Origin of the sequence: Pseudomonas sp. NPDC098740 (genome assembly GCF_044760065.1) — a bacterium.
GTDB lineage: Bacteria > Pseudomonadota > Gammaproteobacteria > Pseudomonadales > Pseudomonadaceae > Aquipseudomonas > Aquipseudomonas rossensis.
Window position 1 is genome coordinate 1 of the sequence record NZ_JBIWAM010000003.1, and the last position, 115,343, is coordinate 115,343.

The following is a 115,343-nucleotide window of genomic DNA, read 5'->3' on the forward strand; positions in this document are numbered from 1 at the left end:
CTGGCGGTGATCATCCAGGACGGCATGAAGAAGATGACCGAAGAGCAGCAGGACATCTTCTACTACATCACCGTGATGAACGAGTCCTACCAGCAGCCAGCCATGCCGGCCGGTGTCGAGGAAGGCATCGTCAAGGGCATGTACCTGCTCGAGGAAGACACCCGCGAAGCGGCGCACCACGTTCAGCTGATGGGCTCCGGCACCATCCTGCGTGAAGTGCGTGAAGCGGCGAAGATTCTGCGTGAAGAGTTCAACATTGGCGCTGACGTCTGGAGCGTTACCAGCTTCAACGAGCTGCGTCGCGACGGCCTGGCCGTAGAGCGCAGCAACCGTCTGCACCCGGGCCAGAAGCCAAAACTGAGCTATGTCGAAGAGTGCCTGAACGGCCGTCAAGGTCCGGTCATCGCGTCTACCGACTACATGAAGCTGTTCGCTGAACAAATTCGTCAGTGGGTCCCGTCCAAGGAATTCAAAGTCCTGGGCACCGACGGTTTCGGCCGCAGTGACAGCCGCAAGAAGCTGCGTCACTTCTTCGAAGTCGACCGTCATTTCGTGGTGTTGGCAGCCCTGGAAGCCTTGGCTGACCGTGGTGATATCGAACCTAAGGTGGTGTCTGAAGCCATCGCCAAGTTCGGGATCAACCCGGAAAAACGCAACCCACTGGACTGCTGAGGAGACACTCTGTGAGCGAACTCATTCGCGTACCTGACATCGGCAGCGGTGAAGGTGAAGTAATCGAACTATTTGTGAAGGTCGGCGACCGCATCGAAGCCGACCAGAGCATCCTGACGCTTGAGTCGGACAAGGCGAGCATGGAAATTCCTGCGCCCAAGGCCGGCATCGTCAAAAGCCTGAAAGTAAAAATCGGTGATCGCCTGAAAGAAGGCGACGAACTGCTGGAGCTGGAAGTCGAAGGTGCCGCTGCCCCGGCCTCTACACCGCCCCCTGCGGCTGCCGCTGCGCCCGCGGCCAAAGCTGAAGCGAAACCGGCTGCGGCTGCTCCTGCCGCCGCAGCTCCAGCTGCAGCTGCCGCGCCTGCTGCTGCAACCACCCAGCAAGTGCACGTGCCGGATATCGGTTCGTCGGGCAAGGCCCAGATCATCGAGATCCAGGTCAAGGTCGGCGACACCGTCGAGGCTGATCAGTCGCTGATCACCCTGGAATCCGACAAGGCCAGCATGGAAATCCCTTCGCCCGCCGCTGGCGTGGTCGAAAGCATCAGCGTCAAGCTCAACGACGAAGTCGGCACTGGCGACCTGATTCTGGCACTGAAAGTGGCAGGTGCTGCGGCCCCTGCTGCTGCCGCGCCAGCCCAGGCTGCTGCGCCTGCTCCGGCCGCCGCTGCGGCTCCAGCCGCCGCGCCTGCTGCACCGGCTGCCGACACCGTTCAGGACATTCATGTCCCGGACATCGGTTCGTCGGGCAAGGCCAAGATCATCGAAGTCCTGGTCAAGGCCGGCGATACCGTTGAAGCCGATCAGTCGCTGATCACCCTGGAATCCGACAAGGCGAGCATGGAAATTCCATCGCCTGCCGCTGGCGTGGTGGAAAGCGTTTCCATCAAGCTGGATGACGAAGTCGGTACCGGCGACCTGATCCTGAAGTTGAAAGTCAAAGGCGTTGCGCCTGCTGCTGCCCCGGCTCCGGCCGCTGCTGCTCCTAGTGCTCCAGCTCCAGCCGCCGCTGCGCCTGCTGCTCCGGCACCGGCCGCACCGGCTGCTGCACCGGCCAAGCCGGGCGCCAAGGTTCATGCTGGCCCGGCTGTACGCCAACTGGCCCGTGAATTCGGCGTTGAGCTGAACGCCGTCGGCGCCAGCGGTCCGCACGGTCGCATCCTGAAAGAAGACGTGCAGGTCTACGTCAAAGCCATGATGCAGAAGGCCAAGGAAGCACCGGCCGCTGCTGCTGGCGCAACCGGCGGCGCGGGCATCCCACCGATTCCGGTCGTGGACTTCAGCCGCTTCGGTGAAACCGAAGAAGTGCCGATGACCCGTCTGATGCAAATCGGCGCGTCGAGCCTGCATCGCAGCTGGCTGAACATTCCGCACGTGACTCAGTTCGATTCGGCTGATATCACCGACCTGGAAGCGTTCCGTATCGCTCAGAAAGCCGTTGCAGAGAAGGCTGGCGTCAAGCTGACCATCCTGCCGCTGCTGCTCAAGTCCTGCGCGCACCTGCTCAAGGAACTGCCGGACTTCAACAGTTCGCTGGCACCAAGCGGCAAAGCGATCATCCGCAAGAAGTACGTGAACATCGGCTTCGCCGTCGACACCCCTGAAGGCCTGCTGGTACCGGTCATCAAGAACGTCGACCAGAAGAGCCTGTTGCAACTGGCAGCCGAAGCCGCCGTGCTGGCCGCCAAAGCCCGCGACAAAAAGCTCACCGCTGACGACATGCAAGGCGCCTGCTTTACCATTTCCAGCCTCGGCCACATTGGCGGCACCGGCTTCACGCCGATCGTCAACGCGCCGGAAGTGGCGATCCTCGGTGTTTCCAAGGCAACCATCCAGCCAGTCTGGGATGGCAAAGCCTTCCAGCCGAAACTGATGCTGCCACTGTCGCTGTCCTACGATCACCGTGTGATCAACGGCGCCGCTGCTGCACGCTTCACCAAGCGTCTGAGCGATCTGCTGGCGGACATCCGCACCATCCTGCTGTAACACCGATCGGCCCTCCTTCACCGGAGGGCCCGTCGCGTTCCACGTTTTCCGAGCGCCACGCTCGTACCTCAACCCCGCCAGTTTGGCGGGGCTTTTTTTGCCTGGAAGAAAGTCACCCAACACCCCTTTCCTACATTCGCGGCTTACGTCGCCCACAACTCCAGTCCACTTCTGCTCGATATTTTTTGCGAACCAATAACTAAGCTTAGTTCAACTAATTATCGCCAAAACTTCCATCACTCTCTCTTGCTTAGTTAGCATCAATTCGAATGGATTCGAACATGTTCAAACCGACTGTCGGCCCTATTATTGGCCACACTACAACTAATCATGCACGCATCTTCTTGCGCGGCGAACTTCAAAACAATGCACCGGTATTTGCAGGCATTCGTTATCGCCGACCTGGCGAAGAGCGCTGGTCCCAAGGTGTATTTGCAAAGTTGACGATCTTGCGTGATATGTCCGATGTGATTGCACTCAACGACCTTGCCACCGATACCGAGTACGAATACCAGGCAGGCTGGTTCAGCCCCATGAGCCCGGTGCACACCGTGGAAACGGTTCAGGAACTGCCGCTGCAATGGCCGCGGGATATCTACCGGTTTCGCACGCAGTCCAGCAAAGCCACGATTCCACGGGCCTATATCGTCGGTTCATGTCGTTACCTGCGCATGACCGCTGGCGTCCCGTCTGCACCGCATCTGGGGGACAGGATTTTCGCCTCGATCACGAATCTGGCGCAGCAGGCCGAACCGCCCATCAGCGCCATGTTGATGACCGGCGATCAAATCTATGTCGATGACCTGAACGTCATTGCTCCCGATCGGGAATACAAGGAAATACTCAGTAAGTACCGCGCAGCTTTTTCCCAACCCAATATTGCAAAGTTAATGTCCGGCGTGCCGACTTACATGATCCTCGATGATCACGAAATTGAAGACAACTGGCCCGCCAACGAAAGTAAGGCCGACGCCTACTTATACAAAAACGCCATCGCGGCGTATGAGTTGTATCAAGCCAGTCATAGCCCGGCACATCAACTTCTTTCCGACGGGCAAATAAATAGAAAACTGGAACACTATTGGTATCAATTCGCCGAAGGCGATATCGAATGGTTTGTCACTGACAGTCGAACCCGACGCAACCTGTCGGCCAATGATCGACGCATCCTCGACGAAGAGCAGGAACAGGCCCTGTGCAAATGGCTGGTTCACAGCCCGGCCAGGGTCAAATTCGTGGTCACCAGCGTGATGTTCTACCCCGACCGCAAAGCCCACGGCGATGACGCGTGGAAAGCCTTTCCCGAACAACGTCGGCGGCTGCTGGAGACCATTCGTACACACCGCATCAAGAACGTCTTCTTCGTTTCCGGCGATGTCCACGGCTCTTTGACAAGTCGTCTGAACCACAGCGAGGACCCGGACTTCGAGGTGCACACCATCGTCTCCTCCCCCCTGTGCAACAGCAAACTGCTGCCGTACGCCAAGGCCTCCACTTTCATCCTCGATCAACCGTTGGCGCGAACAGTCGCTGGCGACTATCAGCATGAACTGACCAGCCAGGTGGTCAGCGAGGACAACTTTGCTCATCTGACTGTCGATAACGAACAGATTCGCGTCAATTTTCACGATCGGGATGGCAAGCTTTTGCAGTCCACCAGTATCCCCTTGCGTTAAAAAAGCAAAAGATCGCAGCCTTCGGCAGCTCCTACAGGGTGTACACCATCCCAACGTAGGAGCTGCCGAAGGCTGCGATCTTTTCGGCTTGAAGCATTACTTTTAGCCGACTGCTGGAGAAATTCGTCCTCCTGCCGACATATTCTTATAGCACTTGGCCTTCATGTCTCTTGTCAGTCAGTGCCGCAATGATGCAACCTTGCCGCAGACAACAGTTAAGAGGGCGAGAGCCCGGCGCGATCAGCCTATTCGAAGTGAGTTTCCCTCCATATGAAGAGCCAACCCGATGCCGCCAGCCGTATGGTGGCCGAGGTAGTGACGCAGTTGCCTGTGCCCTCGCGGCTCGGCATGCTGCGTTTCGAACGGCTGAATGAAGCGAGCTGGGCGCTGCTGTTTCTCGATCCCAATTGCGAACGACAGTTCGGGCTGCCAGCCGTGGAGCTCTGTGCTCTGGTCGGCTCGCCCTACGCCAGCCTGATGGAGCCCGAAGCGCGCTATCAGCTGCATGACGCGGTACAGCAACAACTCACTGAAAGCCCGCACTACCTGATCCGCTACACCCTGCACACCGCCGCAGGCTCCTTGAACCTGCTGGAACTGGGCGAAGCCTACAAACAACACAATCGACATTTGCTGCGCGGCTACCTGCTGGTAGTCGACGGCCTGTTCGAGGGCGAGCAACTGCTGCCGGCCCTGGACCTCGAAACCCAGAACTCTCGCCTGCAAATCGCCCTGGAACTCAATCAGCGCGCCCAGCAGGAACAGCTTCTGCACCTGGACCGGGTGCGCGCCCAGCAAGACTTGATCCTGCTGCTGACCCGCCAGCGCTACAGCAGCAACAACTCCCTGAAAGAAGCCGCCGAACTGATTACTCGCAGTGCCTGTAACATTTACGAAATCGACTGCGCCAGCCTGTGGAACCTCGAAGGTTCACTGCTAGTGCCAATTTCGGCCTATCACCGCGCCAGCCAGGAATACCTGCTGCCTGAGTCGATCGACGTCAGTCACTTCCCCGACTACGTGGAAGCCTTGCACACCGGCCGCGCCATCGACGCCCACAACGCCATGCGCGACCCGCGCACCCGGGAAATGGCCGAACACCTGCGCTCGCGTGATGTGAATGCGATGCTCGACGCCAGTATTCGCGTCGACGGCCAAGTGGTCGGCGTGCTGTGTCTGGAACAGACCGGTACGCCCCGCGCCTGGCAATCGGACGAAATTGCTTTCGCCGGTGAGTTGGCGGATCAGTTTGCCCAAGTCATCAACAACCACAACCGCCGCACCGCCACCAGCGCCCTGCACCTGTTCCAGCGTGCGGTAGAGCAAAGCGCCAACGCCTTTTTGCTGGTTAATTGCGATGGCGTGGTGGAATACGTCAACCCGAGCTTCACGGCGATCACCCAGTACACCACCGAAGAAGTCCACGGCCAGCGGCTGTCGGAACTGCCGGCACTGGAAAACCTCAGCGAACTGTTATTCGACGCGCCCTCGGCGCTGGCCAAGAGCAACAGCTGGCAAGGCGAATTCAAAAGCCGCCGTAAAAACCTCGAACCCTACTGGGGCCAGTTGTCGATTTCCAAGGTTTACGGCGACAACCGCGAGCTGACGCATTACATCGGCATTTACGAAGACATCACCCAGACCAAGCTCGCCCAGCAGCGCATCGAGCGCCTGGCCTACACCGATAACCTGACCAACCTCGGCAACCGCCCGGCCTTCATCCGCAACCTCGATGAACGTTTCGCCCGAGACAGCGATACCCCGATCAGCTTGTTGCTGGTGGACATCGACAACTTCAAGCGGATCAACGACAGCCTCGGCCACCAGACCGGCGACAAACTGCTGATCAGCCTGGCCCGACGCCTGCGCAACAGCCTGAGCCCGAGTGGCAGCCTGGCGCGGTTCGCCAGTAACGAATTTGCCGTGTTGCTGGACGACACCGACTTGCGTGCGGGCCAACAGATTGCCAATCAATTGCTGGCGACCCTCGACAAGCCGATGTTCGTCGACAACCAGCTGATCAGCGTCACCGGCTCCGTGGGCCTGGCCTGCGCGCCTTTACATGGCCGCGACCCGCAAACCCTGATGCGCAACGCCGGCCTGGCGCTGCACAAGGCCAAGGCCAACGGCAAACACCAGGTTCAGGTGTTCACCGAAGCGCTGAATGCCGAGGCCAGTTACAAGCTGTTCGTCGAGAACAACCTGCGCCGCGCCCTGACCCAGAACGAGCTGGACGTGTTCTATCAGCCCAAGCTCTGCCTGCGCAGCGGTCGCCTGCTCGGGATGGAAGCCTTGCTGCGCTGGAACCATCCGGAAAAAGGCATGATCCGCCCGGACCAGTTCATCAGCGTCGCCGAAGAAACCGGGCTGATCATTCCCATCGGCAAATGGATCGCCCGCCAAGCCTGCCGCATGAGCAAAGACCTGACCGCCGCTGGCCTGGGCAACCTTCAGGTGGCAATCAACCTGTCGCCTAAGCAGTTCTCCGACCCAGACCTGGTGTCGTCCATCGCCAACATCCTCAAAGAAGAAGCACTGCCGGCAAACCTGCTGGAACTCGAACTCACCGAAGGCCTGCTGCTGGAAGCCACCGAAGACACCCACTTGCAGCTCGATCAGCTCAAGCGCCTGGGCCTGACCCTGGCCATGGATGACTTCGGCACCGGCTACTCGTCGCTCAGTTACTTGAAAAAATTCCCGATCGACATCATTAAGATTGATCGAAGCTTCATCCACGAAATCCCGGACAACCAGGACGACATGGAAATCACCTCCGCGGTGATCGCCATGGCCCACAACCTGAAACTCAAGGTCGTGGCTGAAGGCATCGAAACCGCCGAGCAGTTGGCCTTCCTGCGACGTCACCGCTGCGACGTCGGCCAGGGTTACCTGTTCGACCGTCCGATCCCCGGCGTAGAGCTGATCGAAAAGCTCAAGCGCTATCCGCGTGGCCCGATCGCCTGACATTCTTCAGTCATTGCACAAAACCCTGTGGGAGCGAGCAGGCTCGCTCCCACAGGGATAATTGGGCAAACTGGCGGTCTGACTACCTACATCCCCAACCTGACTGAGAGGACTGATCATGGTCTTGCGCTCGGAAATCCTGGTGAACAAAAACGTGCTCCCGACTAAAGAACAAGCTCTGCCTGGCCGCGAAACCCCAATGAACCTGCCGGAAAAACACTTCGTCCACGATGCCCCGCTGCTGGGCCCGTTCGTCACCGATGTGGATTTCGCGATCTTCGGCCTCGGATGCTTCTGGGGCGCGGAACGCAAGTTCTGGCAGCGTGAAGGTGTGGTCAGTACGGTGGTAGGTTACGCCGGTGGTTTCACGCCGAACCCGACGTATGAAGAAGTCTGCTCGGGCCTGACCGGCCACAGCGAAGTGGTACTGGTGGTCTACGAGCCGGCAAAAGTCAGCTACGAAGAGCTGCTGAAGATGTTTTGGGAATTGCACAACCCCACCCAAGGCATGCGTCAGGGCAATGACATCGGCACGCAGTACCGTTCGGTGATCTACGCCACCAACCCCACTCAGTTGGCAGCCGCCAAGCACAGTGAGCAGGTTTTCCAGGCCGAGTTGACCAAGGCTGGCAAAGGCACCATCACCACCGAAATCGAAGAAGCGCCGACGGTCTACTTCGCCGAGGCTTATCACCAGCAATACCTGGCGAAAAACCCTGAAGGGTATTGCGGGATTGGCGGTACAGGCGTGACTTGCCCGATTTAACCCCCAAAAAGCAAAAGATCGCAGCCTCGTTTCACTCGACAGCTCCTACGGGGTTACGCATTCCCTTGTAGGAGCTGTCGAGTGAAACGAGGCTGCGATCTTTTGATCTTGCTTGTCGATTTACCCTATTCGGCAATCAACCAATCCATCTGCCACCCACCCTGTGTCTGCCCCAACTTCTTGGACAACCACGGCAGCAACTCACGCAATTCCTCTTCCAGACCCCACGGCGGATTCGCAATCGCCAGCCCCGAGCCATTCAGACTGTTCGGCGTATCCAGCGGATGCACCAGCAACTCGACCCGCAACAACTTCGGCGCGCCCGTACCCGCCAGATCCTGATAAAAACGACGCAACATGCGCTGGTCCTTCACCGGGTACCAGATCGCCGCCACGGTCTGCCGCATCCGGCCAATCGCCTCTTTCAGCGACGCCGCGCAGCGCTGCATCTCATCCAGCTGCTCGAACGGCGGATCAATCAACATCACCGCCCGCTTCTCCTGCACCGGCAACATCGCACGCGGCACATGCCAGCCTTCACCCAGATGCACCTTCACCCGACGGTCACCGGCCATGTTGTCCTTGAGCAGCAAACCGTCTTCCGGATGCTTCTCGTTGAGCATCACCCGATCCTGCGGCCGCGTCAGACGCCGCGCCAACTCCGGCGACCCCGGGTAATAGCGCAACTGGCCATCCGGGTTCATGTCGTGCAGCACCTTCATGTAATCAGCGGTCAACGCCGGCAGATCCGGCTGATCCCACAAACGCGCAATACCTTCCAGGTACTCACCGGTACGGCTCGCCTGATCACCCTGCAGGTCATACAGACCAATGCCGGCGTGAGTGTCGAGATAGGCAAACGGCTGCTCCTTGCGCGACATCAAAGCGATGATGCGGGTCAAAGTCAGGTGTTTGAACACATCGGCGTGATTGCCGGCATGGAAGGCGTGACGATAATTCATGGCTGCTCCTGCGAAGGGCGGGAAGTTTACCTTGAAGCGAGGCGAACGTCAGGACCTCACAGCCGAGCGGGCAAGCTGCCACACAACCTGTAGCAGCTGGCGAAGCCTGCGTCCGGCTGCTCAGCAGTCGTAAACCCTGCTTGCACGGCGTGTCTGAAAAATCGCGAGTGCTGATTTTACGCCTGCTGCGCAGCCGGACGCAGGCTTCGCTAGCTGCTACAACTCGTGCGACTCAGCCAGAGTTGTTTGACTGAATCGCATCAGGGAAAGCGTCCGGAGTTACTCCTAAGGCCGAGCCTTCAATCGTCGCCCTAACACATCCAGCACATCACACCCATCCCGCAACGGAATGGCACAGAGCAAAGCAAAATCACTAAGAATGAAGGACTGACACTCAATCGAACCGCGCATGGACAAGTTCTCCATCACCTGGGTGACGGCACGAATTCGGTAGTTGGCAGCGTCATACAAAACATCCAGCGGCGCTTGGGTGTCGACGAACAGGGTTGGCATGTCGTCGCAATTACTGGTGAGCGCCATGAAGCGGCTTTGGGGATGGGGGGTTGGTTTTACGTAGGGTGGGTCGGGGTGAAGACTTTTCATTTTTGAAACCTCTGGTAGTAAATGGTCGCTACCATCGGCCTTCCTACAGGCTTGGGTGGCAGCTATACGCGGGGTAGGAATATCGAGACCAGAGAACTCGACCACACCGAAGCGTGCCCGCGCACAGCCGCCGCAACTGATCTTACGGACGCACGTTGATGGCCGCAATTCAGGTGTCGACGCCAAAGCGTCCTCTCTAGTATTGAAGGGTTCCTACACCCCGCCACTGAATTTTCAGTGACCACCAGAGACTATCGATGGAAAACATTTCGCACCAGTTCATGGAAACCGCCGCGGATTGAAGGAAACTTCCGAAGAACTTGCCCAGAAATTTCGCTCAAAAAGCAAACGTGGCGAAAGGCTTCACTGAAGCTTGGCTTGATTTCGCCACCTGTTGAATCCACCACCTATAGCTGCCGCTCAGCAACGCCAGAATTCGGCCAAGAGTGTGTAAAAAATGCCCGCCACTCTCTTGCCGCCGACTTCAGACGAAGCAGAATGCCAAGCTATCAAGATCTATCTCGGCGTAGCTCCCCAAATCGCCTTTGTAGAGATAGATCTTGGACACTCCTAGCTCGGATTGTAAGAACTCAACAAGCTTTCTAAGGCTACCGCTTTTAGACATTGTAGCCGGACGTACTACCGTTGCCTGTCCGGGTTCGTCATCGTAAATTCTGATCAGAAACACATCCTCTTCGTTCTGTATGTCGTAGTTACAACCACGGTACTCATATCCAAAATCGTGGTCGATATCATCAAAGCGAGTAGATTTCATTATCTTCAAAGTAGAGTCCGTTAAATATCACTCATAAACCAAGGAAGTGGACACAAGAAAGGGGACAGACTTATTTATTTTTCTAAGTTTTCAGAAATTCATGACTAGCTTAAGCACTAGCCTCACCAAGTTGAAAAGTCCTCCTGGCTCGCTTTATATAGATCTTCAACCCACGCCTCGGATAACTTGAGGTACACATCTTCAAAAAACGCCCTCGGATTTTTCATTTCATTCCACCCAGGAGGGAGCAAGGAGGGAGACATCGGATCATGTTCCAAAATCTCAGAAAAAACACTCGAGTCACCACCAAGAGCCTCTCCCAACACAAAAAACAAAACAAACTTGTGCCGATAACTCAACGCAGCGAAGCGCTTGACAATAAACCGAGATATCAAAAATCCTCTATCTGAAGGACACTCAGGATCGTACGACGACAACTCAACCCCAAGACTCTCCTCGCGATCATATATATCGAACCCGCCGAGAAAATGTCCTAAGCTTGGATTATATTGAACATTCAGATATGGATGCATCAGCATTAGATTTTCTCTATTGGATAAAGCGCCAAAGGCTGTAATGTCTCGAAGTCAAACTTCATCTCAAAGGCATTCATCTGCGGAATGAAACGCGGATTTTCTGGGTCTAAAGGATTAGGCTCATATCCCTGGCCTACATTTTCAGCCTCCATTCTTACTACCAAATTTCCTTTACTATCCTCCCCAGTAAAACGAGACATTTTTCTAGTCTCCCTTGTCATCGCTTCATTATAAGCATTCAGCTGCGCTCTATGACTTATAAACTTAGAGCTTGGAACGGCTCTCCACCTCTTTCTTTCACCATAAAGTTCGCAGCTAGTGGTTTTTTGCTGAGCAGCAGCACACGAACTATCTGCCCGACTCTTATACATAGCTCGCACTATAGCAATCCATTTTCTAATAGCTATTAATAACGTCATTCTTCAAACACCGATCATAACAAAGCACAATAAAACACTAAAAATGTAAAGCAAAATACGGACAAAACGCGGACGAATTTATTTGCTGCCATTATCAATATTAACAACACCTTCGAAGCTGGCAGCAAAAATAAATCCGCCCCCTTTGTTGATACCTTTGTTGCAAACTTGTCTGTTCAGACATCAGGCTGTCTCGTTCTGCAGGAATTAATTATTGCCATTTCCTTGTTTTTGATACCGCTCCAAACAATTAATGAGAACTGTCATAAACCGCCTTTGATCTTTAACATCATCATCAAAATACGTATCCATCTTTGAAAAAACCTCATCAAAACTATTACCCACTTCTAAAAAGTAAGACAAAGTGTCGATTAATGAAATGCGCTCTTGCTCACTATAAATAAAAAATTCCGGGCGTAGCAAGGCGTCAAAAAGCTCAGCAAGTTCATTGTCATCATTCACATTCTTCGAAACAATAATCTCCTCCCGCTCCAAATCATGTGTATTTTCAATATCAAAAACAAAAAGCAGACCTCGTATACTCCACAGTGTGTAGGGCTTATTCATCAGTCAAATTCCGTGTATGAAGTTTTAGCTTTACCATTTTTGTCCAGTATGACGACCGCTCTAGTCTGCTCACCATACTGCAATCCCTCCCTTTTAAATCCTTCACCTATTTTTTTACCCATTTCAATAGGTTGTCGTGAAGCATCTATACCACTCTGCCTAAAAATTAACTGAGCACGTTGTATTGCATTAAATTGATCACGATGACTGAGAAAACGCGTCGCGGCAGAAGGAATGACGGGCTCGCCTTTTTTCTTTCCTTTCTCGTACCTTTCTATTTCGCCCGTCGTGGGATTTCTGCCTTCCTTCACCCGATCAAGCTGGGATTGCAGGGTTGTTTGAGCTCCATGTTTCTGCTGAAAATGGGCACCATCAATCGATTCTTCCATTTCCTTCAAGCGCCTATAAAAAACCGACTCTGATAACTCATCAATTCTTGCTCGTCGCTGCTCAACCGCCATTTTCGGCAGCGCAGGCTCACCCTCATCAACCTTAACACCAGTCGTATCATCCGGCGCCTTACACCCCGGCTTATTCGGTGGCGGGCAATTCCCGCTCAACCCCAACGGATCAACCCACCCTGTCGGGTTCGGCGTGTACTGATACTGGTTTAGCCCACCCGCTAACTTGATCGGATCTGGCGTCAGATACCGACCAACCTCCGGATCATAGTACCGATGACGGTTGTAATGCAGGCCGCTCTCGGCGTCGAAGTACTGCCCCTGAAACCGTAACGGTTGCTCGAGCTGCTCTCCCCCACCGTACGCAAGGCGAGTGACTTTGCCGTAGGCGTTGTACTTCGCCGACCAGACAATCTCGCCGCCAAAATCGGTGAGTTCCTGCGGCGTACCCAGGTGATCGAGTTGGTAGTAAAACGGGCAAGCTTTGCGCGGGCCTTTGCCGTCGAGCATGGCCAAGGGGCGGAAGCTGCCGGGCTCGTAGACGTAGCTGCGGTAGTGCTCGCGGCTGCTTTCGGCGACGAGGTTGTCGCCCTGCCAGAAGAATTTGGTGGTGTTGCCGTCGACGGTTTTGGCGATGCGGCGGCCGAAGGCGTCGTAGCGGTAGCTGGCGCTGCGGCCGTCCGGGGTCGTGATGCCGACCAAGCGGTGCTGGCAGTCGTAGCGGTATTCGGTGACGAGTTTTTGCCCGGTGCCTCGGCGTTCGCGGATGAGGTTGCCAAAGGCGTCGTAGTCGTAATGGCGGTCGCCTTGCATGAGCAGGCGATTGCCTTTGACGGTGGACGGGCCGGGACGATCCTGCATCAGCAGGTTGCCCGCCGGGTCGTGGGCGAAGCTTTCCGGTGGGTCGTCGCGGGTGTGACGGACGCGGGTCAGGCGGTTGAGCGGGTCGTATTGGTAATTGCGTTGGCCGTGACGGGTGTCGGCGATGCTGTCGAGATTGCCGTTGGTGCTGTAGGCATAGTCGCGGCGATACAGTGTTTGGTGCTGTTGACTGACAGCGTGGGCCTTCAATCGGCCCTGATCGTCGTAGGCATATTCGCTGAGCAGCTGCCCCTGCTGGCGTTGCTGTTCGCGGCCGAAGGCAAATTGGTGACTGGTAAGGCGCGCGCCGTTGAGGTCGATGGCCGTGAGCGCACCGCCCTTGGCGTGGTGGTAATCGAGTTTGCTGCCGTCCGGCAGGCGCAGGCGATTGAGCTGACCGCAGGCGTCGTAGCCATAGCGCAGCGTGCCCCAGCCCTGATGCTCAGTGATCAGGCGGTCCTGCTGGTCGTATTCGAACTCCAGCGGATGGTCGTGACCGTCATCGACACTGACCAACCGGCCGAGGCTGTCGTAGCAATATTCAACCTTGATGCCGTCGGGCAGGGTTTTGACCAGCAATCGTCCGGCCGAATCCCGCTGATAAGCCATCACCAGCTGCGAACCGTCCTCGCCAAACTCGGTTTTCCCCAGCAACTGGCCGTTGAGGTCGTAGGCGTACGCCGTGCGTTGGCCGTCGAATCCGGTTTCCTGTCGGATCAAGCCATTGGGCGTGTAGTCCAGAAGGTATTTTTCGCCGGATTCGTTTTCGATTTCCGTGAGTAACAGCTGCGCGTTGTCGTAGCGGTACTTCAGTTGGGTGCCGTCGGCATTGATACGGCGGCTGACCAGGTGCAGGTCGTCGATGTATTCGTAGCGGGTGATGCGACCCAGCTCATCGCGTTCGGCGGTGATCTTGCCGTAGGCGTTGTAGCTAAACGCGCGGCTGGCGCCTGTAGGAAGCGTCGTCTGGATCAGCCGGCCAACGGCATCCCATTGGTACTGGGTAACGGCACCGTGTTCGTCCTGACGGGTAATCTGCCGCCCCAACGCATCGTAGGAAAACCGCCGCTGACCGCCGTCGGGCAAGGTTTCTTCGAGCAGTTGCCCCAAGGCGTTCCAGACGAACACATGCCGGCTGTTGTCCGGGTGGCGGATCGACAGCAGCAGCCCTTTCTCATCGTAGTGATAGTGGCTGACATGGCCGTCGGGGTCGGTCGCTTCGGTGATGTCGCCCTGAGCATTGCGCTGATATTTCCACACGGCTTTACCGCGGTGCCGCGCGTGCAGGAAACCGTTGCGGTACTCGTAGGCCGTCGGCTCGTCTTCCGGCGGAATCAGCGCAACCAATCGTCCGACTTCGTCGTAACGGTATTCGGTGATGGCGCCGAGCGGATCCTGCTCGGCAAGCAACCGGCCTTGATCGTCGTAGGCCTTGAGGTGTTCGCCACCATCCAGCTCGACCTTGCGCACCAGCCGCGCCCGGTCGTCGTGGACGTAAACCTCTTCACTGCCATCGATGTTCTGGACGGTGACACTGCCCTCGTCATCCCAGGCGTAACGCGTGTCCATCTGCGAAAACGACGCCCAATGGCGGACACATCGGGCAGCCTTGCCGGACCTTTCCCACTCCCAGAAGAAACTCGCCCCACCGGTCAATTGCCGCTGCAGGATGACGTGCTGATCGTCGTAGTCGTAACGCTCGCTTTCGCCGGCGGCGTTGGTTGCCTCGATCAGTTGATCGCGCTCGTCGTAGCTGTAACTGACCAGTGTCTGCTCGGTGTGCCAAGCCTCGTCGAGGGTCTGGGCCGGGACAAAAACCTGATAGTCGACGGCGACCAAATGGCTGCGGTCATAGCGCAACAGCAAGGCGCGGCCGGCGCCGTTGTCGAGGCGTTTGATGCGGTCTTGCCGGTCGCGGGTGATGCGCAGGCGGTTGCCGTAGACGTCGCTGATCGCCGTCAACCGACCGTTATGAAAGTGATAGAACCGCGCGTCGTCGCCAGCCTGGGCGAGAGTCAGTTCTTCCGGCTCGTCACTCAGATAAATCGCTGCCCGCGACAGACTGTTGTGGATCGCCGGGCGTTCACTGTTTGGCAGCGGAAAAGTCGTACGACGGTTTTCGTGGTCGATCCAGATGACGGTGTCGCCCTCGATTTCCAGGCGATGGGCGAGGCTGTGACTCCAGCCGAATCCGAGCCCGCAATCGATCTCCACCGCACTGGTGCGATAGAGCCGGGTGAAGTCGAACGGCAAAACCCCGTCCAGCGCACCGTCGGTCAGAGTCAGCAGTTCCTCGCCCGTGACCATCGACACCGGGCATTTGTTGGTGGCGGTTTTATCAACGGAATCGGCGCTGTCGCCATTGGGGTTTTTCGCCTGGTCAGGGACGTTGTCGTGGTGGTCGTTTTGCTTGAGCGTGGTATTGCGCTTGGCATCCCAGCGCAGTTGCATCCGGCCTTTTTTCATACCGGCCGCGATGCCCCTCGCAGCGACTTTTTTGTAGCGGTCGACGTAGCTGATGAAGCCATTGATGATCGTGAAAATCGCTTTGACGAGGCGCAGAACAGCGCTGAGTAATTGCGCAGCTCGATTAGCCAGGCGCATCGTCAAATAGGCGATACCGGCCCCTGCTGCAGCGAACGTCAGAACGATGCCAATCAGGATATCGATCAACAGCTGCACCACCATCGTCGACACGGCTTCGGCGGTTTTGCCGGCGATCTCGCCGGGCGGCAGCATGTCCAACCAGAGGCTGGCGGTGCGTAACAGCAGGCATAGCGCCGCTTCGTCACTGGCCAGCAGTTGGGCTTTTTCCATGACATCGGGGGCGGTTTCCGCGAGGTTCTTCAGCTCTGCGGCGCTCTCGCCCAACCGCTCACCAAACTTCCCGGGATCCTTGAGGATGTCCGAAAGCAGGCCGATGCCGTCCCACACGCCCTCGATTGCCGCCCAACTTCCCGCGAGCATTCCATTGCCTACAGCAACCGAAGAAGATTCCGACCACTTCGGTTTAAACGTCTTCCATTCATCACGCAGCCATTTCTCAAGTTCCTTCGTCAGGCCGTTATAGGAAGAGAAAAGATCTTCAACTTGCTGCGGTGTGACTTCGTTGTGGACGTGAACGCGGTAGAACTTGCCGGGTGTACCGGTGAACGTTCCCTTGCCGTTTTTATCGAGTGTGACCGGCGTCTTTTCGCCGCCATCGCTGGCAATCACATCGACCTGAATGTTGCCCACCGGAATGTCATAAACCGACTCGAACTTGCTCTCTATCTCTAGCTTTCCGCCCTTCGGACACTGCACGACGGTGGATAAAAACTCGTCATCGCCGCTGCTGACAGCGGTGCTGGAGTTGCCGAAGCGGATGATCCGCTCCATGCCCATCAGAGAAGGCAGATCCGCCGCGCGGCTGGCCTTGTCCGCCGCCCGACTGAACCAGCGCTTCAACTGTTCGCGGTAAAGGGAAAGGGTGTCCGGAAAACTGTCGAGCTCCTGCTCGATACGCACAATCTGATCCATCAGTTCAGCTCCGCCATCAGGTAATCCACCAACGCTTGTTTCGGTGCTTTCGGCAGGTCCGGCGCCTCAAGAAAGCTCGCGACCTTGTGACGCAACACGCTCATGGAAAACGCCTCATAGAGATCAGGGCGGTCTTCACTCAACCACTTCAGCAAATTGTTGACGCGGGTTGTCGCGGACTCCGAGGCGAGGTGTTTAAGCAGCGATTCAGAAACCTCCCACCACGGAAACAAGCGGGAGGTTTTCAGCGCATTACCACCGATTTCGAGCGGCTGGCCATTGATCAAACAGCGCCCGATCACAGGCATTAACTGCGTAGCGTTAACCTCGGCAGACTGAAGGATCGACAGCAAATAACGCCCATCCCAAAAGCGAAAAAACACCGCATTACCGTTGGGCAGGAGGACTTGGGTAAGGCTGCGCAAATGCTCGACCAGCACTTCTCGAGAGGCAGTAGAAACCGCCAGCCAACCCCAGTCGCGAGACTCAGTCATGGCGACCCACTGCAGAAACTCACTGCCGGCAGCGACGATTCCGACATAGGGCATTACCGGTGCCCACTCGGCGTAAGCGGTGTCGGCCCAGATCGGACTGGGTGCTTGAGCGGAGATCGAACGCTGCCAGGCTTTAAACGGTTCAGCGGCGCTCGCGTTGCTGAAAACCGCGAACAACTGCTCGGAAGGTTTGAGCGGTTGGCGATCCAACCAGGCGTGGGGTGACAAGGCATCAGGCTGCACAGACACCCTCCTTGCAGCGCTCACATTCCTCACAGAACGGCGCGTCGCTTTTCAGGCTCAGAATCTGTGCGGCACTCAGCAGCGCTGCCGGTGCGGCGACGAGTTTCAACGGCGTATCCGGCGAGGTCGGCGAAGCAGCCATGGCCGGCATCAACGCGCCCCCTACCTGAATCGGCACGCTGCTGAAGATCCCGCCCGGCCCAATGTTGATCCACTGCCCGCCCGCCTGAATCGTCGCGCTGGCACCGCCGTCGATCACCACTTGCTGGCCGGCGCTGACATGGAATTGCTGACTGGCATTCAGCGCCTGGCTGGTCACGCGAATGTGCCGGTCACCGACCACCACCAGGTGATCATCCAGCTTCACTTCGGTCTGGCGCTCGCCGTGAGTGATGCGTTGCTCGTCGGCCTTCAGCTCATGGCGAGCAGTGCCGGTGACGACGATGCTGCGGGCGTTATCGACCTGCACCTGTTGATCATTCAGTACGTGCTGAGTCCAATTTCGCTGGGCGCGCAGGTAGATTTCCTCGGCGCCTTTGCGATCCTCGATGCGCAATTCGTTGTAACCGCCGCCACCGGGACTGCTCTGGCTGCGGAAGATGCTGCGGGTTTTGTCGGCGGGAAGATCGAGCGGCACCGGGGTTGCGGCGTTTGGCAGGCAACCCATCACCAGCGGTTTATCGGCATCGGCGTCGACGAACCCCACCAGCACTTCCATGCCGACTCGCGGGATCATCACGCTGCCATAACGGTCGTGCGCCCAGCCGGTGGCGACGCGCAGCCAGCAACTGGAGTGTTCATCGAGCTGACCGTCACGGTCCCAGGCGAGCTGAACCTTGACCCGACCGAACTCGTCGCAATGGATTTCGCTGTCGGCCGGGCCGGTCACCACGGCAGGTTGATAGCCGAGCATGCGTGGTTTTTCCGGCCCGAGTGGAGGGCGAAACGAAACGTCCCACGGTGTTGCCAGAAAGGTATTGCGATAGCCCTGGAAATCATCCGGATTGTCGCTGGTGACTGACTCTTCCAGCACTTGCGGCTGGCGGCCGCGGTGCTCGATTTCGGTGATCAACCACAGGTCATTCCATGCCTGACGTGGATGCTCGGCCAGGTGCAGGAAGTGCCCGCTGACCAACGCCGATTCGTCGCCACGACCTTCGGCCTGACGGAAGTCCGCGTTGTGGCGTTCGAGTGCTCGTTGGGCCAGATGTTTGCCGTGTTCGCGGTCGGTGAATTGGCCAGGAAAGTGGTAGTCCTCCAGCACTGGACGCTGCTCGCTGTCCAGGCCGCTCTCAAGTTGCAGACGCGGTTTGCGGAAGTCGTAATCGCGACGGGTGACCGCTGTCGTCCGGGTTTCCAGTCGCACGTTGAAACGTTTGATGGCCGGCGCATCCGCCGCCATTCCGCTGCCCGGCAGGTAGAGCGTCGGCTCGGGCAGACGAGGGAAAACCGTCTGATCATCACCAAACACCAACAGGTGCCCGTCGAGGCTGTGCTGAAAGTGGTAGTGAATGCCGATCTCGGCACACAGCCGCTGGATGAACGCCAGGTCGCTTTCGGCGTATTGCACGCAGTACTCGCGAGGGGAGTAGTCGCTGCCGAGCCGGAACTCGAAGGCATCGCGCTGGATGCCATGGTCCTTGAGGATTTGCGCGACGATCGCCGGCACGCTTTTGTGCTGGAAAATTCGCTGATTGATGCGCTGACCGAGGTAGGCCAAACGCGGCACGAGACTGATTTGATAGCCCGTCAGGCGTTGTCCGGAATCGCTTTGGCCAACGCGAAGAATCTGACCATGAATGCCGGAACCCTGCGCATCAAAACTCAGAAATGCCTGACGATGCAGCAGGCTTTCGAGTTCGATGTCCGGCCGTTCGCTGACCAGTTCCAGGTCAAAACGGTAGGGCTGGCTGATGGCTTCATTGCCCGTGAACTCAAGCACCTTGAGCTCATTCTGGACGCCGTCGATCGTCAACGTGAAACGCGGTTGATTGGCAGGAGCGAACATCCGATGTGTCTCTGCAGAATGAAGGCGGGCGATTCTGCATGAGCGACAAGGGGCATTGATGGAGGGACAATAAAATCAGATTCGCCCTACTTTTTTAGAGATTTTTCCTTCAAGAATCGGTGTATGTGGCTACAGACATTTCCCTCAAAACCACCACCAACCCCTGTGGGAGCGAGCTTGCTCCGGGCGGCGATCCGACGATTGCGGTTGCTCATTCAACATTGATGTCGACAGACCCGACGCTATCGCGAGCAAGCTCGCTCCCACAGGGGAACTTCAATACCTCGGGCCTGGCGCAGGCAAAAAAAACGGCCCGCCTCCAAAAGGACGCGGGCCGTTTTCATGTTCGGCGAAAGGTCAGAGCATCAGCTCATCCCCATCACTTGTTCAGGCGGAAATCTGCCTCGGCAGCGGCGAAGCGCTGAAGCATGCCTTTCGTAGGCTCGCCCAGTTTGCTGACGATGTAGATCGCCAGGCTGGCGAAGATGAAGCCCGGGATAATTTCGTACAGGCCCAACAGTTCGAAATGCTTCCAGACCATCACGGTGATCGCGCCGACCAGGATGCCGGCCAGTGCGCCGTCGCGGGTCATGTCTTTCCAGATCACGGAGATCAGGACAACTGGACCGAAAGCAGCGCCGAAACCGGCCCAGGCGTAGCTGACCAGACCCAGCACGCGGTTTTCCGGGTTAGCGGCCAGCGCGATAGCGATCAGGGCAACCAGCAGCACCATGGCACGACCGACCCAGACCAGTTCCAGCTGGGAAGCGGTTTTACGCAGGAAGGTTTTGTAGAAGTCTTCGGTCAGTGCGCTCGAGCACACCAACAGTTGGCAGCTCAGGGTGCTCATTACGGCAGCCAGAATGGCCGACAGCAGTACACCGGCGATCCATGGATTGAACAGGATTTTCGCCAGTTCGATAAAAACACGCTCGTGGTTTTCGGTCACAGGACCGGCCAGCTCCGGATGCGCCGAGAAGTAAGCGATACCGAAGAAGCCTACAGCGACGGTGCCGCCCAGGCACAGGATCATCCAGGTCATGGAGATACGGCGAGCGTTAGCGATCGACTTGACCGAATCCGCCGCCATGAAACGCGCGAGGATGTGCGGCTGGCCGAAGTAGCCCAGGCCCCAGCCCATCAGCGAGATGATGCCGATGAAAGTGGTGTTTTTCAGCATGTCGAAGTTGCTTGCATCTTGCGCTTCGATGGCCAGGAACGTGGTGTCGACACCACCGGTGGCCAGCAGCACGATGATCGGCGTCAGCAACAGGGCGAAGATCATCAGGGTGGCTTGTACGGTGTCAGTCCAGCTCACGGCCAGGAAACCACCGACGAAGGTGTAGGCAATCGTCGCCGCAGCGCCAGCCCACAGTGCAGTCTCGTAGGACATGCCGAAGGTGCTTTCAAACAGACGGGCACCGGCCACGATGCCGGAAGCGCAGTAGATGGTGAAGAACACCAGGATCACGACCGCGGAGATGATCCGCAGCAGGCCGCTTTTGTCTTCGAAACGGCTGGAGAAGTAATCCGGCAGGGTCAGCGCATCGCCGTTGTGCTCGGTCTGCACACGCAGACGGCCGGCGACGAACAGCCAGTTCAGGTAAGCACCGACGATCAGGCCGATGGCGATCCAGCTTTCGGACAGACCGGACATGTAGATAGCGCCCGGCAGGCCCATCAACAACCAGCCGCTCATGTCGGAGGCGCCGGCGGACAATGCAGTCACGACGCTGCCCAGGCTGCGACCGCCCAGAATGTAGTCAGAAAGGTTGTTGGTGGAGCGATAGGCCATGAAGCCGATCAGCACCATTGCTGCGATGTAGATCACGAAGGTGATCAGAGTTGGATTGCTTACGCTCATTCGAGTGATGCCCTGGCTTTGTTTTTATGTAGCGGCGAGGTGTGAAACGCCGACAAACGACAATGTTTGTTCAGACGATTTCCAGCCCCACGCATTTATGACTGATGTTTCCCCAGGAAAGCCATCAGCCGGTGCACCTGACTTTCTAGCCGGTTGCACCTTGGGCGCGAATGCTATTCAACAAAGCAAATAAGGTGCAACCAGTTTCGCGAGAATAAGTTGCACCTAGTCGGATTTATCTGAAAAAAGCCTGTTTTTGCTCCCTTTTAGGGCAGTTCCAGCGTTTTGCTAGAAGCAAAAGCACCAAGCAGGAGCGGTACGTTCGTACCGGAATTTAATTCCTGACGAGCTGCGTATTATTCCGACAAAAAAAGGGTTGCACCCGGTTGCACCTCGACGGTTGCACGGCTAATCTTGCCGCCAGCTGATGCCACGCGGTCGTGGCAAACATGAGGATAAAAATATGGCTACCACCACCCTTGGGGTCAAACTTGACGACCCGACCCGCGAGCGCCTCAAGGCTGCCGCGACCTCGATTGATCGCACGCCGCACTGGCTGATCAAGCAGGCAATTTTCAATTACCTGGAAAAACTCGAGGGTGGTGCAACCCTGACCGAGCTGAGCGGTTTGATCAGCAAAGACGCTGACGACGCCGGCGAAGTCCATGCCGACCACGCGCACCAGTGCTTCCTCGAATTCGCCGAAAGCATCCTGCCGCAATCGGTGCTGCGCGCCTCGATCACCGCCGCTTACCGTCGCCCTGAGCCGGAAGTGGTGCCGATGCTGATCGAGCAGGCTCGCCTGCCGATCGCCATGGCCGAAGCCACCAACAAGCTCGCCGCCTCGATTGCCGAAAAACTGCGCAATCAGAAGAGCGCCGGCGGCCGTGCCGGGATTGTTCAGGGCCTGTTGCAGGAATTTTCCTTGTCCTCCCAGGAAGGCGTGGCACTGATGTGCCTGGCCGAAGCGCTGCTGCGCATCCCGGACAAAGGCACCCGTGACGCGCTGATCCGCGACAAGATCAGCACCGGCAACTGGCACCCGCACTTGGGCAACAGCCCGTCGCTGTTCGTCAACGCCGCCACTTGGGGCTTGCTGCTGACCGGCAAACTGGTCGCCACCCACAACGAAGCCGGCCTGACGTCGTCCTTGAGCCGCATCATCGGCAAGAGCGGCGAGCCGATGATCCGCAAGGGCGTCGACATGGCCATGCGCCTGATGGGCGAGCAGTTCGTGACCGGCGAAACCATCGCCGAAGCCCTGGCCAACGCCAGCAAATTCGAAGCCAAAGGCTTCCGCTATTCCTACGACATGCTGGGTGAAGCCGCACTCACCGAGCACGACGCCCAGAAGTACCTGGCCTCGTACGAACAAGCCATCCACTCGATCGGCAAAGCGTCCCACGGTCGTGGGATTTATGAAGGCCCGGGCATTTCGATCAAGCTCTCGGCACTGCACCCGCGTTACAGCCGCGCCCAGTACGAGCGCGTGATGGACGAGTTGTACCCGCGCCTGCTGTCGCTGACCCTGTTAGCCAAGCAATATGACATCGGCCTGAACATCGACGCCGAAGAAGCCGACCGCCTCGAGCTGTCGCTGGATCTGCTGGAGCGCCTGTGCTTCGAGCCGCAACTGACCGGCTGGAACGGCATCGGTTTCGTGATCCAGGCTTATCAGAAGCGTTGCCCGTATGTGATCGACTACGTGATTGACCTGGCTCGTCGCAGCCGTCATCGCCTGATGATCCGTCTGGTAAAAGGCGCGTACTGGGACAGCGAAATCAAACGCGCCCAAGTCGAAGGCCTGGAAGGCTACCCGGTCTACACCCGCAAGGTGTACACCGACGTTTCCTACATCGCCTGCGCCCGCAAACTGCTGTCGGTGCCGGAAGTCATCTACCCGCAATTCGCCACGCACAACGCCCACACCCTGTCGGCCATTTATCACATTGCCGGTCAGAACTATTACCCCGGCCAGTACGAGTTCCAGTGCCTGCACGGCATGGGCGAACCGCTGTACGAACAGGTTGTAGGCAAAGTTTCCGAAGGCAAGTTGAACCGTCCGTGCCGCGTGTACGCACCGGTCGGTACTCACGAAACCCTGCTGGCGTACCTGGTACGTCGTCTGCTGGAAAACGGCGCGAACACCTCGTTCGTCAACCGCATCGCCGACCAATCTATTTCGATTCAGGAGCTGGTGGCCGATCCAGTGGCCAGCATCGAGCAGATGGCGACGCTGGAAGGCGGCTTCGGCCTGCCGCACCCGCGTATTCCGCTGCCGCGTGATCTTTATGGTGCCGAGCGCGCCAACTCCAGCGGCATCGACATGGCCAACGAACATCGTCTGGCTTCGCTGTCCTGCGCCCTGCTGGCCACTGCTCACAACCACTGGAAAGCTGCGCCGATGCTCGGTTGCGCCTCCAGCAGCGAAACGCCTGCGCCGGTTTTGAATCCGTCCGATCTGCGTGATGTGGTCGGCCATGTGCAGGAAGCGACCGTCGAAGACGTCGACAATGCGATCCAGTGCGCCTTGAGCGCCGCGCCGATCTGGCAGGCCACTCCGCCCGCCGAACGTGCCGCGATTCTGGAACGTGCCGCTGATTTGATGGAAGGCGAGATTCAACCGCTGATGGGCCTGCTGGCTCGCGAAGCCGGCAAGACCTTCGCCAACGCCATCGCCGAAGTACGTGAAGCCGTGGACTTCCTGCGTTATTACGCCGTGCAGGCGCGCAACGATTTCACCAACGACGCCCACCGCCCATTGGGCCCGGTGGTGTGCATCAGCCCGTGGAACTTCCCGCTGGCCATCTTCAGCGGCCAAGTCGCTGCTGCCCTGGCTGCCGGCAACCCGGTCTTGGCCAAACCTGCGGAACAAACCCCGCTGGTAGCTGCTCAGGCCGTGCGTTTGCTGCTCGAAGCCGGGATTCCGGAAGGCGTGCTGCAACTGTTGCCGGGCCGTGGCGAAACCGTTGGCGCTCGTCTGGTCGGTGACGATCGGGTCAAAGGCGTGATGTTCACTGGTTCCACTGAAGTCGCTCGCTTGCTGCAACGAAACGTCGCCGGTCGCCTGGATGCTCAAGGTCGCCCGATTCCGCTGATCGCCGAAACCGGTGGCCAAAACGCGATGATCGTCGACTCCTCGGCACTGACCGAACAAGTTGTGATCGACGTGGTGTCCTCGGCCTTCGACAGCGCCGGTCAACGTTGCTCGGCGCTGCGTGTGCTGTGCTTGCAGGAAGATTCCGCTGACCGTGTCATCGAAATGCTCAAAGGTGCCATGGCGGAATGCCGTCTCGGCAACCCTGAGCGGCTGTCCGTGGACATTGGCCCGGTGATCGACGCCGAAGCCAAGGCCGGTATCGAGAAGCACATCCAGGGCATGCGTGACAAAGGTCGCAGCGTGTACCAGGTGGCCATTGCCAACACCGAAGAAGTCAAACGCGGCACCTTCGTGATGCCGACGCTGATCGAGCTGGAAAGCTTCGACGAACTGCAACGGGAGATCTTCGGTCCGGTGCTGCACGTGGTTCGCTACAAGCGCAAAGACATCGATCAGCTGATCGGTCAGATCAACGCTTCCGGCTACGGCCTGACGCTGGGCGTGCACACCCGCATCGACGAGACCATCGCCAAGGTGATCGACAACGTCAACGCCGGTAACGTCTACGTGAACCGCAACATTGTCGGTGCTGTGGTCGGCGTGCAGCCGTTCGGTGGCGAAGGCCTGTCGGGCACCGGCCCGAAAGCAGGTGGTCCGCTGTATCTGTACCGTCTGCTGTCGACGCGTCCTACCGATGCAATCGAACAATCCTTCGCTCGCGGCGACGCTATCGCTGCGCCGGACGTTCGTCTGCGTGATGCCATGAGCAAACCGCTGAAGGCCCTGCAAGCCTGGGCTGACAGCAACAAGTTTGCCGACCTGAGCACCCTGTGCGTGCAGTTCGCGGCGCAATCGCAAAGCGGGATCACCCGTGTTCTGGCCGGCCCGACCGGCGAGCGCAACAGCTACGCCATCCTGCCGCGCGAACACGTGCTGTGCCTGGCGGAAGTCGAAGGCGATCTGCTGACGCAACTGGCGGCGGTATTGGCCGTAGGTGGCTCGGCAGTGTGGCCGGAAGCTGAATTGACCAAGGCGTTGTTCGCACGTCTGCCAAAGGAAGTTCAGGCGAAGATCAAGCTGGTTTCCGACTGGAGCAAGGACGAAGTGCTGTTTGATGCGGTTCTGCATCACGGCCATTCCGATCAGTTGCGTGCGGTCTGCCAGCAAGTGGCCAAGCGTGCCGGTGCGATTGTTGGGGTTCATGGTTTGTCGCAAGGCGAGACCAACATTGCGCTGGAACGTCTGGTGATCGAGCGGGCGTTGAGCGTTAACACTGCTGCGGCGGGTGGTAATGCCAGTCTGATGACTATCGGCTAAACCGCGATAAAACCAGGCACCTGCAACAGGTGCCTGGTTTGCAAAAATCCCCTGTGGGAGCGAGCTTGCTCGCGATAGCGGTCTGTCAGTCACATCCTTTTTGGATGTGCCGCCGCTATCGCGAGCAAGCTCGCTCCCACATTTGTTTTGTGGCGCCTTCTAAGTCGGCGCTCTGCTCCACCATCACGCTCATCAATCATCCTGTTCAGTCCACCCTTCCCACGCCTAGACTCGGCCCATTCCAAAAAAAGGTAGGCCGCCATGTCCGAGACGTTGCTCAGTTCCCGCAATCTGGCTTTCGAGCTGTATGAAGTCCTTGATGCCGAGGGCCTGACCCAGCGCGAGCGTTTCGCCGAGCACAACCGCGAGACCTTCGATGCTGCCATCGGCACCGCCCGCACCATCGCCGAGAAGTTCTTTGCTCCGCATAACCGCAAGGGCGACGAGAACGAGCCGCGCTATGAGGACGGTCAGGCGATTCTGATTCCGGAAGTGAAACCGGCGGTGGATGCCTTCCTTGAAGCCGGTTTCCTCAACGCCGCGCGCAGTTTCGACGCGGGCGGGATGCAACTTCCTACGCTGTTGTCCCAGGCCTGCTTTGCGCATTTTCAGTCGGCCAACGCGGCGTCGACCTCTTATCCGTTCCTGACCATGGGCGCGGCGAACCTGATCGAAAGCTTTGGCACCGAGGAGCAGAAACAGCGCTTCCTGCAACCGATGATCGACGGTCGTTTCTTCGGCACCATGGCACTGACCGAACCGCATGCCGGCTCGTCGCTGTCGGATATTCGTACCCGCGCCGAGCCTGCGTCTGACGGCACGTATCGACTCAAGGGCAACAAGATCTTCATCTCCGGCGGTGATCATCCGCTGTCGGAAAACATCGTGCACATGGTGTTGGCGAAATTGCCGGACGCACCGGCCGGGGTGAAAGGGATTTCGCTGTTCATCGTGCCCAAGTTTCTGGTCAACGACGACGGCAGTCTGGGCAAACGCAACGATGTACTGCTGGCCGGGCTGTTCCACAAGATGGGCTGGCGCGGTACTACGTCCACCGCGCTGAATTTCGGCGATAACGGCGAGTGTGTCGGCTATCTGGTGGGCAAGCCGCACCACGGCCTGAGCTACATGTTCCAGATGATGAACGAGGCGCGGATCGGCGTCGGCATGGGCGCGGTGATGCTCGGTTACGCCGGGTATTTGTATTCTTTGGAGTACGCCCGCGAGCGTCCGCAAGGCCGCGTGCCGGACAGCAAGGACCCGAACACCGCACCGGTGGCGATCATTCAACATGCCGACGTCAAACGCATGTTGCTGACCCAGAAAGCCTACGTCGAAGGCTCGTTCGACCTTGGGTTGTACGCGGCGCGACTGTTTGACGACACCACCACGCTTGAGACTGAAGCCGAGCGCAAACAGGCCCATGAGCTGCTGGATTTGCTGACACCGATCGTCAAATCCTGGCCGTCGGAGTTTTGCCTGAAGGCCAATGAACTGGCCATCCAGATTCTTGGCGGCCACGGTTACACCCGCGAATATCCGGTTGAGCAGTACTACCGCGACAACCGTTTGAACCCGATTCATGAAGGCACTCATGGCATTCAGTCGCTGGACTTGCTGGGACGCAAACTGGCACAGAACGGTGGTGCGGGGCTCAAGCAATTGATCCGTCTGATTGCCGATACCGCCGAGCGCGCTCAAGCGTATGAATCTTTAACCGCGCTGCGTGAGCCGCTGGAGAAATTAGTGGCGCGCCTGCAAACGGTGACCATTGGCCTGCTGACGGATTTGGGGCAAGGCAAGGTTAATAGCAGCCTGGCGAACTCGGCGCTGTACCTGAAAGTGTTCGGACACACGGTGATTGGCTGGCGCTGGTTGGAGCAGGCGATTCGCGCCGAGGAAGGGTTGGCCAAAGGGAATGTGGCGGATGTGAGCTTCTATAAAGGCAAGCTGCAGGCGGCGCGGTATTTTCTGACGTGGGAAGTGCCGGGTTGCCACCATGAATTGGCGATTCTTGAGGCTCGGGATGATGTGTGTCTTGGGATGCAGGATGAGTGGTTTTGACCAGCAATAGATCGGTGTAACGGCCACAAAAAAGATCGCAGCCTTCGGCAGCTCCTACAGGGAAACGCATTCCAATGTAGGAGCTGCCGAAGGCTGCGATCTTTTGATCTTGATCTTTTAGCTCAGCTTGAAGCCACCCATCTGCCGCGCCAAATCATCGGCCAACCGCTGCAATGTCTGACAATCCTCGCGGCACGCCCTGACCTCCCCCGCGGTGGCACGGGCCAGATCAGAAATCCCCTGCACGTTCCTATTGATCTCTTCGGTCACCGCCGACTGCTCTTCCGTCGCCGTCGCCACCTGATGGTTCATGTCGCTGATGCGCTCCACCTGGCCGGTAATCGCCGTCAAGGACGCCCCGGTCCGCTGGCTCGACTCGACACCCGTACCGGTCGCCGCTTGCCCGGAATGCATCGACGACACCGCGTTCTCCGCGCCTTGCTTGAGGCTGCCAATCATCTGCTGAATCTCATCCGTCGACGACTGCGTCCGCCGCGCCAACGTCCGCACTTCATCCGCCACGACCGCAAACCCACGGCCCATGTCCCCGGCCCGCGCCGCTTCGATGGCCGCGTTGAGCGCGAGCAAATTAGTCTGCTCGGAAATCCCGCGAATCACTGCCAGCACCTGATCGATGGATGCCACCTGATGGGCCAACTCGCCCACCGCACTGGCAGCAAGGCCGATTTCATCGGACATGCTTTCAATATGCCGGATCGACCCGCCCACCACTTCCCGCGCCTGCATCGCCTCATCCCGGGCAGTTTGCGAAGCCACCGCAGCGTTGCCGGCATTCTGGGCGATTTCCTGCACGGTCAGGCCCATTTCGTGGACGGCGGTGGCGACCATGTCAGTCATTTCCTGCTGACGGCCGGAGCGTTCGGCCGTGTTGTCCACCACCCGCGCCACCTGGCCGACTGCTGTGCGTAAACGCTCGCTGGTGGTCAACACTTCGCCAATCATGTCGCGCTGACTTTCCAGGAACCGATTGAAGCCACGAGCCAGGTCACCGAGCTCATCGGCGCGGCTGGAATCTAACCTGTGGGTCAAATCTCCCCCACCGCTACCGATTGCTACCAGCGCTGCTGTTACCTGACGGATCGGCCGCACCAATCCGCGGGCCAGCAACACCACCAGCAACAGGCACACCAGCGCCACCGCCAGGCCGATGCCGCTGCTCATCCACATGGCGCGACGGGCTTCAGCGTAGATCTGCGACTGCGGCACTTCGGCCACCAGGGTCCAGCCCAAGTCCCGCAACGGCAGGCTCAACGCCAGATAATCTTCGCCGTCGCGGACAAAGCTACTGTTGGTGGCAACTTTTTGACCCATCACCGCTTGTGCGGCAGTTGCGCCGATTTGCTCGGCCAACGTGCGTTTGCCGCTGAATTGCGCTTCGGGATGAACCTGGATCAAACCGTCGGAACGCACGAGATAGACCTTGCCGCGCTCACCGAAGTTGAAATTGTGGATCAGCTCCGACAGCTCTTTCATGCTCAGGCCAAGCCCGGCGACGCCCACGACTTTGCCGGCCTGTTCGACCTTGAGGTCGATGAACAGCGCCAATTCGCCGGTCGCGGTGTCATTGTCGATATTGAGGGTGCGCGGCTGATTGCTGTCGAGAAACGAGTAGAACCAGGCGTCTTTGGGGTTGGAACGGCTGAGGGTCCGGTCCAGACCTTTTTCAGTGAAGTAATTGCTTGAGGGAGTGCCGACGATCAGCGCGGTAAAGGCCTTGTGCTCGGCGCGGATGCCTTCCAGATACTGCACGAACGTGGCGGTCTGGGCGCTGTTTTCGCCCCCGGCCAACCAGTCGCGCACCATGCTATTGCTGGCGATGTCCTTGGCGGCGGTGAGGGGTTGAACGAGGATTCGCTCGATGTCGTTGCGCATCGCTTCGATGCTCGACGGTAGCGCTTGTTCGACCAGATAGCGCTCGGCGAGACGGTTGACCACGAGGGTATAAACGCCAACCACGATCAGAATACTGACCAGCAGGGCGGTGCCCATACTCAGGATCAACTGCCATTGAATACTGCGTCGCCAGAACTGCATGGAGCACCCCCAAAGAATAAGAGGCTGAAACACTGCAACAGCCGTGCCGATTGTATACAACGCAAACGACAATTTATTCTTTGGTTGTGCGCAAAGCCGATCAGGCCTGATTGATCGTCTTGGAGATCACTTCAACCGTGGCGCTGACTTGCTCTTGGTAACGGTCGAGTTCCTGCTTGTGCTGTTTCTGCATTTCGATCTGCTGGGAGCACAGATTCATCGCGGCCAGCACCAGCAAGCGGTCACCGATCAGCGTCGGGTACTTCTTTTTGGTGTCAGCCAGGGCAGCCTTCAGCATTAACGCGGCGTCCAGCAGGGTTTGCTCTTCCCCGGCCGGCGCCTTGATCGAATAGTCCTCCCCCAGGATGGAGACGACTTTTACCCCTGCGGCACCGTGACTCATGCGCTGACTGGGCCGGCGCTGACGCGCTCAACCAGGGCCTGGATGCGTGCGGCGGTGTCACCTTGTTTCTCTTCCTGTTCCATCAGGCTCAGTTGCAGGCTTTCGTTTTCATCCTTGGCCTGGGCCAATTCTGCGCTCAGGGTTTGGTTAGTGCCGAGCAGGGTCTGGTTCTGTTGCACCAGGTCGCTGACCAGCTGTTCCAATTGGCTTAGGGATGCTTCCAACATTTTGATTTTCCGAGCATTTTCAAAGGGCGCGTACGATAAAGAAAAGTCACCACGGATGCCAGGGTTATCCAGGCGCAAGGCCTTGATTTTGCTGGCGGGCGACCTTCCTCGCGAACTTTAAAGACTGTGATTGGCGGATCTGGTTCCTGCACTTCGTCGCCCGAGCGGGCGTGCGACAAATACGCGCAGGGGCTCAAGACTTCAGTCGTATGACCGATAAGTCACCCATACGTCAGTCTCAGCGCGGCACGGATGCGCTCTTTTCGGTAAATACCATGTCCCTTCGTAATATGAACATCGCGCCACGGGCGTTCCTCGGCTTCACCCTGATTGGCGGTTTGATGCTGGTTTTGGGGGTATTTGCCTTGAACCAGATGAGCAAGATTCGCGGCGCCGGTGAAGACATCGCTTCCATGAGTGTGCCGAGCATTAAAAGCCTCGACGAATTCACTCAGCTGGCACTGCGTCTGCGGGTGCTGTCTTACCGTTTGCTGGTGAACCGCGAACCTGATGTTCAACAGAAGACTATTGACCTGTTCGACCTGCGCAACCAGCAGATCCGCGAGGCGCAGAAAGTCTATGAGCCGCTGATCGATGGTCCGGAAGAACGCAGCGCTTACGATAAGTACGTGCAGTTGCTGGCGCAGTATCGTCAGCTTGAAGAGCGGATGAAGACGTTCTCGCGCAACAATCAGGTCGACGACCTGCGCAAGATGCTGAACACCGAGTTGCTCGCCAACTCCGAAGAGGTCAACGCGGCCCTCGCGAAGTTGCTGGAGATCAACACCCAGCAAATCGAGAAAACTGACCAGCGCGCCGGCGATCAGTATTCGACGTCGTTCAATCTGGTGATCACTTTGCTGGTCATCGCCAGCGGCCTGACCCTGCTTTTCGCCTGGTTGCTGACCAACAGCATCACCAAGCCGATCGCCAACGCCCTGAGCGCCGCCGAAGAAATTGCCGAAGGCAACCTGACCCGCCCGATCACCGTAGACGGTGAGGACGAAGCCGGCCGTTTGCTGTTGGCCATGTCGAAGATGCAGGACAAGCTGCGCGACACCCTGCAACGGATTTCCGGTTCCGCCACGCAACTGGCGTCCGCCGCTGAAGAGCTCAACAGTGTCACCGACGAAAGCGCCCGAGGCCTGACCCAGCAGAACAACGAAATCGAACAGGCCGCCACCGCTGTCAACGAAATGACCAGCGCCGTGGAAGAAGTCGCGCGCAATGCCGTCAGCACGTCCGAAGCCTCGAAAAATGCCACCACCTCCGCCGGTGATGGCCGTGACCTGGTGCAGGAAACCGTCAGCGCCATCGAACGCATGAGCGCCGATGTGCAGAGCACCGCGACCCTGATTGGCGATCTGGCCAACGAGTCTCGTGACATCGGTAAAGTGCTGGACGTGATTCGCGGCCTGGCTGACCAGACCAACCTGCTGGCATTGAACGCAGCCATCGAAGCTGCCCGTGCCGGTGAGGCCGGTCGTGGTTTCGCCGTGGTAGCGGACGAGGTGCGTGCCCTGGCGCATCGCACCCAGCAGTCGACCAGCGAAATCGAACGCATGATCGGCAGCATCCAGAGCGGAACCGAACACGCGGTGGATTCGATGCGCAACAGCACCGAGCGCGCTGAGTCGACCTTGAACATCGCCCGTGGTGCAGGCCTGTCGCTGGACACTATTAATAGCGCAATCGTCGAAATCAACGAACGCAACCTGGTCATCGCCAGTGCTGCCGAAGAGCAGGCACAGGTGGCCCGTGAAGTGGACCGCAATCTGGTGAACATTCGTGATCTGTCGGTGCAGTCGGCGACCGGGGCTAACCAGACCAGCGCTGCGAGCAATGAGCTGTCGCGATTGGCGCTGGACCTGAACAACATGGTTGGGCGGTTTAGCCTCTAAACAGAGATCGCATCACTGCCGAAAAGATCGCAGCCTCGTTTCACTCGACAGCTCCTACAGGTTTACGCAGATCCTTTGTAGGAGCTGTCGAGTGAAACGAGGCTGCGATCTTTTGATCTGCAAAACCTTTTTGACAGCATCACATTTCAACAGGTTAGAATCGCTGGCACGCAGACTGCATGGTCAGTTTGCGCCCGCCTTTCAGCTTTCTGGAGTACTGCCTTTGAATGCGACGACCATCAACAGCCTGTTCTTGATCGGCGCGTTGCTGGTAGGTGCAAGCATTCTGGTGAGCTCACTTTCATCGCGCCTCGGTATCCCGATTCTGGTGATCATCCTCGCGGTGGGCATGTCGGCCGGCGTCGATGGCGCCGGCATTGTTTTCGATAACTACCCAACGGCTTATCTGGTCGGCAACCTCGCGCTGGCAGTCATCCTGCTCGACGGCGGCTTGCGCACCCGGGTTTCCAGCTTCCGCGTGGCGTTATGGCCGGCGCTGTCGCTGGCGACGGTCGGGGTGTTGATCACCACCGGGCTGACCGGCATGGCAGCCGCGTGGCTGTTCAACCTGAACCTGATTCAGGGCCTGCTGATCGGCGCTATCGTCGGCTCCACCGACGCCGCGGCGGTGTTCTCGCTGCTCGGCGGCAAAGGCCTGAACGAACGGGTGACCGCCACCCTCGAGATCGAGTCCGGCAGCAACGACCCGATGGCGGTGTTCCTCACCGTAACCCTGATCGACATGCTCGCCAGCGGCCAGACCGGTCTGCACTGGAGCCTGCTCGGGCACTTTATGCGTGAGTTCGGTATCGGTGCCGTCATCGGCCTGGGCGGCGGCTGGGTCATGCTGCAACTGGTCAACCGTATCCACTTGGCCACGGGCCTGTATCCGATTCTGGTCATTGCTGGCGGACTGGTCGTGTTTGCCCTGACCAACGCCTTGCATGGCAGCGGCTTTTTGGCGGTTTATCTGTGCGGCCTGGTCATCGGCAACCGCCCGGTGCGCAGCCGCCACGGCATTTTGCACATGCTCGACGGCATGGCCTGGCTGGCGCAAATCGGCATGTTCCTGGTGCTGGGGCTGCTGGTGACACCCCACGACTTGTTGCCGATTGCCCTGCCCGCTCTGGGCCTGGCGCTGTGGATGATTCTGTTTGCGCGGCCGTTGTCGGTGATCGTCGGCCTGCTGCCCTTCAAGGCGTTCCATGGGCGCGAGAAGGCGTTCATTTCCTGGGTCGGGTTACGCGGCGCGGTCCCGATCATTCTGGCGGTGTTCCCGCTGATGGCCGGCCTGCCCAACGCCCAGCTCTATTTCAACCTCGCCTTCTTTATCGTGTTGGTGTCGCTGCTGGTGCAGGGCACGAGCCTGCCGTGGGTGGCGAAGCTTTTGAAAGTGACCGTTCCGCCGGAGCCGGCGCCAATCTCCCGCGCAGCCCTGGAAGTCCACGTCACCAGTGAGTGGGAGCTGTTCGTTTATCGCCTCGGTGCCGAGAAATGGTGCATCGGCTCGCCCCTTCGCGAACTGAAAATGCCCGAAGGCACCCGGATTGCAGCAATGTTTCGTGGCCAGCAACTGCTCCATCCGTCGGGTAGTACGGTGCTCGAAGTCGACGATTTGCTGTGCGTAATCGGCCATGAACACAACCTTCCGGCCCTCGGAAAACTCTTCAGTCAGGCACCGCAACGGGGCCTCGATTTGCGCTTCTTCGGCGACTTCGTACTCGAAGGAGACGCCCAGCTGGCCGCGGTTGCGGCACTGTACGGGTTGAAAGTGGAAGGCATCGATCCGGACATGTCGCTCGGTCATTTCATTGCCCAGAAAGTGGGCGGTGCACCCGTAGTCGGTGACCAGGTGGAGTGGAACAACACCATTTGGACCGTCGCGGTCATGGAAGGGAACAAGATCGGCAAAGTGGGCGTCAGATTCCCCGAAGGAAGTCGCCCCGGTCCGGGACTCTTCCTCTAAACTCCACACTTCGTCTCGTTTTCGATCGGTCTCTATGTCAACCCTGCGCACGTTTTTCATCATGGCCCTGCTGGGCTTGAGCCTCTCTGTCAACACGCTGCAAGCCGCGGAACCGCCCACCAGCGAAGCCGTGCAGGCGAACCTGAACAAGATCGCCGACCGCAAATTGCCGGAAGCCGATCAGAAAGCCCTGCAGAGCATCCTGCAAAGCACGCTGACACAGCTCAACAAACAGCGTGAGTACGAGCAGAAACTGGCCGATCTCAAGCAGCAACTGGCCAACGCCCCAAAGCAGAACATCGAGAACCAGCGAGAACTGACCAAGCTCAAAGCCAGCAAAGTGCTGCCAGTACCGCAGCGCTATGCCAAAGAGCCTATTCAGCAACTGGAGCAAATGCTCACTGAGCGCTCCACCCTGCAAAGCGATTTGCAGAAGGCCCTGTCCGACGCCAACAGCCTGGTCATTACCGCTCAGACCCGCCCCGAGCGCGCCCAGGCCGAAATTTCTGCCAGCCAGACGCGCATCCAGCAGATCAACAACATCCTCAAGGTCGGCAAGGACGCCGGCAAGACCTTGACCCCTGAGCAACGCGACCTGCTCAACGCCGAGCTCGCGGCGCTGAATGCCCTGATCCCGTTGCGTCGCCAGGAACTGGCTGGCAACAATCAGCTGCAGGACTTGGGCAACAGCCAGCATGACTTGCTCTCGGAAAAATCCGATCGTCTGGATCAGGAAATCCAGGAGCTGCAAAACCTGATCAACCAGAAGCGCCTGGCCCAGTCCCAGGAGACGGTGACGCAGCAATCCATCGAAGCGCAGAAGTCCGGCGGCAGCAGCCTGCTGGCTACCGAAAGTGCGGCCAACCTTAAGCTTTCGGACTACCTGCTCAAAAGTACTGACCGCCTCAACGAAGTCACCCAGCAGAACCTGCAGACCAAGCAGCAGCTGGACAACGTGACCCAGAGCGATTCGGCGCTGGACGAGCAAATCAACGTGCTCAAGGGCAGCCTGTTGCTCTCCAAGATTCTCTACAAACAGAAACAGGCCCTGCCACTCCTCAAGCTCGACCGCGACCTGGCCGACCAGATCGCCGACATTCGCCTCTATCAATTCGAAGTCAGCCAGCAACGGGAACTGCTCAGCAACCCGGCGACCTACGTCGACAACCTGCTGTCGACTCAGCCTCCCGAGCAAGTCACCCCGCAACTGCGCAAGAGTCTGCTGGAACTGGCCACGACCCGCGTCGACCTGCTGGAGCGGTTGAACCGCGAACTGAGCGCGGTGCTCAACGAATCCATCACCCTGCAACTCAATCAGAAACAATTGCTCAGCACCGCGCAAAGCCTGCGGGCGACCCTCGATGAGCAAATGTTCTGGATTCCCAGCAACAAGCCACTGGACCTGGAATGGATACGCGCCGTACCGGAACGCCTGGAGCGTCAGGTCACCACCCTGCCCTGGGCTTCCAGCCTGAGCGAATTGAGTGACGGGCTGACCCAGCGGCCGTTGTTGTTCCTGCCGCTGGCGTTGCTGATCGGTGCCCTGTTGTGGCGGCGCAAGAACCTCTATGCCCGACTGAACAAGGTTCACCAGGACATCGGCCACTTCAAGCGCGATAGCCAGTGGCACACTCCCCAGGCCATCCTGATCAACATTTTGCTGGCGATGCCGGTGTCTCTGGGCCTGGCCTTGTGTGGCCTGGCCTTGCAAATCGACGCCCGCGGACAGAACGCCAACATGGGCGCGGCGCTGCTGCAAATGGCCCAGGCCTGGCTAGTGTTCTACACCGCTTACCGGATTCTTGCGCCGGGCGGCGTGGCCGAACTGCATTTCCGCTGGGAAAAACCTCAGGTCGAATTCCTGCAGGGCTGGGTCCGTCGACTCGGGCTGGTGGTCATGGCGTTGGTCGCGGTGGTGGCAGTCGCCGAGCTGCAACCCGCGACCCTGGCCGATGACGTACTCGGCATGCCGGTGGTGCTGACCTGCTACGCGTTGATGGCCTGGCTGCTCAGCCGCCTGCTGATCAGCAGCCCGACTCACCAGAACGCTTCGCTGTTCCGCAAGGCCGTGGGGATCATGTTCACCGTCCTGCCTGTCGCGTTGTTCGTGGCGGTGTGCTTTGGCTACTACTACACCGCGCTGAAGCTCAGTGACCGGTTGATCAACACCCTTTACCTGCTGATGTTCTGGCTGGTGATCGAGGCCACCTTCGTGCGCGGCCTCAGCGTTGCGGCACGCCGTCTGGCTTACCAGCGCGCCCTGGCCAAACGCCAGGCTGCGAAAGAGGCCGGTGACGGTGAAGCGGTGATCGAAGAGCCAACCCTGGATATCGAGAAGGTCAACGAACAGTCCCTGCGCCTGATCCGCCTGGCACTGCTTGGCGGTTTCATCGCGGCGTTGTACTGGGTCTGGTCGGACCTGATCTCTGTGTTCTCGTACCTGGATAACGTCACCCTCTACGAATACACCAGCGGCACCGGCGCCAACATGAGCATGGTGCCGATCAGCATTGGCGACATGCTCGGCGCGCTGATCATCATCGGCATTACCTTCGCCCTGGCGCGCAACTTGCCAGGGCTGCTGGAAGTGTTGGTGCTGTCGAAGCTGAACCTGGCTCAGGGCAGCGCCTACGCGACCACCACATTGCTGTCTTACGTGATCGCCGGCGTCGGTTTCGTCTCGACCCTGTCGACACTCGGCGTGAGTTGGGACAAGTTGCAATGGCTGGTGGCGGCGCTGTCGGTGGGTCTCGGCTTCGGGATGCAGGAAATCTTCGCGAACTTCATCTCCGGGATCATGATCCTGTTCGAACGCCCGGTGCGGATTGGCGACACCATCACCATCGGCAACCTGTCCGGCACCGTGAGCAAGATCCGCATCCGCGCCACGACCATCACCGACTTCGACCGTAAGGACATCATTGTCCCGAACAAGACGTTCATCACCGGGCAACTGATCAACTGGTCCCTGACCGACACCATCACCCGAGTGACCCTCAAGCTCGGTGTCGATTACGGCTCGGACCTGGACCTGGTCAAGGAATTGCTGCTCAAGGCCGCGCGCGATAACCCGCGAGTGCTGAAAGACCCGGAACCCCATGTGTACTTCCTGAACTTCGGCGAAAGCACCCTCGACCACGAGTTGCGCATGCATGTACGTGACCTTGGTGACCGTAACCCGGTGCTCGATGAGGTCAACCGCTTCATCAATCGCGAGTTCAAGAAACAGCACATCAACATCTCCTTCCGGCAGATGGAGGTTTACCTCAAAAACATCCAGGGTCAGGAATACAGGATGGTGCCCGTCGATCCGGAAGCCAAAACCATCGTGCCCAAGGTGGATGGTCAAGCGTCTCAAGAGCCGCCCGCCGCCAAGCTCGACTAAGCGGCTTATCCCTAGCAGAATGCTCGGACATTCTGCTGGAGATGGCCCTTGAAAGCCCTCGACGAACTGACCTTCGATAATCGTTTCGCCCGCCTGGGCGACACGTTTTCCGCCCACGTGCTGCCCGAGCCGATCGACAACCCGCGCCTGGTGGTGGCCAGCCCTGCCGCCATGGCGCTGCTCGATCTCGATCCTACCGAGGCCGAAACCCCTGAGTTCGCCGAACTGTTCAGCGGCCATAAGCTCTGGGCCGACGCGATCCCCAGGGCGATGGTCTATTCAGGTCATCAGTTCGGTTCCTACAACCCACAGTTGGGCGATGGTCGCGGTCTGTTGCTGGGCGAGGTCTACAACGAGGCCGGCGAGCATTGGGACCTGCACCTCAAGGGTGCCGGCCAGACGCCCTTTTCACGCATGGGTGATGGGCGGGCGGTGCTGCGGTCCTCGATCCGCGAATTTCTTGCCTCCGAAGCGCTGTATGCCCTGAACATCCCGACCACCCGCGCCCTATGCGTGATCGGCTCCGACACGCCGGTGTGGCGCGAGAAGCAGGAACGCGCGGCCATGGTCCTGCGCATGGCGCCGAGCCATGTGCGTTTCGGGCATTTCGAATATTTCTACTACACCAAACGTCCCGAGAAGCAGAAAGAACTCGGCGACCACGTGCTGGCCATGCATTTCCCGGAATGCCTGGAACAGCCGGAACCGTACCTGGCGATGTTTCGCGAAATCGTCGAGCGCAATGCCGAACTGATCGCCAAATGGCAGGCCTATGGTTTCTGTCACGGCGTGATGAACACCGACAACATGTCGATCCTCGGCATTACCTTCGACTACGGCCCGTTCGCCTTCCTCGATGATTTCGACGCTAACTTCATCTGCAACCACTCCGATGACCAGGGCCGTTACTCCTTCAGCAACCAGGTGCCGATCGGCCAGTGGAACCTCAGCGCCCTGGCCCAGGCCCTGACGCCGTTCATCAGTGTCGAAGCCCTGCGCGAAACCCTCGGCCTGTACTTGCCGCTGTACCAGGCCCATTACCTGGACCTGATGCGCCGCCGCCTTGGTTTCACCACGGCCGAAGACGATGACCAGAAACTGCTGGAGCACCTGCTGCAACTGATGCAGAACAGTGGCGTCGACTACAGCCTGTTCTTCCGCCGTTTGGGGGAAGAATCACCGGAACTGGCCGTCGCCCGCTTGCGCGATGACTTCGTCGACATCAAAGGCTTCGATGCCTGGGGCGAGCTCTACATCGCCCGGGTTGTTCGTGAAGGCGAGGCTGATCAGGAACAACGCCGCAAACGGATGCACGCCGTCAATCCGCTGTACATCCTGCGCAACTACCTGGCGCAGAAAGCCATCGATGCGGCGGAGAGCGGCGACTATGCAGAAGTTCGTCGGTTGCACGCGGTGTTGAGTAATCCGTTCGAGGAGCAGCCGGGGATGGAGAGCTATGCCGAGCGGCCGCCGGAGTGGGGCAAGCATTTGGAGATCAGTTGCTCTTCCTGAACCCGATCAGATAAAGGTCTCCACCGACACTCCGAAGCGCTCGGCCAACCAGCGGATCTGCCGCAGGTTGAGCTGACGCTTGCCGCTCAGAATCTCGGAGACAACAGACTGGGCGCCGACACCGGGCAAGTCGCTTTGGCTCAGACCGTGCTCGCGCATCAAGTAGCCGAGGACGTCGACACCGCTGGGTTTCGGCATTGGGTGATGCTTGTGATCCCATTCCTCGATCCAGTCACCGATGATATCTACAAGACTCATCAGCGGATGGGACTCGTCATCACCGGTCATCTCGAGCAACTCGTCCAACGCCCGCGCCAACATGTCATAGTCGTCTTCATTGTTTGGTTTGCGCAGCACAGGCGAAACAAACTCCCAATGCTCGGCAGCTCTTTTGATCAGAACACTCATGCTCTTTCCTCCTTCCATTTTCCGCGATCATATTCACGGTGATCCAGCACATGCTTGATATAAAGCTTTTGCGATCGATACCTGACAAAAGCGATCAGCCGCAATTTATTGCCACCGATATCGAAAACGTGATGCTCACCCACCTTGTCGACAGCAGGAAAGATGGCTCTCATCGCCGCAAAATCCGATGGCTTACTTCCTTTGGCCAATGGATACCAATAATCCAATGCGGTGGCTGTATTTGGCCATTTGGTCTTGGCTTCACGTATTCGTTTTTCGGAAATGACATGCATGCAACATCCTTATCGCATTCTGCTATGGATAGTTAATCACAGACCAAAAATATCGCAAGTTGCGATATCAGTGCGCAGACCAACGGTCTCGCTCAGTACGACTCAGCCTAGTTTCATCGCCGGTCGCTGCACGATTGAAAATATGAGTAAACGTCTCCAAATAGAAGTGATCGTCTTCTTAACAGGACCATCCGCATGACCGACCCACTCCTCATCCCCTGCCCCCACTGCAACGGCCTCAACCGCATCCCCGCCGAGCGCCTCAACGACCATCCAAAATGCGGCCGCTGCAAGGCCGAGGTCCTGCTGAACAAACCCTTCGAGCTGAAACAAAGCGATTACGCCAGCCAGATCAAAGGTGACCTGCCGTTGCTGGTGGACGTTTGGGCGGAGTGGTGTGGGCCGTGCAAGTCGTTTGCGCCGGTGTTCGAGCAGGCGGCGGTGCAATTGGCGGGCAAGTGTCGACTGGCCAAGCTGGACAGCGAGGCGAATCAACAGCTGTCGGCGCAGCTGGGGATCCGTTCGATCCCGAGTCTGATTCTGTTCAAGAACGGCCGGGAAGTGGCGCGTCAGAGCGGCGCCTTCCCGTTACCGCAATTGATGAGCTGGTTACGTAGCCAAGGGATCTGACCAAAAACTCAAAAACCACACCAATCGAAATGTGGGAGCGAGCTTGCTCGCGATAGCGGTGTGACAGTCGACATAACTGTTGAATGTTGAACCGCCATCGCGAGCAAGCTCGCTCCCACAGTGGTTCGGTGTCATTAGCGGCAATCAGGCATTTTCCAGCAGGTTGTGCAGATCGACGAATTGCTGCGTCAGCTTATGCCGCGGATCGAGGTGGATCAGCGGCGTGTTGGCCTGGTGGGATTCACGCATGCGCACCGAGCTGCCCAGGTACACCGGTAACACCGGCAGACCTTCGGCGATCAGTTCGTCGAGAATTTGCTGGGGCAGACTGGCGCGAGCCTGGAACTGGTTGACGACGATACCTTCGACTTCCAGCCCTTCGTTATGGTCATCCTTCAATTCTTCGATTTCCGCCAACAGGCCGTACAACGCCTGACGCGAGAAGCTGTCGCAGTCGAAGGGGATCAGCACACGATCAGCGGCAATCAATGCAGATACCGCGTAGAAATTCAACGCTGGCGGGGTATCGAGATAGATCCGGTCGTAATCGCCGTCCAGTTCCTCGAGCAATTTGCGCAGCTTGTTGATCTTGTGTTTGGCCTCAAGCTTGGGCTGCAAGTCAGCCAGCTCCGCAGTGGCAGTGATGAGGTGGAGGTTGTCGAACGGGGTTTCGTAGATATCGACCTGGCTTTTTTTGGAGAACGGTCCGGAAGACAGGGTCTGTTTGAAAAAATCGGCGATCCCCATCGGAATGTCATTACCGGTGAGGCCCGTCAGGTACTGAGTGGAGTTGGCCTGGGCGTCGAGATCCACCAAGAGGGTGCGATAGCCCTCGCTGGCACTGACCGCCGCCAGATTGCAGGCAATGCTGGATTTGCCTACGCCACCTTTCTGATTGAACACCACGCGCCGCATGTCAAAACCTCCGTGTATCAAAGAATGACCGAGTGTAGTAGTCCACGGCGCTGCTTAGCTACCTCGCCAGCATAGGGACTACACAGTCAGGTGCAATCTCGCGCGGAAAAAGCCGTGAACTCGTGCACGGCTTGCTGACAGAGCCGGCAGATCGGCCGGCCAAAATGTGGATAATGGCCAAACGATAGCCATGCACGAACCAACCGGTACATTTCATTGAGCAAAATGTAACCATCATTTGCTACACGCCCGCCGCAACGGGATAATGCGCGCCACTCGGCGCTAAGCGCTACGTAAGGTAGTTCGCGTTTTTTGCGACTCACCGCGTCAAGGAAGCCCGCAGGGGCGGGATGAATGTCTGTGATCAATTTCAACATTGCCCAATGGCGCGCGTGGGCCCCGGGGCTCGAAAGCGTGGATGATTGGCAGGCCTGGAGCCGACAACCGGTCGTGCTTGCGAGCAGCGATGCCGCCCCCGACGTCTCGTTTCTGCCGGCCATGCAGCGCCGGCGACTCAGTCGTCTCGCGCGGATGGCGTTCAGTGTCGGTTGGCCCTTGGCCGATGGCCGTCAGGACCTACCGTTGGTCTTTATTTCTCGCCATGGCGAAACCCCGCGCACCTTCGATATTCTCAGCGATCTGGCTGCCGATCAGCCGCTGTCGCCGACCCAATTCAGCCTGTCCGTGCACAACGCGATCATCGGCCTGTGGTCGATCATGCGGGGTGAAACCAGCGAAATGACGGCCCTCGCTGCAGCCGGCGATGGCCTTGAACACGGCATGCTAGAGGCCGCGGCTTTGCTTTCCGAGGGCGCTCCCGCGGTACTGCTGATCGTCACCGAAGAGCAACCGCCCGAAGCCTACTCGACCTGGATCGACGACGTGCCGTTCCCTTACGCGGTCGGCCTGCTGATCACCCCCGGAAACGACTGGCAGTTGTCCCTGAACAGCGCCGCGGATGAGTTGTCCAAAGCCCACTGGCCCCATGCCCTGAACCTATTGAGTACCCTGCTCGGCCAGCAGACCACCTGCCAACATGCCTGGAAAAATCGTGTATGGACCTGGCAACGCAACCTGTAACCGAAAAAAACCGCGACGCCTATTACTGGCGTCTGCTGGCTACCGCCGCAAGCTTCACTCTGTTCGGGTTGGGCGGGCTGTGCCTGCGGCTTGTGGTTTTCCCGCTACTGAACTGCCTGCCCGGCGATGCCCGGACACACCGGCGGAGAGCGCGGCACACCGTCGCCCGCCTGTTCTGGTTTTTTGTACGATTCATGGCTCGCACCGGCGTGCTGACTTACGACATCCAGGGCGCCGAAAAACTCGGTCGACCGGGGCAAATGATCATTGCCAATCACCCGTCGCTGATCGATGTGGTGTTCCTGATCGGCCTGGTGCGCCACGCCAACTGCGTGGTCAAGAAAAGTCTCTGGGAGAACCCTTTTACCCGCGGCCCGCTGCGCTGCATCGAATACATCAGCAACGACGGCAGCATGGACATGCTCGATGCCGCTGCCGACGCGCTGAAAAGCGGCCAGACCCTGATCATCTTTCCTGAAGGCACCCGCACTCAGCCCGGTCAGGCGCCAGCCTTCCATCGGGGTGCTGCGGCAATCGCTCTGCGCGGTGCGAAAATCCTCACCCCGGTGATCATCAAGGTCAGCCCGACCACGTTGACCAAGGCCGAGCCCTGGTATCGGATCCCCAAACGCCGTGTGCACTTCAGTTTCCGTGTCGGGGCCGATATAGACCCACAAGCCTTCGCCTCGCTGGGCCCTGCTCCTCAGGCCTCGCGCAAGCTCAATGACTATTTGCATTCTTACTTTATTAAGGAGCTCGCCGAAGATGAGCGATCTGCACACTCTTAGTCTCAAGCAGGAAATCAAAGAACTGATCATCGACGCCCTGGGCCTTGAAGACATCAGCGCACAAGACATCGGCGACGACCAGACGCTGTTCGGCGAAGGCTTGGGCCTGGATTCGGTAGACGCCTTGGAACTCGGCCTGGCAATCCAGAAAAAGTACGGCATCAAAATCGACGCCGACGCCAAAGACACCCGCAATCACTTCAGCAACGTGGCGAGCCTTGCGGCGTTCGTCACCGCAAAACAGGCAGCTTGAGACCGGACCATGCAAACTCGTGACGACATCTTCAACACCCTGCGCGATGCTCTGGTCGAACTCTTCGAGCTGGACCCCGAGCGCGTGAGCCTCGAATCCAACCTGTATCAGGATCTGGAAATCGACAGCATTGACGCGGTCGACCTGATCGATCACATCAAACGCCAGACCGGCAAGAAAATCGCTGCCGAAGAGTTCAAATCGGTGCGCACCGTCAGCGACGTGGTCGAGGCGGTCTACCGTCTGGTTCAGCCGGCCGCATGAGCCGACTGATCGGCCTCGGCCTGCTGCTGGCGGGCCTGCTGTACCCCTTTGCGGTGTATTTCGGCATGGAACATTTCGCGCCGTGGCAGTTTGGTCTGCTGCTGGGCAGCCTGTGGCTGGCCCGGGCACTGCTCGGTACGCGCAAGCCCGGCAGTTTGTGGATGGCAGTCACCGCGATTGCTTTTTGCCTGTTGCTGGCGTTGTTCGACAGCCCGCTGCTGCTGCGCTGGTACCCGGTGCTCATTAGCGCGTTCATGCTCGGGCTGTTTGGCCTGAGCTTGATCGTTGGCCCGCCGATCATCGAACGCCTGGCGCGTTTGCGCGAACCGCAACTGCCGGCCAAGGCGATTGTTTATACCCGCCAGGTGACGATCGTCTGGTGCGTGTTTTTCCTCTGTAACGGTTTGCTCGCCGCCGCCCTGACCCTCTGGGCGCCGCTAAGTTGGTGGATGTTGTACACCGGCCTGATTTCCTACGGATTGATGGGCCTGCTGTTTGCCATTGAATGGCTTATACGACAACGGGTACGAGGCCACCCATGAATTGGATAAAACTTGAGCACCTGTTGCTCAAGGCGCAACCGGAACGTGCCGTGACGGCCGAACCGGCACTGAATCACGCACAGCTTTGCGAACAGGCGTTAAGCCTCGCCGCGGGCCTGCAAGCCCTGGGTGTGCGGCGTATTGCCGTGCACCTTGAGGACGCGGCTGACCTGGCGATTGCCCTGCTCGGTGCCTGGCGCGCCGGGGTCAGCGTGCTGCTGCCCGCAGACCTGCAAGCCCAGACTCGCCAGCGCTGGTCGACCGAAGTCGATCTATGGCTGACCGATCAAGCCGATGACGTACACCTTAGCGATTACCGACATCCGCCGTTGATGGCGGCCGCACTGGATCTGGATCGCTGTTCGCTGAGCCTGTGCACGTCCGGCTCCAGTGGCGAACCCAAGCGCATCGACAAAACCCTGCGCCAACTGGCCAATGAAGTCGAAGCGCTGGAGCGGCTCTGGGGTGCCGATCTTGGCGCGGCTTGCATCATCGGCAGCGTCGCCACTCAACATATCTACGGATTGTTGTTTCGAGTGCTGTGGCCGCTGTGCGCCGGGCGCTCGTTTGTGCGCAAGCAACTGGCATTCCCTGAAGACCTGCAGCGCGCCAGCCGCGAACACCCGGTGTTCGCCTGGGTCGCCAGCCCGGCGCTGCTCAAGCGCATGGGCGACAACCTCGACTGGCCCGCGTTAAGTGCAGTTCGCCGAGTATTTTCCTCCGGCGGCGCCCTGCCGGCCGAGGCCGCACAAAGCCTTCAGCAACGCCTGCAGCAATGGCCGACAGAAATCCTCGGCAGCTCGGAAACCGGCGGCATCGCCTGGCGTCAGGGCCACGCACTCTGGCAACCCTTCGCTGACATCGAGTTGAGCCAGGACAGCGACGGCGCCCTGCTCATTGCTTCGCCGTACTTGCCTCCCGGGCATATCGAACACACCGCGGATGCCGCGCGAATCGCTGCCGACGGCCGATTCGAACTGCTCGGACGGCTGGACCGGATCGTCAAACTGGAAGAAAAACGTATCTCGCTACCGATGCTCGAACAGGCACTCATAGCCCACGACTGGGTCGCCGAAGCGCGTCTTGGCGTGGTTCAGGAAAACCGCGCTTCGTTGGGTGCGCTGCTGGTGCTGACCGAGTCAGGCCTGCATGCCTTGCGCAATCAGGGTCGACGCACCCTCACGCAAGAACTGCGTCAGCATCTGAGCCAGCATTGCGAAGCCCTGGCCCTGCCACGACGCTGGCGCCTGCTGCGGCAACTGCCGCTGAACGCCCAGGGCAAACTGCCCCAGGCCACCGTTGAAGCCCTGCTGCTGGCGCCGCGCCCAAAGGCACCGGAAGTGCTGGAGCAGGTCGAAGTCGATGGCGAGTGGAGCCTGCAACTGGCGGTACCACCCGACCTCGCCTACTTCAGCGGCCACTTCCCTCAGGCGCCGGTATTGCCCGGCGTGGTGCAAGTGGAGTGGGCGTTAATGCTGGGCCAGCAACTGATGGACCTGCCGGCAAAATTCGCTGGCATGGAAGTGCTGAAATTCCAGCAACTGGTACGCCCCGGCGATGAAATCCAACTGCACCTGCGCTTCGATACGACGCGCAGCAAGTTGTATTTCACCTATCGCAACGAGACCGCGACCTGCTCCAGTGGGCGGATCTTGCTGGAGGCCTCAAGCGATGCATAACTTTGGTGAGTGCTGCGCACTCAATCGCGAGCAAGCTCGCTCCCACAGGGGATTCGTGGTTAACAGAGATCCAATGTGGGAGCGAGCTTGCTCGCGATGCAGGCACCTCGGTCCTTCAGGTGAACACCAACATGCATAACCCCTGCGCAATCATCCCGGTCTACAACCACGAAACCGCCATCACCACGGTGGTTGATGCGGTACTCGCCAGCAGCCTGCCATGCATTCTCGTGGACGACGCCAGTAGCCCGGCCTGTGCAAAGATCCTCGATCAACTGGCCCAGCGCGACAAAGTGTTCCTGATCCGACTCGGCGCCAACCAGGGCAAGGGTGGCGCGGTCATGACTGGCATGCGCGAAGCCTCGCGCCTGGGCTTCAGCCATGCCTTGCAGGTGGACGCCGACGGTCAGCACGATCTGCAAGACGTCCAGACCTTCATCGAACTGTCACGCGCCCATCCCGAGGCGGTGATCTGCGGCTATCCGCAATACGACGCCAGCGTGCCGAAAGGTCGCTTGTACGCCCGCTACCTGACTCACGTCATGGTCTGGATCAACACCCTGTCGTTGCAGATTCGCGATTCCATGTGCGGCTTCCGTGTCTATCCGTTACCACCGACCCTGGCGCTGATCGATTCGGCGAAGATCGGCAAGCGCATGGACTTCGACTCGGACATTCTCGTACGACTGGCCTGGCGCAATCTCCCCATGCAATGGCTGCAAACCAAAGTCCATTACCCGCTGGATGGCGTCTCGCATTTCCGCCTGTTCCACGACAACGTGCTGATTACGAGCATGCACACCCGACTGTTCTTCGGCATGTTGCTACGGGCGCCAGTGATCCTCTGGCGACGGTGGCGAGCATGAGTGCAGACAAGGAACACTGGGCTGACCGTCAGGAGCGCGGCAGTTTCTGGCTGATGAAGCTCACTGCGTTCGGCGCCAAGGTACTCGGCCGTCGGCTGTTGAGCCCGCTGCTGTACGGCATCGTTCTGTACTTTTTCCTGTTCGGGCGCAGCGCCCGTCGCAGCGCCTGGCAATACCAGCAGAGGCTCGCCGACTGGAGTGGTCGCAACGAATTGCGCCCGACCCATTGGCGGGTGTTCGGCCAGTTCATGGCCTTCGCCGATTCCATGCTCGACAAGCTCGACGTATGGAACGGCAAGTTGAGCATCGAGCAGATTGAAATCATCGACCCGGCATTGCTGCGCAATCAATTGCGCGGCAGCCGAGGGCAGATGCTGGTGGGCGCGCATTTGGGCAATCTCGAGGTCTGCCGTGCGCTGGCCGAGATCGGCGAAAAAGTCACGATGAACGTGCTGGTGCACACCAAGCATGCCGAGCAATTCAACCGTTTGCTCGGCGAAGCCGGCGCGACCAATCTGCGGCTGATTCAGGTCAGCGAGCTCGACCCGCTGATCATGCTGCAACTCCATGAACGCCTTGAGCGCGGCGAATGGCTGGCGATTGCCGGCGACCGCGTGCCGCTGCATGGCGGACGCAGCGTGACGGTGGACTTCCTCGGTCATCAGGCCGCATTCCCTCAGGGCCCATGGTTGCTGGCCGGTCTGCTGAAATGCCCGATCAACCTGATGCTGTGCCTGAAGAAGCCGACGGGTGACTATCGACTGACCCTCGAACCGTTCGCCGAGGCCGTGGTGTGGAAACGCAGCGACCGCGAGCAGGTCATTCATCAGTGGGCCTCCCGCTATGCCGAACGCTTGGGTCACTATTGCCTTGAAGCGCCCCAACAATGGTTCAACTTTTACCCTTTCTGGAAGACCGATGACGACGCCAACGCTTGAGCCGGTAACCTTCGGCGAACTCCCTTTGCGCATCGAAGACGTGCTGGCCCTGGCCAACCGTCAGGTGCCGACGCAGTTGCAAGGCGACCCTGCGTACCGCGAGCGTATCGCCAAGGGTGCGCGATTCCTGGACTCCCTGCTGGACAAGGAAGGCGTGATCTACGGCGTGACCACCGGTTACGGCGATTCTTGCGTGGTCGCGGTGCCGCTGCATCACGTCGAGGCGTTGCCCCGTCATCTGTACACCTTCCACGGCTGCGGGTTGGGCAAACTGCTTGATGCACAGGCCACTCGCGCGGTACTGGCGGCGCGTTTGCAGTCACTGTGCCTCGGCGTGTCCGGGGTGCGCGTGGAGCTGCTGGAACGCCTGCAAGCCTTCCTCGAACACGACATTCTGCCGCTGATTCCGGAAGAAGGTTCGGTGGGCGCCAGCGGTGATCTGACGCCGTTGTCCTATGTCGCCGCGACGTTGTCCGGTGAACGCGAAGTGATGTTCCGTGGCGAACGCCGACAAGCGGCCGACGTGCACCGCGAACTGGGTTGGGAGCCGCTGGTACTGCGTCCGAAAGAAGCGTTGGCGCTGATGAACGGCACCGCCGTCATGACCGGCCTCGCCTGCCTGGCCTATGCCCGCGCCGATTACCTGCTGCAACTGGCCACGCGCATCACCGCGTTGAACGTGGTCGCCCTGCAAGGCAACCCCGAGCACTTCGACGAGCGCCTGTTCGCCACCAAACCGCATCCGGGGCAGATGCAAGTCGCCGCGTGGTTGCGCAAGGATCTGGCGATCGACGCGCCGACCGCGCCGCTGCATCGCCTGCAAGACCGTTATTCCCTGCGTTGTGCACCCCACGTCCTCGGCGTATTGGCCGACAGCCTGAACTGGCTGCGCTCGTTCATCGAGATCGAGCTCAACAGCGCCAACGACAACCCGATTATCGACGCCGAAGCCGAGCGCGTGTTGCACGGCGGGCACTTCTACGGCGGCCACATTGCGTTCGCCATGGACAGCCTGAAAAACCTGGTGGCCAACGTCGCCGACCTGCTCGATCGTCAACTCGCCTTGCTGGTGGACGAGCGTTACAACCACGGCTTGCCGAGCAACCTGTCCGGCGCCACCGCTGACCGGGCGATGCTCAATCACGGCTTCAAAGCCGTGCAGATCGGCACCAGTGCCTGGACCGCCGAAGCGCTGAAAAACACCATGCCGGCCAGCGTCTTCTCGCGCTCCACCGAATGCCACAACCAGGACAAAGTGAGCATGGGCACCATCGCTGCCCGCGATGCGATCCGTGTGCTGGAACTGACCGAACAGGTCGCCGCCGCCACCCTGCTGGCCGCCAACCAAGGCGTCTGGCTGCGCAGCAAGGCCGAGGATGCACGTCCATTGCCACCGGCCCTGGCCGCCATGCACGAGGAGTTGGCCAAGGACTTCCCGCCGGTCATCGAAGACCGCGCGCTGGAAGGCGAACTGCGCCTGTGCCTGAAGCGTATTGCCGAGCAACACTGGAGGCTGCATGCGTAGCAAGGGAGTGCTTCACACCGATACGGAAATCCTCGTGCCGTTCTTTGATGTCGACACCATGAACGTTGTCTGGCACGGCCATTACATCAAATACCTGGAAGTCGCCCGCTGCGCGCTGCTGGACAAGATCGGCCACAACTACACGGCCATGGTCGAGTCGGGTTACGCGTGGCCGGTGATCGATCTGCAATTGCGCTATGTGCGCGGCGCGGTGTTCGGCCAAAAGCTCAACGTGCGCGCCAATCTGGTGGAATGGGAGAACCGTCTGAAGATCAGTTACCTGATCAGCGATCTGGAAACCGGCGAACGCTTGACCCGCGCCAGTTCCGTGCAGGTCGCCGTCGACATGAGCAGCCGCGAAATGCAGTTGGCCTCACCCAAGGTCTTCACCGACGCTGTTGAAAGGATGCTCGCATGAACCTGCTGAAAACCGTCTGTAGCAGCTGGCGAAGCCTGCGTCGGCTGGTCCGCGCTCGGGCGCAGCAGTCGCCCTGCATTTCTCCTGATGCACCGCATGTTCAGGTTTTACGACGGCTTCGCCGCCGAACGCAGCCTCGCGGGCTCGGCAGCTGCTACGGGTTCGTGGCGGGGCTGGTATTGATGCAGGGGTTCTCTTCGCTGGCGCAGGCTTTTGATTTGCAGCAGTTGAGCGATCAATTGGCCAAGCCAGACGTGATCCACGGCAATTTCATCCAGGAAAAACACCTACGTGCCCTGCCTCAGCCGCTGACCAGCAAGGGCACTTTCGTCCTCGCTAAAAACCACGGTTTGCTCTGGCTGCTGAAAACCCCGCTGCAACAGGATTACCGCATCAGCGCCAAAGGCATTGCCCGGCGTGACGCCAACGGTTGGCAAATGCTGCCGAGCAAGAGTGCCGGCGCCGAGCAGAACCGTTTGTTCCTTGCGGTACTGCAAGGCGACAGCAGCGGACTGCAACGGGATTTCGAGCTTTCACTGAGCGGCGATGCACAGAACTGGAAGCTGACGCTGAGTCCGCGCTCCCTGCTGCTCAAGCAAGTGTTCACTCAGATCAACATTACCGGCGGCGAACTGGTGCACAGCATCGAGCTGCTCGAAACCCAGGGTGACAGCACCCTCTTGCGCATGCAGGACAGCACCAGCGCCCAACCGTTGAGCGATGCGGAGCAACATGACTTTGCCGAGTGAACGGAGTCTTCCACGGCTGTTTCTGATCCTGCTGCTGGCGGTGCTCGCGCTCGCCGGTTGGCAATGGCGTGACGGCGCACCACTGTCGGCCAACCTGATGGAACTGGTGCCAGGCACGGCGCCGGACGCTCTGGAACTGCGCGCCGAACAACGCATGCAAGAACCGCTGAACCGCGAAATGCTGGTGCTGGTCGGCCACACCGATCGCCAGCAAGCCGTCGCGATGGCGCAGAAACTGGGTGAACAGTGGCAGGCCAGCGGTTTGTTCGAAAAGGTCCAGTGGAACCTGCAAGCCGACTTGCCGGCGCTGCGCACGCAATTGCTCAACGGCCGACTGGCAATGCTCTCAGCGGCTGACCGACAGCAACTGATCGAGCATCCCGACGCCTTTATCCAGCAGCGAGTACAAGCACTGTTCGACCCCTTCACCGGTTTCAGTCTGGTGCCGAGCCAGGATGACTGGCTGGGCCTGACCGGACGCATCCAGAACAGCCAGCCGCAGCACGGTTCGGTGCAACTGGACATCGGCAGCGGTGCGCTGGTCGCCGATGCCGACGCCGACGGCAAGAGTTGGGTGCTGCTGCGCTCGCGCACCACGGGCAACGCCTTCGACATGAACTTGCCGCTGCAAGTGGCCGACCTGCTCCAGCACAGCCGTGAACAAGCCGCCCAGGCAAACGTTCAATTGCTTGCCGCCAGCGGCTTGCTCTATGCGGCCAGTGGGCAAAAGCAAGCCACCCGGGAAATGACCTGGGTCGGTGGCGGCGCCACGGCGGGCATTCTATTGCTGTTGCTGCTGGCCTTCCGGCGCTGGCGGGTCTTGCTGGCCTTCGTCCCGGTGCTGGTCGGCATGCTCTTCGGCGCGGTGGCCTGTGTGGCGTTGTTCGGCCATATGCACGTGATGACGTTGGTGCTCGGCTCGAGCCTGATCGGCGTGGCGGTCGATTACCCGCTGCACTATCTGTCCAAGAGCTGGAGCCTGAAACCCTGGCACAGTTGGCCGGCCCTGCGCCTGACGTTGCCGGGCCTGACGCTGAGCCTGATCACCAGTTGCATCGGTTACCTGGCCCTGGCCTGGACACCGTTCCCGGCGCTGACCCAGATCGCCGTGTTCTCTGCCGCCGGTCTGCTCGGCGCTTATTTGTCCGCGGTGTGCCTGCTGCCGGCACTGCTCAAGGGCACAGACCTGCGTCCAGCGCAGTGGCCGCTGCGGGTGTCCGAGTATTTGCTGGGGCGCCGTGAAGCGCTGCTCAAGCTCGCGAGCACGCCGGTGCTGCTGGCGCTGCTGATTGCCTTTTGTGTGGGCGGTCTGTTGCAGCTCGACACCAAAAACGACATTCGCCAGTGGGTCGGTGCACCGCAGCAACTGACTGACGAAGCACAAACCATTGCACGCATCACCGGCTATCAACCCACCAGCCAGTTCTTCCTGGTGCGCGCGGCCAATCAGCAGCAACTGCTGGAACGCCAAACCGCGCTGAGCGAGCGGCTGGATCAGTTGGTCAACCTGGAAAAACTCCAGGGTTATCTGTCGCTCAATCAATTGGTCAGCCAACCCACCGAACAGCGGCAAGTGCGTGAAGCGCTGAACAAGTTGCCGCAGTTCTGGCAACCGCTACTCGATGTCGGCGTGCCGGTGGAGGCGCTGCAAGCAGAGCTCACGAAATTGCAGGCTCTGCCCACCGAAGACATCGACGCGGCGCTGGTCGGTCCGTTGGCCGAGCCCTATCGCGCGCTGTGGCTGGGCCCGACCGATGACGGCGTAGCGGCGATGGTCAGTCTGCAAGGCTTGAACAACCCTTCCTTGTTGCGCGTCCAGGCGCTGGATTTACCGGGCGTGGAACTGGTGGATCGCCTTGGTGAGTTGAACAAGGTGTTTGCCGACACCCAGATCAGTGCCGCAGAGTTGAAACTCGCTTCCTGTGTGCTGATCGTGCTGGTGCTGATCCTGCCGTTCGGCTTCGGCGGCGCGCTGCGGATCGTCGCCCTGCCGCTGCTGGCCGCCCTGTGCAGCCTGGCCAGTCTCGGCTGGCTGGGGCAACCGCTGACGCTGTTCAGTCTGTTCGGCCTGCTGCTGGTGACGGCCATCAGCGTCGATTACGCGATCCTCATGCGTGAACAGGTCGGCGGCGCTGCCGTGAGCCTGCTGGGCACCTTGCTGGCGGCGCTGACCACCTGGCTGTCGTTCGGTTTGCTGGCGGTGTCCAGCACGCCGGCGGTGAGCAATTTCGGTCTGTCGGTGAGCCTGGGCCTGGCGTTCAGCTTCATTCTTGCGCCGTGGGCCGGACGCCAGGTTCACGCCGCCCCGGTCACGGAGTCAGCCACATGATGATCGCCGTGTTCTGGGTCATGGCCCTGGCGCTGTTCGCCGTGGCCACCCGTGTCGGTCGTCACTTCGGCGTGATCCCGATTGTCAGCCAGTTGCTGCTGGCCACCTTCGGTCTGCCGCTGCTGATGTACTTCTGGATCGAACCCCAGTGGCAATTGAGCGGCGCCGCGCTGGTCGCGCCGGTCTGGCTGAAAAACGTCTACAGCCTGAGCTTTGCCTTGTTGCTGGGGCACATTCTCAGTGACGTGATTGACCTGCGACTCGACCGCCAGAGCCTGAAAATCGCCCTGCCGAGTTTCTCCATTCCGTTTGCCTGCGGCCTCGCGACAGCGGTCTGGCTGTTACCGCCGCAACCCTGGATCAGTTCACTGGCGGTCGGCCTGCTGTTCGCCATCACGGCGATTCCGGTGTTGTATTTGTACCTGCGGCACATCAAATACCCGCCTGCCGCTACCCGGCGACTGGTGCAGACCGCGATCCTCATCGACCTCACCTGCTGGACCCTGTTCGCCATCGCCCAGGGCAGCCTGCACCTGAGCAGCCTCCTGCTGCCGCTGGCCGGCGCCTGCCTGCCGTTGCTGCTGCGTCTGCTCCGATTGCGCCAACCGTTGCTGCACAGCGGTTGCTTCTTCGCACTGCTGGTGGTGGCGGAACACTTCAAGCTCAATGCGCTGATTTTCGGCATCGGTTACCTGCTGTGGATGGCCGCGCTCAAAGTGCCGCTGGTGCTGCCGTTGCCGGTGATCTGGATGAGTCACTTGCAGACGTATATCGCGATCCCGCTGATCCTCACGTTCGGCATCGTGCAAATCAACGTCCACGCGGCCATGGCCAGCCTCGATTGGGTGCAACTGACGGCACTGCTGCTGTTCCCGATTGCCAGTAAACTGCTGGGCAACTGGCTGGGCCTCGGTTGGGCCGGCGCCTCGTTCGAAGGCGCCAGTCGCTGGCGGGAAAGCGTCTTGCTGAATATTCGCGGCTTGAGCGAGATCGTCTTTCTCAACCTGCTGCTGCAACAACAACTCATCAGCCCGGCGCTGTACTTCGCGCTGATGGTGATGGGCCTGATTGCGACATTGCTGCCGGCACTCGCCGGCATGCACCGACCCCCTCTGAACATCGCCGTCCCGGCAAGGAGCCCCCGTGCCAACAGTTGAAATGGAACATCGCCAGGTCGTGGTTATCGGTGCAGGTCCATCGGGCGCCATCGCCGCCGCGCTGCTCAAGCGCAAGGGTCATGACGTATTGATGATCGAACGCCAGCATTTCCCAAGGTTTTCCATCGGTGAAAGCCTGTTGTCCCACTGCCTGGATTTTGTCGAAGAAGCCGGCATGCTCGAAGCGGTGAACGCCGCCGGATTCCAGTTGAAAAACGGTGCGGCATTCGCTTGGGGCGAGCACTACAGCGCCTTTGATTTCGGCGAGACTTTCAGCAACGGCAAGCCGACCACCTTCCAGGTCCAGCGTGCCGATTTCGACAAGCTGCTGGCTGATCAAGCCGCGCTGCAAGGCGTGGAGGTTCGCTACGGCGAAGCCATTGTCAGCGTCGATTTCACCCTGCCGAAACCGCAGCTCGATGTGCTTCGCGAAGACGGCAGCCAGTACCGCGTCGAAGCCGATTTCGTGCTGGATGCCAGCGGCTACGGCCGTGTGTTGCCGCGCTTGCTCGACCTTGAAGCACCGTCGGATTTCCCGGTGCGCCAGGCCGTGTTCACCCACGTCGAAGACCACATCGACAACCCGACCTTCGAGCGGGAAAAAATCCTCATCACCACCCATCCGATCCACCGGGATATCTGGTTCTGGACCATCCCGTTCAGCAACGGCCGTTGCTCGGTGGGCGTGGTCGCGGCAGCCGAACACTTCGACGGTCGCATGGAAAATCTGGACGAGTGCCTGCGTGGGTTTATCGCTGAAACCCCAAGCCTGGCCGGTGTGCTGAACAACGCCGTGTGGGATACGCCTGCTCGAACCATCGGCGGCTACTCGGCCAACGTCAAAACCCTCCACGGGCCAGGCTTTGCCCTGCTCGGCAACGCGGCGGAATTTCTCGACCCGGTGTTTTCCTCTGGCGTGACCATCGCCATGCGCTCGGCGAGCATGGCCGCCGGGGTTCTGCATCGCCAACTGCAAGGCGAAAATATCGATTGGCAGACTGAGTTCGCCATCCCGCTCAAGCGCGGCGTCGACACGTTCCGTTGCTACGTCGAAGGCTGGTACGCCGGGACGTTCCAGGATGTGATTTACCATGAGGGCGGCTCGCCCGATATTCGCCGCATGATCAGCTCGATCCTCGCCGGTTATGCCTGGGATGAGCGCAATCCGTTCGTCGCCGAACCCAAGCGCCGGCTGCGGATGCTCTCGGAGCTCTGTGCAAGGGATGCCACATGAGCTACTTGAGCGACACCTACGTCGAAGAGACCCGCTTCGGTTTCTGGTTTCTGCGCAGCCACACCTGGCAGCACCATGTACTGCGAGTGGCAATCACCGATTTGCGCAGCCTGTTCAGCGAAACACCGCCGAGCAACCCGGTATTGCTGGATGCCGGTTGCGGTCAGGGCAAGTCGTTTCAGTACTTGCGCCAGACCTTTGCCCCCCAGCGCCTGATCGGTCTGGACGCCGACCCTTACAGCCTGAAGCTGGCCGGCGAAGAGGCCGTCCGTCAGGGCATGGCGGTGGAGTTGACCGGCAGCGACTGCGCGAGCATCAACGTCCCGGATGCCAGCGTCGATTTGCTGTTCTGTCACCAGACCTTCCATCATCTGGTGCAGCAGGAACAGGCACTGGCCGAGTTCTACCGCGTGCTCAAGCCCGGTGGCTATCTGCTGTTCGCCGAATCCACCGAGGCTTACATTGATACCTGGGTGATCCGCTGGTTGTTCCGCCATCCGATGCACGTGCAGAAGAGCGCCGCCGGGTATCTGGACATGATTCGCCAGCAGGGTTTCGAATTCGGCCCGAAAAACGTGTCTTATCCGTACTTGTGGTGGAGCCGTGCAAAGGATTTCGGCCTGCTTGAACGCTTGGGTCTGCGCCGGCCAAAGCCCTTCGGCCAACGGGAAGAAACCCTGGTCAATGTGGTCGCGCGCAAACCTCTTGAAGGTGCTGTTTGATGTTCATTGTCAGCTGCTCAAACTGCGGCCCCTGTGGGAGCGAGCTTGCTCGCGATAGCGGTGGGTCAGTCAACATAGTTATCGAATGCATTGCCGCCATCGCGAGCAAGCTCGCTCCCACAGGGTGTGCGGTGGTGCTGCGTTTTCTGCTGTTGGGTTGCGTCCTGTTGCTGAGCGCCTGTGCCAGCCGGGCGCCGCTGCCCGAGCTAACCCCGAACCTGTCGTTGCCGCTGCAATTGCACATCCAGCGTCTGGTGGCCGACCAACGGCAGGACTGGGTGCTGGTGATCCAGCGTGAAGGCCCTGGCATTCGCTGGTCGATGATGGACTTGCTGGGCATTCCACAGGCACGCCAGAAACTGGTCGATGGCGAGTGGCAGGCTGACGGTCTGCTGCCGCCCAATCCGGAAGCGCGAGAGCTGTTCGCCGCGCTGCTGTTTGCGCTGACCCCCAAAGATGAACTGTCGGGCAACTATCCCGCCGCGTGGCAGCATGGCTCGCAACGGTCCTTGCCAGCGCACTGGGAAGTCCGCTACTCACAACCCATGAGCTTTGAATTGAACCTGCCCAAAGGCCCGAAATATCAAGTCACGCCACTCAGCGGGGACACGCCATGACGGCTTACCTGAATGCCCTTGGGGTGATCTGCGCCCTGGGCCGTGACAAGCACGAAGTCACCCGCAACCTGTTTGCCGGTGACTGTTCGGGCATGCGCAATGAGGCTGGCTGGGTGGCGGAACGGTCGTTGCCCGTGGCCGCGGTTCAAGGCGAACTGGCGCCGGTCCCGACTGAGCTTGCGCCGCAAGACACCCGTAATAATCAATTGCTGCTGGAAGCCGCGCTGCAAATTCGCGAAGACATCGACCAGGCGATCCAGACCTACGGCCGCGACCGCATCGGTATCGTTCTGGGCACCAGCACCTCGGGCATCGACGAAGCCAGTCGCGGCCTGGCCCATTACATCCGCGAGCATCAGTTCCCGGCCGATTACGACTATCAGCAACAGGAACTCGGCGCTCCGGCGAACTTCCTCGCCGACTGGCTGCAACTGAGCGGCCCGGCCTATGTGATCTCCACGGCCTGCACTTCCAGCGCCCGGGCGCTGATGAGTGCTCAGCGCCTGCTGGACCTGGGCGTGTGCGACGCGGTGCTGTGTGGCGGTGTCGACAGCTTGTGCAAGTTGACCCTCAATGGGTTCTCGGCGCTGGAAGCGGTGTCCGGGCAACGCTGCAACCCGTTTTCGGTGAACCGTAACGGCATCAACATAGGCGAAGCGGCGGTGCTGTTTTTGATGAGCAAAAGTGTCGGCGACAGTCAGCCGATTGCCCTGCTCGGCAGTGGCGCCAGCTCCGATGCACATCACATTTCCGCACCGGAACCGACCGGCCGTGGCGCCCTGCAAGCGATGCGCAAAGCCTTGAACCGAGCACAACTGCAACCGCAACAGATCGATTACCTGAACTTGCACGGCACCGCCACCCAACACAACGACGCCATGGAAAGCCTGGCGGTGGCGACGTTGTTCCCGGCGGGTGTGCCGTGTTCGTCGACCAAACCCATGACCGGCCACACCCTCGGGGCGGCCGGCGCGCTGGAAGCGGCGTTCTGCTGGTTGAGCCTGAGTGCAGGCAACCGCGACCACGCCCTGCCGCCCCACGTCTGGGACGGCCAACCGGACCCCCAATTGCCAGCCCTGAATTGGGTGACCCCGGCCGATCGCCTGACGTCCATTGCACCTCGCTATCTGATGAGCAATTCCTTTGCCTTCGGTGGTAACAACGTCAGCCTGATTATCGGAGACGCCCCATGATTGACTGGCCGATCGCCGAGCTGCTGCCGCACGCTGGCGACATGATCTTCATCGAGCAGATCCTGTCGTTCGATGACGAGCAGATTTACACCCGCCTCACGGTCAAACCCGACGGCCTGTTCAACCGCCCGGATGGCAGCCTGCCGGCCTGGGTCGGCATTGAACTGATGGCCCAGAGCGTCGCCGCCTACGCCGGTTGCCATGCCCGTCAGCGTGGCGATGCGGTGGAGCTGGGGTTTCTGCTTGGCACCCGCAAATTCGAATGCAACGTCGAGCACTTCCCCGCCGGCACGGAGCTGACCATCCACGGAATCCGCTCGCTGGAAGACGACAACGGCATGGGCGTGTTCGAATGCCACATCACCGCCCCCGGCATTCACGCCACCGCTCGTCTGAACGTGTTCCGTCCGCCTCAGGCCGCTCAATACCTTCATGAAACCCAAGGAACCCAGCCATGACTGAATCCGTACTGATCACCGGTTCCAGCCGTGGCATCGGCCGCGCTATCGCTTTGCGTCTGGCCCAGGCCGGGCATGACATCGTGCTGCATTGCCGCAGTGGCCTGGCGGACGCTGAAGCCGTGAAGGCCGAAATCGAAGCCTTGGGGCGCAACGTGCGCATTCTGCAATTCGATGTGTCCGATCGCGCCAACTGCAAAGCCATTCTCGAAGCCGACGTGGAAACCCACGGCGCCTATTACGGCGTGGTGCTGAACGCCGGCCTGACGCGCGACGGTGCTTTTCCGGCCCTGAGCGAGGATGATTGGGACGTGGTAATGCGCACCAACCTCGACGGTTTCTACAACGTGCTGCACCCGGTGATGATGCCGATGATTCGTCGTCGCGCCGCCGGACGGATTGTTTGCATCACCTCGGTTTCCGGGTTGATCGGCAACCGTGGCCAGGTCAACTACAGCGCCTCCAAGGCCGGGCTGATCGGCGCGGCGAAGGCGTTGGCGATCGAGTTGGGCAAGCGCAAAATTACCGTTAACTGTGTCGCACCCGGCTTGATCGACACCGCGATGCTCGATGAAAACGTGCCGGTGGAAGAACTGATGAAAATGATCCCCGCACAACGCATGGGCACCCCGGAAGAGGTGGCCAGCGCAGTGAATTTCCTGATGTCGGCGGAAGCGTCGTACATCACCCGGCAGGTTCTGGCCGTCAACGGAGGCCTGTGCTGATGAAGCGCGTCGTCGTCACCGGCATGGCCGGCATCACCTCACTGGGCAGCGATTGGAACACCATCGCCGCTAACTTCGCGGCCAATCGCAGCGGTATCCGCCGGATGGACGAGTGGGATCGCTTCACCGAACTCAACACACGCCTGGCGGGGCCGATCGACGACTTCAAAGTGCCGAGCCACTGGACCCGCAAGCAATTGCGCAGCATGGGCCGGGTCTCGCGCCTGGCGGTCGGCGCGGCAGAACAGGCATTGGCCGATGCCGGGCTGTTGGGTGACGAATCGATCAAGGACGGGCGCATGGGCGTTTCCTGCGGCTCATCCACCGGCAGCACCGACGAGATCAAGGCGTTCGGCAACATGCTGCTCAACTCGGTGGCCGAGGGCCTGAACGCCAACTCCTATGTGCGCATGATGCCGCACACCACGGCCGCGAATATCAGTATCTTCTTCGGCCTCACCGGCCGGCTGATCCCGACCTCCAGTGCTTGCACCAGCGGCAGTCAGGGCATCGGTTATGCCTACGAGTCGGTCAAGTTTGGTCGTCTGCCATTGATGCTCGCCGGCGGTGCCGAAGAGCTGTGCCCCACCGAAGCGATGGTCTTCGATGCGCTCTACGCCACCAGCCTGAAAAACGATGCGCCGCAGACTTCCCCACGCCCCTACGACAGCGGCCGCGATGGCCTGGTGATCGGTGAAGGCAGCGGCATGCTGGTGCTCGAAGAACTCGAACACGCCTTGGCTCGCGGCGCGCACATCCACGCCGAACTCGTCGGTTTCGGCAGCAACGCCGACGGCCAGCACGCCACCCGCCCAGAGCAGGTCACCATGCGTCGAGCCATGGAACTTGCGCTGGAAGACGCCGGGTTACAGCCTTCTGACATCGGCTACGTGAATGGTCACGGCACGGCCACTGAACAGGGCGACATTGCCGAAACACTGGCAACGAGCGCGTTGTTCGGCGAGCACATGCCGATCAGCTCGCAGAAGAGTTTCCTCGGTCACACCCTTGGAGCCTGCGGTGCGCTGGAGTCCTGGTTCAGCATCGAAATGATGAACCGCGACCTGTACGTCCACACCCTCAACCTCGACGACGTCGACCCGCACTGCGGCAAACTCGATTACCTGCGCGGCGAGTTCCGAAAGATGAGTAATCAGTATGTGATGAACAACAACTTTGCATTTGGCGGGGTTAATACGTCGCTGATTTTTCGGCGTTGGTCGTAAAACACATCAAGATCTTTTGATTTTCAAGGTATTCACTAGGCCAGGTCGAGGTTATCCAACACTCGGTTTACTGCCAGTTCCCCCAACATGATCGACTGCTGAATCCCCAGCAGTGTGTTGCTTTGCGATCCTTCCAGATACCTCGCGAAATCGCTCGCCATGACGTTGGCTTATGCCAGGGATTCACAGGCGTATTCCAGTAGGGTGTGGTTGTCGATATCGGGGGAGATGAGAAAAATTTTGCTTGGTTGGCGTGGAGCGTCCGGATCGGTGTCCGGTGAGTTCGGTTTATTTCTACGCATCATTCGGGTCCTCGAGATAAGAGCTACCACCACATCTCTACTAATAAGATGAGGTGGTAGCTGTGCGCAGGTTAGTAGACCGGGGACCCGTGAGACCGGCGCGCTCGAGAGCGCCCTACGCACAGCCACCATAAAGTGCAGGGATGGGGATACCTGACTATCTGATGCGCTATACGCCACGGGTAACCACGGGCTACTAAACCCCGATCACTGACAATCAGTGATGCGAACGAAGTTACCGATGGCCCCCAAAGCGCACAAGCCGGCGGATTCTGGATTAGTTGTAGGCAATGCCGCAAGGCGCTGTAGCCTTGCTAAGGTATTTCGGAAATGTCCCACGCTCATCAGCGAAGCGTCCGTTTTGGCGTAGGCAACTGCACCTTTTTTGGTGGATTTGCGGACGCTTTCGCGGGCAAGCCCGCTCCCACAAAGTCCGGCAGTGTGTCAAAACGGGTGTTCACACCGCTGAACCCTGTGGGAGCGGGCTTGCCCGCGATTGACTGCGAAGCAGTCACGCCTTCAACGGCTCAACCTTACGCGTCAACAACTCCACAAACGCCTTGGCCATCGGCGACTTCTGATCCTTGCGCTGCACCAGCCACACCGCCGACACCGCTTCAGGATCGAGCAGAGGCCGATAGACCACACCATCGATGCGCATCCGCTGGTAAGACGCCGGCAGCACGGATACACCCAGCCCCGCCGCCACCAACCCGATGATCGTCATCGCCTCGCCCGCCTCCTGCGCAAAGTGCGGACTAAAACCGGCATCCCGCGCCAGGCTGAGCAATTGTGCGTACAGACCACTGCCATAACTGCGTGGGAAAAATACGAAGGGCTCGAGGGCCAGGGCCGACAGAAACAAGCCTTCTTCACTATCGGTCACTAAAGGATGCTTGGAGCTGAGCACCGCCACCAGCGGCTCACGCATCAGCTCCACCACGCTGAGCGAGTCCGGTAACCCAAGCGGTCGCATGATCCCTACTTCAATCGACTCATCCACCAGCGCATCCGCTACCTGAGTGCTGCTCATCTCCCGTAGGTTCAGGTGCACTGCCGGAAATCGCTGGCGAAACGAAAAAATCGCCTGAGGGATGGTCGAGTTGAATGGCGCCGATGAGGTGAAGCCAATCTTCAGTTCGCCCAACTCACCCAGCTGCGCCCGCCGTGCAACATCCGCCGCCTTGTCGACCTGCGCCAGCACCAGCCGCGCCTCTTCCAGAAACAGCCGGCCGGCTTCACTGAGCTCGACCCGACGATTGGTGCGCTCGAACAACCGCGCGCCCACCTCCTGCTCCAGCGCCTGAATCTGCTGACTCAGCGGCGGTTGTGAGATGCCCAGCACCTGGGCGGCGCGGCCGAAGTGCAGTTCTTCGGCAACAGCAATGAAGTAGCGCAGGTGACGCAATTCCATGAAAACTCCATTAGGTCGTTAAACCTATCAAACAGGTCGAACAATATATTGGATTGAATCATTAGGCAGCTATATGCTTTTTTCATTGCCTGACCGGCTGCGTCCTTTGAGGTCCGAAGTGAAAACTGCTGTCGCTCCACTTGCCCATGAAGTTTCGCCCGCAGCGGTGGACGATGTTGTCGCCGAACTAAAGGAGATCTACATCGAAAAAGGCACGCCGATGTTCATGCGCACGGTGTTGGCGCTGTTCTCCGGCGGCTTCGCGACCTTCGCTCTGCTCTATTGCGTGCAGCCGATGATGCCGCTGCTGTCCCATGAGTACTCCATCAACGCCGCCCAGAGCAGCCTGATCCTGTCGGTCGCCACCGGCATGCTCGCCATTGGTCTGCTGATCACCGGCCCGATCTCCGACCGTGTCGGACGTAAACCGGTGATGGTCGCCGCGCTGTTCGCCGCCGCGCTCTGCACAATCGCCAGCTCAATGATGCCGAGCTGGCACGGCGTGTTGGTGATGCGGGCGCTGATAGGGTTGTCGTTGAGCGGTCTGGCAGCAGTTGCCATGACTTACCTGAGCGAAGAGATCCACCCGCAACACATCGGCCTGGCCATGGGTTTGTACATCGGCGGCAACGCGATTGGCGGGATGTGCGGACGCTTGATCACCGGCGTGTTGATCGACTTCGTCAGCTGGCACACGGCGATGTTGGTGATCGGAGGTCTGGCGCTGATCGCGGCGGCGGTGTTCTGGAAAATCCTCCCCGAGTCGCGCAACTTCCGCGCCCGCTCATTGCACCCGCGCAGCTTGATTGACGGCTTCACCATGCACTTTCGCGATGCCGGCCTGCCGCTATTGTTCCTCGAAGCTTTTGTGCTGATGGGTGCGTTCGTCACTCTCTTCAACTACATCGGTTATCGCCTGCTGGCCGAGCCGTACCACATGGATCAGGCCTTCGTCGGGCTGCTCTCGGTGGTGTATCTGTCGGGCATCTACAGCTCAGCGAAAATCGGTGCCCTGGCCGACCAACTCGGCCGCCGCAAAGTGCTGTGGGCAACCATCGTGCTGATGATCGCCGGCCTCGCCCTGACCCTGCTCACGCCGCTGCCGGTGGTGATCATCGGCATGTTGATCTTTACCTTCGGCTTCTTCGGCGCCCATTCGGTGGCCAGCAGCTGGATCGGCCGCCGGGCGATCAAAGCCAAGGGGCAAGCGTCGTCGCTGTACTTGTTCAGCTACTACGCAGGGTCGAGCATCGCCGGGACGGCGGGCGGGGTGTTCTGGCACATGGGTGGGTGGAACGGGATAGGGCTATTCATTGGCGGGTTGCTGGTGATTGCGCTGCTGGTGGCGTTGAAACTGGCGAAGTTACCGCCATTGGAGAATGTGAAAGCTTAGGTTCGGTCACCACAAACAACTGTGGGAGCGAGCTTGCTCGCGATGAGGGCTTCACATTCAACATCTCTGTTGACTGATACACCGCTATCGCGAGCAAGCTCGCTCCCACAGAAAAGCCGGGCGTTTTTTATCGGGCGACGATCACTCGTGATACTGCGCCGACAGTTCATGCACCGCGCGCAAGAAGGCGCCGGCGTGTTCCGGGTCGACTTCAGGCGTGATGCCATGGCCGAGGTTGAACACGTGGCCGCTGCCCTTGCCGTAGCTGGCGAGGATGCGGCCGACTTCGGTGCGAATGGCTTCTGGTTTCGCGTACAGCACAGTCGGGTCCATGTTGCCTTGCAGCGCGACTTTGTCGCCGACGCGATCACGGGCGTTGCCGATGTCGCAGGTCCAGTCCAGGCCCAATGCATCGGCGCCAGCGTCGGCGATGCTTTCGAGCCACAGGCCGCCATTCTTGGTGAACAGAATGACCGGCACCTTGCGGCCTTCGTGTTCACGGATCAGGCCGCTGACGATTTTGCGCATGTAGGCCAGGGAGAATTCCTGATATGCCGCCGCCGAAAGGCTACCGCCCCAACTATCGAAGATCTGCACCGCTTGCGCCCCGGCCATGATCTGGCCGTTGAGGTAGCTGGTGACCGTCTGCGCGAGCTTGTCCAGCAGCAGGTGCAAGGCTTGCGGGTTGTCGTAGAGCATGGTTTTGGTCTTGCGGTAGTCTTTCGACGAGCCGCCTTCGACCATGTAGGTGGCCAGGGTCCATGGGCTGCCGGCGAAGCCGATCAGCGGCACGCGGCCGTTCAGTTCGCGGCGGATGGTGCTGACCGCGTCCATGACGTAGCCGAGGTCTTTGTGCGGATCAGGAATCGGCAGCGCTTCGATGTCAGCCAGGGTGCTGATGACTTTCTTGAAGCGCGGACCTTCACCGGTTTCGAAGTACAGGCCCTGGCCCATGGCATCGGGGATGGTCAGGATGTCGGAGAACAGGATCGCCGCGTCCAGTTGTGGGTAGCGGTCGAGCGGCTGCATCGTGACTTCGCAAGCGAACTCCGGGTTCATGCACAGGCTCATGAAGTCGCCGGCCTTGGCACGGCTGGCGCGGTATTCCGGCAGGTAGCGACCGGCCTGACGCATCATCCAGACAGGCGTGACGTCTACGGGTTGCTTGAGCAGGGCGCGAAGGAAACGGTCGTTCTTCAGGGCAGTCATGTCGGCATCCGGAAAAAAAGTGCGGGCATTTTCTCAGAGCGCGAAGCAAAAGGCACGGCAAGAGCCGTGCCTTTTGTCTATCGGGTCAATTTGTCGCGGGGGAACACAGTCTTCGCAACACCACAAAACCAATGTGGGAGCGCCGGTCGACGCTCGATTGCCTGCGATGCGGGCACCTCGGTGTGTCAGATAGACCGAGGTGATGCTATCGCAGGCAAGCCAGCTCCCACAGGTATTGCATTCCAATCTATTGGAAGGTGATCAGACGCCCAGGTAATCCAGGATCCCTTCGGCGGCATTGCGGCCTTCGAAGATCGCCGTCACCACCAGGTCAGAACCGCGAACCATGTCGCCACCGGCGAAGATTTTCGGGTTGCTGGTCTGGTGCTTGTACTGACCTTGTTCCGGGGCCACAACGCGGCCCTGGCTATCGGTCTGGATGCTGTGCTGTTCGAACCACGACGCCGGGCTCGGACGGAAACCGAACGCGATGACCACGGCATCAGCCGGGATGATCTCTTCGGAACCCGGAATCGGCTCGGGGCTGCGACGGCCGCGGGCGTCCGGTTCGCCGAGACGGGTCTCGACCACCTTCACACCTTCGACGCGGTCTTCGCCGACGATCGCGATTGGCTGGCGGTTGTAGAGGAACTTCACCCCTTCTTCCTTGGCGTTCTTCACCTCTTTGCGCGAGCCCGGCATGTTCGCTTCGTCACGACGATAAGCACAGGTCACCGACTTGGCGCCTTGGCGAATCGAGGTACGGTTGCAGTCCATCGCCGTGTCGCCGCCACCCAGCACCACAACCTTTTTGCCTTTCATGTCGACGAAATCTTCCGGCGACTTTTCAAAGCCCAGGTTGCGATTGACGTTGGCGATCAGGAAGTCCAGCGCGTCATGCACGCCCGGCAAATCTTCACCGGCAAAGCCGCCCTTCATGTAGGTGTAGGTGCCCATGCCCATGAACACGGCATCGTACTCTTCGAGCAGTTGCTCGACGGTCACGTCCTTGCCCACTTCGGTGTTCAGACGGAACTCGATGCCCATGCCGGTGAAGACTTCGCGACGATTGCTCAGCACGGTTTTTTCCAGCTTGAACTCGGGGATGCCGAAGGTCAGCAGACCGCCGATTTCCGGGTTCTTGTCGAACACCACCGGGGTCACTCCACCGCGTACCAGCACGTCGGCACAACCCAAACCTGCCGGGCCTGCGCCGATCACGGCAACACGCTTGCCGGTCGGTATGACCTTGGACATGTCCGGGCGCCAGCCCATGGCGAACGCGGTGTCGGTGATGTACTTCTCGACCGAACCGATGGTCACCGCGCCGAAGCCGTCATTGAGGGTGCAGGCACCCTCGCACAGACGATCCTGCGGGCATACCCGGCCACAGACTTCCGGTAGGGTGTTGGTCTGGTGCGACAGCTCGGCAGCCTGGAGGATGTTGCCCTCGGCCACCAGCTTCAGCCAGTTCGGAATGAAGTTGTGCACCGGGCACTTCCATTCGCAATACGGGTTACCGCAACCCAGGCAGCGGTGAGCCTGATCGGCCGAATGCTGGGGTTTGAACGGTTCGTAGATCTCCACGAACTCTTTCTTGCGTTGACGCAACAGTTTCTTCTTCGGATCCTTGCGCCCGACATCGATGAACTGGAAGTCGTTATTCAGACGTTCAGCCATTGTTAAAACCTCATCAAACTCTTCAGGCGCATATCACTGCGGGTTGGCACGGGTGCTGGAAAGCAACGATTTCAGGTTGGCAGCCTTGGGCTTGACCAGCCAGAAACGACGCAGATAGTCGTCGAGGTTTTCAGCGAGGTTACGACCCCACTCGCTGTCGGTTTCCTCGACGTATTCGTTCAGCACGCGTTGCAGGTGGCTGCGATAGGCTTCCATCGCCTCACCGCTGATCCGCTGGATTTCCACCAGTTCGTGGTTGACCCGGTCAACGAAGCTGTTGTCCTGGTCGAGCACGTAGGCGAAACCGCCGGTCATGCCTGAGCCGAAGTTGTAACCGGTCTTGCCCAATACGCAGACGAAACCACCGGTCATGTACTCGCAGCAGTGATCGCCCGTGCCTTCCACCACGGTGTGAGCACCGGAGTTACGCACCGCAAAACGCTCGCCCGCGGTACCGGCGGCGAACAGCTTGCCGCCAGTGGCGCCGTACAGGCAGGTGTTGCCGATGATGGCACTGTCCTGAGTCTTGTAGACGCTGCCCTTTGGCGGAACGATGACCAGTTTGCCGCCGGTCATGCCTTTGCCGACGTAGTCGTTGGCGTCGCCTTCCAGGTACATGTGCAGGCCGCCAGCGTTCCACACACCGAAGCTCTGACCGGCCGTCCCGTTGAAGCGGAAGGTGATCGGCGCGTTCGCCATGCCCTGGTTGCCGTGCTTGCGAGCAATTTCACCGGAGATCCGCGCGCCGATCGAACGGTCGCAGTTGCAGATATCCAGGGCGAAATCGGCGCCGCTCATGTCGTTGATGGCCGAGGTGGCCATGTCGACCATTTTCTCGGCCAGCAGGCCTTTGTCGAACGGTGGGTTGCGGTCAACCTGGCAGAACTGAGGCTTGTCTGCCGGGATGTGATCGCTGCCCAGCAATGGCGTCAGGTCCAGGTGTTGCTGCTTGGCGGTCTGGCCTTCGAGGATGTCCAGCAGATCGGTACGACCGATCAGCTCTTCGAGGGAGCGCACGCCCAGCTTGGCCAGCCACTCACGGGTTTCTTCGGCAACGTAGGTGAAGAAATTCACCACCATGTCGACGGTCCCGATGTAGTGATCCTTGCGCAGCTTCTCGTTCTGAGTCGCGACGCCGGTGGCGCAGTTGTTCAGGTGGCAGATACGCAGGTATTTGCAGCCCAGCGCGATCATTGGCGCGGTGCCGAAGCCGAAGCTTTCAGCGCCGAGGATCGCAGCCTTGATCACGTCGAGACCGGTTTTCAGGCCGCCGTCGGTTTGTACCCGGACTTTGCCGCGCAGGTCGTTGCCGCGCAGGGTCTGGTGAGTTTCGGCCAGGCCGAGTTCCCACGGCGCGCCCGCGTATTTGATCGAGGTCAGCGGCGATGCACCGGTGCCGCCGTCGTAGCCGGAGATGGTGATCAAGTCCGCGTAGGCCTTGGCCACACCGGCAGCGATAGTGCCGACGCCCGCTTCTGCTACCAGCTTCACCGAGACCAAAGCCTTCGGGTTGACTTGTTTCAGGTCGAAAATCAACTGCGACAAATCTTCGATCGAATAGATGTCGTGGTGCGGTGGAGGTGAGATCAGGGTCACGCCCGGCACTGCGTAACGCAGCTTGGCGATCAGACCGTTGACCTTGCCGCCTGGCAGCTGACCACCTTCGCCGGGCTTGGCGCCCTGAGCGACTTTGATCTGCAGCACTTCAGCGTTGACCAGGTATTCCGGGGTCACACCGAAACGGCCAGTCGCAACCTGTTTGATTTTCGAGCTCTTGATGGTGCCGTAACGCGCAGGGTCTTCGCCGCCTTCGCCGGAGTTGGAACGCGCACCGAGGCGGTTCATGGCTTCGGCCAGGGCTTCGTGAGCTTCCGGCGACAAGGCGCCGAGGGAGATGCCCGCGGAGTCAAAGCGCTTGAGCACCGACTCCAGCGGTTCGATCTCGCTGATGTCCAGCGGCGTGTCCAGGGTTTTGACCTTGAACATGTCACGGATCATCGACACCGGACGGTTGTCCACCAGCGCCGTGTATTCCTTGAACTTGCTGTAGTCGCCCTGCTGCACAGCGGCTTGCAGGGTGCTGACCACGTCCGGGTTGTAGGCGTGATATTCGCCGCCGTGGACGAATTTCAGCAAACCACCTTGCTGGATCGGCTTGCGCGGGCTCCAGGCTTCGGCAGCCAGGGCTTTCTGCTCGGCTTCGATGTCGACGAAACGCGCACCTTTGATGCGGCTTGGCACGCCACGGAAGCTCAGGTCGCAGACTTCTTCGGACAGGCCGATGGCCTCGAACAGCTGCGCACCGCGGTACGACGTGATGGTCGAGATGCCCATCTTCGACAGGATCTTCAGCAGACCTTTGGTGATGCCTTTGCGGTAATTCTTGAACACCTCATAGAGGTCGCCCAGGACTTCACCGGTACGGATCAGGTCGCCCAGCACTTCGTAAGCCAGGAACGGATAGACCGCCGAGGCGCCGAAACCGATCAACACGGCGAAGTGGTGCGGATCGCGAGCCGTCGCGGTTTCCACGAGGATGTTGGAGTCGCAACGCAGGCCTTTTTCGGTCAAGCGGTGGTGCACCGCGCCGGTGGCCAGGGAAGCGTGGATCGGCAACTTGCCCGGGGCAATGTGACGGTCACTCAGCACGACCTGGGTACGACCGGAGCGCACCGCTTCTTCAGCCTGATCGGCAACGTTGCGGATCGCCGCTTCGAGGCCGACGCTTTCGTCGTAGTTGAGGTCGATGATCGCGCGCTCGAAGCCCGGACGATCGAGGTTCATCAGCGAGCGCCACTTGGCCGGGGAAATGACCGGCGAGCTGAGGATCACGCGCGAGGCGTGTTCCGGCGACTCCTGGAAGATGTTGCGCTCGGCACCGAGGCAGATCTCCAGCGACATGACGATGGCTTCACGCAGCGGGTCGATCGGCGGGTTGGTGACCTGCGCGAATTGCTGGCGGAAATAGTCGTACGGCGTGCGCACGCGCTGGGACAGCACGGCCATCGGCGTATCGTCGCCCATCGAGCCAACGGCTTCGTAGCCTTGCTCGCCGAGCGGACGCAGCACCTGATCACGTTCTTCGAAAGTGACCTGGTACATCTTCATGTACTGCTTGAGTTGATCGACATCGTAGAACGCCGAACCGTGGTCGTTGTCTTCCATGGTGGCCTGGATGCGCAGGGCATTCTTGCGCAGCCATTGCTTGTACGGATGACGGGACTTCAAGCGGTTGTCGATGGCGTCGGTGTCGAGGATCTGGCCGGTTTCAGTGTCCACGGCAAAGATCTGACCCGGGCCAACGCGGCCCTTGGCGATCACGTCTTCAGGCTGGTAGTTCCAGACACCGATTTCCGAGGCCAGGGTGATGAAACCGTTTTTGGTGGTGACCCAACGCGCTGGACGCAGGCCGTTACGGTCGAGCAGGCACACCGCGTAGCGACCGTCGGTCATTACCACGCCGGCCGGGCCGTCCCACGGTTCCATGTGCATCGAGTTGTATTCGTAGAACGCACGCAGGTCCGGGTCCATGGTTTCGACGTTCTGCCACGCAGGCGGAATGATCATCCGCACGCCACGGAACAGGTCGATACCACCGGTGACCATCAACTCGAGCATGTTGTCCATGCTGGAGGAGTCGGAACCGACACGGTTGACCAGCGGGCCGAGTTCTTCCAGGTCCATCAGATCATTGGTGAACTTGGTGCGACGGGCCACGGCCCAGTTGCGGTTACCGGTGATGGTGTTGATCTCGCCGTTGTGGGCGAGGAAGCGGAACGGCTGAGCCAGCGGCCATTTCGGCAGGGTGTTGGTGGAGAAGCGCTGGTGGAAAACGCAAATCGAGGTTTGCAGGCGCTGGTCGCTGAGGTCTGGATAGAAGGCGGTCAAATCCGCCGGCATCATCAGGCCTTTATAAATGATGGTCTTGTGCGAAAAGCTGCAGACGTAGTGATCGGCGTCGGCGGCGTTGGCCACGGACGAGCGACGACGGGAGGTGAACAGCTTGACGGCCATGTCCTGATCGCTCAGGCCATCACCGGCGATGAACACTTGCTCGATCTGCGGCAGGCGCTCAAGGGCCAGGCGACCGAGGACACTGGTGTCGATCGGCACTTTGCGCCAGCCGACGAGGGTCAGGCCAGCAGCGAGGATCTCGCGGTTCATGTTCTCGCGAGCGGCTTCGGCTTTGACCGGGTCCTGGTTGAAGAAGACCATGCCCACCGCATATTGCTTGGGCAGTTCGACGCCGAAGGTTTCCTGGGCAATGGCTCGCAGGAACACATCCGGCTTTTGAATCAGCAAGCCACAACCGTCACCGGTCTTGCCGTCGGCGTTGATCCCACCGCGGTGGGTCATGCAGGTCAGGGCCTCGATGGCCGTTTGCAAAAGGGTATGACTGGGCTCGCCCTGCATATGGGCTATCAGGCCGAAACCGCAGTTATCCTTGAATTCATCTGGTTGGTACAGACCTGCTTTCATAGACACTTTCTCACCAGGCTGCCTCTTGTCGAGGCAAATTTCTTTTCAATTCAACCACTTACCATCCGCGCCGAACGTACGCCAGCTTTGCGGGGGCAAAAGGGAGGTCATTGTACACACCGACACAGAGGCTCACAAATTTGACGACGAAATGTCGCAAATCTATGTCGCATTTGTGAAAGGTTTAAAGCGATATGCTGTGCTAGTCAAAACTTTTTTAATTTTGACCGCAACGACTCAAAGACTACTGTGACGCAGACACCACAAGGCACGCGGTCTGTAGAGACGGCATGCGCTTGCAGAAATTTTGAGGTGCCGGGAGAGGCGGCCTGGGTAAGGCCGCCGAATCTTCAGCGAGTTGTTGCCAGTTCCTGTTGGACGCTGGCGACAGTGCGAGGCCAAGGTTTACCAGCCTGAACCTTCGCTGGCAAGGCCTTGATGGCGCTAAGGGCTGCATCGCGGTTGGCGAAGCTACCGTAGGTGATGACGTAAAGCGGTTTGCCGTTGAGGACTTTCTTGAAATAACGGTACTCGCCGCCCTGCTCCTTGACGAAGGATTGCGCGGCCGCTTCAGAGCTGGTGCCGAGGATCTGCACCACGTAGTTACCCGGCGCTTGCCCTGCATACCAGGTGCCGCCGGCGGCCTTGGCCACGGTGGTTGGTTTCTCGGCAGGCTTGGCGGCAGCGGCGGCTGGTTTGGCTGGCACTGGAGCTGGCTTCACGGCAGGCGCTACCGGAACTGGCTTGGCAGTCGCGACCTGAGTCGGAGCAGGCACAGGCTTGGTGGCTGGCGTCGGTGCAGGACCTGCCGACAGACCTGCTGGAGGCGCGGTGGTGGTCACGGTCGGAGGCGTAGCGCTCGAACCTTCGACCGGCACGCCGTCATCGCCTTCGGTGATGCCGCCGGCGGCTTCAGCCAGCGGACCACGCATGACCGGCTGAGAGTTGCCGACCAGCGGCAATGGCATCGGTTGCGAGTTACCGGCGAATTCGACGGCAGGCGCGCCGCCGCTGTCAGGTTGTGGCGTGCCCTGGCCGAGCGGCAGTTGCGCCTGTTCGTTGGCAGGTGCACCAGTGGTCGGTGCTTTGCTGCGACCCGGCATCAACCAGGCGGCGGCTACCGCGACCACGACAACAGCGGAAATCGCCAATACGTGTTTCTTCGGCATGTTGAACCCCATACTTGGACGCTTCACCGCTGAGCGGCTGGCAATCATGGCTTCGATCATTGCATCGCGGGCAACCTGGTTGATGGTGCCAGGCCAACCGTCGGAGCTTTCGTGAATATCAGAGATCTGATCCGCGGTGAAAAGTTCGATACCCCGGCCGGCGCCCTCGAGCCGCTGGTCCAGATATTCGCGCGTTTCTTCTTCGGTGTAAGGCTGCAACTCGATGACGTGGAAACGCTCTTCTTCGAGACTCAGCGCGTCCAGTTGAGCAATCAGCGACGACTCACCGAACAGGAACACATGCGGGCGACCTTCCGGTGCCCCGGCAGCCAGGGCCAGCAAGGCCTCCAGCGCGGATTCGTCGAGTTGCTCGGCGTCATCCACCAGCAAATAGACTTCCTGCCCCGTCAGCGCAAGTTGCACCACTTGAGCCAGAATCGCGCCGATCTCGGCCTGGGCAACGTTCAGCGCCTGAGCCACCTGACGCAGCACGCCGGCCGCATCACCGGCGCCACGGGCGGAAACCACCACGCTCTGCACCGACTGTTTGTTGGTGCTGGCCACCAGGGCCTGACGCAACAGCGTCTTGCCACTGCCTTGCGGGCCGGTGACTACCAGCAGCAACTGACTGTAGCGTGCCAGGTGATGCAGTTGCCCCAGCACCGGTTTGCGCTGGGCCGGGAAGAATTTGAAGCCAGGCACCCGTGGAGAAAAAGGGTCATGACTCAACTGGTAATGGCCGAGGAAAGCCTCGTCGGCGTGCAAACTAGTCATCGGGATCTTATTAACCTTTAAGCTGAGCCAGAGCGCGGTAATCCGCTCCCAGCGTGGCCTGTAAAACCTCTTTCGGATAATCGTCGGTCACCACCGCTTCGCCCATGTGGCGCAGCAGCACCAGGCGCAAACGACCGTCGATCACTTTCTTGTCAATTGCCATGTGTTCGAGAAAATCGGCTTCAGTCATCTCTTCAGGCGGGATGACCGGCAGGCCGGCACGCTGGAACAGACGAATGCCACGATCGCGCTCTTGCTCGCTGATCCAGCCCAGGCGCGCGGACATTTCCAAGGCCATTACGGTGCCAGCAGCGACCGCCTCACCATGTAGCCAGACACCATAGCCCATGTGGGTTTCGATGGCGTGGCCGAAGGTATGACCCAGGTTGAGCGTGGCACGAACACCGGTCTCCCGTTCGTCGGCACCCACCACCGCAGCCTTGGCCGCGCAAGAGCGCTCGATGGCGTAAGTCAGGGCGACCTGGTCCAGGGCGCGCAAGCGATCGACGTTGTCTTCAAGCCAGGTCAAAAACGGTTCGTCGCAGATCAGCCCATATTTGATGACTTCAGCAAGCCCGGCGGACAGTTCGCGGGCCGGCAGGGTATTGAGGGTAGCGGTATCAATCAGCACCACATTCGGCTGATAGAAAGCGCCGACCATGTTCTTGCCCAGCGGATGGTTGATCCCGGTCTTGCCGCCCACCGAAGAGTCGACTTGCGACAGCAACGTGGTCGGGACCTGGATGAAATCGACACCGCGCTGGTAGCAGGCGGCCGCAAAACCGGCCATGTCACCAATCACACCGCCACCGAGGGCGATGACCGTGGTACGGCGGTCGTGCCGCGCGGTCAGCAGACCGTCGAAAATCAGTTGCAGGGTTTCCCAGGTCTTGAACGCTTCGCCGTCTGGCAGCACCACGGAAACCACCGAGAACTGTGCAAGGCTGCGGGTCAGACGCTCGAGATAGAGCGGCGCAACGGTCTCGTTGGAGATGATCGCCACTTGCCGTCCGCGGATATGCGGGGCCAGCAGCTCAGGCTGATCCAACAAACCTTCGCCAATATGAATCGGGTAGCTGCGCTCGCCTAGATCGACCTTGAGTGTCTGCATGTGTCCCCACAGTGAAGATGGAATCAGGCGTCCTGCCTTGAGTTAACGAATGTCCACGGCGTCTGCTGGTGTGACGCCGTTCGGTAGCCATCCGCCACAACCTTGAGCGGCCATGACAGGACGCCGAGGATAGCGCATTTCGCGCTGCGCTTTAACGGGGAGGTAGCTGCTGCAAGCGTTCGAGAATATCGAGCACCACCATTCGCGGCGGCCGCTCATCGGTTTCCACCACCAGATCGGCGATTTCCCGATAAAGCGGATCGCGGATCGCCAGCAGATCTCGAAGGGTCTTGGCCGGATCGGCAGTACGCAACAGGGGTCGATTGCGATCGCGGGAAGTGCGGCCCACCTGCTGCTCGACAGACGCATGCAGATAGACCACCCGCCCCCCGGCGTGCAGCGCCCGGCGATTGGCCTCGCGCATCACCGCGCCGCCACCGGTCGCCAGCACCACGCCGTCGCACCCGCACAGCTCGGCAATCATTGCCTGCTCGCGGTCACGAAAGCCCGGTTCGCCTTCCTTATCGAAAATCCACGGGATATTGGCGCCCGTGCGCAATTCAATTTCCTTATCGGAATCTTTGAACGGCAGGCGCAGCTCTTTGGCCAGCAACCGGCCGATGGTGCTTTTTCCAGCCCCCATCGGTCCAACAAGAATCAAATTTCGCACAGAATCAATGACTCACAGCAATCGCCTGGTTATTCATGATACGCGGAGTGAGAAATACCAGCAGCTCGGATTTTTTCTCCGAAACCACGTCACGCCGGAAAAGGCGGCCAAGATACGGCACATCACCGAGAAATGGCACCTTATCTACAACCTTGCTCTGAGTATTTGAGAAAACCCCGCCAATCACGATGGTCTCGCCGTCGTTGACCAGGACCTTGGCATTGACCTCGTTTTTCTTGATCGGCGGCACATCCTGCACCTTGTTCAGGTAGTCCGGTTCGTCCTTGGTGACCTTGACCTCCATGATGATCCGGTTGTCCGGGGTGATCTGCGGCGTCACCTCCAGAGACAGCGAGGCCTCCTTGAACGACACCGAGGTAGCACCGCTGGAGCTGGCTTCCTGATAGGGAATTTCCGTGCCCTTGAGGATTTTCGCGGTTTCCTTGTCCGAGGTGACCACCTTGGGCTGCGAGACAATTTCGCCGTTGCCGGTTTTCTCCATGGCCGTCAGCTCGAGATCCAGCAGCACATTGTCGGTGATGAACGCGATGCCGAGCCCCGAGGTGTTGGCGGCGGTGCCCAGGTCGACGAACGGCGCGTTGGTGCTGGTGCTGCCAGGCGTACCGATGGTCGACGAAGCATTAGCCCCACTATTGCTGACACCTGAGGTGTTCCAGTTGCCCTTGTTCTGCAACGAACCGCCCCAGCGCACGCCGAGGCTTTTGTCGTAGTCGACGTTGGCTTCGACGATGCGCGCCTCGATCATCACCTGACGCACCGGGATATCCAGTTGCGCGACGATACGGCGCAGTTCGTCGAGGCGATCCTGGGTCTGGTAGGCAATGATGTTGTTGGTCCGCTCATCCACCGTGATCGAGCCCCGCTCGTCGGCTTTTGCCTCGGCACTGGTCACCGACTGGAACAGCTTGGCGATATCGGCCGCTTTGGCGTAGTTGACCTGCAACAGTTCCCGACGCAGAGGCGCCAGGTCGGCAATCTGCTTCTGCGACTCAAGCTCCTGGCGCTCGCGAGCGGCGATTTCATCGGCCGGTGCCACCAGCAAAACGTTACCGATCTTGCGTTTATCCAGACCTTTGGTTTTCAACACCAGATCCAGCGCCTGATCCCACGGTACGTTCTGCAAACGCAGCGTGATGCCGCCCTGCACCGTGTCGCTGGCCACCAGATTGAGATTGGTGAAATCGGCGATCAGTTGCAGCACCGAACGCACATCGATGTCCTGGAAATTCAACGAGAGTTTTTCACCGGTGTAGGCAAAACGCTCAGTGTTGCGCTTCTGCAAGTCATCGACGGTCATCGGCCGGATGCTGACGGTCAGCTTGTTGTCGGTCTGGTAAGTCGAATAATCGAATGCGCCGCTGGGCTCAATGCTGATCGTGGCCCGATCACCGGTGGCGCTGGCGTTGACGAACTGCACCGGCGTGGCGAAATCCTTGACGTCCAGGCGTACACGCAACGGCTCAGGCAATTGGGTCCTGGCGAAACCGAGGATAATCTTGCCGTCGCGCTCCTGAATGTCCGGGGCGATGGAAGGATCCGACAGATCGATGACCACATTGCCTTCGCCCTGAGTGCCGCGCTGGAAATCCACACCCCGAATGGCCTTGCCTACTGGCGCATAGGCTTTCGCCGGGGCTGGCGTTGCAGTCGCTGCGCGCGGCGTTTTGGACGCCGGGCTGGAGGCCGTTTTGTTGGCGCCTTGCCCGACCACCACGAACAGAGTATTGCCTTCGACCCGTGCGTTGTACGGAGTCAACTGGGTCAGATTGATGATCAGTCGCGTACGGTCCTTGGCTTGCACCACCGTGGCGCTGCGGGCATTTCCGCCGCCCAGGTCACGATTTTTGCTTTTTAGCTGACTGACGACGCCAGGCAGATCCAGCGCAATCCGTGCAGGCGACTCCGTGGTGTAACCGTGAGGCGGCGGTGGCGGCCCATCGAACGACAACTTCAACTCGACGCGGTCCCCCGGCAGCGCGGCGACATCCAGCGCTTTGAGGTTGGCCGCTAGTACCATCGGCGACAGCAACGCTATCCATAGCGAAATACCGAAGGTTGAGAAAATCCTGTTCATTATTCGAGTTCCACTATGAGTGCTCTTTCAAAGGGATGGTCCGCGGCCGCTCCAGCCAGGCGCCTTCGCCGTCGGGAACGATTTCGACCACATCGACCTGCGAGCCGCTGATGGCGACGATCCGCCCATGGTTACGCCCCAGGTAATCGCCGACTTTCAACCGATGCACCCCGCCCGCCCCGCGCAACAGCGCAAAGGAGCCGGTCGCATTGGCGATCGTTCCGACCATTTCAAACTGCTCGATGTTGAAACCTTCGAGGTACTGCTTGACCCGATTCGGGTCAGGTTTGACGTTGCGTGAACCGTGTTTCTGGCCGGCCAGATCGACTCTGACCTGTCGGGAAAACGGGCTTCGCAGGTTGGCGGCGCTGTAGGTGAATGTTGGGTAAGACCGAAATGTCGGCGTTGGTTCAATCTTGCCGGGCGCACGCAAACGCATTTCGTTCATGTATGCATCCAGGTCGCTGAAGTCATTGTCGCTGCCGCAACCGGCCAGGCCGGCGACCAACACAACCATCGAAAAACAACGAATCGGGCTCATTTTTGCAGCCCCTTGTCGTTGTAGCGGTAGGTCTTGGCGAGGATGCTCATGCGCAACTTCGGACCACCTTCCGGGTTGGCCGGCGCAAGGTCGAAGTCATGCAGGGTGACAATCCGTGGCAGCCCGGCGACGCCGCTGACGAAGGTGGCCAGGTCATGATAGGCACCGGTGACGGTGATCTGGATCGGCAGCTCGATGTAGAACTGCTGCGTGTTCTCCGGCAGCAGTTTGATCTCTTCGAACTCCAGGCCACTGCCCAGGCCGGTGCGAGTGATGTCCTCCAGCAGACCGGGCACTTCGGTGTCACTGGGCAATTGCCGCAACAGCACGCCAAAGGAGTTCTCCATTTCCTTCATCTGTTGCGTATACAGCTCCAGATTCGCCGCCATATGGGCTTTGTTGGCGAATTGCTCCTTGAGGGTCGACTCTTCCTCGCGCTTGAGTTCGAGATGGCTCTGAACGTCGCTGATGGAAAAACTGTAGCCCAGTGAAAGCACCAGAATCATGAGCAGGATACCCGCCAGTGCCTTGATGGCTGGCGGCCAGGAACCCATGTTATTGGTGTCCAGGTCATTGATGTCGATCTTGCGCAGGCCTTCGAACCAGTCAGACAGCCTCATTTGCCGCCCTCCGCAGCGGCGGGCCGAGTCTGACGAACGGTCAGCTGAAAGACGTTGGCCTGATCCAGCTGACCGGCGGTCGTCGCTTTGACTTCCGTGAGGCTGGGCGCATCAAACCAATCGGACGCATCCAGATTGCGCATCAGGTCTGACACACGATTGTTGGACTCCGCCACTCCAGTGATGGACAAGGACTTTCCGGCCATTTTCACCTCAGTGAAATACACGCCGTCAGGCAGCGTCCGCGCCAGTTGATCGAAAATACGCCCGCTGATCGGCCGGTTGCCTTGCAGGTCCTGAATGATGCGCATGCGCTCGACCAGTTGCTGGCGACGAGCCTTCAAATCGCTGATCTGTTTAATCCGCTCGTCGACCACGGCAATCTGTTTGCCGATGTAATCGTTACGAGCCACTTGCCGATCGATAGCACCACTGATGGCCTGGTTCGCGATCAGCACCACGCCCACGGCCCCCACCATCACACCGACCAGCGCCAGCAAAAAGCGTTTGCGGCGCGCTTCACGCTGCTCTTCGCGCCAGGGTAAAAGATTGATCCGCGCCATCAGTCGAAACTCCTGAGGGCCAGCCCGCAGGCGATCATCAGTGCCGGCGCATCGCTGGCCAGGGCACCGGCGTTGACCTTGCTGCTCAGGGCCATGTTGGAGAATGGGTTGGCCACTTGCGTCGGCGTACCCAATCGTTGCTCGATCAACCGGTCCAGCCCCGGGACCGATGCGGTACCGCCGGCCAACAGAATGTGATCAACCGAGTTGTACTGACCGGAGGCGAAGAAAAACTGCAACGAACGCGACACCTGCTGCACCAGCGCATCGCGAAACGGCTGCAACACCTCACTGACGTAATCGTCCGGCAAACCACCCTGCTTCTTCGCCAGCCCCGCCTGCTCAATGGTCAGGCCATAACGTCGCTGGATTTCCTCCGTCAGTTGACGACCGCCGAACAATTGCTCGCGGGTGTAGATGATCCGCCCCTGGTGCAGCACGCTCAGGGTGGTCATGGTGGCGCCGATATCGACCACCGCTGCCGTTCGACGCTCCTGAGAAGCCGCCAGTTGACCCGCCAGCAATCCGTAAGAACGCTCCAGCGCATAGGCCTCGACGTCGACCACGCGCGCCGTCAGACCGGCCAGAGCCAGGACCGCTTCGCGGACCTCGACGTTTTCCTTGCGACAGGCCGCCAGCAGCACATTGACTCGCCCGGGGTTGCGCGCAGAAACGCCCTGGACCTCAAAGTCGATGGCCACTTCGTCCAATGGATAAGGGATGTATTGATCGGCCTCGATCTTCAGCTGGTTTTCCATCTCGTCGTCGGAAAGACCGGCATCCATCTCGATGGTCTTGGTGATCACCGCCGAACCGGCCACGGCCACGGCGACGTTCTTGAGGTTGGTTCTGGCCTTGAGCAGCACGCGCGCGAGTGCCTGCCCTACGCCTTCGAGCTCGGCGATATTTTTCTCGACCACCGCGTTGGTGGGTAAAGGTTCCACCGCATAGGCCTCTACCCGATAACGGTCGCCTTGGCGGCTTAGCTCCAGAAGCTTGACCGACGTGGAGCTGATGTCGATCCCCAGAAGCGTATTGGCCTTTTTATTGAAGAGTCCTAGCACTACCAATTCCCTATGACTATCCGTGTCTTACGGACTCTGTAATATCCGTTGCGTTCAAACCACCCGTCTTGACAGCAGCGCAAATGACGCCCTCGACGGAAAAATGCTTATAATGCCCAGCGTTTTTTTCCGGTTTTTACTTCAAGCGCGGGTCGTTCCCTGTTTATCTGAGCCCTGATGCCTAATTCATTCTTTGCCCTGGATGTCCAAAAGCCTTGATTCGTCTGCTGAAATTTTTCGGTTGGTCCATCGTCGCCGTTTTCTGCGGACTGCTCCTCGGTCTCAGCGGCGCGTTTCTCTACCTTAGTCCGGGCTTGCCGTCCGTGGAGGCGCTGAGAAGCATCCAGTTGCAGATTCCTTTGCGGGTCTACAGCAGCGACAACAAGTTGATCGCAGAATTTGGCGAAATGCGCCGTACACCGATCCGTTTCGCCGACATTCCCCCCAATTTCATTAATGCGTTACTAAGTGCTGAAGACGACAACTTCGCCAACCACTACGGCGTGGACCCTGGCAGCCTGATGCGCGCGGCCACCCAGTTGGTAAAAAGCGGACACATCCAGTCCGGCGGCAGCACCATCACCATGCAGGTGGCGAAGAACTTCTTCCTGACCAGCGAACGCAGCTTCTCGCGAAAAACCACCGAAATTCTCCTGGCCCTGCAGATCGAACGGCAGTTGACCAAAGACGAGATTCTTGAGTTATACGTCAATAAAATCTATCTGGGTAACCGCGCTTATGGCATCGAGGCGGCGGCGCAGGTTTATTACGGCAAATCGATTCGTGATGTCAGCCTCGCGCAGATGGCGATGATCGCCGGCCTGCCAAAAGCCCCTTCGCGTTTTAACCCGCTGGCCAACCCGGCCCGCAGCAAGGAACGTCGCGACTGGATCCTTGGGCGCATGTACAAACTCCGCAAAATCACCGAAGCCGACTACACCACTGCGATCAACGAGCCGCTGAATGCCAGTTATCACGTGCCGACCCCGGAAGTGAATGCGCCGTACATCGCTGAAATGGCCCGCGCCGAAATGGTCGGCCGCTATGGCAGCGACGCCTATACCGAGGGTTTCCGCGTCACCACCACGGTGCCGAGCAACCTGCAGGAAATGGCCAACACCGCGGTCCACGAAGGGTTGATGACCTACGACCAGCGTCATGGTTATCGCGGCCCGGAGTCGCGCCTGCCGGGCAAGACTCGCGAGGCCTGGGCAACCGAGCTGACCAAACAGCGCACCATCAGCAGCCTTGAACCTGCCATCGTCACCCAGGTCGACAAGACCGGCCTGCAAGTGATGACCCGTACCGGTGACGAACACGTCGGCTGGGACAGCATGAAATGGGCGCGCCCATTCCTGAACACCAACAGCATGGGCGCCAATCCAAAGCAGCCTTCGGACGTCGCCCAGGTCGGCGACCTGATTCGAGTGCAGCGCCAGCCGGACAACTCGCTGAAATTCAGCCAGATCCCCCAGGCTCAGGGCGCGCTGGTTTCCCTCGATCCGCAGAACGGTGCCATTCGCTCCCTGGTCGGCGGCTTCGCCTTCGAACAGAGCAACTACAACCGCGCCATGCAGGCCAAGCGCCAGCCGGGTTCGAGCTTCAAGCCGTTCGTCTACAGTGCCGCACTGGATAACGGCTACACCGCCGCCAGCCTGGTGAACGACGCACCGATCGTGTTCGTCGACGAGTACCTGGACAAGGTCTGGCGCCCAAAGAACGACACCAACACGTTCCTCGGCCCCATCCGTATGCGTGAGGCGCTCTACAAGTCGCGCAACCTGGTGTCGATCCGCTTGCTGCAGGCGCTGGGCGTCGACCGCACCATCGACTACATCAGCAAGTTCGGCTTCAACAAGCAGGACCTGCCACGCAACCTGTCCCTGGCCCTGGGCACCGCGACGCTGACACCTATGGAAATCGCCACCGGCTGGAGCACCTTCGCCAACGGCGGCTACAAGATCAGCCCCTACATCATCGACAAGATCGAAAGCCGCAATGGCGACACGCTGTTCGTCGCCAACCCGCCGAGCGTCCCGAAAGGCAACGTCGCCACCGACGGCATCGCCGCCCCTGTCGCGGCCAACGCCTTCACCGTCAACGCAACCCCGGGCGAAGCGCTGACTGCCCAGCCAGCGCCACAAACACCGGCCGTGGCCGAGCGCATCGTCGACGGCCGCACCACGTTCATCCTCAACAGCATGCTCGAGGACGTCATCAAACTCGGCACCGGCCGCCGCGCCCTGGCCTTGGGCCGCAGCGACATTGCGGGCAAGACCGGTACCACCAACGAGTCCAAGGACGCCTGGTTCTCTGGGTACAACGCCGATTACGTCACCACTGTCTGGACCGGTTTCGACCAGCCTGAAAGCCTGGGTCGCAAGGAGTTCGGCGGTACCGTCGCCCTGCCGATCTGGATGAACTACATGGGCGCCGCACTCAAAGGCCTGCCGCCCCATACGCAGCCAGAGCCGGAAGGCATCCTCAGCCTGCGAGTCGACCCGATCAGCGGCCGTGCAGCCACCCCAGGCACGCCAGGCGCCTACTTCGAGCTGTTCAAGGCCGAAGACACGCCACCGTCGGCTAACGAGCTGGGCAACGGCACTGCACCGGGTAGCCCACTGCCTGCGGATGAAGCGGCGCCGATCGATTTGTTCTGATCGCCTGAAGCCGCAAAAAGCCCCCCTTCGAAAGAAGTGCGGGGCTTTATTTGCAGGGCAAGATCAAAAGATCGCAGCCTTCGGCAGCTCCTACAGGGGAACGCAATCCAACGCAGGAGCTGCCGAAGGCTGCGATCTTTTGATCTTCTGCCCCCATAAAAAAACCCGGCCAATAGCCGGGTTTTCTATGGAGCGGCTACTTAGCCGTTGAACACGTCATCCACGCTTTTCAGCGGGTAGTTCTTCGGATACGGCAGGGTTGCCACACCGGTCTCGATCGCAGCCTTGGCCACGGCATCGGAGATCACGGTGATCAGTCGGGCATCCATTGGTTTCGGAATGATGTACTCACGACCGAATTCCAGTTTGATGCCGCCGTAGGCGTCGCACACTTCCTGAGGAACCGGCAGCTTGGCCAGTTCACGCAGGGCGTTGGCGGCAGCCACTTTCATTTCTTCGTTGATGCGCTTGGCGCGAACGTCCAGGGCACCACGGAAGATGAACGGGAAGCCCAGCACGTTGTTGACCTGGTTCGGGTAGTCCGAACGGCCGGTCGCCATGATCACGTCGTCACGGGTGGCGTGAGCCAATTCCGGGGAAATTTCCGGATCAGGGTTGGAGCACGCGAACACGATCGGGTTGGCCGCCATGGATTTCAGGCCTTCAGCGCTCAGCAGGTTCGGGCCGGACAGGCCAACGAACACGTCAGCGCCTTTCAGGGCATCAGCCAGGGTGCGCTTGTCGGTCGCGTGAGCGAAGACAGCCTTGTACTGGTTCAGGTCGTCACGGCCGGAGTGGATCACGCCGGTACGGTCAACCATGTAGATGTTTTCGATGTTGGCGCCCATGCTCACCAGCAATTTCATGCAGGAGATGGCGGCCGCACCGGCGCCCAGGCAGACGATCTTGGCGTCAGCGAGGGTTTTGCCAGCGATTTCCAGGGCGTTGATCATGCCGGCCGCCGTAACGATCGCGGTGCCGTGCTGGTCATCGTGGAATACCGGAATGTCGCACTGCTCGATCAGAGCGCGTTCGATCTCAAAGCACTCAGGTGCCTTGATGTCCTCCAGATTGATGCCACCAAAGGTGATGGAGATGCGCTTGACGGTGTCGATGAAGGCTTGCGGGCTTTCGGAGTCGACTTCGATGTCGAAAACGTCGATGCCGGCGAAGCGCTTGAACAGCACGCCTTTACCTTCCATTACTGGCTTGGAAGCCAATGGGCCGAGATTACCCAAGCCGAGAATTGCGGTGCCATCGGAAATGACTGCAACCAGGTTGCCTTTGCCGGTGTATTTGTAGGCCAGTTCAGGATCGCGGGCGATTTCGCGTACTGGTTCGGCTACGCCGGGGCTGTAGGCCAGCGACAAGTCGCGGGCCGTAGCGGTGGCCTTGGTGAGCTCGACACTCAGCTTCCCTGGACGAGGATGGGCGTGATATTCGAGAGCGGCAGTTTTCAAATCAGACATGTGGGCATTCCGCTTTTACTGTTGGACAGACGGACCGCCGAGGATACGCGTGTCGCAAAGTCCCCACAAGACTGACCAGTCACCCCTGTCAAGCGCCCGGCCCTACGACTTTGGACCAAGAGCCGCGGAACATAAGGGATAGACTGTTCACAATCAGCATAATAAATGTCTACAGTTTTTAATCACTGCGCCATCTGAAGCATCGCCGGGTCGGTCAATGGCAGAAGCCAGCGTGCCTGTCCTTCTTTCAGTCCGCCGCGCCGCGAACGGTCCAGCACCCAGCCACGGGCCTCGACCTGCCTGCCCTTCAGCCGCTCGAGATTCGCCACATCGAACTGCCCCAGCAAATTGGGTGCAACGCGCAGTACAACCGAATCCTGCAACTCGATCCAAACCCCGCCGCGATTGCGCTGAACCTTGCTCACACGACCGCTGAGCACAGCGAAACCGGAGGTGTTGATCTCCTCCGCTTTCAGTACAGGGGATTGACGCCACAACCCGAGTCCGGCCTGACGAGCGCTGTGTTCCGCCGCTTGCTGGCACTCGACCAGATCGACATTCGGCGCGACCGCTACCTGGAAACCGAGTCCTTCAGCGAGCATCTGCGCTTCAAGGTTGGCGCCATCGGCGCTGTAGACATGGGCCAAGGTGCGGCCGTAATGGTCTTTGCTTTCTTTACCGGGCAATAAACCGACCCGCCCGTCGCTGGCGACCACCAAAGCCTCCAGACGTTGGCGCGCCGTCACCGCGAACGGCTCATCGGAGCGACCTTTCTTGCCCAGCTCCGGCGTATTCAAACCGATCATGCGCACGCTGCGGCCATCGCTCAGGCGCAGCGTGTCACCATCCACCACCCGTTGCACCACAACGGGTGTCAGCCCGCTCGGCGCCGGGCAGAAGGCCTGGGCACCGGGAAGCCAAATCGCAGACACAAAAAAGGCGCCCACGAGGGACGCCTTTTTCATCAGCAAGGTAAAGCCCATGGGGCCTTGCAACCTTACTCTGCAGCAGCAGGAGCTTTCTTGCCGAAAGCACCGAAACGGTCTGCGAAGCGCTGTACACGGCCGCCAGTATCCAGAGTCTTCTGCTTACCGGTGTAGAACGGGTGGCACTCGTTGCATACGTCAGTACCCAGTGGCTTGCACAGGTTCGAACGAGTTTCGAACTTGTTGCCGCAGCTGCAAGTTACTGCGATGGTTTCGTACGCTGGATGGATATCGGCTTTCATGGTGTATTCCTCAGGCTAGTGTGCCGCCACTCAACACTATTGTTGAATACCGCACATAATTAGGCCGCGGATTCTACCAGACCTTTGCAATCACGCAAGCTGTCCCTTACACCGACCGTCTGCTAGGCTCCCGGCCTTCTTCACCGTCCCATCATCGAGAAAACCATCGCGTGCCCGACGCCATTTTGCGCCTCGCCCTGCCTTCGCCCCTGCGCCGCCTGTTCGATTACCGTGCCCCGGCCGGGATCCTGCGTGCCCAGTTGCAGCCGGGCATGCGCCTGCGGGTGCCGTTCGGCCGACGGGAGATGATCGGGATTCTGGTGGAGGTGACCGATCACAGCGAAGTGCCGGTAGAAAAGCTCAAGCCGGCCCTGGCCCTGCTCGATGCCACGCCGCCCCTGCCGCCAGCGCTGTTCAAACTGTGCCTGTGGACGTCTCAGTATTACCAGCACAGCCTCGGCGACACCTTGAGCTGGGCCCTGCCGGTACTGTTGCGACAAGGCGAACTGGCCGAAGCACGGCAGGAGCGCTTCTGGTCCGCCGCGCCGGGCGCCAGCCTTGATGACCCGCGCATCGCTCGCGCCCCGCGTCAACGGGAGGCCCTGGCGACCCTGGCCCAGCATCCCCACGGCGTCGCCCATCAGTTGTTGAGCAAACTGATGCTGAGCAAGGACAGCCTGGATTTGCTGCTGGCCAAGGACCTGGTGCAAGTCGAAATCCGCAAACACGCCCCCGGCGCCCGCCACGAACACTGGTTGGCGCAGCCGGAATTGCCACTCAACCCGGAGCAGCGTGCAGCCTATGAGGCGATTCGCGCCGGATTCGACAGTTATCACGCGTTCCTGCTGGCAGGTGTCACCGGCAGCGGCAAGACCGAAGTCTATTTGCAACTGATCCGAGAAACCCTTGAGGCAGGCAAGCAGGCGCTGGTGCTGATCCCGGAGATCAACCTCGGCCCGCAGACCCTGGCGCGCTTCGAGCAGCGCTTCAATGCACGCATCGCGCTGATCCACTCGGCGGTCAACGACCGCGAGCGCCTCGAAGCCTGGCTCGCCGCTCGGGACGGTGACGCCGACATCATTATCGGCACCCGCTCGGCGCTGTTCACGCCGATGAAGAACCCCGGGCTGATCATCATCGATGAAGAGCACGACGGTTCCTATAAACAGCAGGAAGGCCTGCGCTATCACGCCCGCGACCTGGCATTGGTGCGCGCACGCCAGGAAAACATCCCGATTGTCCTCGGCTCCGCCACGCCTTCGCTGGAAAGCCTGCACAACGCCTACACCGGTCGATACGGACTCTTACGCTTGAACGAGCGTGCCGGTGGCGCCAAACAGCCGCGATTCCTGCGCCTGGACGTGAAAAGTCGTCCGCTGGACAGCGGCATTTCCGGGCCGATGCAGCAGGCCATCGGCCAGACGCTGGCCGCTGGGCAACAAGTTTTGGTGTTCCTCAATCGCCGCGGTTTTGCGCCGACCTTGCTGTGTCACGACTGCGGCTGGATGTCCGAGTGCCAGCGCTGCGATGCGCGAATGACTGTGCACCAGCGCTCCGGCGAACTGCGCTGCCATCATTGCGGCTACGTCGAGCGCGTCCCTCGGCATTGCCCGAAGTGCGGCAAGGTCGATTTGCGGCCAGTCGGCGCCGGCACCGAGCGCGCCGAAGAACGATTGGGGATTTTGTTTCCGGACGTCCCGGTGCTGCGGGTCGACCGCGATAGCACTTCGCGTAAAGACGCCATGAACCAGCTGTTCGCGACCATTCAGAAGGGCCAGCCATGCATTCTGGTCGGCACGCAAATGCTTGCCAAAGGGCACCACTTTCCACGGGTGACCCTGGTGTCGATTCTCGATGCCGACGGCGGGCTGTTCTCCGGCGACTTCCGCGCCAGCGAGCGCATGGCGCAGTTGATCGTTCAGGTTGCCGGGCGCGCGGGTCGGGCGGAAGAGCCGGGCAAAGTGATCATCCAGACGCACCTGGCCGACCATCCGCTGCTGGTGCAATTGACTGAACAGGGCTATTTCGCCTTTGCCGAACAGGCTTTGAGCGAACGTCGCTCGGCGGGTCTACCGCCGTTTGCGCACTTGGCGCTGCTGCGGGCCGAAGCGCACAAACCGGGGCAAGCTGAAGGTTTTCTTGATGAGGCGTGCAGCGAGGCCGAGCGCTTGCTGGCCGAACAGAACCTGACCGGGATTGAACTGCTAGGACCGGTGCCGGCGCCGATGGAACGCCGGGCCGGGCGTTATCGTGCGCAGTTGTTGCTGCAAGCGACGGCCCGGGCGCCGCTGCATCGACTATTAAGCAGCTGGCTGCTGGTGTTGGAGCAGATGCCGAGTGGGCGGGCGGTGCGCTGGTCTTTGGATGTGGATCCGGTCGATTTGTATTGAAAGATCAAGATCAAAAGATCGCAGGCTTCGCCAGCTCCTACCCTGCGATCTCTACCGCTTTTGTCACCACATATCCATAACCTGCCCGCTATAGTTGGCAAGCCCGTCTTCGCAACGGATAATGCCCAGTTTTTCCACTAGCGCATCCAAGCGCCGCCGCGCTTGCGGTCGAAAGAGAACACCATGAAAGACACCATTCGCCAGCTGATCCAACAAGCCATCACCCAACTCGTCAACGAAGGTGTGTTGCCTGAAGGCCTGTCGCCGGCGATCCAGGTGGAAAACTCCCGTGACAAGACTCACGGGGACTTCGCCAGCAACATTGCGATGATGCTGGCCAAGCCGGCCGGCATGAAGCCACGTGACCTGGCAGAGAAAATCATCGCCGCGCTGCCGGCTGACGAAAACGTCACCAAGACCGAAATCGCCGGCCCCGGCTTCCTGAACTTCTTCCAGAACACCCAAGCCCTGGCCACTCGCCTGGACGCCGCCCTGGCCGACGCCCACGTCGGCGTGCGCAAGGCCGGCCCGGTGCAACGCACCGTGGTTGATCTGTCGGCACCGAACCTGGCCAAAGAGATGCACGTCGGCCACTTGCGCTCGACCATCATCGGCGACGGCGTGGCCCGGGTGCTGGAGTTCCTCGGCGACGAAGTGATCCGGCAGAACCACGTCGGCGACTGGGGCACCCAGTTCGGCATGCTGATGGCGTATCTGCAAGAAAACCCGATCACCAGCGACGAGCTGTCGGACCTGGAAAACTTCTACCGCGCCGCCAAGCAACGCTTCGACGAATCCGAAGAGTTCGCAGATCGCGCCCGTGGCCTGGTGGTCAAGCTGCAAGCCGGCGACCCGGACTGCCTGGCGCTGTGGACCAAGTTCAAGGACATCTCGCTGTCCCACTGCCAGAAAATCTACGAGCTGCTCAACGTCAAACTGACCATGGACGACGTGATGGGCGAAAGCGCCTACAACGACGACCTGATCAACGTAGTCAACGACCTCAAGGCCGCTGGCCTGCTGGTCGAGAGCAACGGCGCCCAGTGCGTGTTCCTCGACGAGTTCAAGAACGCCGACGGCGACCCGCTGCCGGTGATCATCGTCAAGGCTGACGGCGGTTACCTCTACGCCACCACCGACCTGGCGGCCGTGCGTTACCGTAGCGGCAAGTTGAAGGCTGATCGCGCGCTGTACTTCGTCGACCAGCGTCAGGCCTTGCACTTCCAGCAAGTATTCCAGGTCGCGCGCCTGGCCGGCTTCGTGACGCACCCGATGGAAATGGAACACATGGGCTTCGGCACCATGAACGGTAAAGATGGCCGCCCATTCAAAACCCGTGATGGCGGCACCGTGAAGCTGATCGACCTGCTGACCGAAGCCCAGGAACGTGCCTACACCCTGGTGAAGGACAAGAACCCGGAGCTGGCCGATGACGAGTTGCGCAACATCGCCAAGGTCGTGGGCATTGGCGCGGTGAAATACGCCGACCTGTCCAAGCACCGCACCAGCGACTACAGCTTCAACTTCGACCTTATGCTGAACTTCGAAGGCAACACCGCGCCTTACTTGCTGTACGCCTATACCCGCGTGGCCGGCGTGTTCCGCAAACTCGGCAAAGACTTCAGCGAAGTCGAAGGCCAGATCGCCCTCGAAGCGCCGCACGAACACGAACTGGCGGCGAAGCTCGCGCAGTTCGGCGAAGTGCTGAACAGCGTTTGCGACAAGGGCACGCCGCACATCCTCTGCACGTACCTGTACGATGTCGCCGGCCTGTTCTCCAGCTTCTACGAGAACTGCCCGATCCTCAGCGCCGACACTCCGGCGCAAATGCAAAGCCGTCTGCGCCTCGCTGCGCTGACCGGCCGCACTCTCAAGCAAGGCCTGGAACTGTTGGGTCTGGAAACTCTGGAGCGTATGTAAGTTGGCTGCCAAGAAAAAACCTGCACCCAAGCGTGGCGCCAGCCGTTACCAAGCTCCTGCAAAGCAGCCGATCCCGGGCTGGCTGTGGATGGCCATCGGCCTGACGGTCGGCGCGTTTATTGTGTTCCTGATGAAACTGGAACCGGGCAAGGGCAGCGAGAGCGTCAAGCGCGAGAAGATCGAGCAGCAGAAAGCCAAGATCGCCGAGGCCAACAAGACCCCGCCGAGCCCGACGCAACCGGTGAAGCCGAAGTACGACTTCTACACGTTGCTACCGGAATCGGAAGTCATCGTGCCGCCGGATGCCGTGCCGGAGAAAACCCTGCCGACACCACAAGTGCCGGCCATTCCGACGACGCCGGTTACGCCAGAGCAAGCGGCGAAGATCGATACCGCGCGGGCTCAGGCCGCACTGGCCGGGATTACCCCGCCGCCAGCGCCACCGGTGTCCAAAGCGGCGCCAGTGACCACGTTCTTCCTGCAGGCCGGCTCGTTCCGCAAGGAGGCTGATGCGGACAAGGTTCGGGCCCAGATCATCCTGCTCGGTCAGGCTGTGGCGGTTGAATCCGGCACCGTGAAGGACGAAACCTGGTATCGGGTATTGGTCGGACCGTTCAGCAACCGCGAACAGCTGACCACGGCCCAGAAACAACTGGCCGGCAGCGGGTTCAGCAACCTGTTGTTACAACAACGCCAAAGCCGCTAACCCTCTGCCACCGCAGCTCCCGCAGGAGACACGAATCCTGTAGGAGCTGCCGCAGGCTGCGATCTTTTCAAGGTTTGCAGGGTATTCCGTCTTACCCATCATCAAGAGCAAGATCAAAAGATCGCAGCCTTCGGCAGCTCCTACGCGCCTCGCACCGCTCGTCCCCTCTCCCTCTCCGCAGTTGAAATACGCTCCACCACCCCCATATGAGTTGGCATAAGGCATTTTCGCCCCGCTGCGTGGAGACTCTCCCTTGACCACCATCGTTTCAGTTCGCCGCCACGGCAAAGTCGTCATGGGCGGCGACGGCCAGGTTTCTCTCGGCAATACCGTGATGAAAGGCAACGCGAAGAAAGTTCGCCGCCTGTACCACGGCCAGGTGATCGCCGGTTTTGCCGGGGCCACCGCTGACGCCTTCACCCTCTTCGAGCGTTTCGAAGGCCAGCTTGAGAAACATCAGGGCCACCTGGTTCGCGCCGCTGTCGAACTCGCCAAAGAATGGCGCACTGACCGCTCCCTCAGCCGCCTCGAAGCCATGCTCGCGGTCGCGAACAAAGACGCCTCTCTGATCATCACCGGAAACGGCGACGTGGTCGAACCTGAAGAAGGTCTGATCGCCATGGGTTCCGGTGGCGGTTACGCCCAGGCCGCCGCCAGCGCGCTGCTGAAGAAAACCGATCTGTCGGCCCGGGAAATCGTCGAAACCGCCCTCGGTATCGCCGGCGACATCTGTGTATTCACCAACCACACCTTCACCATTGAGGAGCAGGACCTCGCTGAGTAAGCCTGTTTTGGCCACCACGCCACGGCTCACTTTTACCTGAGGACCGCCAATTACTATGTCCATGACTCCCCGTGAAATCGTCCACGAACTCAATCGCCATATCATCGGCCAGGACGATGCCAAGCGCGCCGTCGCCATCGCGCTGCGTAACCGCTGGCGCCGGATGCAGCTGCCTGAAGAGCTGCGCGTTGAAGTGACCCCCAAGAACATCCTGATGATCGGCCCGACCGGTGTCGGTAAAACCGAGATTGCTCGTCGTCTGGCCAAACTGGCCAACGCGCCGTTCATCAAGGTCGAAGCGACCAAGTTCACCGAAGTCGGCTATGTCGGCCGCGACGTCGAGTCGATCATTCGTGACCTGGCCGACGCGGCGATCAAGCTGCTGCGCGAACAGGAAATGACCAAGGTTCGCCACCGCGCCGAAGACGCCGCCGAAGAGCGCATCCTCGACGCCCTGCTGCCACCGGCACGCATGGGCTTCAGCAACGACGACGCCGCACCGTCGGCCGACTCCAACACCCGTCAGCTGTTCCGCAAGCGCCTGCGCGAAGGTCAGCTGGATGACAAAGAGATCGAAATCGAAGTCGCCGAAATGACCGGTGTCGATATCTCCGCGCCACCGGGCATGGAAGAGATGACTAACCAGTTGCAAAGCCTGTTCGCCAACATGGGCAAGGGTAAAAAGAAAAGCCGCAAGATCAAGGTCAAGGAAGCACTGAAGCTGGTGCGTGACGAAGAAGCCGGTCGTCTGGTCAACGAAGAAGAGTTGAAGGCCAAGGCGCTGGAAGCGGTCGAGCAGCATGGCATCGTGTTCATCGACGAAATCGACAAGGTCGCCAAGCGCGGCAACACCGGTGGCGTCGACGTGTCCCGCGAAGGCGTACAGCGCGACTTGCTGCCACTGATCGAAGGCTGCACCGTCAACACCAAACTGGGCATGGTCAAGACCGACCACATCCTGTTCATCGCGTCCGGTGCGTTCCACCTGAGCAAGCCGAGCGATCTGGTGCCCGAGCTGCAAGGTCGCCTGCCGATTCGTGTCGAACTCAAAGCCCTGACGCCTGAAGATTTCGAACGCATTCTCAGCGAACCGCACGCGTCGCTCACCGAGCAATATTGCGCACTGCTGAAAACCGAAGGCCTGGTGATCGAGTTCCAGCCGGACGGTATCAAGCGTATTGCCGAGATCGCCTGGCAGGTCAACGAGAAGACCGAGAATATCGGTGCCCGTCGCCTGCACACGCTGCTTGAGCGTCTGCTCGAAGAGGTGTCGTTCAGCGCCGGTGATCTGGCCAGTGCCCACGACGACAAAGCGATCGTGATCGACGCCGATTACGTCAACAGCCACTTGGGCGAATTGGCGCAGAACGAAGACCTGTCCCGTTATATCCTGTAGGCCTCATTCTTTACATGGCAGGGCCGCTTGCGGCCCTGAACCAAAATGACGACCCAACTCCCCACCGACATCAAACTGCACAAAGCCTCGAAAACCCTGTCGCTGAAATACGCGTCCGGCGAGGAACATCACCTGCCCGCCGAGTTCCTGCGCGTGCACTCTCCTTCCGCCGAGGTCCAGGGCCACGGCAAACCTATCCTGCAATTTGGCAAGATCGGCGTAGGCCTGACCAAGGTCGAACCGGCCGGTCAGTACGCACTGAAATTGACCTTCGACGACGGCCACGACAGCGGCCTGTTCACTTGGGAATATCTGTACCAACTGGGCGTGCGCCAAGAGGATCTGTGGAACGATTATCTTGCCGAACTCAAAGCCGCCGGAAAGACCCGTGATCCGAACGAATCCATCGTCAAGCTGATGCTCTAACTCAGGCCTTTCGCTCATTAGAAGGCATTTTCTAATTCCATCTGTTTGAATGCTCCGCTTCTGGGCCGACGATTGGCCTGCTTGCGAAAAAAATTAAACTCGGGTAACCAATGGAGCTGGCAAGGTACCTGCAGTGCTCTCTGAACTAAAAAGCAGCGATGCAGAATTAACGGTCACCCGAGCAGTAGTACCTGGCACTGGCTGTGGACTGCACAGCTGGACCCAGGTACTCGTCTCAGGACAATGGAGCGTCGTAGATGAGTAACAAGAATAACGATGACTTGAAGTATCAGGCCTCGGAAAACACCTTGGGGCTGAATCCTGTCGTTGGGCTGCGTGGAAAGGATCTACTGGCTTCTGCTCGAATGGTGCTTAGGCAGGCCATCAGACAACCGATTCACAGCGCCAGGCATGTCGCCCATTTTGGTCTTGAACTGAAGAACGTGTTGTTCGGTAAATCCGAGCTCCTACCGACAAGCGATGACCGTCGCTTCGCCGATCCGGCCTGGAGCCAAAACCCGCTCTACAAACGTTATTTGCAAACTTACCTGGCGTGGCGCAAGGAACTCCACGACTGGATCGGCGACAGCAACCTCTCGCCCAAGGATGTCGCACGCGGGCATTTCGTGATCAACCTCATGACCGAAGCCATGGCCCCCACCAACAGTGCGGCCAACCCGGCGGCGGTCAAACGCTTCTTTGAAACCGGCGGCAAAAGCCTGCTCGACGGCCTCTCCCATCTGGCCAAGGATCTGGTGCACAACGGCGGCATGCCGAGCCAGGTCAACATGGGCGCGTTCGAGGTTGGCAAGAGCCTGGGCGTCAGCGAAGGCGCGGTGGTGTTTCGCAACGACGTGCTGGAGCTGATCCAGTACCGGCCGACCACCGAGCAGGTGCACGAGCGCCCACTGTTGGTGGTGCCACCGCAGATCAACAAGTTCTATGTTTTCGACCTGAGCCCGGACAAGAGCCTGGCGCGCTTCTGCCTGCGCAACAACATGCAGACGTTCATCGTCAGCTGGCGCAACCCGACCAAGGAGCAGCGCGAGTGGGGTCTGTCGAGCTACATCGAAGCGCTCAAGGAAGCGGTCGACGTGGTCACCGCGATCACCGGCAGCAAAGACATCAACATGCTCGGTGCCTGCTCCGGCGGCATCACCTGCACCGCCCTGCTGGGCCACTACGCTGCGATCGGTGAGAAAAAGGTCAACGCCCTGACGCTATTGGTCAGCGTGCTGGACACCACCCTGGAGAGCGACGTGGCACTGTTCGTCGACGAGCAGACCCTCGAATCCGCCAAACGCCACTCCTACCAGGCCGGCGTACTGGAAGGCCGCGACATGGCGAAAGTCTTCGCCTGGATGCGCCCCAACGACCTGATCTGGAACTACTGGGTCAACAACTACCTGCTGGGCAACGAGCCGCCGGTGTTCGACATCCTGTTCTGGAACAACGACACCACACGGTTGCCCGCCGCGTTCCACGGCGACCTGATCGAGATGTTCAAAACCAACCCACTGATCCGACCTGATGCACTGGAAGTGTGCGGCACACCGATCGATCTGAAGCAGGTCACTGCCGACATCTACTCCCTGGCCGGCACCAACGACCATATCACCCCATGGAAGTCCTGCTACAAGTCGGCGCAACTGTTCGGTGGCAAGGTTGAATTCGTGCTGTCCAGCAGCGGGCATATCCAGAGCATTCTGAACCCGCCGGGCAATCCGAAATCGCGCTACATGACCAGCACCGAGATGCCGGTCAAGGCGGAGGAGTGGCAAGAAAACTCTACCAAGCACACCGACTCCTGGTGGCTGCACTGGCAGGCATGGCAAGCCGAACGTTCGGGCAAGCTGAAGAAGTCTCCGGGCAGTTTGGGCAACAAAGCTTATCCAGCAGGTGAAGCTGCACCAGGCACTTATGTGCATGAGCGATAACTGACACACCTCGCGCCCCTGTGTGGGAGCGAGCTTGCTCGCGATGGCGGCGGCAGCTTTGGCAAATGTGCTGGCTGACACACCGCTATCGCGAGCAAGCTCGCTCCCACAAGGGATTGGGATGAATTAAAGACAGTGACCCACAGGGCGTGAAGCATGCCGCAACCGTTCATATTTCGTACCGTCGACCTGGATGGCCAGACCCTCCGCACGGCAGTACGCCCCGGCAAGCCTCACTTGACGCCCTTGCTGATTTTCAACGGCATCGGCGCCAACCTGGAGCTGGTGTTTCCGTTTGTCGCGGCGCTGGACCCGGACCTGGAAGTCATCGCCTTCGACGTCCCTGGTGTCGGCGGTTCGTCGACGCCAAGACGACCGTATCGCTTTCCGGGCCTGGCGAAACTCACGGCGCGGATGCTCGACTATCTCGACTACGGGAAAGTCAATGTGATTGGCGTGTCGTGGGGTGGCGCCCTGGCCCAGCAGTTCGCTTACGACTATCCCGAGCGCTGCAAGAAACTCGTTCTGGCGGCCACGGCGGCTGGCACGGTGATGGTGCCGGGCAAGCCGAAAGTCCTGTGGATGATGGCCAGCCCACGACGCTATATCCAGCCGTCTCACGTGATTCGCATCGCGCCGATGATCTATGGCGGTGCGTTCCGCCGAGATCCAACCCTCGCCGCCAGCCATGCCGCCAAGGTCCGCTCGGCAGGCAAACTCGGTTACTACTGGCAGCTGTTCGCCGGCCTCGGCTGGACCAGCATTCACTGGCTGCACAAGATCCACCAGCCAACCCTGGTACTGGCCGGTGACGACGATCCACTGATCCCGCTGATCAACATGCGTTTGCTCGCCTGGCGGATTCCCAACGCCCAGTTGCACATCATCGATGACGGGCATCTGTTTTTGATTACCCGGGCCGAAGCAGTGGCACCGATCATCATGAAGTTTCTCCAGGAAGAACGGCAGCGTGCCGTGATGCATCCGCATCCGGCGCCATTTGGCGGCTAATCGGCCCTGGCTTTTGTTAACAAAAAGGGGTCGGGAAGACGCAGCGCCGCGCAACAATCCGCAACAGCGTCTATGGTGTTCTGGTTCGGTGTATCTGTATTTGGCCTGAAGACGAAGGAGTGTTGATTCATGCGCGAAAAACCAGCGAGGGACTTTTCACCCACTCCCGCCGCGTTCATCAATGCACAGAGTGCGATTACCGGCGTGCGCGGTCGGGATTTGTTGTCGACCCTGCGCAGTGTTGCCGCCCATGGTTTGCGCAACCCGGTGCACACCGCCCGACACGCCTTGAAACTGGGCGGTCAACTGGGCCGCGTACTGCTGGGCGAAACCCTGCACCCGACCAATCCGCAGGACAATCGCTTTGCCGATCCGGCGTGGAGCCTCAACCCTTTTTATCGCCGCAGCTTGCAGGCCTACCTGAGCTGGCAGAAGCAGGTCAAACACTGGATCGACGACAGCAACATGACCCCGGACGATCGCGCCCGCGCGCACTTCGCGTTCGCCTTGCTCAACGACGCCATGGCACCGTCCAACAGCCTGCTTAATCCGCTGGCGATCAAGGAGATCTTCAATTCCGGCGGCAACAGCCTGGTGCGAGGCATAAGCCACCTGGTCGACGACTTCCTGCACAACGACGGTCTGCCCAGACAAGTCACCAAGCAAGCTTTCGAGGTCGGCAAAACGGTCGCCACCACTACGGGCTCCGTGGTGTTTCGCAATGAGCTGCTGGAGTTGATCCAGTACAAGCCAATGAGCGAAAAACAATATTCCAAACCGCTGCTGGTGGTGCCGCCACAGATCAACAAGTACTACATTTTCGACCTGAGCCCGCACAACAGCTTCGTCCAGTTCGCCCTGAAGAACGGTTTGCAGACCTTCATGATCAGCTGGCGCAATCCGGATGTACGTCATCGCGAATGGGGGCTGTCGACGTACGTCGAAGCCGTAGAAGAAGCGATGAATGTGTGCCGGGCGATCACCGGTGCTCGTGAGGTCAACCTGATGGGCGCCTGCGCGGGCGGGCTGACCATTGCCGCGCTGCAAGGCCATTTGCAGGCCAAGCGACAACTTCGGCGGGTGTCCAGCGCGACCTATCTCGTGAGCCTGCTCGACAGTCAGATGGACTCGCCGGCGACCCTCTTCGCCGACGAACAGACGCTTGAGGCGGCCAAGCGTCGCTCCTATCAGAAAGGCGTGCTGGACGGCCGCGACATGGCCAGGGTCTTCACCTGGATGCGCCCCAACGATTTGATCTGGAGCTATTTCGTTAACAACTACCTGTTGGGCAAAGAGCCTCCGGCGTTCGACATCCTCTACTGGAACAACGACAACACACGTTTGCCGGCAGCCTTGCATGGCGACTTGCTGGACTTCTTCAAACACAACCCGCTGAGTCATCCGGGTGGTCTGGAAGTGTGCGGCACGCCAATCGACTTGCAGAAAGTCAACGTCGACAGCTTCAGCGTCGCGGGCATCAACGACCACATCACTCCGTGGGATGCGGTGTATCGCTCGACCCTGCTGCTGGGTGGCGAGCGACGCTTCGTGTTGTCCAACAGCGGGCATGTGCAGAGCATTCTCAACCCGCCCTCCAACCCGAAAGCCAACTTCGTCGAGAGCACGAAGCTGAGCAGCGACCCGCGGGCCTGGTATTACGACGCCAAGCAAGTCAACGGCAGTTGGTGGACTCAGTGGCTGGGCTGGATTCAAGAACGTTCAGGCGCGCTAAAGGAAACCCACATGGCGCTTGGCAACCAGAACTATCCACCGATGGAAGCGGCACCCGGCACTTATGTGCGCGTGCGCTGACTGACAACGAACCACGGCCGGCGCCGGCCGTGGCATGACTTGACCATTAAGAAGACTGGATGAAAACCCGCGACCGGATTCTCGAATGTGCTTTGCAGTTGTTCAATCAAAAGGGCGAGCCGAACGTCTCCACCATGGAAGTTGCCAACGAAATGGGCATCAGCCCGGGCAACCTCTACTACCACTTCCACGGCAAGGAACCGTTGATTCTCGGACTGTTCGAGCGCTTCCAGGCCGAACTGGCGCCCCTGCTCGATCCACCGGCCGATGTGGAACTTGCACCGGAAGATTACTGGCTGTTCCTGCACCTGATCGTCGAACGCCTGGCCCACTACCGGTTTCTGTTCCAGGACCTGTCGAACCTCGCCGGGCGCTTGCCGAAACTGGCCAAGGGCATTCGCAACCTGCTCAACGCGTTGAAGCGCACGCTGGCTTCGTTGCTCGCACGATTGAAGGCTCAGGGGCAATTGGTCAGCGATACCCAAGCGTTGGGGCAACTGGTGGAACAGATCACCATGACGCTGCTGTTCTCGCTGGACTATCAGCGGATTCTTGATCGCGAGGGCGAGGTGAGGTTGGTGGTTTACCAGATCATGATGCTGGTGGCGCCGCATTTGCTGCCGCCGATCAAGGTGGCGACGGAGCAGTTGGCGCTCCAATACCTCGAAGAACACGACTAACCCCTGTGGGAGCGAGCAGGCTCGCTCCCACAGTGGATCTGCGGTGTTCATAAATCCGTGCATAAAAAAACGCCCGACCTTTGCAGGTCGGGCGTTTTCTTGAGCCCTGAAAATCAGGACTGACTGGTTGGCGTCGAAGGAGCTGGCGCGACAGTCGGGGTTGCAGCAGGGGTCGGTGCAGCAGCGGAGTTCGATGTGCTGACCGGGGTTGCCGGTTTGGCGGCAGCCACTGCTGGTTTTGGTGCAGCCGCTTTCGGAGCTGCCGGCTTTTTCACCGCTGGCTTCTTCGCTGCGGCAGGTTTGGCCGCTGGCTTGGTAGCGGGTTTGGCCGCTGCAGTTTTGGCAGCCGGTTTAGCGGCTGGCTTAGCTCCGGCAGTTTTGGCCGCTGGCTTGGCAGCCGATTTAGCGGCAGCTTTAGCCAGTGGTTTGGCCGCCGCGGTTTTCGCCGCAACTGGCGCCACCTTGGCACCGGTGAGTCTTTCGATTTGCTTGGTCAGGGTATCGACCTTGCTGTGCAGCGCTTTGACTTCATTGCGGCTCGGTACACCCAGGCGCGAAATGGCGCTGTTCAGACGCTTGTCGAAAGCCCCTTCCAGCTCATCCCACTTGCCCAGTGCGCGATCTTTCACGCCGCTGATGCGCGACTTGGCCGACGAAGCGGAGTCCTTGGCGGCATCGACTTTCTTGTCGACAGCGCTCTTGGTGAGCTTCTCGGCTTTCTCGCCGTCTTTAACCAATGTATCGAAGAGTTTGCTGCCGTCAGTGTCGATCTTCGAGTACACGCCTAAACCAGCCAGCCAGATTTTGCGGGAGTAGTCTTCGACTTTCCCGATCCACGAGCTGCCTTCTTTTTCAGTATTCTTTTTACCAGCCATCCCGTTCTCCTTAAGATTTTTGCGCGACGCGTTCGAGCAATGCCGTCAGCTCATCGAGCTTGGCAGAGAGTGTCTCAACGTCATGTTTAGACGGAATGCCGATACGATTCAAGGTACTTGCGACACGCGAGTCAAAAGCCTTCTCGACCTTGTCGAGTTGAACTTCGACCTTACCTTTGAAAGTAGTGACTTCACTCTTGGCTTCATCGATCTCGGCATTCGCTGCTTCAAGTTTCTCGGCAACTGCTTCTTTGCCTTTCTTTTCAACAGCTTGACCCGCGACGATCAACTCTTGAAAGTACTCGTTGCCCTCTTGGCCGACCCTGGTGTAGGCCCCCAGGCCTGCCAGCCAGATCTTGCGGGCGTAAGATTTAACGTCGCTCAGAGCAGTCGTCGAAGCGTCGATTTTTTTCTTCAAAATAACTTTGGCCATGGTGCACCTCACGCGCAGAAGGTTTGAGGAACTGCCCGCGAAAGAGTCGGGCTCAGGCACAAAGTAGTGAGAATAATTAGAAACGGCACCCTAACAACTGACACAAATCGGTGATGCCTTATGGAAGAGATCGCAGCCTCGTTTCACTCGACAGCTCCTACAAAGGACGGCGGTGTACACCTGTAGGAGCTGTCGAGTGAAACGAGGCTGCGATCTTTTCGGGATCAGGCCAACGCTTTATCGAGGGCCTTTTCGATTTCCGATTTGATGGTGCCGCTCATGGCCGACATCAACAGGCCAAGTTCGACATCGACCTTGATCGAATCCTCGCCCACATACACCGCGCCTTTCACACCGGACCGTTTGAGGTTCAGGGTGTCGCCGGACCATTGCGGCTCCAGGCCATATTGATCGGACAGCTTCTGCGCCAACAAATCAGCCTTCTCGCGGGCAGCTTCCTTACCCAGGCCATGGGCACGCTCAACACTAATACGGGCCATCGAATGACTCCTGCTTTATGAATACTTTCCCGAAGCATCCTGACCGCTACTGCGGCAAAACGTCCCGGTGGTTACCTATCTTACCTGCAGCCTTGCCAAGACAAAGCAGGCCACCGGGATTAGAATGTCCCGCATTCTCTTTTGGTGACAGCGATATGACTGATCAGCGCAAAGGCAGCGATGCCGAACCCACCACTCACTTCGGCTTCAAAAACGTTCCGGAAAGCCAGAAAGCGGAAAAAGTCGCTGAAGTTTTCCACTCGGTAGCCGCCAAGTACGACTTGATGAACGACCTTCTGTCGGGCGGCATGCACCGTCTGTGGAAGCGTTTCGCGATCGAGCTGTCGGGCGTTCGCACCGGTAACCGCGTGCTGGACATCGCCGGCGGTACTGGCGACCTGACCAAGAAGTTCTCGCACCTCGTTGGCCCGACCGGCCAGGTCGTGTTGGCCGACATCAACGAATCCATGCTCAAGGTCGGTCGTGACCGCCTGCTGGATCTGGGTGTGGCCGGCAACGTCGAATTCGTTCAGGCCGACGCTGAAAAGCTGCCGTTCCCGGACAATCATTTCGACTGCGTGACCATCGCTTTCGGCCTGCGCAACGTTACGCATAAAGAAGACGCCCTGCGCTCGATGCTGCGCGTGCTGAAACCGGGCGGCCGTTTGCTGGTGCTGGAGTTCTCCAAGCCAACCAACGCGCTGATGTCCAAAGCCTACGACGCCTACTCGTTCGCCTTCATGCCGCTGATGGGCAAGCTGATCACCAACGACTCGGAAAGCTATCGCTACCTGGCCGAATCGATCCGCATGCACCCGAATCAGGAAACCCTGAAGTCGATGATGGTCGAGGCCGGTTTCGACCGCGTGACTTACCACAACATGACTGCGGGCATCGTCGCCCTGCACCGTGGCATCAAACCCTGATGTTGCTGGCCGGCCTGCTCGCCAGCGTTGAACTCGGTCTGAACCGGGTGCTGCGTCTCGACAGCACAGCGCTGCCGCGGCTGGCGCATTTGAGTGGCAAGGTGATTGCCGTCGACTGCCGCAGCCCGGCGCTGCAAGTGTTCATCCTGCCCAGCGACGAAGGCTTGATGCTGGCTTCCCACTGGGAAACCGGCGCCGACTGCACCTTGCGCGCACCGGCCTCCAGCCTGCTGAAACTGGCGATGAGCAAGGACAAGACTTCGGTCCTGCATGCTCCTGAAGTCGAACTCGACGGCGACAGCGGCGTGCTGCTGGAACTGGCGGCGATCCTTCAGGACCTTGAGCTGGACTGGGAGTACGAACTCTCGCGCTGGCTGGGACCTGTCGCCACGCAACTGCTCGGCGGTCATCTGCGCAGTCGCGCACGCTGGTATCAGCAAGGGTTCGCCAGCCTCAATCAGAACCTTGGCGAGTACCTGGCCGAAGAATCGCGCACCCTCGTCGGTCAGCGCGAAGCCGAAGCCCGTTTCAGTGAACTGGACCAGATCAAACTCGATCTGGAACGTCTCGAGGCGCGTTTCGAGCGCCTCTCCCGATCCCTCGACCCAAGCGATAACGCATGAAGCTGCTTGCCTTCCGCCGTTTGTTGCGCATCCAGCGCGTTGTGATTCGCTACCGCCTCGATGACCTGTTGTTCGCCCTGCCACTGCCGTGGTTTCTGCTGGCGCTGCGCTACGCCTTGCCGTGGCGCTGGTTCCCGCGCAAGACGCTGGGCCTGAGCCGCGGTGCGCGATTGCGTCTGGCGTTGCAGGACCTGGGACCGATTTTCATCAAGTTCGGGCAAATCCTGTCCACCCGCCGCGATCTGCTGCCGGAAGACATCGCCGATGAGCTGATGAAGCTGCAGGACCGCGTGCCGCCGTTCGATTCGCAGGTGTCGGTCAGGCTGATCGAAGAGCAACTCGGCAAAAAGATCAGTGAAGTGTTCTCCCGCTTCGACGTTGAGCCGCTGGCCTCGGCCTCGGTGGCGCAGGTACATGCCGCGCAGCTGAAAACCGGTGAAGAAGTGGTGGTCAAGGTGATACGCCCGGGCCTGAAACCGATCATCGCGCAGGACCTGGCGTGGCTGTTCATTCTCGCCCGCGCCGCCGAAAAGCTCTCTTCCGACGCGCGCCTGCTGCACCCGGTGGACGTAGTACTGGACTACGAAAAAACCATCTACGACGAACTCGACCTGCTGCGCGAAGCGGCTAATGCCAGTCAGTTGAAGCGCAACTTCGATGGCTCGGAGCTGCTTTACGTGCCGCAAGTCTATTGGGACTGGTGCCGGCCGAAAGTGCTGGTGATGGAGCGGATCTACGGGATTCAAGTCACCGATCTGGCGACCCTCGCCGACCAGCGCACCGACATGAAAATGCTCGCTGAACGTGGTGTCGAGATTTTCTTCACCCAGGTATTCCGCGACAGCTTCTTCCACGCCGACATGCACCCCGGCAACATCTTCGTCAGCACCGTCAACCCGTGGAGCCCGCAGTACATTGCGATCGACTGCGGCATCGTCGGCAGCCTGACCCCGGAGGACCAGGACTACCTGGCGCGTAACCTGTTCGCGTTCTTCAAGCGTGATTACCGGCGTGTCGCCCAACTGCACATCGATTCGGGCTGGGTACCGGCGGAAACCAAACTCAACGAATTCGAAGCAGCAATCCGGACTGTCTGCGAGCCGATCTTCGAAAAACCGTTAAAAGATATTTCCTTCGGCCAGGTGCTGATGCGCCTGTTCCAGACCGCCCGGCGCTTCAACATGGAAGTGCAGCCGCAGCTGGTGCTGCTGCAAAAAACCTTGTTGAACATCGAAGGCCTGGGTCGTCAGTTGTACCCGGACCTCGATTTGTGGAACACCGCCCAGCCGTTCCTCGAACGCTGGATGCGTGAGCGCGTCAGCCCCAAAGCCTTGATCGGCAACGTGCAGAGCCAGTTCGAACAGCTGCCGCACCTGGCCAACATGGCCCGCGACCTGCTCGAACGCATGTCCCAGCCCCACGCCTACGACCCGCCGCCACCGTGGCACCGCCGCAAGGACGATTGGCTGCTGCGACTGCTCGGCTGTGCGCACCTGGCCGGCGGCACCATACTCGCAGCCGGTGGGCCGCTGAACGAACTGGGTCATTGGCCGGCCGGCATCATGGTGGCGGTCGGTTTGTATCTGGTCGTTCGCCGATAGCCAGAGCTCCCGCGCGCTGGCACACTGTTTCAACGCCTGCCCGACTAATGAAGTGTCGGGCCCGCTGTCGGAGTCGAAGATGAAAAACTGGCTGGACGAGATCAAGTGGGACGCCGATGGCCTGGTGCCGGCGATTGCCCAGGATCACAAGACCGGGCGCGTCCTGATGATGGCCTGGATGAACCGTGAAGCGCTGGAACTGACCGCTGCCGAGAACCGCGCCATTTACTGGTCACGTTCCCGCGGCAAGCTGTGGCGCAAGGGCGAAGAGTCCGGCCATGTGCAAACCCTGCATGAGATGCGTCTGGACTGTGACGCTGACGTGATCATCCTGATGGTCGAGCAGATCGGCGACATCGCTTGCCATACCGGCCGTCAGAGCTGCTTCTACCGCGTCTTCGAGAACGGCGACTGGAAAACCGTCGACCTGGTGCTCAAAGACCCGCACGCCATCTATTCCGCAGGACACAGCCATGAGTGACACGTTGACCCGTCTGGCCGAGGTACTGGAAGAGCGCAAAGGCGCCGCCGCCGACAGCTCGTATGTCGCCAGCCTGTACCACAAGGGCTTGAACAAGATTCTGGAAAAAGTCGGCGAAGAGTCGGTCGAAACCATCATTGCCGCCAAGGATGCCGCCATCAGCGGTGACTGCAGCGATGTGATCTACGAAACCGCCGATTTGTGGTTCCACAGCATGGTCATGCTCGCCCAACTGGGGCAGCATCCACAGGCTGTACTCGATGAACTGGACCGTCGTTTCGGTCTGTCCGGACACGCCGAGAAAGCCTCGCGTCCGTCCGCCTGAACACCTATTTGAGAGGAGCAGCAACATGGGCATTTTTGACTGGAAACACTGGGTCGTCATTCTGGTTGTGGTCGTGCTGGTGTTCGGCACCAAGAAACTGAAGAACCTCGGCACTGACGTGGGTGAGTCGATCAAGGGCTTTCGCAAAGCCATGAACGATGAAGACAAGCCGGTTGACCCGACAGTGACGCCGCAACAACCGGTTCCACCCGTTCAGCCACAGACCACACAGTCCGTGAACCAGCCGCACACCATCGACGTGCAGGCGCAAAAAGTCGAAGAGCCGATCCGCAAAGACGTGTGAGCACTGACTAATGTTTGGTATCAGCTTCTCTGAACTGCTGCTCGTCGGCCTCGTGGCTCTGCTGGTGCTGGGCCCCGAGCGTCTGCCGGGTGCTGCGCGCACCGCCGGCCTGTGGGTCGGCCGTCTGAAGCGCAGCTTCAACGCGATCAAACAGGAAGTTGAACGTGAAATCGGTGCCGACGAGATTCGTCGGCAACTGCACAACGAGCACATTCTGTCGCTGGAGCAGGAGGCGCGGAAGATTTTCACGCCGACTCAGCAGGAGGCCACACCGGTTCAGCCGGTTGAACCTGTGATGGAGCAGACGATTCATGCTCCAGCCGCCGAGCCTGCGGCACCTGTTGTAGCGGCCGTAGAACCTGTTACGCCTGCGGCTGCGCCTGTTGCGCCGGCCCCTCATGACCCAACATTGCCGCCGCGAGCCCCATGAGCGATCTCCCTGAAAACGACCAGCACATGCCGCTGGTTTCGCACCTCACCGAGTTGCGTACCCGTCTGCTGCGCTGTGTAGCGGCGATCTTCATCATCTTCGCCGGGTTGTTTGCCTTCACCCAGCAGATTTATACCTTCGTCTCCACGCCGCTGCGTCAGTACCTGCCCGTGGGCGCGACGATGATCGCCACCGACGTCTCGTCGCCGTTCCTGACGCCGCTGAAGCTGACGATGATGGTCTCGCTGTTCCTGGCGATCCCGGTGATCCTGCATCAGATCTGGGGCTTTATCGCGCCAGGCCTGTACAAGCATGAGAAACGCATTGCGGTGCCACTGCTGGTGTCCAGCATCCTGCTGTTCTATACCGGCATGGCGTTCGCCTATTACCTGGTGTTCCCGCTGATCTTCAAATTCTTCGCCGCCGCCACCCCGGCCGGCGTGGAAATGATGACCGACATCAGCAGCTACCTCGACTTCGTCATGACGCTGTTCTTCGCTTTCGGCGTGGCCTTCGAAATTCCGGTGGCCGTGGTCCTGCTGGTGTGGATCGGTGTGGTCGACGTCAAATACCTGAAGAAGATCCGCCCGTACGTGATCATTGGCTGCTTTGTGGTCGGCATGATCCTGACGCCGCCGGACATCTTCTCGCAGACGTTGCTGGCCGTACCGATGTGGCTGCTGTTTGAAATCGGCATCCTGTTCAGTGGCCTGATCAGCAAGCGCGGCGAGCATCCGGACGACCAGCCGGCCGACGATCACAACGACCAGCCGCCAGCGACTCAACCGTGAACCTGCTGCTGCTCGAAGAGGCCGATTTCATTGCGGCCGACCGGGTGATCCTGCGTGATCGCCGGTTGACACACATGCAGGAAGTCCACCGTTCGGTTGTCGGCGACAGCCTGCGGGTCGGGCGCATCGGCGGGCTGATGGGCTCCGCCGAACTGCTGCGCCTGGACGCCGATGAAGCCGAGTTGCGCGTCACCCTCGACCAGCCACCACCGGCCAAGCTGCCGCTGACCCTGGTGCTGGCCCTGCCACGGCCGAAAATGCTCCGTAGGGTGTTTCAGACCGTAGCGGCCATGGGTGTGCCGCGAATCATTCTGGTGAACAGCTATCGCGTCGAGAAGAGCTTCTGGCAAACCCCATTCCTGGAGCCCGAGGCGATTCGCGAGCAACTGATCCTGGGCCTTGAACAGGCCCGGGACAGCGTGCTACCGGAAGTCGTCATCGAGAAGCGCTTCAAGCCGTTCGTCGAAGACCGTCTGCCGGCGATCACCGACGGTACCCTTGGCCTCGTTGGCCACCCCGGCAACTACCCGCCCTGCCCTCGCGGCCTGGACGAACCGGTGACCCTGGCCATCGGCCCCGAAGGTGGCTGGATTCCTTACGAAATCGACCTGCTGGGCAAGGCCGGCCTGCAACCGGTGCAGCTCGGCGAGCGCATCCTGCGCGTCGAAACCGCCGTCACTGCGCTGCTCGCACGCCTCTTCTAGCAACGCACACCCCCCGTAGGAGCTGCCGAAGGCTGCGATCTTTTGATCTTGGCTACCGTGAGACCAACGAAGATCAAGATCAAAAGATCGCAGCCTGCGGCAGCTCCTACAGATTCTCGTCGTCCAGCCGATACAGTTCCCATAAAACCAACAATGGTTCGAGGGAGTTGCAGCATGTACCGATGGCTAGCCGAGAATCTGGGAAATGTAAGCGTCAATCGCAAACTGGGGATCGGCTTCGGTTCGGTGCTGCTTCTAACCTTGCTGATCACTTTCACCGGCTGGACCGGCCTGAGCGGCGTGATGAGTCGCGGCGATAAGTTGGGGTTTATTGCCAGCCTCAATGACCTGACCAAAGACCTGCGCCTGGCCCGTCTGGATTACGAAATGCGTCGCGGCGACCAAGGCCCTGGTGCGGTCAACGACCTGCTCGGCCAACTCGATACCGGCCTGAAAACCGCGCGCACGATGATCGAACAACCGGCCGACGTGGCCATGATCGACCAGCAACTGGCCGCCGTCAGTGAGTACAAACAAGCCTTCACGGCCATGACCCAGGCCGGCGCCACCCGCGAAGACGCCCGCGGCAAACTCGGCGCCACCGCCGACAACGCCGTGGCCCGTGTCGCCGAAGTCGAAAAAATCATGCTGCAAGGTGACAGCGTCGCCGATTTCAACAGCGTGATAGACCTGAGCAAACTGATCCAGCAAGCGCGTTTCCAGGTGCGCGGTTACACCTACAGCGGCAAAACCGAAGCAGAGCAACCCGCTCTGGACGCCATCGACAACGCGCTGAAAAACCTCGAAAGCCTGCCCTCCAAACTGCCGGAACAGCACATCGCCAACCTGCAGCAGGCCACTGACTCGCTCAAGGCCTATCGCGCCGCCGTCAGCCAGTTCCGTGACTCTCAGGTTGCCAGCGCGGCCGCGCTCAAACGCATGGCCGTGCAAGGCGACATCCTGCTCGACGTCAGCAAAAAACTCACCGTGTCGCAAACCATCGTCCGTGACACTGACGCCGCGCACGCCAAAAACCTGCTGCTGCTGGCCACCGCCCTGGCGCTCGCCTTCGGCATGCTTGCCGCGTGGGCCATCACTCGCCAGATCGTGATTCCCCTGAGCCAGACCCTCAAAGTGGCGGAGCGTGTTGCTGCCGGTGACCTGACCCAAAACCTTATCTCCGAGCGTCAGGACGAACTCGGCCAGCTACAGCGCGCCATGCAGAGCATGACCCTGGGCCTGCGCGAGTTGATTGGTGGCATCAGTGACGGCGTAACGCAAATCGCCAGTGCCGCCGAAGAGCTGTCGGCAGTCACCGAGCAGACCAGCGCCGGGGTCAACAGCCAGAAGGTCGAGACCGACCAGGTGGCCACCGCCATGAACGAAATGACCGCCACCGTGCAGGAAGTCGCGCGTAACGCCGAAGAAGCCTCCGAAGCCGCCGTCGCCGCCGACCAACAGGCCCGCGAAGGTGACAAAGTGGTCGGCGAAGCCATCGCCCAGATCGAGCGCCTGGCCAAGGAAGTCGGCAACTCCACCGAGGCCATGGGTCATCTCAAACGCGAAAGCGACAAGATTGGCAGCGTGCTCGATGTGATCAAATCCGTGGCCCAGCAAACCAACCTGTTGGCCCTCAACGCCGCCATCGAGGCCGCCCGTGCCGGTGAGGCCGGACGTGGTTTTGCGGTGGTCGCCGACGAAGTCCGCAGCCTGGCCCAGCGTACCCAGAAGTCCACCGAAGAAATCGAAGAGCTGATCGTCGGCCTGCAAACCGGCACCCAGCAAGTGGCGACCATCATGGACAACAGCCGCAGCCTGACCGAAAGCAGCGTCGAACTGACCCGCCGCGCCGGTGGCTCGCTGGAAAGCATTACCCGCACCGTCTCGGCGATTCAGTCGATGAACCAGCAAATCGCTGCAGCGGCAGAACAGCAGAGCGCGGTGGCCGAAGAGATCAACCGTAGCGTGCTGAACGTGCGCGACGTGTCCGAGCAGACCTCGGCCGCCAGTGAAGAGACCGCAGCGTCCAGCATTGAGCTGGCGCGATTGGGGACGCATCTGCAGATGCTGGTGGGCAGGTTCAAGGTTTGAGGTGATGCGAGTTTCTCGGTTCACACAGGACTGAGGTGATGCAATCGCGGGCAAGCCCGCTCCCACAAGGATATGCGTCAAACACAAATCTTGTGTTCACCACCGATCAATGTGGGAGCGGGCTTGCCCGCGATGGCGGCCGGAAGGTCGCCGCAGTTAGAGGACCTGCCGCAAGAAAGCCTGTGCGCGCGGATCCTTCGGCGCATCGAAGAATTCGGCCGGTGAAGCGTCCTCCAGCAATTTGCCGTGGTCGAAGAACAGCACCCGATCCGCCACTTCCCGGGCGAAGCCCATTTCGTGGGTGACGCAAACCATGGTCATGCCTTCCACCGCCAGGGTTTTCATCACGTCCAGCACTTCGCCGACCATTTCCGGGTCGAGCGCCGAGGTCGGCTCATCGAACAGCATGACCTTCGGCTCCATGGCCAATGCCCGGGCGATGGCCACACGCTGTTGCTGACCGCCGGAAAGGCGCGACGGAAACTCGTTGGCCTTCTGTGCAATTCCGACCTTTTCCAGCAACGCCAAGGCCTTGGCCTCGCGCTCCTTCTTGCCGCGCTTGCGCACGACTTTCTGGGCCAGGCAGAGGTTTTCCAGCACGGTCATGTGCGGGAACAGGTTGAAATGCTGGAACACCATGCCGACTTCACGGCGATAGGCATTCACATCCGTTTTCGGGTCGGCCAGTTGCAAGCCGTCGATGCTCACCGAGCCCGAGTCGAAGTCTTCCAGGCCGTTGAGGCAGCGCAGGAAGGTCGACTTGCCGGAACCGGACGGGCCGATCACCACCAGCACTTCGCCCTTGGCCACGTGCGTCGAGACGTTATCCACCGCGCGAACCACGTGGCCGCGGGTGTCGAAAACTTTTACCAGATCGCGGACTTCAATCACTTTGCGCGAGCCTCCGCTCAAGCCGGCTGGCGATTTTCGACAGCGGCAGGTTGATCAACAGGTACAGACCGGCCACGCAGAACAGGATTTCGAACGGCGAGAACGAGGTGGTGATGACTTCGCGACCGCTTTTGAGCAGCTCGGTAATGGCGATCACCGACACCAGCGAGGTGTCCTTGACCAGACTGATGAACTGACCGGCCAGCGGTGGCAGCACCCGTTTGAACGCTTGCGGCAGCACCACGTGGCGCATCGACTGACCAGCGCTCAGGCCCAGGGAGCGCGCGGCTTCGTTCTGGCCACGGGCGATGGATTGAACGCCGGAACGGATGATTTCCGCCACATAAGCACCGGTGAACAGCGACAGCGCGGCGATCCCGGCGAACTCCCGGGAGAGGTTCATCACGGTGCCGATGAAGAAGTAGAAAATGAAGATTTGCACCAGCAGCGGCGTACCACGCACCAGTTCGACGTAGATCGTCGAGAGATCGCGCAGGGTCGGGTTGCTCGACAGTCGGCACAGGCCCGTGGCGAGGCCGATCAGCAGGCCGAGCACACCTGAAACCACGGACAACCATAAGGTGGTCCATAGACCCCACATCAGCGGTCCGGCGGCCCAATGGCGGGTCACGCCGATCACGTCGCCTTCGGCCACGTCATCACCTTGGGCGACTTGCAGGCTGTTGTCGTCGACGGTCAGGTGCTGCTCTGTACCGGCGTCATTGCGCAGGGTGACTTCAGCCTTGTCGCCCTTGCGCACCAGTTCGCTGACGGTGGAGATATCGGCGGCACGCTGGGATTCTTCGGCGTGATAGGCGAAGTATTGCGGCACACGGTTCCAGCGCCATTCGTAGGACATCAGCGAGGTGGCGTAATACAACGCGCCGGCCAGGCCGATCAGCAGCAGCACGGTTAACACGTGCCACGGCCATTGGGCTCTTTTCTGTTTCATCTGTAAGCAGATTCCGAAATTTGTGTCGCCAAGGAGGACGCCATCGCGAGCAAGCTCGCTCCCACAGGGTCTGTGCCGGACACAAAGGTTGTGTTCACATCGATCAACTGTGGGAGCGAGCTTGCTCGCGATTGAAGCGGCGCGGTGTTACTGATACACCGCAGCAGAAATCCTTATTCCATGTCCTTGAGCCAAGCGGTGTCTTTGAACCACTTGTCATGGATGCGATCGTAGGTGCCGTCTTCGTGGATCTGGCGCAGGAAGTTGTTGATGAAGTTGAGGCTGTCGTAGTCACCCTTCTTCAGACCGAAGGCCAGCGGCTCGTAGGTGAACGGCTTGTCGAGGAACACCAGTTTGCCGGCACCGACCTTGTTCACCGCCACGACGTTGTAAGGCGCGTCGTAGATAAAGGCGTCGGCCTTGCCGTTGACCACGTCGAGCACGGCTTCCTGCTCGTTGTCGTAGCCGTGGTAGTTGGCTTTGGAGATAAGTTTTTTGGCCACCATCTCGCCGGTGGTGCCGAGCTTGGAAGTGATGCGGTAGTCGGCGGTGTTCAGGTCTTTATAGGACTTGATGGTGCCTTCCAGTTCCTTGCGGATCAGCAGGGTCTGGCCCACCACGATGAACGGTTCGCTGAAGTTCAGCCGCAGGTTGCGTTCCTGGGTCAGGGTCATGCCGCTGCCGATCATGTCGAACTTGTCGGTGAGCAAGGCCGGGATAATGCCGTCGTAGCCGGTGGAAACCATCTCCAGCTTGACACCCATGGCCTTGGTCATGGCTTTGAGAATGTCGACTTCGAAGCCGATGATCTCGCCGCGCTTGTTGGTCATTTCGAACGGCATGTAGGTCGGGTCCATGCCGACTTTCAGCGTGCCGCGCTTGACCGCCTCATCGATGGCACCGGCGTGCGCCGCGTTGACTGCAACCAATGCCGTGACGCCGACCAGCAGCATCGAGAGATACTTCTTCATCATCAAGTCCCCAAAACCATCGCGTTGTGAGACGCGCAAACCGCGGGTTTCCCTTGGGAAACCGGCAGATACGAACAGAAAGTTGTCCGGGCGCACCAATTCGGGGACGGATGCTAACGCACTCGTTCGTTTGCACAAGGGTTTAAGCAGGATTTGTTGCCTGACGCTGGGCGCACCAAAAAAAACCCCGCTTTCGCGGGGTTTTTTGTCAGGCCAACTGAGGCTGCACACTCAGCGGCTTGAGCGGCAACAGCGGCGCATGGGGATCGGCTTTCACCGATTTACGCCACGCCTCCAGCCACTCGGGGTGAGCTTCGTTCCAGATCTGCTCATGCAAACGACCCAGTGCTACCGGATCACTGAGCAGTTCCACGCGCTCATTGTTGCTCAGACCCTGAGGCCCGGCTTTCAGCGCATGACGCACCCGTTCAATCCGCAACCATTCGATCGGCTCGGCCTCACGGTGGCGTGAAGTCGCCAGCGAGCACGCCAGGGCGTTCTGCTGTGGATCGACCACTGCCCGGATGAAGCCGTCGTTCAGCGCATGCCAACGGTTTTCGTGGGTGTACTGGTCAGTTGCCAGCAACGCCTGTGGCGGATTGTATTCCTCAGGGATCAGGAACAGGCTTTCGTCACGGGACTTGAGGCCCAGGCCGACTCGACTGGAGATCACCGACACCGGAATCGACAGCATCAACGAACCGACGATCGGCACCAGCCACCAGAGGAAGCTCGGGTTCAGCCAGATCACCAGCAAGGCCCAGAAGAAGCCCAGCAAGGTTTGCGGACCGTGGCGTTTGACCGCTTCGCTCCATGGCGTGGAGTCGTCGTCACGTTGCGGCGAGTTCCAGGTCGCGGCCCAGCCGAGGAACGCGGCGAGCACGAAGCGGGTGTGGAAGATCATCCGCACCGGCGCCAGCAGCATGGAGAACAGCATCTCCAGCAGCATCGACATCGTCACCTTGAACTTGCCACCGAACTCTTTCGCGCCCTTGGCCCAGATCAGGATGATGCTCAACAACTTCGGCAGGAACAGCAGCACGACGGTGGTCGAGAACAGCGCGATCGCCTTGTCCGGGTGCCATTGTGGCCACAACGGATAGAGCTGGCGCGGCTCAAGGAAGTACTGCGGCTCCATCAGCGTGTTGACCGCCAGCAGCGCCGTCGACAGCACGAGGAAGAAGAACCACAACGGCGCCGACAAGTAAGACATCACGCCCGTCAGGAACACTGCACGGTGCACCGGGTGCATGCCTTTTACCAGGAACAGCCGGAAGTTCATCAGGTTGCCGTGACACCAGCGACGGTCACGCTTGAGTTCGTCCAGCAGGTTCGGCGGCAATTCTTCGTAGCTGCCCGGCAAGTCGTAGGCAATCCACACGCCCCAGCCGGCACGGCGCATCAGCGCCGCTTCAACGAAGTCGTGGGACAGAATTGCACCGGCAAATGCGCCTTTACCGGGCAACGGCGCCAGGGCGCAGTGCTCGATGAACGGCTTCATGCGAATGATCGCGTTGTGGCCCCAGTAGTGGGATTCGCCCAACTGCCAGAAGTGCAGACCGGCGGTAAACAGCGGACCGTACACGCGGGTGGCGAACTGCTGCATGCGTGCATACAGCGTGTCCATGCCAGACGCGCGCGGCGCGGTCTGGATGATCCCGGCGTCCGGGGTGGCTTCCATCAAGCGCACCAGACTGGTCAGGCAATCGCCGCTCATCACGGAGTCCGCGTCGAGCACGACCATGTACTTGTAATCACCGCCCCAACGACGGCAGAAGTCGTCGAGGTTACCGCTTTTACGCTTAACGCGACGACGACGGCGGCGATAGAAGATCTTGCCGAAGCCCTTGGCTTCACGGCAGACGTCCAGCCAGGCTTGTTGCTCGGCAACGCAGATATCGGCGTCGTTACTGTCGCTGAGGACAAAGAAGTCGAAGCGATCCAGGTTACCCGTGGCCGCAACCGACTCGAAGGTCGCCCGCAAACCGGCAAACACCCGTGGCACGTCTTCGTTGCAGATCGGCATCACCAGAGCGGTGCGCGCGTCCTTGGGGATCGGCTCGTTACCGGCGCTTTTACCGGAAATGCGGTATTTGTCATGGCCTGTGAGCAACTCGAGGAAGCCCATCAGCGCTGTCCAGAAACCGGCCGACACCCAGCAGAACAGAATCCCGAACAGAATCAGGATGCTGGTTTGCAGCGCATACGGCAGTACTTGCGTGACGGTTTGCAGGAACGGCTGGTGCAGGACTTCTTCGAGGTCGACGAACGACCAGCCCTGGTACGGCATGATGCCTTTCATGTACCAGCCGGCAACGATGGTCTGGCCGAGCATCAGTACCAGCAGAATGTAGCGACGGATCGAACCGACGGTGCGCCAGCGAGCCGCCGGCAGCACATTTTCATCCTTCGGCGGGGCCGGCGGATTGGTGCGACCGGTCAGGCGACGCCAGCCACGCACCAGAATGTTGGTGCGCCACGGCTCCGGTACGACTTTGGTCCGACGGATCGGAGGGGTCGCCTTGAGGCAGACCCGACCGCTGGCGTCAAGCACCAGCATTTGCGCTTCCGCCAGCTCTTCGGCGGTGTTCAGCGTCAAACGACGCCCCACCGAAGCTTGAGCAGCCTCGGTCGGCGCGTCGAACGTCGAGGACGAAAGGCGCTCATGCAATTCGCTGAAAGACTGGCAGCCCGCGAGTTCCGCGCGCTGCTGGTCGGTCATCGGCAGATGCGCCAGATACTCGGCAAGAGTCTCTGGCTGTACTTGAGAATTACTCATCGGCAGGCAACTGGTAGCTCCAGGTCTCGGTCAGGACTTCTTCAGTCGGTACCGATTCCGGTGTGGCTGGGGCCGCCTCGGCAGCGACTGGCTGCTTGGCGTCTTTGTTGTCCTTGTCCTTGGAATCTGCGGCTGGCTTGGCTTCGGCCGGCTTGGCTTCAACCTGCTTGGCCTCAGCTTGCTTGGTTTCCTTCGCTTCCTTGGCTTCCTTGTCCAGCTTCTCCTGCTGCCGAGCGGCAATCTTGTCAGCCTTGGCGACGGAAGAATTGGATGCTGGCAGCGATGTTTTGGCCAGGTCAGCAGTCACGATGTTCTTGACCAGTGCAGCACGCATCTCGGTAGGCTTGCCCGGATCCTTGATTTTCATCCGCAGCGTCAGGCGCCAGCCCTTGGTTTCAGGGTTGTAACGCACGCTGTTCTCGACCAGCTCGGCATTCTCGCCAACGCTGACCTGGCTACGAACGTCCGTATCCTCCGGCAATGCCGCAAGGGACGGGCCTTCGAAGTCCACCAGATAAGCAACGCTGCCGTCCGGCTGACGGATCAGGTTGGACTGTTTCACGTCACCCGTGGAACGCAGGGTCTGTTGAACCCAGGCGCTGTCCGGTGCGTGAAGCGAGGCTTCGTCGATGGTCCAGTGCATGCGATAAGCGACGTCCAGCGGCTGGCCAGGCTCAGGCAGTTTTTCCGGGCTCCAGAACGCAACGATATTGTCGTTGGTTTCGTCGGCAGTCGGAATCTCTACCAGATCGACGGAGCCCTTGCCCCAATCGCCTTTTGGTTCGATCCAGGCACTTGGGCGCTTGTCGTAGCGGTCGTCGAGGTCTTCGTAGTGGCTGAAGTCACGGCCACGTTGCAGCAGGCCAAAACCGCGCGGGTTCTCGATCGAGAAGTTGCTCACCGACAAGTGTTTCGGATTGTTCAGTGGGCGCCAGATCCACTCGCCGTTACCGGCATGGATCGACAGACCGCTGGAGTCGTGCAGTTCGCGACGGTAGTTCAGCACTTTCGACGGCTGATTGGCGCCGAACAGGAACATGCTGGTCAGCGGCGCAACGCCAAGCTTGGTGACCTTGTCACGCAGGAACATCTTGGCCTTGACGTCGACAACGGTGTCGCTGCCCGGACGCACGGTCAGGCAATACGCACCAGTAGCCCGTGGCGAATCCAGCAGAGCAAAGATCACCAAGTGCTTGTCGCCCGGTTTCGGCTGTTGAATCCAGAACTCGGTGAAACGCGGGAATTCTTCGCCGGACGGCAACGCGGTATCGATGGCCATGCCGCGAGCGGACAAGCCATAGGTGTGACCCTTGCCGACAACGCGGAAGTAACTCGCGCCGAGCATGGTCATGATTTCGTCTTGCTTGTCAGCCTTGTTGACCGGGTAAAGCACACGGAAACCGGCATAACCCAGTTGCTCGGTGGCTTTAGGATCGAACTTCACATCGCCGAAATCGAAACGACTTGGGTCGTATTTGATCTCTTCGACGGTGTTAGCTGTGATTTCGTTGATTTTCACCGGCGTATCGAAATGCATACCCTGGTGATAGAACGACAGCTTGAACGGGGTTTTCTGATCGGCCCACTCGGCTTTTTCGGTCAGGAAGCGAATTTTTTGATAGTCCGCGAATTTCATCTCGCGGAACTCGTTCGGCAGGTTACTGCGCGGAGCTTCGTATTTCTGCCCGGCCAGCTCTTTTGCCTTGACCGATACATCATCCAGATTGAATGCCCAAAGCTGACCGGCGCTGAGCAGGCAGAGCAGTGCAGAGCCCGCTACCAGAGCGCTTCGTAACCGTTTGGCAGACAATTTTGGTGCATTACAGGGACTAACAATCACGAGCAACCCTCGCCGAAAACAGATCAAAAAACCAACGGCCAGTTTAAGTGCCTGTGAGGAGAACGG

Annotated in this window: 92 protein-coding genes and 4 pseudogenes; 56 read left to right on the plus strand and 40 right to left on the minus strand. The window is 59.7% G+C overall.

The genetic code is table 11. The features are described from left to right. The 5 genes from ACIQU2_RS04430 to msrA form a co-directional block, all read left to right on the plus strand. A partial coding sequence (locus ACIQU2_RS04430) for a transketolase-like TK C-terminal-containing protein (protein WP_403138916.1) occupies positions 1-672 on the plus strand: 672 nt, incomplete at its 5' end. An 11-nt stretch (positions 673-683) separates the two neighbouring features. Then, positions 684-2,660, plus strand: a complete 1,977-nt coding sequence (gene aceF / locus ACIQU2_RS04435; RefSeq protein ID WP_403138919.1) for a dihydrolipoyllysine-residue acetyltransferase — start codon at positions 684-686, stop codon at positions 2,658-2,660. Between the two features lie 281 nt (positions 2,661-2,941). Next, the gene (locus ACIQU2_RS04440) at positions 2,942-4,336 is read left to right on the plus strand and encodes an alkaline phosphatase D family protein (protein ID WP_403138921.1); all 1,395 of its coding nucleotides are present in this window, start codon (positions 2,942-2,944) and stop codon (positions 4,334-4,336) included. A gap of 270 nt (positions 4,337-4,606) precedes the next feature. Beyond that, complete coding sequence (locus tag ACIQU2_RS04445; protein ID WP_347802518.1) at positions 4,607-7,300, plus strand: EAL domain-containing protein; 2,694 nt, start codon at positions 4,607-4,609, stop codon at positions 7,298-7,300. 118 nt (positions 7,301-7,418) lie between these two features. Next, positions 7,419-8,066 (plus strand): peptide-methionine (S)-S-oxide reductase MsrA, encoded by a 648-nt coding sequence (gene msrA / locus ACIQU2_RS04450; RefSeq protein ID WP_403138926.1) that lies wholly within the window; start codon positions 7,419-7,421, stop codon positions 8,064-8,066. A gap of 125 nt (positions 8,067-8,191) precedes the next feature. On the opposite strand, the gene ACIQU2_RS04455 is transcribed toward msrA, so the two are convergent. From ACIQU2_RS04455 to putP, 9 genes are all read right to left on the minus strand, one after another. After that, positions 8,192-9,028: a 23S rRNA (adenine(2030)-N(6))-methyltransferase RlmJ gene (locus ACIQU2_RS04455; RefSeq protein ID WP_008149676.1), complete on the minus strand. Its 837-nt coding sequence runs from the start codon at positions 9,026-9,028 to the stop codon at positions 8,192-8,194. A gap of 285 nt (positions 9,029-9,313) precedes the next feature. Continuing rightward, positions 9,314-9,631, minus strand: a complete 318-nt coding sequence (locus ACIQU2_RS04460; protein ID WP_403138928.1) for a hypothetical protein — start codon at positions 9,629-9,631, stop codon at positions 9,314-9,316. Between the two features lie 897 nt (positions 9,632-10,528). After that, a complete protein-coding gene (locus tag ACIQU2_RS04465; protein ID WP_403138930.1) occupies positions 10,529-10,945 on the minus strand; it encodes a hypothetical protein in 417 nt (138 codons plus the stop codon). Then, on the minus strand, positions 10,945-11,361 hold the full coding sequence (locus tag ACIQU2_RS04470) for a hypothetical protein (RefSeq protein ID WP_403138932.1): 417 nt from the start codon (positions 11,359-11,361) through the stop codon (positions 10,945-10,947). Before ACIQU2_RS04470 ends, ACIQU2_RS04465 begins: the two co-directional genes overlap by 1 nt. A gap of 207 nt (positions 11,362-11,568) precedes the next feature. Then, positions 11,569-11,928: a hypothetical protein gene (locus ACIQU2_RS04475; protein WP_403138934.1), complete on the minus strand. Its 360-nt coding sequence runs from the start codon at positions 11,926-11,928 to the stop codon at positions 11,569-11,571. Then, positions 11,928-16,709, minus strand: a complete 4,782-nt coding sequence (locus ACIQU2_RS04480; RefSeq protein WP_403138937.1) for an RHS repeat-associated core domain-containing protein — start codon at positions 16,707-16,709, stop codon at positions 11,928-11,930. Before ACIQU2_RS04480 ends, ACIQU2_RS04475 begins: the two co-directional genes overlap by 1 nt. Then, positions 16,709-17,446 (minus strand): DUF4123 domain-containing protein, encoded by a 738-nt coding sequence (locus tag ACIQU2_RS04485; RefSeq protein ID WP_403138939.1) that lies wholly within the window; start codon positions 17,444-17,446, stop codon positions 16,709-16,711. The genes ACIQU2_RS04480 and ACIQU2_RS04485 overlap by 1 nt, the downstream gene beginning before the upstream one ends. Then, positions 17,436-19,454: a type VI secretion system tip protein VgrG gene (locus ACIQU2_RS04490; protein WP_403138941.1), complete on the minus strand. Its 2,019-nt coding sequence runs from the start codon at positions 19,452-19,454 to the stop codon at positions 17,436-17,438. The genes ACIQU2_RS04485 and ACIQU2_RS04490 overlap by 11 nt, the downstream gene beginning before the upstream one ends. A 379-nt stretch (positions 19,455-19,833) precedes the next feature. Next, positions 19,834-21,318, minus strand: a complete 1,485-nt coding sequence (gene putP / locus ACIQU2_RS04495) for a sodium/proline symporter PutP (RefSeq protein ID WP_403138943.1) — start codon at positions 21,316-21,318, stop codon at positions 19,834-19,836. Between the two features lie 463 nt (positions 21,319-21,781). Here putP and putA point away from each other — a divergent pair, with 463 nt between their 5' ends. Both putA and ACIQU2_RS04505 read left to right on the plus strand, forming a co-directional pair. Further along, positions 21,782-25,735, plus strand: coding sequence for a trifunctional transcriptional regulator/proline dehydrogenase/L-glutamate gamma-semialdehyde dehydrogenase (putA, locus tag ACIQU2_RS04500; RefSeq protein ID WP_403138946.1), 3,954 nt, complete (start codon positions 21,782-21,784; stop codon positions 25,733-25,735). 261 nt (positions 25,736-25,996) lie between these two features. Next, positions 25,997-27,799, plus strand: a complete 1,803-nt coding sequence (locus ACIQU2_RS04505; protein WP_129439106.1) for an acyl-CoA dehydrogenase — start codon at positions 25,997-25,999, stop codon at positions 27,797-27,799. Positions 27,800-27,916: 117 nt separating this feature from the next. Here ACIQU2_RS04505 and ACIQU2_RS04510 read toward each other — a convergent pair whose 3' ends face one another. The 4 genes and pseudogenes from ACIQU2_RS04510 to ACIQU2_RS04525 all read right to left on the minus strand — a co-directional run bounded on the left by ACIQU2_RS04510 (position 27,917) and on the right by ACIQU2_RS04525 (position 30,484). Then, positions 27,917-28,762: a methyl-accepting chemotaxis protein gene (locus ACIQU2_RS04510; protein WP_403139393.1), complete on the minus strand. Its 846-nt coding sequence runs from the start codon at positions 28,760-28,762 to the stop codon at positions 27,917-27,919. 21 nt (positions 28,763-28,783) lie between these two features. Continuing rightward, positions 28,784-29,854 (minus strand): annotated as a pseudogene (locus tag ACIQU2_RS04515) (cache domain-containing protein); the annotation flags it as partial. Positions 29,855-29,954: 100 nt separating this feature from the next. Then, a complete protein-coding gene (locus ACIQU2_RS04520) occupies positions 29,955-30,257 on the minus strand; it encodes a cell division protein ZapA (RefSeq protein WP_149416844.1) in 303 nt (100 codons plus the stop codon). Further along, positions 30,254-30,484 (minus strand): hypothetical protein, encoded by a 231-nt coding sequence (locus ACIQU2_RS04525; RefSeq protein WP_347802507.1) that lies wholly within the window; start codon positions 30,482-30,484, stop codon positions 30,254-30,256. Before ACIQU2_RS04525 ends, ACIQU2_RS04520 begins: the two co-directional genes overlap by 4 nt. A 290-nt stretch (positions 30,485-30,774) precedes the next feature. On the opposite strand from ACIQU2_RS04525, the pseudogene ACIQU2_RS04530 reads away from it, so the two are divergent. The 5 genes and pseudogenes from ACIQU2_RS04530 to selO all read left to right on the plus strand — a co-directional run. Further along, a pseudogene (locus ACIQU2_RS04530) lies at positions 30,775-31,530 on the plus strand (MCP four helix bundle domain-containing protein); the annotation flags it as partial. Then, entirely contained in the window at positions 31,522-32,385 is an 864-nt protein-coding gene (locus tag ACIQU2_RS04535; RefSeq protein WP_370741086.1) for a methyl-accepting chemotaxis protein, read from the plus strand. The pseudogene ACIQU2_RS04530 and the gene ACIQU2_RS04535, both read left to right, overlap by 9 nt. Before the next feature lie 223 nt (positions 32,386-32,608). Further along, positions 32,609-34,351, plus strand: coding sequence for a potassium/proton antiporter (locus tag ACIQU2_RS04540; RefSeq protein WP_403138951.1), 1,743 nt, complete (start codon positions 32,609-32,611; stop codon positions 34,349-34,351). Between the two features lie 34 nt (positions 34,352-34,385). Next, positions 34,386-37,736, plus strand: a complete 3,351-nt coding sequence (gene mscK, locus ACIQU2_RS04545; RefSeq protein ID WP_403138954.1) for a mechanosensitive channel MscK — start codon at positions 34,386-34,388, stop codon at positions 37,734-37,736. Positions 37,737-37,784: 48 nt separating this feature from the next. Beyond that, the gene (gene selO / locus ACIQU2_RS04550) at positions 37,785-39,248 is read left to right on the plus strand and encodes a protein adenylyltransferase SelO (protein ID WP_403138957.1); all 1,464 of its coding nucleotides are present in this window, start codon (positions 37,785-37,787) and stop codon (positions 39,246-39,248) included. 6 nt (positions 39,249-39,254) lie between these two features. On the opposite strand, the gene ACIQU2_RS04555 is transcribed toward selO, so the two are convergent. Together ACIQU2_RS04555 and ACIQU2_RS04560 are read right to left on the minus strand one after the other, a co-directional pair. Next, on the minus strand, positions 39,255-39,656 hold the full coding sequence (locus tag ACIQU2_RS04555) for a transcriptional regulator (protein ID WP_347802502.1): 402 nt from the start codon (positions 39,654-39,656) through the stop codon (positions 39,255-39,257). Continuing rightward, positions 39,653-39,949: a type II toxin-antitoxin system HigB family toxin gene (locus ACIQU2_RS04560; protein WP_347802501.1), complete on the minus strand. Its 297-nt coding sequence runs from the start codon at positions 39,947-39,949 to the stop codon at positions 39,653-39,655. Before ACIQU2_RS04560 ends, ACIQU2_RS04555 begins: the two co-directional genes overlap by 4 nt. Before the next feature lie 195 nt (positions 39,950-40,144). Here ACIQU2_RS04560 and trxC point away from each other — a divergent pair, with 195 nt between their 5' ends. Then, on the plus strand, positions 40,145-40,579 hold the full coding sequence (gene trxC / locus ACIQU2_RS04565; RefSeq protein WP_056741233.1) for a thioredoxin TrxC: 435 nt from the start codon (positions 40,145-40,147) through the stop codon (positions 40,577-40,579). Between the two features lie 144 nt (positions 40,580-40,723). On the opposite strand, the gene ACIQU2_RS04570 is transcribed toward trxC, so the two are convergent. Beyond that, on the minus strand, positions 40,724-41,494 hold the full coding sequence (locus ACIQU2_RS04570) for a ParA family protein (protein ID WP_347802500.1): 771 nt from the start codon (positions 41,492-41,494) through the stop codon (positions 40,724-40,726). A gap of 354 nt (positions 41,495-41,848) precedes the next feature. Here ACIQU2_RS04570 and ACIQU2_RS04575 point away from each other — a divergent pair, with 354 nt between their 5' ends. From ACIQU2_RS04575 to ACIQU2_RS04670, 20 genes are all read left to right on the plus strand, one after another. Next, positions 41,849-42,574 (plus strand): beta-ketoacyl synthase chain length factor, encoded by a 726-nt coding sequence (locus ACIQU2_RS04575; protein WP_403138960.1) that lies wholly within the window; start codon positions 41,849-41,851, stop codon positions 42,572-42,574. After that, entirely contained in the window at positions 42,550-43,362 is an 813-nt protein-coding gene (locus tag ACIQU2_RS04580) for a lysophospholipid acyltransferase family protein (RefSeq protein ID WP_403138962.1), read from the plus strand. The genes ACIQU2_RS04575 and ACIQU2_RS04580 overlap by 25 nt, the downstream gene beginning before the upstream one ends. Then, complete coding sequence (locus tag ACIQU2_RS04585; protein ID WP_129439118.1) at positions 43,340-43,615, plus strand: phosphopantetheine-binding protein; 276 nt, start codon at positions 43,340-43,342, stop codon at positions 43,613-43,615. The genes ACIQU2_RS04580 and ACIQU2_RS04585 overlap by 23 nt, the downstream gene beginning before the upstream one ends. A 9-nt stretch (positions 43,616-43,624) precedes the next feature. Then, on the plus strand, positions 43,625-43,879 hold the full coding sequence (locus ACIQU2_RS04590; RefSeq protein ID WP_007992314.1) for an acyl carrier protein: 255 nt from the start codon (positions 43,625-43,627) through the stop codon (positions 43,877-43,879). Further along, positions 43,876-44,421, plus strand: a complete 546-nt coding sequence (locus ACIQU2_RS04595; protein WP_403138964.1) for a hypothetical protein — start codon at positions 43,876-43,878, stop codon at positions 44,419-44,421. The genes ACIQU2_RS04590 and ACIQU2_RS04595 overlap by 4 nt, the downstream gene beginning before the upstream one ends. Beyond that, entirely contained in the window at positions 44,418-46,100 is a 1,683-nt protein-coding gene (locus ACIQU2_RS04600) for an AMP-binding protein (protein WP_403138967.1), read from the plus strand. The genes ACIQU2_RS04595 and ACIQU2_RS04600 overlap by 4 nt, the downstream gene beginning before the upstream one ends. A gap of 131 nt (positions 46,101-46,231) precedes the next feature. Then, positions 46,232-46,966, plus strand: coding sequence for a glycosyltransferase family 2 protein (locus ACIQU2_RS04605; RefSeq protein ID WP_347802227.1), 735 nt, complete (start codon positions 46,232-46,234; stop codon positions 46,964-46,966). Then, positions 46,963-47,904 carry a glycosyl transferase gene (locus ACIQU2_RS04610; protein WP_347802226.1) on the plus strand — a complete coding sequence of 314 codons (942 nt, stop codon included), beginning with the start codon at positions 46,963-46,965 and terminating at the stop codon, positions 47,902-47,904. Before ACIQU2_RS04605 ends, ACIQU2_RS04610 begins: the two co-directional genes overlap by 4 nt. Then, a complete protein-coding gene (gene hutH, locus ACIQU2_RS04615) occupies positions 47,885-49,429 on the plus strand; it encodes a histidine ammonia-lyase (protein WP_403138970.1) in 1,545 nt (514 codons plus the stop codon). The genes ACIQU2_RS04610 and hutH overlap by 20 nt, the downstream gene beginning before the upstream one ends. Beyond that, on the plus strand, positions 49,422-49,847 hold the full coding sequence (locus ACIQU2_RS04620) for a thioesterase family protein (protein ID WP_033055401.1): 426 nt from the start codon (positions 49,422-49,424) through the stop codon (positions 49,845-49,847). The genes hutH and ACIQU2_RS04620 overlap by 8 nt, the downstream gene beginning before the upstream one ends. A 182-nt stretch (positions 49,848-50,029) precedes the next feature. Then, positions 50,030-50,596, plus strand: a complete 567-nt coding sequence (locus tag ACIQU2_RS04625; protein WP_347802232.1) for an outer membrane lipoprotein carrier protein LolA — start codon at positions 50,030-50,032, stop codon at positions 50,594-50,596. Continuing rightward, positions 50,580-52,925 (plus strand): MMPL family transporter, encoded by a 2,346-nt coding sequence (locus ACIQU2_RS04630; protein WP_403138973.1) that lies wholly within the window; start codon positions 50,580-50,582, stop codon positions 52,923-52,925. The genes ACIQU2_RS04625 and ACIQU2_RS04630 overlap by 17 nt, the downstream gene beginning before the upstream one ends. Beyond that, entirely contained in the window at positions 52,922-54,082 is a 1,161-nt protein-coding gene (locus ACIQU2_RS04635) for a sodium:proton antiporter (protein ID WP_403138975.1), read from the plus strand. The genes ACIQU2_RS04630 and ACIQU2_RS04635 overlap by 4 nt, the downstream gene beginning before the upstream one ends. Beyond that, the gene (locus ACIQU2_RS04640) at positions 54,069-55,316 is read left to right on the plus strand and encodes an NAD(P)/FAD-dependent oxidoreductase (RefSeq protein ID WP_403138977.1); all 1,248 of its coding nucleotides are present in this window, start codon (positions 54,069-54,071) and stop codon (positions 55,314-55,316) included. The genes ACIQU2_RS04635 and ACIQU2_RS04640 overlap by 14 nt, the downstream gene beginning before the upstream one ends. After that, entirely contained in the window at positions 55,313-56,038 is a 726-nt protein-coding gene (locus ACIQU2_RS04645) for a class I SAM-dependent methyltransferase (protein WP_403138979.1), read from the plus strand. The genes ACIQU2_RS04640 and ACIQU2_RS04645 overlap by 4 nt, the downstream gene beginning before the upstream one ends. 134 nt (positions 56,039-56,172) lie before the next feature. Continuing rightward, positions 56,173-56,655, plus strand: coding sequence for a hypothetical protein (locus ACIQU2_RS04650; RefSeq protein ID WP_403138982.1), 483 nt, complete (start codon positions 56,173-56,175; stop codon positions 56,653-56,655). Continuing rightward, the gene (locus ACIQU2_RS04655) at positions 56,652-57,848 is read left to right on the plus strand and encodes a beta-ketoacyl-[acyl-carrier-protein] synthase family protein (protein WP_403138984.1); all 1,197 of its coding nucleotides are present in this window, start codon (positions 56,652-56,654) and stop codon (positions 57,846-57,848) included. Before ACIQU2_RS04650 ends, ACIQU2_RS04655 begins: the two co-directional genes overlap by 4 nt. Further along, positions 57,845-58,306 (plus strand): hotdog family protein, encoded by a 462-nt coding sequence (locus ACIQU2_RS04660; RefSeq protein WP_008149597.1) that lies wholly within the window; start codon positions 57,845-57,847, stop codon positions 58,304-58,306. Before ACIQU2_RS04655 ends, ACIQU2_RS04660 begins: the two co-directional genes overlap by 4 nt. Next, complete coding sequence (fabG, locus tag ACIQU2_RS04665; protein WP_149631043.1) at positions 58,303-59,031, plus strand: 3-oxoacyl-ACP reductase FabG; 729 nt, start codon at positions 58,303-58,305, stop codon at positions 59,029-59,031. Before ACIQU2_RS04660 ends, fabG begins: the two co-directional genes overlap by 4 nt. Beyond that, positions 59,031-60,257, plus strand: a complete 1,227-nt coding sequence (locus ACIQU2_RS04670) for a beta-ketoacyl-ACP synthase (protein WP_403138987.1) — start codon at positions 59,031-59,033, stop codon at positions 60,255-60,257. Before fabG ends, ACIQU2_RS04670 begins: the two co-directional genes overlap by 1 nt. A 35-nt stretch (positions 60,258-60,292) precedes the next feature. On the opposite strand, the pseudogene ACIQU2_RS04675 reads toward ACIQU2_RS04670, so the two are convergent. Beyond that, positions 60,293-60,559 (minus strand): annotated as a pseudogene (locus tag ACIQU2_RS04675) (DUF6124 family protein). A 511-nt stretch (positions 60,560-61,070) separates the two neighbouring features. Beyond that, entirely contained in the window at positions 61,071-61,973 is a 903-nt protein-coding gene (locus ACIQU2_RS04680) for a LysR family transcriptional regulator (protein ID WP_201183980.1), read from the minus strand. A 118-nt stretch (positions 61,974-62,091) separates the two neighbouring features. Here ACIQU2_RS04680 and ACIQU2_RS04685 point away from each other — a divergent pair, with 118 nt between their 5' ends. Further along, positions 62,092-63,366 (plus strand): MFS transporter, encoded by a 1,275-nt coding sequence (locus ACIQU2_RS04685; RefSeq protein ID WP_403138989.1) that lies wholly within the window; start codon positions 62,092-62,094, stop codon positions 63,364-63,366. Between the two features lie 141 nt (positions 63,367-63,507). Here the strand turns inward: ACIQU2_RS04685 and hemE are convergent, their stop codons facing one another. The 11 genes from hemE to ACIQU2_RS04740 form a co-directional block, all read right to left on the minus strand. After that, on the minus strand, positions 63,508-64,575 hold the full coding sequence (gene hemE / locus ACIQU2_RS04690) for a uroporphyrinogen decarboxylase (protein WP_347802214.1): 1,068 nt from the start codon (positions 64,573-64,575) through the stop codon (positions 63,508-63,510). Positions 64,576-64,836: 261 nt separating this feature from the next. Further along, positions 64,837-66,255, minus strand: coding sequence for an FAD-dependent oxidoreductase (locus ACIQU2_RS04695; RefSeq protein ID WP_008149580.1), 1,419 nt, complete (start codon positions 66,253-66,255; stop codon positions 64,837-64,839). A gap of 33 nt (positions 66,256-66,288) precedes the next feature. Then, positions 66,289-70,734: a glutamate synthase large subunit gene (gene gltB / locus ACIQU2_RS04700; protein WP_403138993.1), complete on the minus strand. Its 4,446-nt coding sequence runs from the start codon at positions 70,732-70,734 to the stop codon at positions 66,289-66,291. Between the two features lie 350 nt (positions 70,735-71,084). Continuing rightward, complete coding sequence (locus ACIQU2_RS04705) at positions 71,085-72,677, minus strand: SPOR domain-containing protein (RefSeq protein ID WP_403138996.1); 1,593 nt, start codon at positions 72,675-72,677, stop codon at positions 71,085-71,087. A 10-nt stretch (positions 72,678-72,687) separates the two neighbouring features. Continuing rightward, the gene (gene aroB / locus ACIQU2_RS04710; RefSeq protein ID WP_201183997.1) at positions 72,688-73,788 is read right to left on the minus strand and encodes a 3-dehydroquinate synthase; all 1,101 of its coding nucleotides are present in this window, start codon (positions 73,786-73,788) and stop codon (positions 72,688-72,690) included. Positions 73,789-73,939: 151 nt separating this feature from the next. Next, complete coding sequence (gene aroK, locus ACIQU2_RS04715) at positions 73,940-74,458, minus strand: shikimate kinase AroK (RefSeq protein WP_010464421.1); 519 nt, start codon at positions 74,456-74,458, stop codon at positions 73,940-73,942. Between the two features lie 4 nt (positions 74,459-74,462). Beyond that, the gene (pilQ, locus tag ACIQU2_RS04720; RefSeq protein WP_403139000.1) at positions 74,463-76,553 is read right to left on the minus strand and encodes a type IV pilus secretin PilQ; all 2,091 of its coding nucleotides are present in this window, start codon (positions 76,551-76,553) and stop codon (positions 74,463-74,465) included. A gap of 13 nt (positions 76,554-76,566) precedes the next feature. Continuing rightward, positions 76,567-77,094 carry a pilus assembly protein PilP gene (locus tag ACIQU2_RS04725; RefSeq protein ID WP_403139003.1) on the minus strand — a complete coding sequence of 176 codons (528 nt, stop codon included), beginning with the start codon at positions 77,092-77,094 and terminating at the stop codon, positions 76,567-76,569. Then, positions 77,091-77,714: a type 4a pilus biogenesis protein PilO gene (pilO, locus tag ACIQU2_RS04730; protein ID WP_347802207.1), complete on the minus strand. Its 624-nt coding sequence runs from the start codon at positions 77,712-77,714 to the stop codon at positions 77,091-77,093. The genes ACIQU2_RS04725 and pilO overlap by 4 nt, the downstream gene beginning before the upstream one ends. After that, positions 77,711-78,277, minus strand: a complete 567-nt coding sequence (locus ACIQU2_RS04735; protein ID WP_403139005.1) for a PilN domain-containing protein — start codon at positions 78,275-78,277, stop codon at positions 77,711-77,713. Before ACIQU2_RS04735 ends, pilO begins: the two co-directional genes overlap by 4 nt. Next, the gene (locus ACIQU2_RS04740) at positions 78,277-79,341 is read right to left on the minus strand and encodes a pilus assembly protein PilM (RefSeq protein WP_347802205.1); all 1,065 of its coding nucleotides are present in this window, start codon (positions 79,339-79,341) and stop codon (positions 78,277-78,279) included. Before ACIQU2_RS04740 ends, ACIQU2_RS04735 begins: the two co-directional genes overlap by 1 nt. A 218-nt stretch (positions 79,342-79,559) precedes the next feature. On the opposite strand from ACIQU2_RS04740, the gene ACIQU2_RS04745 reads away from it, so the two are divergent. Beyond that, positions 79,560-82,001 (plus strand): penicillin-binding protein 1A, encoded by a 2,442-nt coding sequence (locus ACIQU2_RS04745; RefSeq protein ID WP_403139395.1) that lies wholly within the window; start codon positions 79,560-79,562, stop codon positions 81,999-82,001. A gap of 200 nt (positions 82,002-82,201) precedes the next feature. On the opposite strand, the gene ACIQU2_RS04750 is transcribed toward ACIQU2_RS04745, so the two are convergent. The 3 genes from ACIQU2_RS04750 to rpmE all read right to left on the minus strand — a co-directional run bounded on the left by ACIQU2_RS04750 (position 82,202) and on the right by rpmE (position 84,698). Continuing rightward, positions 82,202-83,470 (minus strand): malic enzyme-like NAD(P)-binding protein, encoded by a 1,269-nt coding sequence (locus ACIQU2_RS04750; RefSeq protein ID WP_347802203.1) that lies wholly within the window; start codon positions 83,468-83,470, stop codon positions 82,202-82,204. Positions 83,471-83,652: 182 nt separating this feature from the next. After that, complete coding sequence (locus ACIQU2_RS04755) at positions 83,653-84,453, minus strand: thermonuclease family protein (RefSeq protein WP_403139009.1); 801 nt, start codon at positions 84,451-84,453, stop codon at positions 83,653-83,655. Between the two features lie 14 nt (positions 84,454-84,467). Continuing rightward, on the minus strand, positions 84,468-84,698 hold the full coding sequence (gene rpmE / locus ACIQU2_RS04760) for a 50S ribosomal protein L31 (RefSeq protein ID WP_048723245.1): 231 nt from the start codon (positions 84,696-84,698) through the stop codon (positions 84,468-84,470). A 170-nt stretch (positions 84,699-84,868) separates the two neighbouring features. On the opposite strand from rpmE, the gene ACIQU2_RS04765 reads away from it, so the two are divergent. The 10 genes from ACIQU2_RS04765 to ACIQU2_RS04810 all read left to right on the plus strand — a co-directional run bounded on the left by ACIQU2_RS04765 (position 84,869) and on the right by ACIQU2_RS04810 (position 97,760). Beyond that, entirely contained in the window at positions 84,869-87,088 is a 2,220-nt protein-coding gene (locus ACIQU2_RS04765; protein ID WP_283182618.1) for a primosomal protein N', read from the plus strand. 183 nt (positions 87,089-87,271) lie between these two features. Then, positions 87,272-89,008: an arginine--tRNA ligase gene (argS, locus tag ACIQU2_RS04770; protein WP_347802201.1), complete on the plus strand. Its 1,737-nt coding sequence runs from the start codon at positions 87,272-87,274 to the stop codon at positions 89,006-89,008. A 1-nt stretch (position 89,009) separates the two neighbouring features. Then, entirely contained in the window at positions 89,010-89,714 is a 705-nt protein-coding gene (locus tag ACIQU2_RS04775; protein WP_347802200.1) for an SPOR domain-containing protein, read from the plus strand. A gap of 253 nt (positions 89,715-89,967) precedes the next feature. Next, positions 89,968-90,498, plus strand: a complete 531-nt coding sequence (gene hslV, locus ACIQU2_RS04780; RefSeq protein ID WP_007899242.1) for an ATP-dependent protease subunit HslV — start codon at positions 89,968-89,970, stop codon at positions 90,496-90,498. Between the two features lie 55 nt (positions 90,499-90,553). Further along, a complete protein-coding gene (gene hslU, locus ACIQU2_RS04785) occupies positions 90,554-91,894 on the plus strand; it encodes an ATP-dependent protease ATPase subunit HslU (protein WP_347802199.1) in 1,341 nt (446 codons plus the stop codon). Between the two features lie 45 nt (positions 91,895-91,939). Beyond that, positions 91,940-92,320 carry a gamma-butyrobetaine hydroxylase-like domain-containing protein gene (locus ACIQU2_RS04790; protein ID WP_033055352.1) on the plus strand — a complete coding sequence of 127 codons (381 nt, stop codon included), beginning with the start codon at positions 91,940-91,942 and terminating at the stop codon, positions 92,318-92,320. Positions 92,321-92,577: 257 nt separating this feature from the next. Next, positions 92,578-94,257 carry a class II poly(R)-hydroxyalkanoic acid synthase gene (gene phaC, locus ACIQU2_RS04795; protein ID WP_347802198.1) on the plus strand — a complete coding sequence of 560 codons (1,680 nt, stop codon included), beginning with the start codon at positions 92,578-92,580 and terminating at the stop codon, positions 94,255-94,257. Between the two features lie 156 nt (positions 94,258-94,413). Beyond that, the gene (gene phaZ, locus ACIQU2_RS04800; protein ID WP_347802197.1) at positions 94,414-95,268 is read left to right on the plus strand and encodes a poly(3-hydroxyalkanoate) depolymerase; all 855 of its coding nucleotides are present in this window, start codon (positions 94,414-94,416) and stop codon (positions 95,266-95,268) included. Between the two features lie 129 nt (positions 95,269-95,397). After that, on the plus strand, positions 95,398-97,080 hold the full coding sequence (gene phaC, locus ACIQU2_RS04805) for a class II poly(R)-hydroxyalkanoic acid synthase (RefSeq protein WP_403139018.1): 1,683 nt from the start codon (positions 95,398-95,400) through the stop codon (positions 97,078-97,080). A 59-nt stretch (positions 97,081-97,139) separates the two neighbouring features. After that, complete coding sequence (locus ACIQU2_RS04810) at positions 97,140-97,760, plus strand: TetR/AcrR family transcriptional regulator (protein WP_140680643.1); 621 nt, start codon at positions 97,140-97,142, stop codon at positions 97,758-97,760. A 113-nt stretch (positions 97,761-97,873) separates the two neighbouring features. Here ACIQU2_RS04810 and ACIQU2_RS04815 read toward each other — a convergent pair whose 3' ends face one another. From ACIQU2_RS04815 to ACIQU2_RS04825, 3 genes are all read right to left on the minus strand, one after another. Beyond that, positions 97,874-98,635, minus strand: coding sequence for a phasin family protein (locus ACIQU2_RS04815; RefSeq protein ID WP_403139020.1), 762 nt, complete (start codon positions 98,633-98,635; stop codon positions 97,874-97,876). Between the two features lie 10 nt (positions 98,636-98,645). Next, positions 98,646-99,068, minus strand: coding sequence for a phasin family protein (locus ACIQU2_RS04820; protein WP_347802194.1), 423 nt, complete (start codon positions 99,066-99,068; stop codon positions 98,646-98,648). 224 nt (positions 99,069-99,292) lie between these two features. Then, the gene (locus tag ACIQU2_RS04825) at positions 99,293-99,568 is read right to left on the minus strand and encodes a polyhydroxyalkanoic acid system family protein (RefSeq protein ID WP_074872865.1); all 276 of its coding nucleotides are present in this window, start codon (positions 99,566-99,568) and stop codon (positions 99,293-99,295) included. 155 nt (positions 99,569-99,723) lie between these two features. Here ACIQU2_RS04825 and ubiE point away from each other — a divergent pair, with 155 nt between their 5' ends. The 11 genes and pseudogenes from ubiE (at position 99,724) to ACIQU2_RS04880 (ending at position 107,844) form a co-directional block, all read left to right on the plus strand. Beyond that, positions 99,724-100,494, plus strand: a complete 771-nt coding sequence (gene ubiE / locus ACIQU2_RS04830; protein ID WP_007948968.1) for a bifunctional demethylmenaquinone methyltransferase/2-methoxy-6-polyprenyl-1,4-benzoquinol methylase UbiE — start codon at positions 99,724-99,726, stop codon at positions 100,492-100,494. Continuing rightward, positions 100,494-101,117 carry an SCP2 domain-containing protein gene (locus ACIQU2_RS04835; protein WP_111449382.1) on the plus strand — a complete coding sequence of 208 codons (624 nt, stop codon included), beginning with the start codon at positions 100,494-100,496 and terminating at the stop codon, positions 101,115-101,117. Before ubiE ends, ACIQU2_RS04835 begins: the two co-directional genes overlap by 1 nt. Continuing rightward, positions 101,114-102,718, plus strand: coding sequence for a ubiquinone biosynthesis regulatory protein kinase UbiB (gene ubiB / locus ACIQU2_RS04840; protein ID WP_403139023.1), 1,605 nt, complete (start codon positions 101,114-101,116; stop codon positions 102,716-102,718). Before ACIQU2_RS04835 ends, ubiB begins: the two co-directional genes overlap by 4 nt. Before the next feature lie 79 nt (positions 102,719-102,797). Next, positions 102,798-103,199, plus strand: a complete 402-nt coding sequence (gene hisI / locus ACIQU2_RS04845; protein WP_403139024.1) for a phosphoribosyl-AMP cyclohydrolase — start codon at positions 102,798-102,800, stop codon at positions 103,197-103,199. After that, positions 103,192-103,524, plus strand: a complete 333-nt coding sequence (locus ACIQU2_RS04850) for a phosphoribosyl-ATP diphosphatase (protein WP_008047820.1) — start codon at positions 103,192-103,194, stop codon at positions 103,522-103,524. The genes hisI and ACIQU2_RS04850 overlap by 8 nt, the downstream gene beginning before the upstream one ends. A gap of 25 nt (positions 103,525-103,549) precedes the next feature. Then, positions 103,550-103,828: a twin-arginine translocase TatA/TatE family subunit gene (locus tag ACIQU2_RS04855; protein WP_347802191.1), complete on the plus strand. Its 279-nt coding sequence runs from the start codon at positions 103,550-103,552 to the stop codon at positions 103,826-103,828. Positions 103,829-103,838: 10 nt separating this feature from the next. After that, complete coding sequence (gene tatB / locus ACIQU2_RS04860) at positions 103,839-104,258, plus strand: Sec-independent protein translocase protein TatB (RefSeq protein ID WP_347802190.1); 420 nt, start codon at positions 103,839-103,841, stop codon at positions 104,256-104,258. Next, the gene (gene tatC, locus ACIQU2_RS04865; protein WP_403139027.1) at positions 104,255-105,049 is read left to right on the plus strand and encodes a twin-arginine translocase subunit TatC; all 795 of its coding nucleotides are present in this window, start codon (positions 104,255-104,257) and stop codon (positions 105,047-105,049) included. Before tatB ends, tatC begins: the two co-directional genes overlap by 4 nt. Further along, positions 105,046-105,753 (plus strand): 16S rRNA (uracil(1498)-N(3))-methyltransferase, encoded by a 708-nt coding sequence (locus tag ACIQU2_RS04870; RefSeq protein ID WP_403139029.1) that lies wholly within the window; start codon positions 105,046-105,048, stop codon positions 105,751-105,753. Before tatC ends, ACIQU2_RS04870 begins: the two co-directional genes overlap by 4 nt. 174 nt (positions 105,754-105,927) lie before the next feature. Further along, positions 105,928-106,986, plus strand: a pseudogene (locus ACIQU2_RS04875) (methyl-accepting chemotaxis protein); the annotation flags it as partial. Between the two features lie 144 nt (positions 106,987-107,130). Continuing rightward, positions 107,131-107,844: a methyl-accepting chemotaxis protein gene (locus ACIQU2_RS04880; RefSeq protein ID WP_403139396.1), complete on the plus strand. Its 714-nt coding sequence runs from the start codon at positions 107,131-107,133 to the stop codon at positions 107,842-107,844. Between the two features lie 156 nt (positions 107,845-108,000). On the opposite strand, the gene ACIQU2_RS04885 is transcribed toward ACIQU2_RS04880, so the two are convergent. The 5 genes from ACIQU2_RS04885 to ACIQU2_RS04905 all read right to left on the minus strand — a co-directional run bounded on the left by ACIQU2_RS04885 (position 108,001) and on the right by ACIQU2_RS04905 (position 115,277). Beyond that, entirely contained in the window at positions 108,001-108,735 is a 735-nt protein-coding gene (locus tag ACIQU2_RS04885) for an amino acid ABC transporter ATP-binding protein (protein ID WP_403139030.1), read from the minus strand. After that, the gene (locus ACIQU2_RS04890; RefSeq protein WP_403139032.1) at positions 108,728-109,687 is read right to left on the minus strand and encodes an amino acid ABC transporter permease; all 960 of its coding nucleotides are present in this window, start codon (positions 109,685-109,687) and stop codon (positions 108,728-108,730) included. Before ACIQU2_RS04890 ends, ACIQU2_RS04885 begins: the two co-directional genes overlap by 8 nt. Before the next feature lie 173 nt (positions 109,688-109,860). Further along, positions 109,861-110,658, minus strand: coding sequence for a transporter substrate-binding domain-containing protein (locus ACIQU2_RS04895; RefSeq protein WP_347802230.1), 798 nt, complete (start codon positions 110,656-110,658; stop codon positions 109,861-109,863). Between the two features lie 208 nt (positions 110,659-110,866). Next, entirely contained in the window at positions 110,867-113,437 is a 2,571-nt protein-coding gene (gene mdoH / locus ACIQU2_RS04900) for a glucans biosynthesis glucosyltransferase MdoH (RefSeq protein ID WP_403139034.1), read from the minus strand. Next, positions 113,430-115,277 (minus strand): glucan biosynthesis protein G, encoded by a 1,848-nt coding sequence (locus tag ACIQU2_RS04905; RefSeq protein WP_347802185.1) that lies wholly within the window; start codon positions 115,275-115,277, stop codon positions 113,430-113,432. Before ACIQU2_RS04905 ends, mdoH begins: the two co-directional genes overlap by 8 nt. Between the last annotated feature and the right edge of the window lie 66 nt (positions 115,278-115,343).

Excerpts from the sequence above, each read along its gene's own strand:
- hutH (WP_403138970.1), top strand. The coding sequence starts at position 47,885 with ATGACGACGCCAACGCTTGAGCCGGTAACCTTCGGCGAACTCCCTTTG.
- ACIQU2_RS04590 (WP_007992314.1), top strand. The coding sequence starts at position 43,625 with ATGCAAACTCGTGACGACATCTTCAACACCCTGCGCGATGCTCTGGTC.
- ACIQU2_RS04645 (WP_403138979.1), top strand. The coding sequence starts at position 55,313 with ATGAGCTACTTGAGCGACACCTACGTCGAAGAGACCCGCTTCGGTTTC.
- phaC (WP_403139018.1), top strand. The coding sequence starts at position 95,398 with ATGCGCGAAAAACCAGCGAGGGACTTTTCACCCACTCCCGCCGCGTTC.
- ACIQU2_RS04895 (WP_347802230.1), bottom strand. The coding sequence starts at position 110,658 with ATGAAGAAGTATCTCTCGATGCTGCTGGTCGGCGTCACGGCATTGGTT.
- ACIQU2_RS04525 (WP_347802507.1), bottom strand. The coding sequence starts at position 30,484 with ATGTTGGAAGCATCCCTAAGCCAATTGGAACAGCTGGTCAGCGACCTG.
- ACIQU2_RS04750 (WP_347802203.1), bottom strand. The coding sequence starts at position 83,470 with ATGTCTGATTTGAAAACTGCCGCTCTCGAATATCACGCCCATCCTCGT.
- putA (WP_403138946.1), top strand. The coding sequence starts at position 21,782 with ATGGCTACCACCACCCTTGGGGTCAAACTTGACGACCCGACCCGCGAG.
- ACIQU2_RS04790 (WP_033055352.1), top strand. The coding sequence starts at position 91,940 with ATGACGACCCAACTCCCCACCGACATCAAACTGCACAAAGCCTCGAAA.
- gltB (WP_403138993.1), bottom strand. The coding sequence starts at position 70,734 with ATGAAAGCAGGTCTGTACCAACCAGATGAATTCAAGGATAACTGCGGT.
- hslU (WP_347802199.1), top strand. The coding sequence starts at position 90,554 with ATGTCCATGACTCCCCGTGAAATCGTCCACGAACTCAATCGCCATATC.
- trxC (WP_056741233.1), top strand. The coding sequence starts at position 40,145 with ATGACCGACCCACTCCTCATCCCCTGCCCCCACTGCAACGGCCTCAAC.
- ACIQU2_RS04535 (WP_370741086.1), top strand. The coding sequence starts at position 31,522 with ATGCAGGACAAGCTGCGCGACACCCTGCAACGGATTTCCGGTTCCGCC.
- ACIQU2_RS04635 (WP_403138975.1), top strand. The coding sequence starts at position 52,922 with ATGATGATCGCCGTGTTCTGGGTCATGGCCCTGGCGCTGTTCGCCGTG.
- ACIQU2_RS04655 (WP_403138984.1), top strand. The coding sequence starts at position 56,652 with ATGACGGCTTACCTGAATGCCCTTGGGGTGATCTGCGCCCTGGGCCGT.
- ACIQU2_RS04890 (WP_403139032.1), bottom strand. The coding sequence starts at position 109,687 with ATGAAACAGAAAAGAGCCCAATGGCCGTGGCACGTGTTAACCGTGCTG.
- ACIQU2_RS04695 (WP_008149580.1), bottom strand. The coding sequence starts at position 66,255 with ATGGCTGAACGTCTGAATAACGACTTCCAGTTCATCGATGTCGGGCGC.
- pilO (WP_347802207.1), bottom strand. The coding sequence starts at position 77,714 with ATGAGGCTGTCTGACTGGTTCGAAGGCCTGCGCAAGATCGACATCAAT.
- ACIQU2_RS04670 (WP_403138987.1), top strand. The coding sequence starts at position 59,031 with ATGAAGCGCGTCGTCGTCACCGGCATGGCCGGCATCACCTCACTGGGC.
- ACIQU2_RS04440 (WP_403138921.1), top strand. The coding sequence starts at position 2,942 with ATGTTCAAACCGACTGTCGGCCCTATTATTGGCCACACTACAACTAAT.
- ACIQU2_RS04835 (WP_111449382.1), top strand. The coding sequence starts at position 100,494 with ATGTTGCTGGCCGGCCTGCTCGCCAGCGTTGAACTCGGTCTGAACCGG.
- ACIQU2_RS04510 (WP_403139393.1), bottom strand. The coding sequence starts at position 28,762 with ATGATTGGCGAAGTGTTGACCACCAGCGAGCGTTTACGCACAGCAGTC.
- ACIQU2_RS04455 (WP_008149676.1), bottom strand. The coding sequence starts at position 9,028 with ATGAATTATCGTCACGCCTTCCATGCCGGCAATCACGCCGATGTGTTC.
- ACIQU2_RS04480 (WP_403138937.1), bottom strand. The coding sequence starts at position 16,709 with ATGGATCAGATTGTGCGTATCGAGCAGGAGCTCGACAGTTTTCCGGAC.
- ACIQU2_RS04625 (WP_347802232.1), top strand. The coding sequence starts at position 50,030 with ATGCAGGGGTTCTCTTCGCTGGCGCAGGCTTTTGATTTGCAGCAGTTG.
- ACIQU2_RS04680 (WP_201183980.1), bottom strand. The coding sequence starts at position 61,973 with ATGGAATTGCGTCACCTGCGCTACTTCATTGCTGTTGCCGAAGAACTG.
- hisI (WP_403139024.1), top strand. The coding sequence starts at position 102,798 with ATGAAAAACTGGCTGGACGAGATCAAGTGGGACGCCGATGGCCTGGTG.
- fabG (WP_149631043.1), top strand. The coding sequence starts at position 58,303 with ATGACTGAATCCGTACTGATCACCGGTTCCAGCCGTGGCATCGGCCGC.
- ubiE (WP_007948968.1), top strand. The coding sequence starts at position 99,724 with ATGACTGATCAGCGCAAAGGCAGCGATGCCGAACCCACCACTCACTTC.
- pilQ (WP_403139000.1), bottom strand. The coding sequence starts at position 76,553 with ATGAACAGGATTTTCTCAACCTTCGGTATTTCGCTATGGATAGCGTTG.
- hemE (WP_347802214.1), bottom strand. The coding sequence starts at position 64,575 with ATGACTGCCCTGAAGAACGACCGTTTCCTTCGCGCCCTGCTCAAGCAA.
- ACIQU2_RS04620 (WP_033055401.1), top strand. The coding sequence starts at position 49,422 with ATGCGTAGCAAGGGAGTGCTTCACACCGATACGGAAATCCTCGTGCCG.
- ACIQU2_RS04725 (WP_403139003.1), bottom strand. The coding sequence starts at position 77,094 with ATGAGCCCGATTCGTTGTTTTTCGATGGTTGTGTTGGTCGCCGGCCTG.
- ACIQU2_RS04580 (WP_403138962.1), top strand. The coding sequence starts at position 42,550 with ATGGACCTGGCAACGCAACCTGTAACCGAAAAAAACCGCGACGCCTAT.
- ACIQU2_RS04555 (WP_347802502.1), bottom strand. The coding sequence starts at position 39,656 with ATGAGTGTTCTGATCAAAAGAGCTGCCGAGCATTGGGAGTTTGTTTCG.
- ACIQU2_RS04755 (WP_403139009.1), bottom strand. The coding sequence starts at position 84,453 with ATGGGCTTTACCTTGCTGATGAAAAAGGCGTCCCTCGTGGGCGCCTTT.
- ACIQU2_RS04820 (WP_347802194.1), bottom strand. The coding sequence starts at position 99,068 with ATGGCCAAAGTTATTTTGAAGAAAAAAATCGACGCTTCGACGACTGCT.
- ACIQU2_RS04600 (WP_403138967.1), top strand. The coding sequence starts at position 44,418 with ATGAATTGGATAAAACTTGAGCACCTGTTGCTCAAGGCGCAACCGGAA.
- ACIQU2_RS04460 (WP_403138928.1), bottom strand. The coding sequence starts at position 9,631 with ATGAAAAGTCTTCACCCCGACCCACCCTACGTAAAACCAACCCCCCAT.
- ACIQU2_RS04505 (WP_129439106.1), top strand. The coding sequence starts at position 25,997 with ATGTCCGAGACGTTGCTCAGTTCCCGCAATCTGGCTTTCGAGCTGTAT.
- ACIQU2_RS04470 (WP_403138932.1), bottom strand. The coding sequence starts at position 11,361 with ATGACGTTATTAATAGCTATTAGAAAATGGATTGCTATAGTGCGAGCT.
- ACIQU2_RS04465 (WP_403138930.1), bottom strand. The coding sequence starts at position 10,945 with ATGCTGATGCATCCATATCTGAATGTTCAATATAATCCAAGCTTAGGA.
- tatC (WP_403139027.1), top strand. The coding sequence starts at position 104,255 with ATGAGCGATCTCCCTGAAAACGACCAGCACATGCCGCTGGTTTCGCAC.
- ACIQU2_RS04445 (WP_347802518.1), top strand. The coding sequence starts at position 4,607 with ATGAAGAGCCAACCCGATGCCGCCAGCCGTATGGTGGCCGAGGTAGTG.
- ACIQU2_RS04575 (WP_403138960.1), top strand. The coding sequence starts at position 41,849 with ATGTCTGTGATCAATTTCAACATTGCCCAATGGCGCGCGTGGGCCCCG.
- ACIQU2_RS04880 (WP_403139396.1), top strand. The coding sequence starts at position 107,131 with ATGAACGAAATGACCGCCACCGTGCAGGAAGTCGCGCGTAACGCCGAA.
- ACIQU2_RS04595 (WP_403138964.1), top strand. The coding sequence starts at position 43,876 with ATGAGCCGACTGATCGGCCTCGGCCTGCTGCTGGCGGGCCTGCTGTAC.
- mscK (WP_403138954.1), top strand. The coding sequence starts at position 34,386 with ATGTCAACCCTGCGCACGTTTTTCATCATGGCCCTGCTGGGCTTGAGC.
- ACIQU2_RS04735 (WP_403139005.1), bottom strand. The coding sequence starts at position 78,277 with ATGGCGCGGATCAATCTTTTACCCTGGCGCGAAGAGCAGCGTGAAGCG.
- putP (WP_403138943.1), bottom strand. The coding sequence starts at position 21,318 with ATGAGCGTAAGCAATCCAACTCTGATCACCTTCGTGATCTACATCGCA.
- ACIQU2_RS04855 (WP_347802191.1), top strand. The coding sequence starts at position 103,550 with ATGGGCATTTTTGACTGGAAACACTGGGTCGTCATTCTGGTTGTGGTC.
- phaC (WP_347802198.1), top strand. The coding sequence starts at position 92,578 with ATGAGTAACAAGAATAACGATGACTTGAAGTATCAGGCCTCGGAAAAC.
- mdoH (WP_403139034.1), bottom strand. The coding sequence starts at position 113,437 with ATGAGTAATTCTCAAGTACAGCCAGAGACTCTTGCCGAGTATCTGGCG.
- ACIQU2_RS04570 (WP_347802500.1), bottom strand. The coding sequence starts at position 41,494 with ATGCGGCGCGTGGTGTTCAATCAGAAAGGTGGCGTAGGCAAATCCAGC.
- ACIQU2_RS04705 (WP_403138996.1), bottom strand. The coding sequence starts at position 72,677 with ATGACTAGTTTGCACGCCGACGAGGCTTTCCTCGGCCATTACCAGTTG.
- ACIQU2_RS04560 (WP_347802501.1), bottom strand. The coding sequence starts at position 39,949 with ATGCATGTCATTTCCGAAAAACGAATACGTGAAGCCAAGACCAAATGG.
- ACIQU2_RS04475 (WP_403138934.1), bottom strand. The coding sequence starts at position 11,928 with ATGAATAAGCCCTACACACTGTGGAGTATACGAGGTCTGCTTTTTGTT.
- msrA (WP_403138926.1), top strand. The coding sequence starts at position 7,419 with ATGGTCTTGCGCTCGGAAATCCTGGTGAACAAAAACGTGCTCCCGACT.
- ACIQU2_RS04610 (WP_347802226.1), top strand. The coding sequence starts at position 46,963 with ATGAGTGCAGACAAGGAACACTGGGCTGACCGTCAGGAGCGCGGCAGT.
- ACIQU2_RS04810 (WP_140680643.1), top strand. The coding sequence starts at position 97,140 with ATGAAAACCCGCGACCGGATTCTCGAATGTGCTTTGCAGTTGTTCAAT.
- ACIQU2_RS04605 (WP_347802227.1), top strand. The coding sequence starts at position 46,232 with ATGCATAACCCCTGCGCAATCATCCCGGTCTACAACCACGAAACCGCC.
- ACIQU2_RS04850 (WP_008047820.1), top strand. The coding sequence starts at position 103,192 with ATGAGTGACACGTTGACCCGTCTGGCCGAGGTACTGGAAGAGCGCAAA.
- ACIQU2_RS04660 (WP_008149597.1), top strand. The coding sequence starts at position 57,845 with ATGATTGACTGGCCGATCGCCGAGCTGCTGCCGCACGCTGGCGACATG.
- ACIQU2_RS04490 (WP_403138941.1), bottom strand. The coding sequence starts at position 19,454 with ATGTTCGCTCCTGCCAATCAACCGCGTTTCACGTTGACGATCGACGGC.
- aroB (WP_201183997.1), bottom strand. The coding sequence starts at position 73,788 with ATGCAGACACTCAAGGTCGATCTAGGCGAGCGCAGCTACCCGATTCAT.
- ACIQU2_RS04585 (WP_129439118.1), top strand. The coding sequence starts at position 43,340 with ATGAGCGATCTGCACACTCTTAGTCTCAAGCAGGAAATCAAAGAACTG.
- rpmE (WP_048723245.1), bottom strand. The coding sequence starts at position 84,698 with ATGAAAGCCGATATCCATCCAGCGTACGAAACCATCGCAGTAACTTGC.
- phaZ (WP_347802197.1), top strand. The coding sequence starts at position 94,414 with ATGCCGCAACCGTTCATATTTCGTACCGTCGACCTGGATGGCCAGACC.
- tatB (WP_347802190.1), top strand. The coding sequence starts at position 103,839 with ATGTTTGGTATCAGCTTCTCTGAACTGCTGCTCGTCGGCCTCGTGGCT.
- ubiB (WP_403139023.1), top strand. The coding sequence starts at position 101,114 with ATGAAGCTGCTTGCCTTCCGCCGTTTGTTGCGCATCCAGCGCGTTGTG.
- argS (WP_347802201.1), top strand. The coding sequence starts at position 87,272 with ATGAAAGACACCATTCGCCAGCTGATCCAACAAGCCATCACCCAACTC.
- ACIQU2_RS04825 (WP_074872865.1), bottom strand. The coding sequence starts at position 99,568 with ATGGCCCGTATTAGTGTTGAGCGTGCCCATGGCCTGGGTAAGGAAGCT.
- ACIQU2_RS04520 (WP_149416844.1), bottom strand. The coding sequence starts at position 30,257 with ATGAGTCACGGTGCCGCAGGGGTAAAAGTCGTCTCCATCCTGGGGGAG.
- ACIQU2_RS04630 (WP_403138973.1), top strand. The coding sequence starts at position 50,580 with ATGACTTTGCCGAGTGAACGGAGTCTTCCACGGCTGTTTCTGATCCTG.
- ACIQU2_RS04815 (WP_403139020.1), bottom strand. The coding sequence starts at position 98,635 with ATGGCTGGTAAAAAGAATACTGAAAAAGAAGGCAGCTCGTGGATCGGG.